The sequence below is a fragment of the Streptomyces cylindrosporus genome (assembly GCF_022698165.1).
Classification (GTDB): Bacteria; Actinomycetota; Actinomycetes; order Streptomycetales; family Streptomycetaceae; genus Streptomyces; species Streptomyces cylindrosporus.
This window is the reverse complement of the sequence record NZ_JALDAY010000015.1, coordinates 1-114,582: the sequence shown is the minus strand read 5'-3', so window position 1 is coordinate 114,582 and position 114,582 is coordinate 1. Positions and strand designations below refer to the sequence as shown.

Annotated in this window: 101 protein-coding genes and 1 riboswitch (1 of these 102 only partly in view); of the genes, 26 read left to right on the top strand and 75 right to left on the bottom strand. The window is 71.6% G+C overall.

Features of this window, described 5'->3' with window-relative positions:
* The 4 genes from MQP27_RS40830 to MQP27_RS40815 all read right to left on the bottom strand — a co-directional run.
* Positions 1-1,053, bottom strand: the 5' portion of a protein-coding gene (locus MQP27_RS40830) for a glycosyltransferase (RefSeq protein ID WP_242775119.1). The gene continues 105 nt to the left of window position 1, outside the view; only the first 1,053 of its 1,158 coding nucleotides appear in the window; it begins with the start codon at positions 1,051-1,053; its stop codon lies off the left edge, out of view.
* On the bottom strand, positions 1,050-2,195 hold the full coding sequence (locus tag MQP27_RS40825; RefSeq protein ID WP_242775115.1) for a glycosyltransferase family 4 protein: 1,146 nt from the start codon (positions 2,193-2,195) through the stop codon (positions 1,050-1,052). Before MQP27_RS40825 ends, MQP27_RS40830 begins: the two co-directional genes overlap by 4 nt.
* Positions 2,196-2,420: 225 nt before the next feature.
* The gene (locus MQP27_RS40820; RefSeq protein ID WP_242775112.1) at positions 2,421-3,839 is read right to left on the bottom strand and encodes a HEAT repeat domain-containing protein; all 1,419 of its coding nucleotides are present in this window, start codon (positions 3,837-3,839) and stop codon (positions 2,421-2,423) included.
* A 301-nt stretch (positions 3,840-4,140) separates the two neighbouring features.
* Complete coding sequence (locus MQP27_RS40815; protein ID WP_242775109.1) at positions 4,141-4,533, bottom strand: ankyrin repeat domain-containing protein; 393 nt, start codon at positions 4,531-4,533, stop codon at positions 4,141-4,143.
* 261 nt (positions 4,534-4,794) lie between these two features.
* Between MQP27_RS40815 and MQP27_RS40810 the strand changes: the two genes are divergently transcribed.
* Positions 4,795-4,989: a hypothetical protein gene (locus MQP27_RS40810; protein WP_037742059.1), complete on the top strand. Its 195-nt coding sequence runs from the start codon at positions 4,795-4,797 to the stop codon at positions 4,987-4,989.
* A gap of 40 nt (positions 4,990-5,029) precedes the next feature.
* Positions 5,030-6,607: an FtsK/SpoIIIE domain-containing protein gene (locus MQP27_RS40805; RefSeq protein ID WP_242775107.1), complete on the top strand. Its 1,578-nt coding sequence runs from the start codon at positions 5,030-5,032 to the stop codon at positions 6,605-6,607.
* 16 nt (positions 6,608-6,623) lie between these two features.
* Here the strand turns inward: MQP27_RS40805 and MQP27_RS40800 are convergent, their stop codons facing one another.
* Positions 6,624-8,123, bottom strand: coding sequence for an SCO1417 family PLP biosynthesis transcription factor (locus MQP27_RS40800; RefSeq protein ID WP_242775105.1), 1,500 nt, complete (start codon positions 8,121-8,123; stop codon positions 6,624-6,626).
* A gap of 99 nt (positions 8,124-8,222) precedes the next feature.
* Here MQP27_RS40800 and yczE point away from each other — a divergent pair, with 99 nt between their 5' ends.
* The 4 genes from yczE to MQP27_RS40780 all read left to right on the top strand — a co-directional run bounded on the left by yczE (position 8,223) and on the right by MQP27_RS40780 (position 11,681).
* The gene (yczE, locus tag MQP27_RS40795; protein WP_242775103.1) at positions 8,223-8,876 is read left to right on the top strand and encodes a membrane protein YczE; all 654 of its coding nucleotides are present in this window, start codon (positions 8,223-8,225) and stop codon (positions 8,874-8,876) included.
* The gene (locus MQP27_RS40790; protein WP_242775101.1) at positions 8,873-9,649 is read left to right on the top strand and encodes a glycerophosphodiester phosphodiesterase family protein; all 777 of its coding nucleotides are present in this window, start codon (positions 8,873-8,875) and stop codon (positions 9,647-9,649) included. Before yczE ends, MQP27_RS40790 begins: the two co-directional genes overlap by 4 nt.
* A 58-nt stretch (positions 9,650-9,707) precedes the next feature.
* Positions 9,708-11,051 carry an MFS transporter gene (locus MQP27_RS40785; RefSeq protein WP_242775099.1) on the top strand — a complete coding sequence of 448 codons (1,344 nt, stop codon included), beginning with the start codon at positions 9,708-9,710 and terminating at the stop codon, positions 11,049-11,051.
* A 255-nt stretch (positions 11,052-11,306) separates the two neighbouring features.
* Positions 11,307-11,681: an RNA polymerase-binding protein RbpA gene (locus MQP27_RS40780; RefSeq protein ID WP_010046329.1), complete on the top strand. Its 375-nt coding sequence runs from the start codon at positions 11,307-11,309 to the stop codon at positions 11,679-11,681.
* A 105-nt stretch (positions 11,682-11,786) separates the two neighbouring features.
* On the opposite strand, the gene fxsA is transcribed toward MQP27_RS40780, so the two are convergent.
* The 4 genes from fxsA to MQP27_RS40760 form a co-directional block, all read right to left on the bottom strand.
* On the bottom strand, positions 11,787-12,347 hold the full coding sequence (fxsA, locus tag MQP27_RS40775) for an FxsA family membrane protein (RefSeq protein ID WP_242775097.1): 561 nt from the start codon (positions 12,345-12,347) through the stop codon (positions 11,787-11,789).
* A 105-nt stretch (positions 12,348-12,452) separates the two neighbouring features.
* Complete coding sequence (locus MQP27_RS40770) at positions 12,453-13,253, bottom strand: polyprenol monophosphomannose synthase (protein ID WP_242775094.1); 801 nt, start codon at positions 13,251-13,253, stop codon at positions 12,453-12,455.
* 566 nt (positions 13,254-13,819) lie between these two features.
* Positions 13,820-15,421, bottom strand: a complete 1,602-nt coding sequence (locus MQP27_RS40765; RefSeq protein ID WP_242775091.1) for an amidohydrolase — start codon at positions 15,419-15,421, stop codon at positions 13,820-13,822.
* A 47-nt stretch (positions 15,422-15,468) separates the two neighbouring features.
* Positions 15,469-15,909, bottom strand: coding sequence for an Lrp/AsnC family transcriptional regulator (locus tag MQP27_RS40760; RefSeq protein WP_121888443.1), 441 nt, complete (start codon positions 15,907-15,909; stop codon positions 15,469-15,471).
* A 235-nt stretch (positions 15,910-16,144) separates the two neighbouring features.
* Here MQP27_RS40760 and MQP27_RS40755 point away from each other — a divergent pair, with 235 nt between their 5' ends.
* A complete protein-coding gene (locus MQP27_RS40755) occupies positions 16,145-16,585 on the top strand; it encodes a hypothetical protein (RefSeq protein WP_242775088.1) in 441 nt (146 codons plus the stop codon).
* Between the two features lie 10 nt (positions 16,586-16,595).
* On the opposite strand, the gene MQP27_RS40750 is transcribed toward MQP27_RS40755, so the two are convergent.
* From MQP27_RS40750 to MQP27_RS40740, 3 genes are all read right to left on the bottom strand, one after another.
* The gene (locus tag MQP27_RS40750; RefSeq protein WP_242775086.1) at positions 16,596-17,693 is read right to left on the bottom strand and encodes a phosphotransferase family protein; all 1,098 of its coding nucleotides are present in this window, start codon (positions 17,691-17,693) and stop codon (positions 16,596-16,598) included.
* Positions 17,694-17,707: 14 nt separating this feature from the next.
* A complete protein-coding gene (locus MQP27_RS40745; protein ID WP_242775084.1) occupies positions 17,708-18,868 on the bottom strand; it encodes an Rv3169 family protein in 1,161 nt (386 codons plus the stop codon).
* A gap of 350 nt (positions 18,869-19,218) precedes the next feature.
* Positions 19,219-20,391, bottom strand: coding sequence for an acyl-CoA dehydrogenase family protein (locus tag MQP27_RS40740; RefSeq protein WP_242775082.1), 1,173 nt, complete (start codon positions 20,389-20,391; stop codon positions 19,219-19,221).
* Between the two features lie 348 nt (positions 20,392-20,739).
* On the opposite strand from MQP27_RS40740, the gene MQP27_RS40735 reads away from it, so the two are divergent.
* Positions 20,740-21,969 carry a glycoside hydrolase family 18 protein gene (locus tag MQP27_RS40735; protein WP_242775080.1) on the top strand — a complete coding sequence of 410 codons (1,230 nt, stop codon included), beginning with the start codon at positions 20,740-20,742 and terminating at the stop codon, positions 21,967-21,969.
* A gap of 69 nt (positions 21,970-22,038) precedes the next feature.
* Here the strand turns inward: MQP27_RS40735 and MQP27_RS40730 are convergent, their stop codons facing one another.
* The 3 genes from MQP27_RS40730 to MQP27_RS40720 form a co-directional block, all read right to left on the bottom strand.
* Entirely contained in the window at positions 22,039-22,698 is a 660-nt protein-coding gene (locus MQP27_RS40730) for a TetR/AcrR family transcriptional regulator (protein WP_242775078.1), read from the bottom strand.
* 121 nt (positions 22,699-22,819) lie between these two features.
* A complete protein-coding gene (locus tag MQP27_RS40725; protein WP_242775076.1) occupies positions 22,820-22,960 on the bottom strand; it encodes an SCO1431 family membrane protein in 141 nt (46 codons plus the stop codon).
* A gap of 141 nt (positions 22,961-23,101) precedes the next feature.
* The gene (locus MQP27_RS40720; RefSeq protein WP_242775073.1) at positions 23,102-24,454 is read right to left on the bottom strand and encodes a C39 family peptidase; all 1,353 of its coding nucleotides are present in this window, start codon (positions 24,452-24,454) and stop codon (positions 23,102-23,104) included.
* A gap of 257 nt (positions 24,455-24,711) precedes the next feature.
* Between MQP27_RS40720 and MQP27_RS40715 the strand changes: the two genes are divergently transcribed.
* Both MQP27_RS40715 and MQP27_RS40710 read left to right on the top strand, forming a co-directional pair.
* On the top strand, positions 24,712-25,332 hold the full coding sequence (locus MQP27_RS40715) for a uridine kinase family protein (protein WP_242775545.1): 621 nt from the start codon (positions 24,712-24,714) through the stop codon (positions 25,330-25,332).
* Between the two features lie 428 nt (positions 25,333-25,760).
* A complete protein-coding gene (locus MQP27_RS40710; RefSeq protein WP_242775070.1) occupies positions 25,761-27,620 on the top strand; it encodes an AAA family ATPase in 1,860 nt (619 codons plus the stop codon).
* Positions 27,621-27,626: 6 nt separating this feature from the next.
* On the opposite strand, the gene MQP27_RS40705 is transcribed toward MQP27_RS40710, so the two are convergent.
* The 10 genes from MQP27_RS40705 to MQP27_RS40660 all read right to left on the bottom strand — a co-directional run bounded on the left by MQP27_RS40705 (position 27,627) and on the right by MQP27_RS40660 (position 35,436).
* Positions 27,627-28,097, bottom strand: a complete 471-nt coding sequence (locus tag MQP27_RS40705; RefSeq protein ID WP_242775067.1) for a hypothetical protein — start codon at positions 28,095-28,097, stop codon at positions 27,627-27,629.
* A 69-nt stretch (positions 28,098-28,166) separates the two neighbouring features.
* Positions 28,167-29,252, bottom strand: a complete 1,086-nt coding sequence (locus tag MQP27_RS40700; protein WP_242775065.1) for a hemolysin family protein — start codon at positions 29,250-29,252, stop codon at positions 28,167-28,169.
* Positions 29,249-30,574 carry a hemolysin family protein gene (locus MQP27_RS40695; protein ID WP_242775062.1) on the bottom strand — a complete coding sequence of 442 codons (1,326 nt, stop codon included), beginning with the start codon at positions 30,572-30,574 and terminating at the stop codon, positions 29,249-29,251. The genes MQP27_RS40700 and MQP27_RS40695 overlap by 4 nt, the downstream gene beginning before the upstream one ends.
* Positions 30,575-30,732: 158 nt before the next feature.
* Positions 30,733-31,179, bottom strand: coding sequence for a PH domain-containing protein (locus tag MQP27_RS40690; RefSeq protein ID WP_242775059.1), 447 nt, complete (start codon positions 31,177-31,179; stop codon positions 30,733-30,735).
* Between the two features lie 13 nt (positions 31,180-31,192).
* Positions 31,193-32,041, bottom strand: a complete 849-nt coding sequence (hisG, locus tag MQP27_RS40685; RefSeq protein ID WP_242775056.1) for an ATP phosphoribosyltransferase — start codon at positions 32,039-32,041, stop codon at positions 31,193-31,195.
* Between the two features lie 46 nt (positions 32,042-32,087).
* On the bottom strand, positions 32,088-32,360 hold the full coding sequence (locus MQP27_RS40680) for a phosphoribosyl-ATP diphosphatase (protein ID WP_242775053.1): 273 nt from the start codon (positions 32,358-32,360) through the stop codon (positions 32,088-32,090).
* Positions 32,361-32,393: 33 nt separating this feature from the next.
* Positions 32,394-32,879 carry a 6,7-dimethyl-8-ribityllumazine synthase gene (ribH, locus tag MQP27_RS40675; protein ID WP_242775051.1) on the bottom strand — a complete coding sequence of 162 codons (486 nt, stop codon included), beginning with the start codon at positions 32,877-32,879 and terminating at the stop codon, positions 32,394-32,396.
* A 27-nt stretch (positions 32,880-32,906) separates the two neighbouring features.
* On the bottom strand, positions 32,907-34,196 hold the full coding sequence (locus MQP27_RS40670) for a bifunctional 3,4-dihydroxy-2-butanone-4-phosphate synthase/GTP cyclohydrolase II (protein ID WP_242775049.1): 1,290 nt from the start codon (positions 34,194-34,196) through the stop codon (positions 32,907-32,909).
* Positions 34,193-34,834: a nicotinamide mononucleotide transporter family protein gene (locus MQP27_RS40665; RefSeq protein ID WP_242775047.1), complete on the bottom strand. Its 642-nt coding sequence runs from the start codon at positions 34,832-34,834 to the stop codon at positions 34,193-34,195. The genes MQP27_RS40670 and MQP27_RS40665 overlap by 4 nt, the downstream gene beginning before the upstream one ends.
* Positions 34,831-35,436: a riboflavin synthase gene (locus MQP27_RS40660; RefSeq protein WP_242775045.1), complete on the bottom strand. Its 606-nt coding sequence runs from the start codon at positions 35,434-35,436 to the stop codon at positions 34,831-34,833. Before MQP27_RS40660 ends, MQP27_RS40665 begins: the two co-directional genes overlap by 4 nt.
* 147 nt (positions 35,437-35,583) lie before the next feature.
* Positions 35,584-35,714, bottom strand: a riboswitch (FMN riboswitch).
* 239 nt (positions 35,715-35,953) lie between these two features.
* On the opposite strand from MQP27_RS40660, the gene MQP27_RS40655 reads away from it, so the two are divergent.
* Together MQP27_RS40655 and MQP27_RS40650 are read left to right on the top strand one after the other, a co-directional pair.
* A complete protein-coding gene (locus MQP27_RS40655) occupies positions 35,954-36,841 on the top strand; it encodes an RNA polymerase sigma-70 factor (protein ID WP_242775043.1) in 888 nt (295 codons plus the stop codon).
* 89 nt (positions 36,842-36,930) lie between these two features.
* Positions 36,931-37,671 (top strand): SDR family oxidoreductase, encoded by a 741-nt coding sequence (locus MQP27_RS40650; protein ID WP_242775041.1) that lies wholly within the window; start codon positions 36,931-36,933, stop codon positions 37,669-37,671.
* Between the two features lie 27 nt (positions 37,672-37,698).
* Here MQP27_RS40650 and MQP27_RS40645 read toward each other — a convergent pair whose 3' ends face one another.
* Entirely contained in the window at positions 37,699-39,390 is a 1,692-nt protein-coding gene (locus MQP27_RS40645; RefSeq protein ID WP_242775038.1) for an ROK family protein, read from the bottom strand.
* A gap of 112 nt (positions 39,391-39,502) precedes the next feature.
* On the opposite strand from MQP27_RS40645, the gene MQP27_RS40640 reads away from it, so the two are divergent.
* Positions 39,503-40,717 carry an MFS transporter gene (locus MQP27_RS40640; protein ID WP_242775036.1) on the top strand — a complete coding sequence of 405 codons (1,215 nt, stop codon included), beginning with the start codon at positions 39,503-39,505 and terminating at the stop codon, positions 40,715-40,717.
* Positions 40,718-40,735: 18 nt separating this feature from the next.
* On the opposite strand, the gene MQP27_RS40635 is transcribed toward MQP27_RS40640, so the two are convergent.
* Positions 40,736-41,995 (bottom strand): alginate lyase family protein, encoded by a 1,260-nt coding sequence (locus MQP27_RS40635; protein WP_242775033.1) that lies wholly within the window; start codon positions 41,993-41,995, stop codon positions 40,736-40,738.
* A 152-nt stretch (positions 41,996-42,147) separates the two neighbouring features.
* Between MQP27_RS40635 and MQP27_RS40630 the strand changes: the two genes are divergently transcribed.
* The gene (locus tag MQP27_RS40630) at positions 42,148-43,527 is read left to right on the top strand and encodes a uracil-xanthine permease family protein (RefSeq protein WP_242775030.1); all 1,380 of its coding nucleotides are present in this window, start codon (positions 42,148-42,150) and stop codon (positions 43,525-43,527) included.
* On the opposite strand, the gene MQP27_RS40625 is transcribed toward MQP27_RS40630, so the two are convergent.
* Positions 43,506-44,621 (bottom strand): glycoside hydrolase family 6 protein, encoded by a 1,116-nt coding sequence (locus MQP27_RS40625; RefSeq protein ID WP_242775544.1) that lies wholly within the window; start codon positions 44,619-44,621, stop codon positions 43,506-43,508. The genes MQP27_RS40630 and MQP27_RS40625 overlap by 22 nt on opposite strands.
* Before the next feature lie 171 nt (positions 44,622-44,792).
* On the opposite strand from MQP27_RS40625, the gene MQP27_RS40620 reads away from it, so the two are divergent.
* On the top strand, positions 44,793-45,479 hold the full coding sequence (locus MQP27_RS40620; RefSeq protein WP_242775027.1) for a DUF5995 family protein: 687 nt from the start codon (positions 44,793-44,795) through the stop codon (positions 45,477-45,479).
* A gap of 16 nt (positions 45,480-45,495) precedes the next feature.
* On the opposite strand, the gene MQP27_RS40615 is transcribed toward MQP27_RS40620, so the two are convergent.
* The 6 genes from MQP27_RS40615 to MQP27_RS40590 all read right to left on the bottom strand — a co-directional run bounded on the left by MQP27_RS40615 (position 45,496) and on the right by MQP27_RS40590 (position 53,026).
* Positions 45,496-47,199: a flavin monoamine oxidase family protein gene (locus MQP27_RS40615; protein WP_242775024.1), complete on the bottom strand. Its 1,704-nt coding sequence runs from the start codon at positions 47,197-47,199 to the stop codon at positions 45,496-45,498.
* Between the two features lie 43 nt (positions 47,200-47,242).
* The gene (locus tag MQP27_RS40610) at positions 47,243-48,031 is read right to left on the bottom strand and encodes a carbon-nitrogen hydrolase family protein (RefSeq protein WP_242775022.1); all 789 of its coding nucleotides are present in this window, start codon (positions 48,029-48,031) and stop codon (positions 47,243-47,245) included.
* Between the two features lie 104 nt (positions 48,032-48,135).
* Positions 48,136-49,290, bottom strand: a complete 1,155-nt coding sequence (locus tag MQP27_RS40605) for an MFS transporter (protein ID WP_242775543.1) — start codon at positions 49,288-49,290, stop codon at positions 48,136-48,138.
* Between the two features lie 95 nt (positions 49,291-49,385).
* The gene (locus tag MQP27_RS40600) at positions 49,386-49,838 is read right to left on the bottom strand and encodes an Lrp/AsnC family transcriptional regulator (RefSeq protein ID WP_242775019.1); all 453 of its coding nucleotides are present in this window, start codon (positions 49,836-49,838) and stop codon (positions 49,386-49,388) included.
* Between the two features lie 10 nt (positions 49,839-49,848).
* Complete coding sequence (locus MQP27_RS40595; RefSeq protein ID WP_242775017.1) at positions 49,849-51,315, bottom strand: amino acid permease; 1,467 nt, start codon at positions 51,313-51,315, stop codon at positions 49,849-49,851.
* 268 nt (positions 51,316-51,583) lie between these two features.
* The gene (locus MQP27_RS40590) at positions 51,584-53,026 is read right to left on the bottom strand and encodes a GuaB1 family IMP dehydrogenase-related protein (protein ID WP_242775542.1); all 1,443 of its coding nucleotides are present in this window, start codon (positions 53,024-53,026) and stop codon (positions 51,584-51,586) included.
* Between the two features lie 235 nt (positions 53,027-53,261).
* On the opposite strand from MQP27_RS40590, the gene MQP27_RS40585 reads away from it, so the two are divergent.
* The gene (locus tag MQP27_RS40585; protein WP_242775015.1) at positions 53,262-55,388 is read left to right on the top strand and encodes an ATP-binding protein; all 2,127 of its coding nucleotides are present in this window, start codon (positions 53,262-53,264) and stop codon (positions 55,386-55,388) included.
* Here the strand turns inward: MQP27_RS40585 and MQP27_RS40580 are convergent.
* Together MQP27_RS40580 and MQP27_RS40575 are read right to left on the bottom strand one after the other, a co-directional pair.
* Complete coding sequence (locus MQP27_RS40580) at positions 55,313-55,693, bottom strand: hypothetical protein (RefSeq protein ID WP_242775013.1); 381 nt, start codon at positions 55,691-55,693, stop codon at positions 55,313-55,315. The genes MQP27_RS40585 and MQP27_RS40580 overlap by 76 nt on opposite strands.
* Positions 55,678-56,946 carry a hypothetical protein gene (locus MQP27_RS40575; RefSeq protein ID WP_242775011.1) on the bottom strand — a complete coding sequence of 423 codons (1,269 nt, stop codon included), beginning with the start codon at positions 56,944-56,946 and terminating at the stop codon, positions 55,678-55,680. The genes MQP27_RS40580 and MQP27_RS40575 overlap by 16 nt, the downstream gene beginning before the upstream one ends.
* A gap of 248 nt (positions 56,947-57,194) precedes the next feature.
* On the opposite strand from MQP27_RS40575, the gene MQP27_RS40570 reads away from it, so the two are divergent.
* Complete coding sequence (locus MQP27_RS40570) at positions 57,195-60,350, top strand: AfsR/SARP family transcriptional regulator (RefSeq protein WP_242775009.1); 3,156 nt, start codon at positions 57,195-57,197, stop codon at positions 60,348-60,350.
* A 290-nt stretch (positions 60,351-60,640) separates the two neighbouring features.
* Positions 60,641-61,087, top strand: a complete 447-nt coding sequence (locus tag MQP27_RS40565; protein WP_242775007.1) for a hypothetical protein — start codon at positions 60,641-60,643, stop codon at positions 61,085-61,087.
* 1 nt (position 61,088) lies between these two features.
* Here the strand turns inward: MQP27_RS40565 and MQP27_RS40560 are convergent, their stop codons facing one another.
* From MQP27_RS40560 to rpe, 4 genes are all read right to left on the bottom strand, one after another.
* On the bottom strand, positions 61,089-61,403 hold the full coding sequence (locus MQP27_RS40560) for a barstar family protein (RefSeq protein ID WP_242775004.1): 315 nt from the start codon (positions 61,401-61,403) through the stop codon (positions 61,089-61,091).
* Positions 61,400-61,777, bottom strand: a complete 378-nt coding sequence (locus MQP27_RS40555; RefSeq protein ID WP_242775541.1) for a guanyl-specific ribonuclease — start codon at positions 61,775-61,777, stop codon at positions 61,400-61,402. The genes MQP27_RS40560 and MQP27_RS40555 overlap by 4 nt, the downstream gene beginning before the upstream one ends.
* A 43-nt stretch (positions 61,778-61,820) precedes the next feature.
* Positions 61,821-62,864 carry a sugar-binding transcriptional regulator gene (locus MQP27_RS40550; RefSeq protein ID WP_242775001.1) on the bottom strand — a complete coding sequence of 348 codons (1,044 nt, stop codon included), beginning with the start codon at positions 62,862-62,864 and terminating at the stop codon, positions 61,821-61,823.
* Between the two features lie 90 nt (positions 62,865-62,954).
* The gene (gene rpe, locus MQP27_RS40545) at positions 62,955-63,641 is read right to left on the bottom strand and encodes a ribulose-phosphate 3-epimerase (protein ID WP_242774999.1); all 687 of its coding nucleotides are present in this window, start codon (positions 63,639-63,641) and stop codon (positions 62,955-62,957) included.
* 134 nt (positions 63,642-63,775) lie between these two features.
* Here rpe and MQP27_RS40540 point away from each other — a divergent pair, with 134 nt between their 5' ends.
* Complete coding sequence (locus MQP27_RS40540) at positions 63,776-65,935, top strand: MMPL family transporter (RefSeq protein WP_242774997.1); 2,160 nt, start codon at positions 63,776-63,778, stop codon at positions 65,933-65,935.
* On the opposite strand, the gene MQP27_RS40535 is transcribed toward MQP27_RS40540, so the two are convergent.
* Positions 65,916-67,334: an RsmB/NOP family class I SAM-dependent RNA methyltransferase gene (locus MQP27_RS40535; protein ID WP_242774995.1), complete on the bottom strand. Its 1,419-nt coding sequence runs from the start codon at positions 67,332-67,334 to the stop codon at positions 65,916-65,918. The two genes, MQP27_RS40540 and MQP27_RS40535, sit on opposite strands and share 20 nt — an antisense overlap.
* A gap of 109 nt (positions 67,335-67,443) precedes the next feature.
* On the bottom strand, positions 67,444-68,376 hold the full coding sequence (gene fmt, locus MQP27_RS40530; protein ID WP_242774993.1) for a methionyl-tRNA formyltransferase: 933 nt from the start codon (positions 68,374-68,376) through the stop codon (positions 67,444-67,446).
* Between the two features lie 251 nt (positions 68,377-68,627).
* On the opposite strand from fmt, the gene MQP27_RS40525 reads away from it, so the two are divergent.
* Positions 68,628-69,170 carry a hypothetical protein gene (locus MQP27_RS40525; protein WP_242774991.1) on the top strand — a complete coding sequence of 181 codons (543 nt, stop codon included), beginning with the start codon at positions 68,628-68,630 and terminating at the stop codon, positions 69,168-69,170.
* Positions 69,171-69,249: 79 nt separating this feature from the next.
* On the opposite strand, the gene MQP27_RS40520 is transcribed toward MQP27_RS40525, so the two are convergent.
* From MQP27_RS40520 to pyrR, 17 genes are all read right to left on the bottom strand, one after another.
* Positions 69,250-71,406 (bottom strand): primosomal protein N', encoded by a 2,157-nt coding sequence (locus MQP27_RS40520; RefSeq protein ID WP_242774989.1) that lies wholly within the window; start codon positions 71,404-71,406, stop codon positions 69,250-69,252.
* 40 nt (positions 71,407-71,446) lie between these two features.
* Positions 71,447-72,373, bottom strand: coding sequence for a hypothetical protein (locus tag MQP27_RS40515; RefSeq protein ID WP_242774987.1), 927 nt, complete (start codon positions 72,371-72,373; stop codon positions 71,447-71,449).
* Between the two features lie 12 nt (positions 72,374-72,385).
* Positions 72,386-74,236 carry a hypothetical protein gene (locus tag MQP27_RS40510; protein WP_242774985.1) on the bottom strand — a complete coding sequence of 617 codons (1,851 nt, stop codon included), beginning with the start codon at positions 74,234-74,236 and terminating at the stop codon, positions 72,386-72,388.
* Between the two features lie 143 nt (positions 74,237-74,379).
* Positions 74,380-77,154: a helix-turn-helix transcriptional regulator gene (locus MQP27_RS51240; RefSeq protein WP_308290082.1), complete on the bottom strand. Its 2,775-nt coding sequence runs from the start codon at positions 77,152-77,154 to the stop codon at positions 74,380-74,382.
* 146 nt (positions 77,155-77,300) lie between these two features.
* The gene (gene metK, locus MQP27_RS40490) at positions 77,301-78,509 is read right to left on the bottom strand and encodes a methionine adenosyltransferase (protein ID WP_242774983.1); all 1,209 of its coding nucleotides are present in this window, start codon (positions 78,507-78,509) and stop codon (positions 77,301-77,303) included.
* A gap of 240 nt (positions 78,510-78,749) precedes the next feature.
* Positions 78,750-79,952: a bifunctional phosphopantothenoylcysteine decarboxylase/phosphopantothenate--cysteine ligase CoaBC gene (coaBC, locus tag MQP27_RS40485; protein ID WP_242774981.1), complete on the bottom strand. Its 1,203-nt coding sequence runs from the start codon at positions 79,950-79,952 to the stop codon at positions 78,750-78,752.
* A gap of 117 nt (positions 79,953-80,069) precedes the next feature.
* Complete coding sequence (rpoZ, locus tag MQP27_RS40480) at positions 80,070-80,342, bottom strand: DNA-directed RNA polymerase subunit omega (RefSeq protein ID WP_003988945.1); 273 nt, start codon at positions 80,340-80,342, stop codon at positions 80,070-80,072.
* Positions 80,343-80,408: 66 nt separating this feature from the next.
* Positions 80,409-80,966, bottom strand: coding sequence for a guanylate kinase (gmk, locus tag MQP27_RS40475; RefSeq protein ID WP_242774979.1), 558 nt, complete (start codon positions 80,964-80,966; stop codon positions 80,409-80,411).
* Positions 80,967-81,025: 59 nt separating this feature from the next.
* Complete coding sequence (locus MQP27_RS40470) at positions 81,026-81,349, bottom strand: integration host factor (RefSeq protein WP_003977346.1); 324 nt, start codon at positions 81,347-81,349, stop codon at positions 81,026-81,028.
* Between the two features lie 374 nt (positions 81,350-81,723).
* Positions 81,724-82,563 (bottom strand): orotidine-5'-phosphate decarboxylase, encoded by an 840-nt coding sequence (gene pyrF / locus MQP27_RS40465; protein WP_242774977.1) that lies wholly within the window; start codon positions 82,561-82,563, stop codon positions 81,724-81,726.
* Entirely contained in the window at positions 82,560-83,669 is a 1,110-nt protein-coding gene (locus tag MQP27_RS40460) for a quinone-dependent dihydroorotate dehydrogenase (protein WP_242775536.1), read from the bottom strand. The genes pyrF and MQP27_RS40460 overlap by 4 nt, the downstream gene beginning before the upstream one ends.
* A 61-nt stretch (positions 83,670-83,730) precedes the next feature.
* Positions 83,731-87,039 (bottom strand): carbamoyl-phosphate synthase large subunit, encoded by a 3,309-nt coding sequence (gene carB / locus MQP27_RS40455; protein ID WP_242774974.1) that lies wholly within the window; start codon positions 87,037-87,039, stop codon positions 83,731-83,733.
* Entirely contained in the window at positions 87,032-88,174 is a 1,143-nt protein-coding gene (gene carA / locus MQP27_RS40450; RefSeq protein WP_242774971.1) for a glutamine-hydrolyzing carbamoyl-phosphate synthase small subunit, read from the bottom strand. The genes carB and carA overlap by 8 nt, the downstream gene beginning before the upstream one ends.
* Positions 88,171-88,791 carry a PH-like domain-containing protein gene (locus MQP27_RS40445; RefSeq protein WP_242774969.1) on the bottom strand — a complete coding sequence of 207 codons (621 nt, stop codon included), beginning with the start codon at positions 88,789-88,791 and terminating at the stop codon, positions 88,171-88,173. Before MQP27_RS40445 ends, carA begins: the two co-directional genes overlap by 4 nt.
* A complete protein-coding gene (locus MQP27_RS40440; protein ID WP_242774966.1) occupies positions 88,788-90,074 on the bottom strand; it encodes a dihydroorotase in 1,287 nt (428 codons plus the stop codon). Before MQP27_RS40440 ends, MQP27_RS40445 begins: the two co-directional genes overlap by 4 nt.
* 4 nt (positions 90,075-90,078) lie before the next feature.
* Complete coding sequence (locus MQP27_RS40435; RefSeq protein WP_242774964.1) at positions 90,079-91,059, bottom strand: aspartate carbamoyltransferase catalytic subunit; 981 nt, start codon at positions 91,057-91,059, stop codon at positions 90,079-90,081.
* 83 nt (positions 91,060-91,142) lie between these two features.
* The gene (gene pyrR / locus MQP27_RS40430; RefSeq protein ID WP_242774962.1) at positions 91,143-91,718 is read right to left on the bottom strand and encodes a bifunctional pyr operon transcriptional regulator/uracil phosphoribosyltransferase PyrR; all 576 of its coding nucleotides are present in this window, start codon (positions 91,716-91,718) and stop codon (positions 91,143-91,145) included.
* Between the two features lie 253 nt (positions 91,719-91,971).
* Here pyrR and bldD point away from each other — a divergent pair, with 253 nt between their 5' ends.
* On the top strand, positions 91,972-92,475 hold the full coding sequence (gene bldD / locus MQP27_RS40425) for a transcriptional regulator BldD (RefSeq protein WP_242774960.1): 504 nt from the start codon (positions 91,972-91,974) through the stop codon (positions 92,473-92,475).
* A 178-nt stretch (positions 92,476-92,653) separates the two neighbouring features.
* Here the strand turns inward: bldD and nusB are convergent, their stop codons facing one another.
* The 13 genes from nusB to MQP27_RS40360 all read right to left on the bottom strand — a co-directional run bounded on the left by nusB (position 92,654) and on the right by MQP27_RS40360 (position 105,687).
* Positions 92,654-93,088, bottom strand: coding sequence for a transcription antitermination factor NusB (gene nusB / locus MQP27_RS40420; RefSeq protein WP_242774957.1), 435 nt, complete (start codon positions 93,086-93,088; stop codon positions 92,654-92,656).
* Between the two features lie 2 nt (positions 93,089-93,090).
* Positions 93,091-93,657, bottom strand: coding sequence for an elongation factor P (efp, locus tag MQP27_RS40415; protein ID WP_242774955.1), 567 nt, complete (start codon positions 93,655-93,657; stop codon positions 93,091-93,093).
* Positions 93,658-93,708: 51 nt separating this feature from the next.
* Complete coding sequence (locus MQP27_RS40410) at positions 93,709-94,815, bottom strand: aminopeptidase P family protein (RefSeq protein WP_242774953.1); 1,107 nt, start codon at positions 94,813-94,815, stop codon at positions 93,709-93,711.
* Between the two features lie 178 nt (positions 94,816-94,993).
* Complete coding sequence (locus MQP27_RS40405; protein WP_242774951.1) at positions 94,994-95,908, bottom strand: Pro-rich N-terminal domain-containing protein; 915 nt, start codon at positions 95,906-95,908, stop codon at positions 94,994-94,996.
* A 165-nt stretch (positions 95,909-96,073) separates the two neighbouring features.
* The gene (aroB, locus tag MQP27_RS40400) at positions 96,074-97,165 is read right to left on the bottom strand and encodes a 3-dehydroquinate synthase (RefSeq protein ID WP_242774949.1); all 1,092 of its coding nucleotides are present in this window, start codon (positions 97,163-97,165) and stop codon (positions 96,074-96,076) included.
* Positions 97,162-97,680, bottom strand: a complete 519-nt coding sequence (locus MQP27_RS40395; RefSeq protein WP_242774947.1) for a shikimate kinase — start codon at positions 97,678-97,680, stop codon at positions 97,162-97,164. Before MQP27_RS40395 ends, aroB begins: the two co-directional genes overlap by 4 nt.
* Positions 97,677-98,861, bottom strand: a complete 1,185-nt coding sequence (gene aroC / locus MQP27_RS40390) for a chorismate synthase (protein WP_242774945.1) — start codon at positions 98,859-98,861, stop codon at positions 97,677-97,679. Before aroC ends, MQP27_RS40395 begins: the two co-directional genes overlap by 4 nt.
* Before the next feature lie 230 nt (positions 98,862-99,091).
* A complete protein-coding gene (locus MQP27_RS40385) occupies positions 99,092-99,907 on the bottom strand; it encodes a shikimate dehydrogenase (RefSeq protein ID WP_242774944.1) in 816 nt (271 codons plus the stop codon).
* Positions 99,907-101,568 (bottom strand): endolytic transglycosylase MltG, encoded by a 1,662-nt coding sequence (gene mltG / locus MQP27_RS40380; RefSeq protein ID WP_242774941.1) that lies wholly within the window; start codon positions 101,566-101,568, stop codon positions 99,907-99,909. The genes MQP27_RS40385 and mltG overlap by 1 nt, the downstream gene beginning before the upstream one ends.
* 123 nt (positions 101,569-101,691) lie before the next feature.
* Positions 101,692-102,156: a Holliday junction resolvase RuvX gene (gene ruvX / locus MQP27_RS40375; protein WP_242775534.1), complete on the bottom strand. Its 465-nt coding sequence runs from the start codon at positions 102,154-102,156 to the stop codon at positions 101,692-101,694.
* A 32-nt stretch (positions 102,157-102,188) separates the two neighbouring features.
* Positions 102,189-104,861 carry an alanine--tRNA ligase gene (gene alaS / locus MQP27_RS40370; RefSeq protein ID WP_242774939.1) on the bottom strand — a complete coding sequence of 891 codons (2,673 nt, stop codon included), beginning with the start codon at positions 104,859-104,861 and terminating at the stop codon, positions 102,189-102,191.
* Entirely contained in the window at positions 104,861-105,214 is a 354-nt protein-coding gene (locus MQP27_RS40365) for a hypothetical protein (RefSeq protein ID WP_242774937.1), read from the bottom strand. Before MQP27_RS40365 ends, alaS begins: the two co-directional genes overlap by 1 nt.
* Before the next feature lie 8 nt (positions 105,215-105,222).
* Positions 105,223-105,687 carry a DUF948 domain-containing protein gene (locus tag MQP27_RS40360; RefSeq protein WP_242774935.1) on the bottom strand — a complete coding sequence of 155 codons (465 nt, stop codon included), beginning with the start codon at positions 105,685-105,687 and terminating at the stop codon, positions 105,223-105,225.
* A gap of 143 nt (positions 105,688-105,830) precedes the next feature.
* On the opposite strand from MQP27_RS40360, the gene MQP27_RS40355 reads away from it, so the two are divergent.
* Positions 105,831-107,987, top strand: a complete 2,157-nt coding sequence (locus MQP27_RS40355) for an ATP-binding protein (protein WP_242774933.1) — start codon at positions 105,831-105,833, stop codon at positions 107,985-107,987.
* Between the two features lie 27 nt (positions 107,988-108,014).
* Here MQP27_RS40355 and rpsD read toward each other — a convergent pair whose 3' ends face one another.
* From rpsD to MQP27_RS40340, 3 genes are all read right to left on the bottom strand, one after another.
* Positions 108,015-108,629 (bottom strand): 30S ribosomal protein S4, encoded by a 615-nt coding sequence (rpsD, locus tag MQP27_RS40350; RefSeq protein ID WP_242774931.1) that lies wholly within the window; start codon positions 108,627-108,629, stop codon positions 108,015-108,017.
* A gap of 296 nt (positions 108,630-108,925) precedes the next feature.
* Positions 108,926-110,281, bottom strand: a complete 1,356-nt coding sequence (locus MQP27_RS40345; protein WP_242774928.1) for a replication-associated recombination protein A — start codon at positions 110,279-110,281, stop codon at positions 108,926-108,928.
* Between the two features lie 56 nt (positions 110,282-110,337).
* Entirely contained in the window at positions 110,338-111,000 is a 663-nt protein-coding gene (locus tag MQP27_RS40340) for a vitamin K epoxide reductase family protein (protein ID WP_242774926.1), read from the bottom strand.
* A gap of 145 nt (positions 111,001-111,145) precedes the next feature.
* Here MQP27_RS40340 and MQP27_RS40335 point away from each other — a divergent pair, with 145 nt between their 5' ends.
* The 4 genes from MQP27_RS40335 to MQP27_RS40320 form a co-directional block, all read left to right on the top strand.
* The gene (locus MQP27_RS40335; protein WP_242774923.1) at positions 111,146-112,012 is read left to right on the top strand and encodes an ABC transporter ATP-binding protein; all 867 of its coding nucleotides are present in this window, start codon (positions 111,146-111,148) and stop codon (positions 112,010-112,012) included.
* Positions 112,009-112,854: an ABC transporter permease gene (locus MQP27_RS40330; protein ID WP_242774920.1), complete on the top strand. Its 846-nt coding sequence runs from the start codon at positions 112,009-112,011 to the stop codon at positions 112,852-112,854. Before MQP27_RS40335 ends, MQP27_RS40330 begins: the two co-directional genes overlap by 4 nt.
* Positions 112,851-114,038, top strand: a complete 1,188-nt coding sequence (locus tag MQP27_RS40325; protein WP_242774917.1) for a sensor histidine kinase — start codon at positions 112,851-112,853, stop codon at positions 114,036-114,038. The genes MQP27_RS40330 and MQP27_RS40325 overlap by 4 nt, the downstream gene beginning before the upstream one ends.
* On the top strand, positions 114,035-114,582 hold a 548-nt coding region (locus tag MQP27_RS40320; RefSeq protein ID WP_242774914.1), incomplete at its 3' end, for a response regulator. The genes MQP27_RS40325 and MQP27_RS40320, both read left to right, overlap by 4 nt.

Here is a 114,582-nt window from a genome sequence, read left to right as displayed (position 1 = left end):
GCGTGCGGTCTCCCGGCGCTCCCGCTCGGGGAGTTCCAGGAGCATGTCGACGGCGTCCGCGAAGGCGTCCCCGTGGTCCGCGGCGACGGCGCCCGCGGATCCGACGACCTCCGGCAGCGCGGACGAGGTGCTGACCACCACGGGCGTGCCGCAGGCCATGGCCTCCAGCGCGGCGAGCCCGAAGGTCTCGGCCGGCCCGGGCGCCAGGCACACGTCGGCGGAGGCCTGGAGCGAACCGAGCAGAGCGCGGTCGGAGACGTGCCCGAGGAACGTCACCGGCAGCCTGCGCTCACGCGCGCGCTGTTCGAGCCGCGCCCGCAGCGGCCCGTCGCCGGCCACCACCAGGACGGCCTTGCGGCCGCGCCGCCGCAGCGCCTCGACGGCGTCCAGCGCCGTGCCGGGCCGCTTCTCCACGGACAGCCGGGTGCAGGTGACGAGCAGCGTCTCGTCCTCGCGCGCGTGGCGTGCGCGCAGCTCCGGGTCGTACAGGGCGGGATGCCGTTCCACCAGGTCGACGCCCAGCGGGGCGCGTACGACATTGCGGGCGCCGATCCGTACGAACTCGCGCTCGGCGAACTCGGTGGTGCACACCACGCGCGCGTACGTGTGCGCCGTACGGACGTTGAGGGCGTCCGCGGCGCGCCGGGCCGCGTTCTCGGACAGGCCCCAGGTGCGCAGGACCCCGTCGGCGGTCTCGTGGGAGACCATCACGGCGGGGACCCGGGCCCGGCGGGCCCACTTGCCGGTCCAGCGCAGGGTCGTACGGTCGGAGACCTCCAGGCGGTCCGGCGCCAGCTCCTCCAGGAGCCGGGCCACGCGCCGCTTGTCGGTCAGCACCCGGTAGCCGCCCGTGCCGGGCAGCAGCGGGCCGGGCAGGGTGATGACGCGGCCCTGCTCGGTGTCCCGGTCGTCGGCGCGCTCGCCGGGCACGATCAGCACGGGCTCGTGCCCGGCCGCCTTGTAGCCCTTGCCGAGCTCGCGCAGGGCGGTGCGCAGACCGCCCGACGCGGGCGCGACGAAGTTGGCGAGGCGCACGATGCGCAGCGAGGTCATGCCGCCACCGCCGTCTTCTTGCGTGCGGCGAGCACGTCCCCGTAGTGGCCGATCAGCTGGTCGCCGACGGCCGCCCAGGTGCGCCCCTCGACGGTGACGCGCGCGGTGGCGCCGAAGGCGGCCCGGCGTGCCGGGTCGGCCACCAGGGACCGGACGGCGTCCCGGACGGCGTCCGCGTCCCGCGGCGGTACCAGCAGCCCGGTGCGCCCCTCGGCGACCAGGTCGAGGGGGCCGCCGACGGCGGGCGCCACCACGGCGACCCCGCTGGCCATGGCCTCCTGCACGGTCTGGCAGAAGGTCTCGAAGGGGCCGGTGTGCGCGAAGACGTCCAGCGAGGCGTAGATCCTTGCCAGGTCGTCGCCGGTACGGCGGCCCAGGAAGATCGCGCCGGGCAGGGCCTCGGCGAGGCTCGGCTGGCTCGGGCCGTCGCCCACGACGACGACCTTCACGCCGTCGAGGCCGCAGACGCCGGACAGCAGCTCGATGTGCTTCTCGGGGGCGAGGCGGCCGACGTATCCGACGATCACCTCGCCGTTCGGGGCGAGTTCGCGGCGCAGGGACTCGTCGCGCAGCTCGGGGCGGAAGCGGACGGTGTCCACGCCGCGCTGCCACAGCTTGACGCGGGGCACGTCGTGGGTCTCCAGGTCGTGCATGGAGGCGCTGGAAGGGGCGAGGGTCAGGTCGGCGGCGGAGTGGACGGACCGTATGCGCCGCCAGGCCGCGGCCTCGCCGGCGCCCATGTAGGTGCGGGCGTATCCGGCCAGGTCGGTCTGGTAGACGGCGACGGCGGGGATGCCGAGCCGGGCGGCGGCCGCCATGCCGCGGACGCCGAGGACGAAGGGGCTGGCCAGGTGCACGATGTCGGCCCGGTGCTCGACGATGGCCGCGGCCAGACGTCGGCTGGGGAGGGCGACGCGGACCTGGGGGTAGCCGGGGAGGGGGAGGGAGGGGACACGGACGACGGGGCACGGCGCCGAGGCGTCGGGCCCGGTGCCGGCTCGACCGACGAGTGCGGTGCTGGCCGGGGCGACGACGAGCGGGGAGTGACCGCGATCTACGAGGTGCCGGGCGGTCTGGAGCGCGCAGTGGGCCACGCCGTTCACATCGGGGGGAAAGGATTCGGTCACGATGACGACACGCATACCGGTGTTCTCGCCGGGCTGGACGTGGTCGCGTCAACGTCGATCTTTGCGAACGATGAACGTCCCGTGAGCGTTCCTTCGCACACCCGAGCAGGTCAGGCCCTGTCCATGACCTCCTGACCCGCGAGTCACCCCCTGTTCACCCGAAGGCCGAGCCGCACCCCGGGGCAAGTACGTGCGGCCGGCTCAGACAGCGAAATCAGACAGCGAAATCAGGCAGCGATCTCAGACACCGGGTCCGTCCGGTGCGATCCGGCTGCGTACGGCGGTCTGCACCTCGGCCTCCTCGGCCGGATCGGCGGCGAGGCGGCGGAGCTGCTCGACGACCCGGGCGTCACCGGTCTCGGCGTGCCGGGCGGCGATCTCGCGGGTGGTCTCCTCGCAGTCCCAGAGACATTCGACGGCGAAGCCGGCGGGGAAGGAGGGGTCGGTCGCGGCGAGGGCGCGGGCGGCTCGGCCACGGAGGTGGGAGGAGGCGGTCTCCCGGTAGATGTGCCGCAGGACGGGTGCGGCGCAGACGATGCCGAGCCGGCCGGTGCCGTCGACGAGGGTCCACAGGGTCGGGGCGTCGGGGCCCTCGCCTCGTACGGCTTCGCGTAGTGCGCCCAGGACCAGGTCCTTGTCCTCGGCTCCGCCCCGGCAGGCGAGCATGCGGCCGGCGGCGGCGCCCAGCGGATCGGGGCGGTGGGCCCAGCCGCGGGCCCGGTCGACGGCGGCGATGCTGCGCATCCGCTCGAAGGCGTCCACGGCGGCCTCCACGACGGGCGGCGTCCCGGTGGTCACGGCGCCCTCGATCAGGTCGAGGGCGTCGGGATCATTGCTGTCGGCGAGATAGCGCAGGGCGGTGCAGCGGGCTCCGTCGGTGCCGTCCAGGGCGGCCCGGACGATCTCCGGACGGTCCTCGGGCCCGGCGACGGCGGTGAGACAGCGGGCGGCGGGCACGTGCAGCGCCGCGCCGCGTTCGACGCCCTGTTGGGCCCATTCGAACACCGCCTGCACGCTCCACCCCGGACGGGGCCCGGTTGGTCGCATCTGGCGTTGCCAGCGGTCGAAGCAGCCGGCCTCCTGGGCGGCACGCACGCGCGTGGCGATCGATTCGCGCGGATCCTCGGCCCACAGCCGCCAGGGCCGGGGTTCGAAGGCGTCGCGCACGGCGGCGGCCAGCTCGGCCTCGCCCTCGGCGTCGGTGGCGAACCGGGCCAGCACGGGCGCCGCGAGGGCGCGCAGCCCGGCGTCGTCGTCGCGCAGCGCCAGTTCGTCCAGCGCCCAGGCCCAGTTGGAGCCGGAGGCGGCGTACCTGCGCAGCAGGGCGAGCGCGTCCAGCCTGCCGTAGGAGGCGAGGTGGCCGAGGACGGCGAGGGCCAGGCCCGTGCGTGACTCCTCGTCGTCGAAGGCGTCCTCGACGTCGAAGAGGTGTGCCTCGATCTCGTCCAGCTCGCCGTTCAGGTCGAGGTAGAGACGGGCGTAGTACAGGGAGCGGTTCTCCACCTGCCAGTCGTGGCGGGGATCGCGCAGCACGCAGTGGTTCAGGGCCGCGAGCGCCTCGGCGCGCGGTGCGGTGAGCGCGTGCAGCGTGCCGTCGCCGCGGCCCCTCTGGAGGAGGCCGAGCAGCGTACCGCTGGGCGCTATGACCGATTCGAACATGGGAAACAGCCTCACATCAAGCGTCGACGCAACCGGGGTTCCTGCTTCACCTGGCCGCGTGACAACACGTCGGGGCGCCCGCCGTTTCCTGCTTGCTGTAGACCATCTTCCTCTGCCTCTCGTCAGTGGCCCTCGCGGACCGCATCACGGCCCGCGCGGTGCGGCAACACCTGCCCAGCCATCGCGTCCGTGAATCACGACGTCATGATGACTCGGCACTTCGACCTGCCGCGACCGAAATTTCGGCGGCCCTGTACCGCCTCCCCCGTTTTCTGTGTTTTCGCTGGTCAGAACATGCGGATCAGTGTGCGCCGAACAAGTCGAGCAGTTCGGTCCTGCCAAACATCCGGGCCGTGTCCACGGCCGACGGGGTGCCCTCGGAGGGGTCGGCGCCACCCTCCAGAAGGGCCTTGATCACTTCCGTCTCGCCCTTGAAGACGGCCCCGGCGAGCGGGGTCTGACCCCGGTCGTTGATCCGGCCCGCCTCCGCTCCCCGGGCGAGCAGCGCACGTACCGTCTCCGCGTGCCCGTGGTACGCGGAGAGCATCACGAGCGAGTCCCCGCGGTCGTTGGTGAGGGTGGCCGGAACACCCGCGTCGACGTACGCCACGAGCGCCTCGGTCTGTCCCTGCCGGGCCAGATCGAAGATCTTGGTCGCCAGCTCCACGACCTCGGGGTCGGGGGCTTCAGTCATCGGCCGGACCGCCTCTCATACAACCGTTCAGGTGAATCGCAAGGGTACTGGCTCGCGCGGCACATGACCCGATGTGCCGGAGGTAAAGATCACCACAGACCCGGCCGGACGCAAGTGCCCTGCTCAACCGGTCCCGAACGGCTCCGCCAACCGAGGGAAATCCACCGAAATTCACCCAGTTGCACCTTTTATCGTATGGATACATCCTGTGAGCCTGGAAGTACTCATGGTGACTGTCCCCACGAAACCAGGAGATCCCAAATGATCCTGTCCATCTCAGGCGTGGTCCTGCTCGGCATCATCGTCTTCCTCTTCTTCCGCAAGGACGGCCTCAAGGCGTCGCACGCCATGGTGTCGGCCCTGTTCGGCTTCTACCTGGCGAGCACGGCGATCGCGCCCAGCATCAAGGCCGGCGGCGAGAGCCTGGCCAGCCTCCTCGGCGGCATCAAGTTCTGACGCCGTTCCTCCCGTCCGTACGCACCTTCAGGAGACAGCAGTGGCCCGGCGCCCCCTCCCCCGCATCCTGAGCACAGGCAGCGCGCAGATCGCCCGGAGCCGGGAGCTGGCCCGGACGGCGGCCGACAGCGCCACCGACGTCCTCCATCCGCTGATCACGATCACGCGCGGTCTGCGCCGGCTGGCGGCGGCCGGGCGGCGCAGATGGGCCGAGACACCCAAGGACAAGCGCGGGCCGCTGCTGTTCCTGGTGGCGTCGGTGGTCCTGGTCGTGGCGCTCGTGCCGTACGGCCCGCTGCTCGCCGCCATCGCCCTGATGGCGGCGGCAGCCTGGCAGGGCCGCGACCGCAGGCCGCCGGCCCCCGAGGGACCGGACGAGTCGCAGACGCAGCGCCTCAAGTCGCTGTACGAGGCCCTGGTCCCGTACTTCTCGACGCCGGAGGACCCGGCGCCCGCCTACGCCCACGGCGGCGAGTGGGAGAAGGCCTTCCCGGCGTACGACTTCGACGAGTCCGGCCGCATCACCCACCTCCTGGTCCGCTACCCCGCCTACTTCCCGGACGGCGAACCGGAGGCGCGGGCGCGGATCGAGCAGCTGCTGCACGCCAAGTCGGGCCGCGGCCGCGAGTACCACTTCGCCTGGGACGAGGAGGGCAACGAGCTCACCGTCACGGTCCTGTCCCCGCTGCCCACCGACATCGCCGCCCAGCGCTTCGTCACGGCCCCGGGCGAGACGGTCCTCGGCTTCACCGATGCCTCCCAGGTCCAGCGCACGCTCCCGCTCACCCACGGCGAGGAGCGGCGGGACGTCCCGCCGGTCGTCTGGCGCACCGGCATCCGCTCCACGGAGCCGCACCTCCTGGTCATGGGCCAGCCGGGCAGCGGCACGTCGACCCTCCTCCGCTCCATCGCCCTCCAGGCCCTTCAGTACGGCGACGTCGTGATCGTCGACGGCGGCGGCACCGGCGAGTACGCCTGCCTCACCGGCCGGGACGGCGTCCTCGCCGTCGAGAGCGGGCTGGCCGGGGCGCTGGCGAGCCTGGAGTGGGCGTCGACGGAGACGGAGCGCCGCCTCATCGCGGCCAACCGCGCCCGCCAGGCGGGCCACCCCGCCCCGGACGACACCAAGCGCCCGCTGTGGATCCTCCTGGACCGCCCGAGCGCCTTCTCCCACCTCGCCGCGGCCGACGGCCGCAAGGATCCGCAGGCCCTCCTCCAGGTCCCGCTTCGCCACGGGCGCGCCGCAGGGGTCACCGTGGTGGTGGCCGACCAGTTCGACAGCGCGGACGCGCTGAGCGACGGGGTACGGCAGCACACGCGCGCGCGTGTCGTGCTCGGGCCCGCGACGCCGGTCCAGCTGGAGGCGGTGCTGGGCGCGCGGCCGCACACGACACCGGTGGCGCAGGTGCCGCCGGGGCGGGGGTACGCGCGGTTGGGGACGGGGCCGGTGCACCGGCTTCAGGTGCCGTCGACGCCGGATCCGTACGACGACGCGACGAGCGATGCCGACCGGCAGGCGGTGCTGGCGTTGCTGCCGCCGCGGACCAGGCCGGCCGACGCGGAGGGCGTGGAGGCGGAGCCGGTGCCCGCGGAAGCCGTCGTGGTCGAGAGTTCGTGAATCGAGGGAGGTGGGGCTACGCCACGAACGTCCTCGGCGTCTCCCCGCCCCCCGTCGCCCCCGACTCCACCAGCTTCGCCGCCGCGGCCAGCCTCACCGCCGCCTCCTCCGCCACCGCTCCCCCGACGGTGAACGGCAGCCGCACATACCCCTCGAAGGCGCCGTCCACCCCGAAGCGCGGCCCGGACGGCACCCGTACCCCCACCCGCTCCCCCGCCTCCGCGAGCCGGGACCCGGACAGGCCCCCCGTCCGCACCCACAGCGTCAGGCCGCCCCGCGGGACCTCGAACTCCCAGTCCGGCAGCTCCCGTCGCACCGCCGCGACCAGCGCGTCCCGGTTCTCCCGGGCCTGACCGCGTCGAATCGCCACGGCCTGCTCCCAGCCCCCGGTGTTGAACAGCCAGTTCACGGCCAGCTGCTCCAGCACCGGCGTGCCCAGGTCGGCATAGGCCCGTGCGGCGACCAGGCTGCGGATCACGTCCGGTGCCGCGCGTACCCAGCCGATCCGCATCCCGGCCCAGAACGCCTTGCTCGCCGACCCGACGGTGATCACGGTGGACCCTGCGGGGTCGAACGCGCACACCGCCCGCGGCATCTCGACACCCTCGTCGAGCCACAGCTCGCTCATCGTCTCGTCGGCGACCAGCACCGTCCCCGCCGAGCGCGCCGCCTCCACGAGTTGCCGTCGCTGGTCCTCGTCGGCGAGCGCGCCGGTCGGGTTGTGGAAGTCGGCGACGACGTACGCGATCCGCGGCGCCGCGTCCCGCAGCACCTGCCGCCAGCGGTCCAGGTCCCAGCCGGCGAGTCCCGCGGCCATCGCCACGGGGACGAGTCGTGCGCCCGCCTCCCGCATCAGCTGGAGGATGTTCGCGTACGACGGCGACTCGACGGCGATCCGCTCGCCGCGCCCGGAGAAGAGGTGGCAGATGGCGTCGATCGCGCCCATGGCACCGGTGGTCACCATGATCTGCTCGGGCATGGTGGGGATCCCGCGCGCGGTGTAGCGGTCCGCGATCATCGAGCGCAGGGCGGGGAGGCCGGCGGGATAGTCGCCGTGCGTGTGGGCGTACGGCGGGAGTTCCTCCAGGGCGCCCTGGACGGCGCGGGTCAGCCAGGGCTCGGGCGCCGGGAGGGCCGCGCAGCCCAGGTCGATCATCGAGCCGAGGGCCTCGGGCGGGAGGGGTTCCAGGCCGCGCGCGGGCAGCGGGTTTCCGGCCGGTACGGCCGTCCAGCTGCCGGCGCCGCGCCGGGACTCCAGGAATCCCTCGGTGCGCAGGGCCTCGTAGGCCGCTGCCACCGTCGTACGGCTGACGGAGAGGGCCAGGGCCAGCTCGCGTTCGGCGGGCAGCCGGGCGGCCACCGGGACACGGCCCTCCAGGACCAGCAGACGGATGCCGTCGGCCAGCGAACGGTAGGCCGGCGGGCGGCGCGTGCCGGGGCCCGCCGGGCGGTCCTGCTGGGAGTTGAGCAGCCGGGCGAGCTGAGCGGCACCCATCGCCGAGGTCCACTGCGCCATGGAAATCAGTCCACCTTCCTCGAATTGGCCATGGATGACATCTCCACTCGGATTCCAGGGTGACATGCAGCAGGCCACTACGACCACAGGGGGTATCCCTTGGCCACGAAGGACCGTCTCGGGCGACGGCTGATCCAGCTCTACGCCGGGCTCGCGCTGTACGGCGCGAGTTCCGCGCTTCTCGTCGAGGCGGGCCTGGGCCTTGAGCCCTGGAACGTGCTGCACCAGGGCCTCGCCGAGCTCACCGGCCTCACCATCGGTGTCGTGTCGATCATCGTGGGCGCGGCGGTGTTGCTGCTGTGGATCCCGCTGCGCCAGCGCCCGGGGCTCGGCACGGTCTCCAACGTCTTCGTGGTCGGCATAGCCATGGACGGCACGCTCGCCCTCGTGCCCGCCGTGCACTCCCTGGCCGTGCGTGTCCCGCTCCTCCTGGCCGGCATCGTCCTCAACGGCGTGGCCACCGGGCTCTACATCTCCGCCCGCTTCGGCCCGGGCCCGCGCGACGGGCTGATGACGGGGCTGCACCGCCGTACCGGCCGCTCGATCCGGCTGATGCGCACGGCGGTCGAGGTGGCCGTGGTCGTGACGGGGTTCGCCCTCGGCGGCACCGTCGGCATCGGCACCGTCCTGTACGCGGTGTCGATCGGACCGCTCGCGCAGCTCTTCCTGCGGGTGTTCGACGTCCCCTCTGCATCCGGCGGCAGCACGGTCGTTGCCGAAGGGCAACCGCGGGGAGCCATACTGCGACGGTGACCTCGCGGATACGCCACCCCTACCTCGACCATCCCGGCCCGATCGCCTTCGCCCACAGGGGCGGGGCGGCCGACGGCCTGGAGAACACCGTGCTGCAGTTCCGGCGGGCGGTGGAGGCGGGCTACCGGTACATCGAGACCGACGTGCACACCACGGCGGACGGCAAGCTGGTCGCCTTCCACGACTCGACCCTCGACCGGGTGACGGACGGCGCGGGCCGCATAGCCGACCTGCCGTGGAAGGACGTCAGCCACGCGCGCGTGGCGGGCAAGGAGCCGGTGCCGCTCTTCGAGGAGCTGCTGGAGACCTTTCCCGAGGTGCGCTGGAACGTCGACCTCAAGGCGGAGTCCTCGCTCCACCCCTTCCTGGACCTGATCGAGCGCACCAACGCCTGGGACCGGATCTGCGTCGGCTCCTTCTCCGAAGCACGCGTGGTCCGCGCCCAGCGGCTGGCCGGGCCGCGCCTTGCGACCTCGTACGGCACCCGGGGCGTGCTCAACCTGCGGCTGCGCTCCTGGGGCATGCCCGCGGCGCTGCGCGCCTCCGCCGTCGCCGCCCAGGTGCCCGAGGCCCAGTCGGGCATCCAGGTCGTCGACCACCGTTTCGTGCGCACGGCACACGCGCGTGGTCTGCAGGTGCACGTGTGGACCATCAACGAACCCGATCGCATGCACCGGCTCCTGGACCTGGGAGTCGATGGCATCATGACCGATCACATCGACACGTTGCGCAAGGTCATGGAGGACCGCGGCGTCTGGGTGCCCCACACCTGACACCTCCGCACCACCGCCCCCTTGGCACGGCACCTTCGGCGGGGAAGCGAGGGCACGGGTGAGCACCGACACCGTGCGGGCACAAGCCCATGACCTGCGGCGCGAGCAGCGCGGCTGGTACTTCTACGACTGGGCCTGCTCCGTCTACTCGACGAGCGTGCTCACCGTGTTCCTCGGCCCCTATCTGACCTCGGTCGCCAAGTCGGCGGCGGACGCGGACGGGTTCGTGCATCCGCTGGGGATCCCGGTGCGGGCGGGGTCGTTCTTCGCGTACTGCGTCTCCGCGTCCGTGATCGTCTCGATCCTGGTGATGCCGCTGGTGGGCGCCGCCGCCGACCGCACGGGACGGAAGAAGCCGCTGCTCGCCGCCTGCGCCTACGTGGGCGCGACGGCCACGACCGGCCTCTTCTTCCTCTCCGGGGACCGCTATCTGCTCGGCGGCCTGCTGCTGATCGTCGCCAACTCCTCCGTGGCCGTGTCGATGGTCGTCTACAACTCCTACCTGCCGCAGATCGCCCCGCCCGAGGACCGCGACCGGGTCTCCTCGCGCGGCTGGGCGTTCGGCTACGCGGCCGGTTCGTCGATGCTGATCGTGAACCTGGTCCTGTTCACGGCGCACGACTCCTTCGGCGTCTCCGAGTCCACGGCCGTACGCATCTGTCTGGCCTCGGCGGGCCTGTGGTGGGGCGCCTTCACCCTCGTACCGCTGAAGCGACTGCACGACCGCCGTACGACCGCCGCGACATCCGCGGCACCCGCCGTGCACGGCTGGCGGCAGCTGGCGGCCACCGTCCGGGACATGCGGGGCAAACCGCTCACCCTCGCCTTCCTGCTCGCCTACCTCGTCTACAACGACGGCATCCAGACCGTGATCTCCCAGGCCTCGGTGTACGGCTCCGAGGAGCTGGGCCTGAGCCAGTCCACGCTGATCACGGCCGTCCTGATGGTCCAGGTGCTCGCGGTCGCCGGCGCCCTGGGGATGGGACGACTGGCACGGACGTACGGCGCGAAGCGGACGATCCTCGGCTCGCTGGTGGCGTGGACGGTGACGCTGGCGGCCGGGTACTTCCTGCCGGCCGGGGCTCCGATGTGGTTCTTCGTGCTCGCGGCCGGAATCGGCCTGGTGCTGGGCGGCAGCCAGGCCCTGTCCCGGTCCCTCTTCTCGCATCTGGTCCCACCCGGCAAGGAGGCCGAGTACTTCTCGGCGTACGAGATGAGCGACCGGGGTATGAGCTGGCTCGGTCCGCTTCTGTTCGGGATCACCTACCAGCTGACCGGAAGTTATCGGGACGCGATCATCTCGCTGATCGCCTTCTTCGTCATCGGGTTCGTGCTGCTCGCACGGGTTCCGGTGCGGCGGGCGATCTCCGACGCGGGCAATCCGGTTCCCGAGAGGATTTAGCGTTCGGCGCGAAAGGGCGGTAGTGTACGCGTTTGGCCTGCCAGGCGTACCGTTACTGCGCGTCAAAGATGCCGAAACGCTGGGTGACATCTGCTAGCAGATGTGACAAACCGGGCGCTGGTGGGTACAACAAGGGGCGGCTACGACGGCGACGCATGACCCGGAACGGGAATCTTTACCGCCGACCGGACGTTGACCGGATGACGACGACAGCGACACCTGTCCTGTGGGCGACAAGCCCGGGAGGCACGATTCATGAGTGAGCGAGCTCTTCGCGGCACGCGCCTCGTGGTGACCAGCTACGAGACGGACCGCGGCATCGACCTGGCCCCGCGCCAGGCCGTGGAGTACGCATGCGAGAAGGGGCACCGCTTTGAGATGCCCTTCTCGGTCGAGGCGGAGATCCCGCCGGAGTGGGAGTGCAAGGTCTGCGGGGCCCAGGCACTCCTCGTTGACGGCGACGGCCCTGAAGAGAAGAAGGCCAAGCCCGCGCGTACGCATTGGGACATGCTGATGGAACGGCGCACCCGCGAGGAGCTCGAAGAGGTCCTCGAGGAGCGCCTGGCCGTTCTCCGCTCGGGCGCGATGAACATCGCGATCCATCCGCGGGACAGCCGCAAGTCGGCTTAGTCCCTGCCGGGGTCGGGCGGACTACAACACACGCAAGAGACTGCGGGCGGCTACGTGAAATCACGTAGCCGCCCGCAGTCGTGCGTCCAGGCCCCTACGGCGCCGTCATCGCGTCAGCGGCGGGCGCGGGTCCTGCGGGGCGTCGCCGCCCGGCGTCTCGTCCCGGATCACCTCGCCCTGCACGACCTTGCCGTCGGGGCGGTGGATACGGACCTGCTGGAAGGCGTCGCCGAAGCTGCCCGGGGCGGCCTCGCGCAGCTTGCGGTCGACCGTGCGCTCGGTGAGACGGCCCAGCGCCTTCTGGACCGGCGGGATCAACAGGAGCAGCCCCACCGCGTCGGAGATCAGGCCGGGGATCATCAGGAGCAGGCCGCCGAGCATCATCAGCCCGTTGCCCCCGCCGCTCTGCGGGGCGGTGCCTCGCTGGAGCGCCTCGTTCAGGTTCTGGAAGGCGCGGCGGCCCGCCTTCTTGATCACCGCGGCGCCGAGCACGAAGCCGGCGAGCAGCAGCAGAAACACCGTGAATCCGCTCGACGCGCCCGCCACCACGGTCAGCAGCCAGATCTCCAGCACCAGCCAGGCGGCCACGCCCAGCGGCAGGAAGGTCCGCAGCCGCGAGCGGCGGGGCCGGGCGGGGTACGTGGGGGTCGGAGCACCAGTCGTCATGCGTCCAGTGTGCCTGGGCCCGGCTCAGGGCGGGATAAGGGAACGATCAACGGGGCCTGTGAAGCCGTACGAGAACCTGATGCCCGGTGGCCGTGGCGCCCGTCGTCAGGCCTTCTTGCCGCGGCCGAGCACCTTGCCGACCTTGGCGGCCCGCTCCGTGGCGCCCCATGCGGTGACCCGCCACAGGGCCTCGACGAGGATGTCGCGGCTCATCTTGGAGTCGCCCAGCTCGCGCTCGACGAAGGTGATGGGCACCTCGACGACGTGGTAGCCGGCCTTGACCGCGCGGCGGGCGAGGTCGACCTGGAAGCAGTAGCCCTGGGAGGCGACCTCGTCCAGGCCGAGGCCCTCGAGGGTCTCGCGGCGGAAGGCGCGGTAGCCGCCGGTGATGTCGCGCAGCGGGAGGTCGAGGGCGAGGCGGGAGTAGAGGCTGCCGCCGCGGGAGATCATCTCGCGGGACCTGGGCCAGTTCACCACCCGGCCGCCGGGCACCCAGCGGGAGCCGAGCACCAGGTCGGCGGTCTTGAGCGCGGTGAGCAGCCGGGGCAGCTCCTCGGGCTGGTGGGAGCCGTCGGCGTCCATCTCGACCAGCACGCCGTAGCCGTGCTCCAGGCCCCAGCGGAAGCCCGCGAGGTAGGCGGCGCCGAGGCCCTCCTTGCCCTTGCGGTGCAGCACCTGGACCTGGTCGTCCTCGACGGCCAGCTCGTCGGCGAGCTTGCCGGTGCCGTCGGGGCTGTTGTCGTCGGCCACGAGGACGTGCGCCTCGGGGACGGCCTTGCGCACCCGGCCGACGATGGACTTGATGTTCTCCGCCTCGTTGTAGGTCGGAATGATCACCAAGGCCGTGCCGAGCGGGCCGAACTTCCCCCGGTCCTGTGCCGCGAGGGTACCGTCGCCGTCGTTCACTGCTGCCCCTTCTGTCCGTACGCAGACGTCCACCATAATGGCCGCCGCCTGCGATGACGTGACAGAAGGTTCGTATGGTGGTGTCGATTCCACAAGAGCGGGGTAAGAGCCCGGATTCGGCCCGTTTGCGTGCCGACCGGTCGGCGTACCGTCATGCGTGTCCGCGGCGGATGGGGGCCCGGCGCCCTTCGGGCCGACCTGGGACCCGCTGGCTGCGGGTCGACCTGAAGCCGTTGTCTACTGAGCCCGGGCCCCACCCGGGTCACACCTCCCCGACCGGCCGGAACGTTCCCTCGCTGCGGCACGGGCGCTGAGCCTGGCTCCCAGTGGCGGTGCCCCGGTGCGGCACACCGTCCCTGACCCAGCGGTGCCGCGGGCGAGTGCGCGGAGGTTCCCCGGTCGGGCGTCCGGTGGTGGACTCGGCCGAACCTACCGGCCCCCTGCCGCCGCCTGTCAACAGCTGTTTGACCTGCGCTTCTGTCCTCAAAGGCCTGGTCAGCGCGGAGGATGCGCAGGTCGCGCGACAGGGCGGCGGCCGCCGATCCGCGGCGCGCCACCCCGGTAGATCACTCGCCCGGCCGTACGAACACCGTCCGGCCGCCCACGACGGTGCGCAGACAGACCGGCAGGTCGTGGCCCGGTGTCAGGTCGGGCAGTCCCGGGGTGCCGGAGCGGGGATCGGTGGACCAGCGGGCGACCCGGTCGTCGGGGGCCTGGACCACGAGTTCGTCGGTGCGCCACACGGTGTAGTCGGCGGGCGCGCCCGGCACCAGGACGCCCGCGTCGTCGCGCCCGACCGCCCGCCAGCCCCCGCGGGTGTGGGCGGTGAAGCCGGCGCGGACGGAGACCCGGTGCTCGGGGGTGCGGTGGAAGGCGGCGGCGCGGACCGTGCCCCACGGGTCGAGGGGCGTGACCGGGCTGTCGGAGCCGAACGCGAGGGGGACACCGGCGCGCAGCAGGGCCGCGAAGGGGTTCAGGGACCGCGCCCGCTCCACGCCGAGGCGCCGCGCGTACATGCCCTCCTCGCCGCCCCACAGCGCGTCGAAGGCGGGCTGGACGGACGCGGTCAGGCCCAGCTCGGCGAAGGCGGCGATCGCCTCCGGGGTGAGCATCTCGGCGTGCTCGACGCGGTGCCGGGCGGCGCGGATCCGGGCGAGCCCGACCTTCTCGGCGGCGGCGCGCACGCCCTCGACGACGGCGGTGACGGCCGCGTCGCCGATGGCGTGGAAGCCCGCCTGTAGTCCGGCCTCGGTGCAGGCGACCACGTGTGCGGCGACGGCGGTGGCGTCCAGGTAGGCGGTGCCGGTGTGGCCGGCGTCGGTGTACGGCTGGTGCAGACAGGCGGTGTGCGAGCCGAGGGAGCCGTCGACGAACAGATCCCCGGCGGCGCCGGCCGCGCCGAGTTCCCGGGCCTTCTCGACGTCCTGTTCCGCCCAGTACCCGACGACCCGCGGCCCCGGTTCCTCGGCCGCGAGCCGCAGCAGGCCGGTGAAGTCGTCCTCGGAGGAGATGTCCGGCCCGGCGCACTCGTGGACCGAGCCGATGCCTAGGGAGGCGGCGCGGGCGAGGGCGGCGCGCTGGGCCGCGGTGCGCTGCTCGGGGGTTACGGCTGCGAACGCGGCGGCGCGGACGGCGTGATGGGCGTCGGCGGTGAGCGGACCGTCGACGGTGCCGAGGCCGGGGGCGAGGTCGAGCAGGGCCGTGGTGACGACCGCCGAGTGGACGTCGATACGGCTCAGATACAGGGGGCGCCCGCCGGTGGCCGCGTCCAGCTCGGCACGCGTCGGGGGCCGGCCGCCCGGCCAGCGGGCCGCGTCCCACCCGTGGCCGAGCAGGACCCGGTCATCGGGACGACCGGCGGCGAAGTCCCGTACGAGAGCGAGTGCCGCCTCCAGGGACGGCGCGTCGGACAGGTCGAGGCCGGTGAGGGCGAGGCCGGTGGCCGTGGTGTGCACATGGGCGTCGGTGAACGCCGGTGTGACCAGGGCGCCGTCGAGGTCGACCACCTCGTCGACCCCGTCCGCGAAGGCGTCGGCGGCCCCCTCGGATCCGACCCAGGCCACCTGCCCGCGCTCGACGACCATCGCGGTCGCGAAGGGATCGGCGGGACTGTGGACCTCACCGCGACGCAGCAGGACGGTCTTGGGCTCGGGGGCGCGCTCACTCATGGGGACCAGTCTCGCGCCTCACCGGGACGGCTCTGTACGCAGGGCGGTCAGATCCGCGGCGGCCGTGCCTCGTAAGGCGTCGAAAGGACCACTGTCGTGCGGGTCGAGACCCCCGCCAGCGTCCGCAGTCGCGCCAGGAGCTCCTCCAGCTCGTGGGGCGTGGCCACCCGCACCTTGAGGATGTAGTTCTCGTCCCCGGCGACGCTGTGACACGCCTCGATCTCGGGGACCCCGGCCAACCGGTCCGCGATGTCGTCCGGTGCGCTGGGATCGAACGGTTTGACCGAGATGAACGCGGTCATGGGCAGCCCGACCGCCTCGGGGTCGACCACCGCGGCATAGCCGCGGATGACGCCACGCTGTTCCAGCCGCCGCACCCGCTGATGCACGGCCGACGTGGACAGGCCCGTGGCCTTGCCCAGGTCCGTGTAGCTCATCCGCCCGTCCTTGACGAGCAGCTGAACGATTTGTCGGTCGAGCTCCTCCATGGCGCAAGAACCTACAGTGCGCTTGATCTCCTCGGATACCTCAGCAGCCCAGGTCATGCCCGGTTCGTGATGTAGGCGTCCGCCATGGGCACCTGCGAGCGGCATGTGACGAACGCCACAGTCGTCGAGACGTCTCCGTGATGCTCCCGTGATTACCGCCGTGACCGGACGGGAAGTGCTTGCTGTGGTCGAGGCCGCAGCGCCTTCACGGCCCCAGCCCGAGGGGGAGTTATCCATGCAGAGTCTTAAGCGCCCTGGTCGTACCGCGCCCAAGCGGCTCCAGGCGGTCGTCGAGCCCGAGCCGGAGGGCGTCGAACCCGACGCCGACGAGTACGGCGACGAGCTCGACGCGTACGACACCTTCGAGATGTACCGGGTGATCTGCCCGGACTGCGCGCAGCCCATCGCGCTGCTGGCGGACGAGGAGGTGCTGCCGGAGCACGCGCTGTGCGCCTCGCCGTGGAACCCGTTCGGCCTCACGGTCTGTGCCGGTACGGGCCGCAGGGCCGCCGAGGCCCGCTCCGCGGACGAGTCGGCGGAGCCCCAGGAGCAGGACACGGCCCTCCTGTTGACGCTCCCTCAGGGGCTCGACTGGCGGACGCAGCCGTTCTCGCACGTCGGCGGCCCGGGCTCGCGCCCGATGCGCGTGCCGGTGATGCGCCGCCAGGCCGCCTGAGCCGGCTCGCTCAGTCCCAGTAACTGCCCTGCACCATGGCCCGCAGGCTGCCGTGGTGCAGGATCAGTGTGTCCGGGTCCGGCGGGACGGCCGATTCACCGAAGTGCACCTGCCGATAAGCAACCCGGAGCATGACGATCGCGTGCCGCAGAGCCGCGTACAGGGTGTAGAAGTCCATGTCGCGCGGTGTGTGGCCGGTGAGTTCGGCATAGCGTGCCTCGACGCGGTCGCGGCGCAGGAAGTCCGGCAGACCGTGCTGGCCGAAGGCGACCGTCAGGTCGTGGAAGAAGCGGTGCAGGTACACGGTCCAGCCGAGGTCGACCTCGCGCGGGGCCAGGGCCGCCATCTCCCAGTCGAGTACGGCGACGGGTTCGAAGCCGTCGTAGACGACGTTCCCGATGCGCGCGTCGCCCCAGTTGAGCACGGGTGGGCCGGGATCGCGGGGCCAGAGGTCGGTCAGCCGGTCGAAGGCGGCCTCGATGAGCGGTGAGCGGGCGCGTCCGTCGACGACCCAGTCGTAGTAGGCGCGTTGAGCGGTGACATGGCGGCGCAGTGCGTCGCCCTCGCCGGGGAGCGCGAGGAACTCGGCTGCTTCCAGGGGCACTTGGTCGTGCAGCCGGGCCAGCAGCCCGATCGAGGCCGCCTCCAGCCGCTCGCGTTCGGCATCGGTCGCCGCGTGCAGCCAGTTGCCCTCGTAGGTGTACGGCATCACGTCCGGCGGCACGCGCCCCTCGACGCGCTCCATCACGAAGAACGGCGCCCCGAGCGGACCCGGTTCCTCCTCCAGCCAGAACACCTTCGGCACGGGCAGGTCCGTGTGCTCGGCGACGGCGCGCATCGTGCGGTACTGGCGCGGCATGTCGTAGACGGGGAAGACGGTGTACGCCGCCGGGTCCGCCGCGAGCCTCAACGCGCAGGCCCGCACGGGTGGTTCGGGGTGCTCGATGTCGAAGAGCAGGGTCTCGCTGGACATGCCGTTCGACTCGGGGACGGTGACGCCGACCGCCTTGGCGCCGGGCAGGCGGGTGCCGAGCCAGGCGGTGAGGCGGCGGGCGATCTCCTCCGGGTCGCGGGTGCTGGTGCGGGGGCGGGGTGCCGTGGCTGCCATGTTCGTGAACCCCCTTACGGTGCCGTCGACTTGAAGTCCGTGAACCCGCTCGGGTCGTGCCGCCCGAACGAACCGTGCTCGAAGATGCCGTAACCGGTCCGGCCGTCCAGGCGGAAGCGTGCCGCGTGGTCGGTGACGCCGTACGCGGCGAGCGGGTGCGGCTGGGTGAGGTCGTAGGTACGGCGGTCGGTCCAGCCCCGGCCCTGCCAGGTGCCGTGCTGCCAGTCGTCGGCCGGCGGGTAGCCGGCGCCGATCGCGAGCGGGGAGGAGGTGAGGATCTCGACTTCGAGTTCCTGCGGTTTGCGGGGGTCGCCGAGGTGGATCAGGGCGCGTTCGGGGTGGCGGGTGCCGGGGCGGTAGGTGATCTCGGGGATGGGCCAGCCGAGCTGACGGTCGCGGCTGCGGGCAGTGGTATGTGACATAGCACTGTCGCGACTCCCAGTGCTATGTGACATAGCACTGACGCCGTGGACCAGAGTGGCGTCGTTCAAAGTCCGATACCCGTCCGCATCCTCCTGCACGATCACCATCAGAAACCGGTCCTCGAACCGGACCGGGCACCACACCCAGTGGAACCCCTCGGTCGGATGCTCCTCGGCGAGCCGTCCGCCTTCCTCCCCCGGTATCGGCCGCACGCCCCAACTGCGGTCGCGCGTCCCGGTCCAGCCACCCGCGGTGACCGGGAACTCCTCGCCCGCGGCCCGGATCACGCCCTCGACGCTGCCCGCCTGCACGAACCGGCGCCCTTCGAGCGTGAGCCGGTCGCCGCGGCGCTGGAGGTGATGGGGTTCCCACAGGGCCGGGAAGTCGGCGGTCCAGGTGAGGTCGTACGACATCAGGTCGTCGTCGCACACGAGCCGCAGCCGCCGCAGTGGTTCCCGGACCTCGATCCGCAGTGGTCCGACGGCGAGCTTCATGCGGTCCTCGCCGAGCGCGTCCGAGGCCCGGACGGCGTGCAGTCGGTCGCCCACGCGGAGGGTCGCGTAGGCGTCGATCACACCGACGTTCGGATACACGCCGAGCCCGGCGATCAGCAGTGCGCGGCCCTCGTGGTCGAGGACGTGGAAGATGCAGCGGTCGTAGGCGTTGCGGTCGCCGGTCGCGACGTGCCTCATGGACAGCGGGACCTGGTGCACGGGGTATTCGTCGAGCGGTACGGGGCGGTCGTCGGCCACGCCAAACCTCCCTGGAGACGGCTTGGCTGACGGTACGTCAGGAACGCGGAGGTGACCAGACAAGCCGCCGGACGGCCGCGAACTCACGCTCGATTCCACGGATCGGTGACCTGTCCGCGTACCGCCGCGTTGCCCTGGTATGACCCCCACCCATACAGCGACCGGGCGTCAGCGCCGCATCTTCGTTCCGCCACCCGCAGGAACGGTTCCGCTGGCGCCGCCGCAGCACCAGGACCCGCCGATCTACCGCGATCTGATGCGCACCTGGGCCGACCGGGGCCGCACCCTGCCGGGCCGTCACGACCCGGAGTGGGTCAGGCTGGCGGCCCCGCAGGTGCGCCCGGGTCAGTTCAGCGCGTCTCCGGACCTGCCAGGTGACGGGCGATGACCATCCGCTGGATCTGGTTGGTGCCCTCGACGATCTGCAGCACCTTGGCCTCGCGCATGTAGCGCTCGGCCGGGAAGTCCGCGGTGTAGCCGTACCCGCCGAGGACCTGCACGGCGTCGGTCGTCACCTTCATCGCGGTGTCGGTGCAGTGCAGCTTGGCCATGGCCGCCTGCTTGGCGAACGGGCGCCCGGCGTCCCGCAGCCGTGCCGCCGCCAGGTAGAGGGCGCGGCCCGCCTCGATCTGCGTGGCCATGTCGGCGAGCATGAAGCGCAGCCCCTGGAAGTCGGCGATCGGGCGGCCGAACTGCCGGCGGCCGGTGGCGTACGCGACCGCCTCGTCCAGTGCGGCCTGGGCGAGGCCGATCGCGCAGGCGGCGATGCCGAGCCGGCCGGAGTCGAGGGCGGACAGCGCGATCGCGAAACCCTGCCCCTCGTCGCCGATGCGCCGTTCGTCGGGCACCCGCACCCCGTCGAAGTGGACCTGGGCGGTGGGCGAGCCCTTCATGCCCATCTTCCGCTCGGGCGCCGCACCGCTCAGCCCTTCGGCGTCGCCGGGCACCAGGAAGGCGGTGATCCCGCGCGCCCCGTCCTCGCCGGTGCGGGCCATGACGGTGTAGAAGTCGGCGATCCCGCCGTGGGTGATCCAGGCCTTGGTGCCGCTGATCACCCACTCCTCGCCGTCGCGCACCGCCTTCGTGCGCAGGGAGGCCGCGTCGGAGCCGGAGGAGGGTTCGGAGAGGCAGTACGCGCCGAGCAGTCCCCCGCCGAGCATCGCCGGCAGATGCTCCACCTGCTGTTTCTTGGTGCCGTAGGCGGCGAGCGCGTAGGAGGCGAGGGTGTGGACGCTGACGCCGAGGCCGACGGTGAGGCGGGCCGCGGCGAGCTCTTCGAGGACCTGGAGGTAGACCTCGTACGGCTGGTCGCCGCCGCCGTACTCGGAGTCGTACGGCAGTCCGAGCAGGCCCGACCGGGACAGCAGGGTGAAGACCTCGCGCGGGAAGCGTCCGGCGTCCTCCTCCTCGGCCGCCTTCGGGGCGATCTCGCGCTGGGCGATGTCACGGACGAGCGAGATCAGGTCCCGGGCCTCGTCCGTGGGCAGTTGACGGTCCAGCGGCTGCGGGGCGCGGTCGGGCATGTCGACGCTCTCCTCCCTGTGTCGGGCATGCGGCGGACGAGCGCCTTGGGTGGGGCGGCGCCGCCGGGTCGTACCGGGTCCTGGCCGAGGCTCCGCCTCCGGGTCTCGGAAGCTGCTGACCAGCGGCTCTGCGCTGTGAGTATGCCCGATCGGAGGCTGCCAGTCACCAGTTAACGACCGCTCACTTCAAGAATATCCCGGGCCGACGGAAAGCCGCATCGGATGACCGGGAAATTGGTCCGCACCATTGACCGGACTGGTCTAGTCCTCCTAATGTTCATGACCAACGCTTTACCGCGTTCATGCCAATCGGCGCGCGTTCCCCTCTCCCCCACGAGGAGACACCCGATGCACGTTCCGCACCTTCCCCGCGCCTCTTTCCGGGCGCTCGTCTCGGCCGCGTGTTGCGCGGTCCTCGGCGCCGGGCTGCTCGCCGGCGCGGGCACCGCCACCGCGAAACCCTCGGCCCAGGAGGCCGCCGGCTCGAAGGTCGTCGGCTACTTCACCGAATGGGGCACCTACGACCGCAAGTACTTCGTCAAGAACATCGAGACGTCCGGCTCCGCCGCCAAGCTCACGCACATCAACTACGCCTTCGGCAACGTCACCGGCGGCAAGTGCGCGATGGGCGACTCCTACGCGGCCACCGACCGGGCCTACACGGCCGCCGAGTCGGTGGACGGCGTGGCCGACACCTGGGACCAGCCGCTGCGCGGCAACTTCAACCAGCTGCTGAAGCTGAAGAAGAAGCACCCGGGGCTCAAGGTCCTGTGGTCCTTCGGCGGCTGGACCTGGTCGAGCGGCTTCGGCGAGGCCGCGAAGAACCCGGCCGCGTTCGCCCAGTCCTGCTACGACCTGGTGAAGAACTCCAAGTGGGCGGGTGTCTTCGACGGCATCGACATCGACTGGGAGTACCCGAACGCCTGCGGCAACAGCTGTGACACCAGCGGGCGGGACGCCTTCAAGAACCTGATGGCGGCGCTGCGTTCGAAGTTCGGCGGCTCGCTGGTCACCGCGGCGATCACCGCGGACGCCACCAGCGGCGGCAAGATCGACGCGGCGGACTACGCCGGGGCCGCGCAGTACGTCGACTGGTACAACCCGATGACGTACGACTACTTCGGCGCCTGGGACGCGGCGGGACCGACGGCTCCGCACTCGCCGCTGAACTCCTACTCCGGCATCCCGAAGGCCAACTTCTACACCTCGGCGACGATCGCCAAGCTCAAGGGGCTCGGCATCCCGGCCTCGAAGCTGCTGCTCGGCATAGGTTTCTACGGCCGCGGCTGGACCGGCGTGACCCAGGCCGCGCCCGGCGGCACGGCGACCGGCCCGGCGGCGGGGACGTACGAGCAGGGCATCGACGACTACAAGGTGCTCAGGACCAAGTGCCCGGCGACCGGCACGGTGGGCGGCACCGCCTACGCCAAGTGCGGGAACGACTGGTGGAGTTACGACACGCCCGCCACCATCGGGACGAAGATGACGTACAAGAACCAGCAGGGTCTCGGCGGTACGTTCTTCTGGGAGCTGAGCGGGGACACGGCGAACGGGGAGCTGATCAAGGCGATCAACTAGCCTCGCGGGTCAGGGATTTGGGGCGGGGGCGCGGGAGCCTCCGCCCCTCGCGCCCTTTGCGACCCTTGTTCAGGTGTCGCGGCGGGCCGGGGCGGGGGCCGGGTAGTCCGGGTCCAGTTCCTCGATGGCCCGCATGGCGCCGCCGAGGGTCTTGACCAGGAGTTCGCGCATCTTGTCGCGGGTGAGCCGGGGGCGGTCGATCCAGTCGAGGGTGGCGCCCTCCACGCTGCACACCCAGGAGAACAGGCCCATGCGCGCGAGCGGGGAGATGTCGGTACGGCCGTACGCCCCCTCGGCGACGGTCGCCACTATCGCGTCGCGCACTCCGTCCCGGATGGCGTGCACCTCGGCGTCGAAGCCGACGCCGCCGCTGACGATCGCGCGGAACGCCGCCTGGTTGTGCTCGGCGTAGCGCAGGTAGCCCTCCATGGTGCGGTGGACCCGGTCCAGCTGCTCCAGTTCGATCTCGCTCGACGCGAAGTTGACCAGGTCGGCGACGGAGTCGTGGATGATCGCCAGGTAGTAGCCGCGCTTGGACTGGAAGTAGTAGTAGATCAGCCCCTTGGCGACATGGGCCTGGCGGGCGATGTCGTCCATGGAGAGCGTGTCGTAGGACGTGTCCGCGAACAACTTCCGCCCGATGGCGATGAGTTCGGCGCGACGCGCCAGCGAACGCTCGGTGCCCCGGGCCTTCGGACGGGCGCTGTCGCTCTGTTCGCTGATCTTCAATGTCGACCCTGGTCTGAGAGGGGCGCTGGGACATCCGCAGTATGTCAGAACAACCGCTCCCCCTCGTTCGAGTCTGATCGATCTCGTGGGAACCGGTGGGGCCGGGACGGCGTGCGTCAGATCACAGCAGGCCGAGCTGGGTGACGAGCATCGCGACGACCACGACGAGCGTCCAGCCCATGACGTGCTCGAAGATCTTCGGGCCGGCGTCCTTGGGCCCGCCGGTGCGGGCGCGGGCGGCGGTGGCTGAGTGTGTGGTCATGGCGTCTCGCTGAGCTCGGGTGTGCGGTGGACCCCCCGGTGTTCTGTCCACCTTGCCACCTGGAACGGCTTTTGCGGCAGAGACCTTGGTCACAGCGGAAAGGCCCCGGTTTCCCGGGGCCTTCGCAGGTGACCGGGCGTCTCAGCGGACGCCGACCGCCGCGAGCGCCTTGCGCTGGCGGGCGGTGGGGCGGGCCGGGAAGTACAGGTAGCAGACCCCGCCGGTGCCGGAGACGACCTTGCCGGAGGCGTTGTACCGCTTGGTCCTGAGCCAGATGTTCTCCCACTCGCGCCGCTTGTAGACCCGGCGCACCGCGTCATCGCTGGGCGAGGCGGGGTCGTTGGCGATGACATCGCCGTCCGCGGTGAAGCCGATCACCGTCATCAGGTGGCCGGAGGTGCCGTAACCCGCCCCGGTCAGCTCCTCCTTGAGGAAGGACTGGGACGTTATGGCCGGGATGCCGGCCGCGATCAGCGTCTCCAGGTCGGCGAGCGAGCCGAGCCGGGTGACCACGCCCTGCAGGTCCTTGTAGGTGGCCGCGTAGGCCGCGTTGAAGGGCCAGTTGCCGCAGCCCTCGTACTGGTAGTCGTACGTGAAGCGGGCCGCGTAGTCGACCTGCGGATCGGCGTAGGCCGGGTCCACCCAGGCCAGTTGCTCGGGGGTGAGGCGGCCGCCCCAGTACTCGATGATCATCTGGGAGGAGGTGGGGCTGCACCAGGCCTCGCCGCCGTTGTCGTACTCGGGGTACTGGCCCTTGTGGATCTCCTGCGAGTAGCGCGGGACGATCAGTTCCCCGGCCAGGCCGGGGGTGGAGGCGGGGACGGTGAAGCGGTCGGGGATGTCGGAGCCCATCGCGCCGAGCCGCCACACCGTGGGGGTGAGCTTGGTGCCGGGCCTGCGGTAGAGGGTGAGGCGCAGTCGGTACGACACCAGGCGCAGGCCGGTCGTCGCGTCGTCGACGGCGAAGGTGTCGGTCCAGATGGTGCTCTTGCCGTCGGTCTGGCCGTCCACCGAGGTCCGCCTGATGTCCTGGTCGCCGGCCGCCCAGCGGCCCATCACGTACCACGGGGTGTCGGTGCCGTCGGAGTACGTGCCGTGCAGTTCGACCTGGAGCCAGGTGCCGGCCGGGGTGTGCGCGTTCCAGGAGGCGATCGCCTCGGTCGAGGGGACGCTCAGCCGGTGGACGGGCGAGGTCCAGGTCGCGTACTCCCAGGTGGCGGTCGTACCGGTGTGCGGGTCCGGGTAGTCGGTGGTGCCGACGGGCGCGGCGATCACCACACCGGGGCGGACACCGGCGAGGGCACGGGTGCCCTGGGCGGTGCCACTGCGCCAGTCCTTGTACGAGGTCCAGGAGCGGTAGTCGACGGGGCTGGCCGGGTCCTCGGCGGCGTCCGAGGCGTCGGCCGCGCCCGCGGTGATCGCCGGGGCCACGACAGCGGCGGCCACCGCGGCGGCGAGAACGGTTCTGCGGGACGGCTGTTCGGCTCTGCTCATGGGTGGCATGACCCCCAGGTGTCCGAGTCGGGGCAGGTGCGGAATGCGCCCACTATGGCCGCGGGCCGGGCGTCCTGCCAGCACTTCGACCCGCGCCGCGCCCGCCAATATTGGTCTTCACCACTGGCATGACCTGCACAGCGAATCGGTTCAATAGGACACAAGGTTCCGGGTCGTCGGTATGTCCCGATTTCATCCGCTCCTAGAATGTCCCCGTCGAGTATGCCCACCCCCCTCCGACCGGCCAAGGAACGACCATTCACGACCTCGCCTCGCGGCTGCGCCGCCTCCCGCCCTCCTGCGGTCCGGTCCGGCTGGTCGGCGTCGACGGACACGCCGGCTCCGGAAAGTCCACGTTCGCCGGGGAGTTGGCCACGGCCCTGGGCGACGCCCCCGTACTGCACCTCGACGACATCGCCAGCCACGACGAGCTGTTCGCATGGACCGACCGCCTCCTGACACAGGTGATCGAGCCGCTCAGCCGCGGCGAGAGCGCGCACTACGCCCCTTACGACTGGCGCGCCCGCCGCTTCGGTCCGCCGCGCACCCTGCCCTGCGCGCCGGTGGTCCTCGTCGAGGGCGTCGGCGCGGGCCGCCGCGCCCTTCGCCCGTATCTGGCACACCTGTTGTGGATGGAGCTGCCACGCGAGGACTCCTGGACGCGCGGGCAGCTCCGGGACGGGGCGGAGCAACGGGAGTTCTGGGCCAGGTGGGTCGCGGCGGAACGACGACACTTCGCCGAAGATCCGTCGCGACCCTTCGCGGACCTTCTGGTACGGCAGTGCGAGAAGGGATACGAGGTACTCCCGGGGCCGGGAACGACAGTTGGACCGGACCAGCCGCTCACGCACGGTGACGGACCATCCGCAGTGTGCTGAACTTGTGAAGACCCTTGTCCCGGAACTTCCCGGAGTGCTCCAACTCGGCTTGACCGGGGGGCCGTACAGGACTTACGTTCTGAATGTGCGGTCATTCGAAGCCGCCCTTTGTCGCGAAGCCCCCGGTTGTTCCCCCGTGATCGGGGGCTTCGTTCTGCCCTCACTCCACGATCCGGACGCCGTGAGCCCCGATTCGCTCACCCTCGGTCACCGTCCGATCTTCGCCCCATCCGCTCCCACCTCGTCAAACGGCCTGTGCGGCACCCTTCGGCGGGCGACACCCCCGCAGGTACGATGCCCTGGGTGCGACCTACGAACGCGGGTGCGCGCACCGCAACTCCGGTCCGCGGCACGGCGGTTCGATCAAGGCGGACACCGGCGACGGGCCCGGTGACCAACCGACGGGGGCACGGTTTGTGGGGGACGTGATGGACTTCGGCACGCAGGGCCCCGAGGCCCCGGCCGACCTCGCCTGGCTGCGAGGTGTGGATGCCTACACGATGGGCGCCTATCCGCAGGCGGAGGAGGAGTTCCGGGCCGCGGTCCGGATGGATCCCGGGATGGCCGACGGCTGGCTCGGGCTGCACGCGCTGCGCGTCGACACGACGACCGCGCTGCTGCGGATGTTCCGGCACCGGGACCGCTTCGGGGAGCAGCGCGCCCGGCACCGCCGCGCCCTCAACTCCTGGTACTGGCTCGGCTGGTGGGTGCAGCCGGTCCTGGAGAGCCCGCGCGACCTGCTGCTCGCGCACGCCTCGCACTGGCTCGACGGCCGCCACGTCCCGGAGCTCGACCGGGCACTCGCGGGACTGCCGCCCGTGGACACCGACCACCAGGTCCGCTTCCTGCACGCCTGCCGCGCCTACCTCGTCAAGGACTGGGAGCAGCTGGTCCGCCACACCGACCCGCTGATCGACGACGCGCTGCTGGGCATCGAGGCGGGCCTGTTCGGCGGGATGGCCCGGGTGCGCCTGGAGATGTACGGCCAGGCGGAGCCGCTGCTCTCCTCGGCGCTGATGCGCTGCCGCAGCGAGCAGCCGCAGCGCAAGGAACTGCGGTACTGGCTGGCGCGGGCCCACGAAGGCACCGGCCGCACGGCGGCCGCGCTCCCCCTGTACCGGGCCGTGCACCGCGTCGACCCCGCCTTCATGGACACCTCGGCGCGGCTCGCCGCGATCGCCGAGGGCGACGGCTACGACGACTCCACCGACCTCGCCGCGATCGCCCTCACCGGCGCGCAGGACGTCCTGGAGGGGCCCGACGCCCTCGACCCGCTGTTCGGCACGGAGGGCCGGGACCTGAGACTGCCCGAGCCGGAACTTCCGCCGGTCGGCGCGGTGCCGTCGGTGATCGACCCGGCGGTGCGCGAGCGGAACTTCCCGGGCTCGCCGCTGCCCGCCGGCCCCACCGACCCGGCATTACTCGAGGAGGCGCTCGCCGAGCTGGAGCGCATGGTGGGCCTGGAGCCCGTGAAGCGCCAAGTGAAGGCGCTGTCGGCCCAGTTGAACATGGCGCGGCTACGGGCCGGCCAGGGACTTCCAGTCCAGCCGCCCAAACGGCACTTCGTCTTCTCCGGCCCCTCCGGCACCGGCAAGACCACCGTCGCCCGCATCCTGGGCCGCGTCTTCTACGCCCTCGGCCTGCTCGGCGGCGACCACCTCGTCGAGGCCCAACGGGCCGACCTCGTCGGCGAGTACCTCGGCCAGACCGCCGTCAAGGCCAACGAACTCATCGACTCCGCGATCGGCGGCGTCCTCTTCGTCGACGAGGCGTACTCGCTCTCCAACTCCGGCTACGGCAAGGGGGACGCGTACGGCGACGAGGCGCTGCAGGTGCTGCTGAAGCGGGCCGAGGACAACCGCGACCACCTGGTGGTCATCCTCGCCGGCTATCCGGAAGGCATGGACCGCCTCCTCGCCGCCAACCCGGGCCTGTCCTCCCGCTTCACGACCCGCGTCGACTTCCCGTCCTACCGCCCCCTCGAACTCACCTCGATCGGCGAGGTGCTGGCCGCGGAGAACGGTGACGTCTGGGACGAGGAGGCCCTGGACGAGCTCCGCTCCATCGCCGGCCACGTGGTCGACCAGGGCTGGATCGACGAACTGGGCAACGGCCGCTTCCTGCGCACCCTGTACGAGAAGAGCTGCGCGTACCGGGACCTGCGCCTGACGACGTATCCCGGGATGCTGTCACGAGACGACCTGTCGACACTACGGCTGCCGGACCTGATGCAGGCGTACGGGGAGGTGCTGTCGGGGCGGGGGCCGCAGGATCCCAGTGCCATGTGACAGGCGTCAGGCAATCCACGCCTCAGCATGTCGATGCCGGTCCAACCCCACGGCCGAGAACTCGTCCTCACCGGCGCTCGCCACTACGCCCAACTGCCGTAGCGCTTGCGAGATCGGACTGCCGGCGGGCGGAAAGGACTGTCCCTCCCCCACGTGGAGCGGTCCCAGCACGATGCTGCCGCCGTTCCATACGACAGCCCGTTGCTCGCCTACGCCGCCGAAATACTCAGCTTCCACGTAGGCCACCGGCCCACCGGCTGACCAGGCAGCGAGGATCTTTTCAAACCCTCCTGGCAACCCCTGGAACCCCAACAAGCCGACAGCGCTGCCGTCTGCGACGGAATCGAACAGTGCTTCCGTCATCGGCATCAGGGAGAGGCCCTGGCCGATCGACGCCAGTCGGGCGGCAGGCAGGCCCCGCGCCGGGCCACGCAGCGCCGCTCCATCGGCGATCACCGCTCGCAGGTCGTAACTCACCCCCAAGTACCTCCAGATCTCCCGAACCCGCTGGTTTCGAGGCGGCACTGCCCCCACGCCCCGCTAGGCCTAAGTAGCCAGCACGCCCTCCGGCTCCCCGCTGCCCCGGGGCTCCGTCACCTTCACCTCGCGTGGCTCACGATGTGCCGGGTCGGTCACCTCGCCCACCAGCAGCTCCAGTACGTCCTCCAGTGCCACCAGCCCCAGCACCCGGCCGGACGCGTCCGCCACCTGGGCCAGGTGTGTGGCCGCGCGGCGCATCACCGTCAGCGCGTCGTCCAGCGGCAGTTCCGGGCGGAGGGTCGTCATCGGGCGCCACAGTTGCTGGGGGACGGCCCGGTCCGAGTCCTCCAGGTCGAGTACGTCCTTCACGTGCAGGTAGCCCATGAAGGCGCCCTTCTCCGCGGCGACCGGGAAGCGGGAGTAGCCGGTGCGGGCGGTGAGGGCGACGATCTGGCCCGGGGTGACCGATGGCGGGACCGTGACCAGGGACTCGCGGCCGAGGAGTACGTCCGTCACCGGCCGGGAGCCCAGTTCCAGCGCGTCCTCCAGGCGCTCCTGCTCCTCGGGGTCGAGGAGGCCCGCCTGGCCGGAGTCCTCGACCAGGCGGTTGAGCTGCTCGCTGGTGAAGACGGCCTCGACCTCGTCCTTCGGCTCGACGCGGAAGAGCCGCAGGATGGCCTGGGCGACCGCGCCGAGGGCGATGGTGATCGGCTTGCAGAGGCGGGCGAAGGCGACCAGGCCGGGGCTGAGCCACAGGGCCGCCTTCTCCGGAGCAGCCATCGCCAGGTTCTTCGGGACCATCTCGCCGATGACGAGGTGGAAGAAGACGACCGCGGCGAGGGCGATGACGTACCCCAGCGGGTGGATCATGCCCTCCGGCAGGTGGATCCACTCGAAGACGGGTTCCAGCAGGTGCGCGACCGTGGGTTCGGCGACCGCGCCCAGGGTCAACGAGCAGACCGTGATGCCGAACTGGGCCGCAGCCATCATCTGCGGAAGCCGTTCGAGGCCGTACAGCACCTGACGGGCCCTGGCCGTGCCGAGCGGTTCGATCTGGCTGCGGCGGACGGAGACGAGGGCGAACTCGGCGCCGACGAAGAAGCCGTTGGCGAGCACGAGCAGCCCGGCGAACAGGAGTTGGAGCACGCTCATCGGGCGACCTCCACGACCGGCCCGGTCCGCACCAGGCGGACGCGCTCGGCCCGGTAGTGGCCGACCCGGCGGACCGTGAGCCGCCAGCCGGGGAGCTCGGCCTTGTCCCCCGGGGCCGGGATGCGGCCGAGCAGGTCGGCGACCAGGCCCGCGACCGTCTCGTAGGGCCCCTCGGGCACGTCGAGGCCTATGCGCTGGAGGATGTCGACCCGGCAGCTGCCGTCGGCGTCCCAGGCGGGCCGGCCGTCCTCGGGCGGGGCGGCGGCGAGTTCGGGCACGTCCTGCCCGTCGTGCTCGTCGCGGACCTCGCCGACGATCTCCTCGACGATGTCCTCCAGCGTGACCACGCCGGCCGTGCCGCCGTACTCGTCGACGACGACCGCGATGGGCTGCTCGCTGCGCAGCTGGGCGAGGAGCGGCTGGACCGGCAGGGTCTCGGGGACCAGGAGGGCCGGGCGGGCGATGCGGCCGACGGGGGTGCGCAGGCGCTCGTGCGCGGGGACCGCGAGGGCGTCCTTGAGGTGGACCATGCCGACGACCTCGTCGATCTTCTCCTTGTAGACGGGGAAGCGGGACAGGCCGGTTGCGCGGGTCAGGTTGACCACGTCCTCGGCGGTGGCCGAGGACTGCAGCGCGCTGACCTTCACCCGCGGGGTCATGACGTGCTGCGCGGTCAGCTCGGCGAGGGAGAGGGTTCGTACGAAGAGGTCGGCGGTGTCCTGTTCCAGCGCGCCGGCCTGCGCCGAGTGGCGGGCCAGGGAGACCAGTTCGCCGGGGGTGCGGGCGGAGGCCAGCTCCTCGGCGGGCTCGACGCCCAGGGCGCGGACGAGACGGTTGGCGACGGCGTTCAGTGCCGCGATGACCGGGCGGAACAGGCGCGCGAAGGCGTGCTGCGGGCCGGCCACGAAGCGGGCGACCTGCATGGGCTTGGACACCGCCCAGTTCTTGGGCACGAGTTCGCCGATCACCATCTGCACGGCGGAGGCCGCCAGCATGCCGACGACCACCGCGACGCCGGAGACGGCGCCCTCGGGGATGCCGATCGCGGCGAACGGGCCGTGCAGCAGCTCCGCGAGGGCCGGTTCGGCGAGCATGCCGACGACGAGGGAGGTGATGGTGATGCCGAGCTGGGTGCCGGAGAGCTGGAAGGACAGCTCCTTGAGGGATTCCGCGACCCTACGGGCCCGTCGGTCGCCCTCGGCGGCGGCCTTCTCGGCGTCCGTCGACTCGACCGTGACCAGGCCGAACTCGGCCGCCACGAAGAAGCCGTTGGCGAGGATCAGCAGGAGGGCGGCTGCGAGAAGCAGCAGGGGGGTGGTCATGATGCCGCCGCCTCGGTATGTCGTGAGGGGGCGGCGCAGGTACTACAGGACGATCCGTCCATCGCTGGAGGGAGTCACTCCTCGGGTAGCAGGAACATGAAGCGGCGGAGGCGTCACGAAAAGCGCCTCCGCCAACAGATTAATCAAGACACGGCCCTCTACGGCAGATCCCTCGGGGAACGAGCCTCCACCAGAGCCCGCAGGGCGCGTGCGTCGGCGATCGCACGCTCCTTGGCGATGCCCGGCTGGATGCCGAGCGCCGGCAGGCTGGTGCCGTCGCTCAGGTTGAGGAACACCCACGGGTCGCCGGGGCGGAGATTCACCTGGACGATCTCGGCCCAGGCCAGACGGCGCCTGCTGGCGATGTTCTGGACGGTGACCCCGCTGTCGTCGGCGACGACCTTCACCCGGGCCAGCAGGAACAGGACACCGGCGAGCAGGGCCGCCGTGACGATGAAGCTCAGGCGCTCGCCCGGACCGAGTTGCTCCAGCAGCAGCGCGACCGCCGTGATGGTCACGAAGATCGCGCCACCGGCGACGAGCAGCACGGCACGCGTGGGCCCCGGCCGGAACGTGACCGGCAGGGCGGGCAGCTCGGAGGACATCTGGTACGGCTCCTCAGAGACGGCAGGCGTGGATGGCCGTGGTCAGGATGGCGCGGGCACCGATGTCGTACAGGTCGTCCATGATCCGCTGCGCCTCCTTGGCGGGGACCATCGCGCGTACGGCGACCCAGCCCTCGTTGTGCAGCGGGGAGACGGTCGGCGACTCCAGGCCGGGGGTCAGGGCGACGGCCTTCTCCAGCTGCTCGACGCGGCAGTCGTAGTCCATCATCACGTAGGTGCGGGCCACCAGGACGCCCTGGAGCCGGCGCAGGAACTGCTGCACCTTGGGCTCCTCGGCGTCGGCGCCGGTGCGCCGGATGACGACGGCCTCGGACTTCATGATGGGCTCGCCGAAGACCTCCAGGCCCGCGTTGCGCAGGCTGGTGCCGGTCTCGACGACGTCCGCGATGACCTCGGCGACGCCGAGTTCGATGGCGGTCTCGACGGCGCCGTCGAGGTGGACGACGGAGGCGTCGATGCCCTGCTCGGCGAGGTGACCGGCGACGATCCCCTCGTACGAGGTGGCGACGGTCTTGCCCTTGAGGTCCGCCACCCCGTTCGCCTCGCCCGGCTTGGAGGCGAAGCGGAAGGTGGAGCGGGCGAAGCCGAGCGGGAGGATCTCCTCGGCGTCGGCGCCGGAGTCGATCAGCAGGTCGCGGCCGGTGATGCCGATGTCCAGCTGGCCGGAGGAGACGTAGATCGCGATGTCACGCGGGCGGAGGTAGAAGAACTCCACGTCGTTGACCGGGTCGACGATCCGTAGTTCCTTGGACTCGCGGCGCTGCTGGTAGCCGGCCTCATGCAGCATGTCCGCCGCAGGGCCTGACAGGGAACCCTTGTTGGGGACGGCGATGCGCAGCATGAGGTCGGCTTCCTTTGCTCTCAAGGGGGTGATGCGGCGGGAGATTTCAGAGGTGGGCGTACACGTCGTCCAGGGAGATGCCGCGGGCGACCATCATCACCTGGACGTGGTACAGCAGCTGCGAGATCTCCTCGGCGGCCGCTTCCTTGCCCTCGTACTCGGCGGCCATCCAGACCTCGGCGGCCTCCTCGACGACCTTCTTGCCGATGGCATGGACGCCCTTGCCGACCAGCTCGGCGGTGCGGGAGGTGGCGGGATCGCCGTTGGCGGCCTTGTGCTGGAGCTCGGTGAAGAGCTTCTCGAACGTCTTCTTGGACATGGTGGCGCCCACTCTACGCGGTGTGCGAAAAGCTCAGCGCCACGGTTCAGATACTGAGCGGAGCGTGGCCGCGGTGGCGACCGCGGCCGTCACCGCCTCGTGTCCCTTGTCCTCGTTGGAACCCTCGATGCCGGCCCGGTCCAGGGCCTGCTCCTCGGTGTCGCAGGTCAGTACGCCGAAGCCGACGGGGACGCCGGTCTCGACGGAGACCTGGGTGAGGCCTGCCGTGACTCCCTGGCACACGTACTCGAAGTGCGGGGTGCCGCCGCGGATGACGACACCGAGGGCGACGATCGCGTCGTAGCCGCGGCCCGCGAGGACCTTGGCGACGACGGGGAGCTCCCAGCTGCCGGGGACCCGGAGCAGGGTCGGCTCGTCGATGCCCAGGTCGTGCAGGGCGCGCAGGGCGCCGTCCACCAGGCCGTCCATCACCTTTTCGTGCCACTGCGCCGCGATGACGGCGACCCGCAGGTCTCCGACGTTGCGTACGGACAGTTCCGGTGCGCCCTTGCCGCTCACGTTCTCTTGTCTCCTAGAAGTACGGATCTACTGGTTGTTGCAGGTGGACACGGGGGTCGTGTCCAGCCAGGGCAGGTCGTGGCCCATCCGGTCCCGCTTGGTGCGCAGGTAGCGGAGGTTGTGCTCGCCCGCCTGTACGGGCATCGGCTCCCGGCCGGTGACCTTGAGCCCGTGCCGCAGCAGGGCGTCGGTCTTGGCGGGGTTGTTGGTCATCAGGCGCACGCTGCGCACGCCGAGGTCCTGGAGGATCTGGGCGCCGGCGGCGTAGTCCCGGGCGTCGGCGGGCAGGCCCAGTTCCAGGTTGGCGTCGAGGGTGTCGCGGCCGCGCTCCTGGAGCTCGTACGCGCGCAGCTTGGACAGCAGGCCGATGCCGCGTCCCTCGTGGCCGCGCAGGTAGACGACGACGCCCCGGCCCTCGGCCTGGATGCGCTCCAGGGAGGCCTCCAGCTGGGGGCCGCAGTCGCAGCGCAGGGAGGCGAAGATGTCGCCGGTGAGGCACTCGGAGTGGACGCGGACCAGGACGTTCTCGCCGTCGCCGATCTCGCCGTGGACGAGGGCGACGTGCTCGACGCCGTCGACGGTGGAGCGGTAGCCGTAGGCCTTGAACTCGCCGTGGGCGGTGGGCAGTCGGGTCTCGGCCTCGCGCCGGACGGTGGGCTCGGCGGTCTGCCGGTAGGCGATCAGGTCCTCGATGGAGATGATCGTCAGGCCGTGCTTGCGGGCGAACGGGATCAGCTCGGGCAGGCGCAGCATGCGGCCGTCCTCGCCGGCGATCTCGACGATCGCGCCGGCCGGGCGCAGGCCGGCGAGGCGGGCGAGGTCGACGGCGGCCTCGGTGTGGCCGTTGCGGGTCAGGACGCCGCCGGGGCGGGCGCGCAGCGGGAAGATGTGGCCGGGGCGGACGAAGTCGCCCGGTTCGGCGTCGCCGCTCGCCAGCAGCCGGAGCGTGGTCGCGCGGTCGGAGGCCGAGATTCCGGTGGTGACGCCGTGTGCGCCGGAGGCGTCGACGGAGACGGTGAAGGCGGTCTTCATCGACTCGGTGTTGTCGTCGACCATCTGCGGCAGCTTGAGCCGGTCCAGTTCCTCGCCCTCCATGGGGGCGCAGATCAGGCCGCGGCACTCGCTCATCATGAAGGCGACGATCTCGGGGGTGATCTTCTCGGCGGCGACGACGAGGTCGCCCTCGTTCTCGCGGTCCTCGTCGTCGACGACCACGATCGGGCGGCCGGCCGCGATGTCGGCGATGGCCTGCTCGACCGGGTCGAGGGACCAGTCCTCGATGCCGTCCGTGCTGTACAGGATCGGTGCCGTACTCATGCCGGCGCTCCTTCCAGGACGGGCTGCGGCGTCCTGCGGGAGCGCAGCCACCAGTCGCGCATGCCCCACAGGACGAGCGCGCCGTAGATGACGTAGACGAAGCCGGAGAAGGCGTAGCCGTTGGCGAAGTTGAGGGGGACTCCGACCAGGTCGACCAGGAGCCAGGCGATCCAGAACTCGGTCATGCCGCGGGCCTGGGCGTACATGGCGACGATGGTGCCGACGAAGATGTAGGCGTCCGGCCAGGGGTCCCAGGACAGGGACGGGTAGGCCTTGAAGAGGAGGGCGACCGCGACCGTGCCGACCGCGGCGGCGGCGACCATCGCGCCGCGCTCGCGCCAGGTGGCGAACCGCGGGGTGATGTGGCCGTCGGTGCCCCGGCCCTTGTCGCGGTTCCACTGCCACCAGCCGTACAGGGCGACGGCCATGACGACCGCCTGCTTGCCCGCGCTGCCGGTCAGGTGGCCGAAGAAGGCGCCGAAGAGGATGAGACCGGAGGCGAACTGCACCGGCCAGCTCCACAGGTTGCGCCGCCAGCCGAGGGCCAGGGCGATCAGTCCGAGGATGTTGCCGATCATGTCCGACCAGAGGATGTGCTGGCCGAACAGGACGAAGGCCTCGGAGTTCAGCGAGTTCACTTCCCGGCCCCCTGACCGGCCGCGAGCAGCCGCTCGACGTACTTGGCGACGACGTCGACCTCGAGGTTGACCGGGTCACCGGGCTGCTTGATGCCCAGGGTGGTGAGGGCGAGCGTGGTGGGGATCAGGCTGACGGTGAAGTAGTCCGGGCCCGCGTCGACGACGGTGAGGCTGATGCCGTCGACGGTGATGGAGCCCTTCTCGACGACGTAGCGCGCGAGGTCCGCGGGCAGCGAGATCTTGATGATCTCCCAGTTCTCGGAGGGCTTGCGCTCCAGCACTTGGCCGGTGCCGTCGACGTGGCCCTGCACGATGTGTCCGCCGAGCCGCGCGCCCACGGCCGTGGGCCGTTCGAGGTTGACGCGGGAGCCGACGGCGATGGCGCCGAGGCTGGAGCGGTCGAGGGTCTCGGCCATGACGTCGGCGGTGAACTCGTCGCCCTCGTGCTCGACGACGGTCAGGCAGACGCCGTTGACCGCGATGGAGTCCCCGTGCTTCGCGCCCTCGGTGACGACGGGGCCGCGCACTCGGAAGCGACAGGAGTCACCGAGGTTCTCGACGTCGGTGATCTCGCCCAGCTCTTCGACGATTCCGGTGAACACTTCCCGGGTCCTCCTGCCTCATTCGGGCACGGACTCCGGGGCTGTCGATGACGACAGAATGTACGGGCAGGGACACCGGGGGCGGCGCCGGACACATTCGTCCCGAAGGACGAAGCGGATACGGCGACGCGCACGAATGCCCGCCCGCCGCGCACTGCCTCCCATCCGGACTTTAACCGTCGGTCCAGGAATTTCACCTGGTCAACCGGCCGCTGGAAGCGACCGGGTCGCGGACTGTAACCGCCGGTTCGGACTTTCACCGACCCCGGAGTGCGCTGCTTCTGGTACATGGCCAGTGTGCCACGCCTGATCGAGGTCCATACGGGTGAAGGCTGTGGGGTGGCTCACAGGCGCCGTCCCTGGACTTCTCAACTCGCCCGACCTGATGGAGGCTTTGGTCTAGTCCTTTCACCTCCAAGGACTCCTCAAGACCGGCCCGGCGGCGGTGACGACGGCCCTTGCCCGCCGCCGGGCCCCCAACTCCGCGACGACCCTGCCCTGGTGGCAGGGTGGTGCCATGAGCAGCATGATCGCCGACGACTTCGAGCCGCACCGGCCCCGGCTGTTCGGGCTCGCCTACCGGCTGCTGGGTTCCGCGGAGGAGGCCGAGGACGCGGTGCAGGACGCGTATCTCCGCTTCAGCTCGGCCGACCGCGCCCACATCGAGCATCCGGCGGCCTGGCTCGCCAAGGTCGTCACCAACCTCTGCCTCTCCCGGCTCACCTCGGCGCGGGCCCGGCGCGAGCGGTACGTCGGCGAGTGGCTGCCGGAACCCGTCGTCACCTCCGACGGCGCCCTCGGCCCGATGGAGTCGGCCGAGCAGCGCGAGGCCGTGTCCATGGCGATGCTGGTCCTGCTGGAGCGGCTCACCCCGACCGAGCGCGCGGTGTACGTGCTGCGGGAGGCCTTCGGTTACGGGCACCGGGAGATCGCCGGTGTGCTGGACCTCGCCGAGGCCAACTCCCGTCAGCTGTACCGGCGGGCGGTGCAGCGCGTGGGCGAGGGACGGCCGCGCTTCGAGCCGGCGCCCGAGCGGCAGCGGGAGCTCGTCGCGTCGTTCCTCACGGCCGCCCGGGACGGTGATCTGGCCGGCTTGGAGAAGGTGCTGGCGGCGGACGTGACCTGGACCAGCGACGGCGGCGGCAAGGTCAGCGCGGCCCGGCGGGCGGTGCACGGACGCGACAAGGTGGGACGCCTCACGCTGGGCGGTGCCGAGCGGTTCGCGGCCGGTCTGACCTTCACCCCGGCCGAGATCAACGGCGAGCCCGGTCTGGCCGCGTGGGCGGGCGACACGCTCTTCGGCACGGTCGCGTTCGAGGTGCGGGACGGGCTGATCTCCCATGTGCGGTCCGTACTGAACCCGGACAAGCTGGATTTCGTACGACGTCAGCTCGCACGTCCGTAGCGGCCTGTCACGTTCCGCCGGGCTGATCGGTCTCAGCTGGGCAGGGTGGTCCGGCCCGGCCCGCCCGCCATCGGAAGGGACTGAACGGCATGACCACGATCCTGGTGACCGGCGGAACCGGAACCCTCGGCCGGCTCGTCGCCGAGCGGCTGCGGGCGGCCGGGCACGATGTGCGGGTGCTCAGCCGCCATGCCCGGCCGTACGCCGTCGACCTGCGGGAAGGCGGTGCCGGGCTGGACGCGGCGGTGGAAGGTGTGGAGACGGTCGTGCACTGCGCGACCACCCAGACCGGCGGGGACCGGAAGGCGGCGGCGAACCTGGTCGCGGCGGCGCGGCGGGCGGGCATGGGGCACCTCGTCTACATCTCGATCGTCGGTGTCGACCGGGTGCCGTTCCCGTACTACCGGGCCAAGCTCGACGTCGAGAGGATGATCGAGGAGTCGGGGCTGGGCTGGACGGTGCTGCGAACGACGCAGTTCCACGACCTGCTGGTGAAGGTGTTCCGCGCGCTGTCGAAGCTGCCGGTGCTGCTCCTCCCGGCCGGGGTGCGCGACCAGCCGATCGAGGTCGCGGAGGTCGCGGACCGGCTGGCGGAACTCGCCGGTGCGGGTCCCGCGGGGCGGGTCGAGGACATGGGCGGGCCGGAGACCCGGACGTTCGAGTCCTTCGCCCACGCCTGGCTGAGGTCGACGGGCCGACGCCGGGTGGTGCTGAACGTGCCGCTGTGGGGCAGGGCGTACCGGGCCTTCCGCGAGGGCGGCCACCTCACGCCGGAACGGGCGGTCGGGAAGGGGACGTTCGAGGAGTACCTCGCGGGGCGGAAGGGGTGAGTGGAGCCGACATCCCGCATAGGGCATTCAGCGCTCGGGTGACCCGAACAGCTCGTCCTGGGCACGGTCCCGTGCGGTGAGCAGCGCACCGCGCAGTACGGCATCGCCGCCGAGCAGACTCGGCCGCACCTCGGTGACCAGCGGCGACATCCGCCGCACCCGCGCCTCCACCCGAGCGGCGAGCTCCTCCCCACCGGCCTGCCCGACCTCCCCGCCGAGGACGACACACCCGGGATCGAGGATCGCCACGACAGAGGCGACACCGACGGCAAGCCGATCGGCGAGGGCATCGAGGAAACGGCCGGCAGCGTCGACGACAAGCCGATCGCCGAGGACACCGCCACCCGCCTGCGAGGCCACCGCCACCACCGCATCCGGGCTCACGCCCACCGGCACGGCCACCGCATCCCGGCTCCCCTCCACCGACACCGCCGCCGCATCCCGGCTCAACTCGACCGGCGCCGCCACCGCATCCCGGCTCACCTCCACCGGCGCCCCCGCCTCACCACCGCGCTCTTCCGACCGCGGCCCCTCCTCACCACCGCGCTCCTCCGAGGGCGCCCCCGTCTCACCGCCACGTTCTTCCGACAGCGGCCCGATCTCACCGCCGCGCCCCTCCGACGGCGCCCCCGCATGCTCACCGCTCACCCCCGACAGAGCCCTCGCTGCGTCTTTTCCTGCCTCCGACGGAGCCCCCTCCGCGTCTCCCCCTCCCCCCGACGAAGCCCCCGCCGCCTCTTCTCCTCCGCCCGACGAAGCCCCCGCCGCGTCTCCCCCTCCGCCCGACAAAGCCCCCGCCGCGTCTCCCCCTCCCCCCGAAACCGCCGCCACCGCCCCCCGCACAACCCCCGCGGCCACCGGCTCGGCCCCCACCCCCTCCACCGTCACCCCGTACTCCCCCGCCAGCCCCACGATCGCCGCCGCCCCCGCCAGCGAATGGAAGCCGCCCTCGCAGTCCGTCGCCGACGGCAGGCCCGCGGTGCCGGGCACCGGCAGGAAGCCGATCTCGCCCATGCCCCCGGACACCCCGCGGCGCAGCGCGCCGTCGAGGACCACCGCCGCGCCCGTGCCGTGACTCAGCCACAGCAGGACGAAGGTGTCGCGGTCCCGGGCCGCGCCCTCGCGCTGTTCGGCCAGTGCCGCGAGGTTGGTCTCGTTCTCGACGCTCACCCGGGCCTCGGGCAGCCGCTCCTGCAACGCGGCGACCAGACGGCGATGCCATTCGGGCAGGCCGGAGGTGTCGCGGAGGTCACCGGTCGCCGGATCGATCAGGCCGGGCGCGCCGATGCCGACAGTGTGCAGCCGGTCCGCGCCCGCCTCCTTCACCACCCGCTCCACCAACGTGACCGCCTGCTCCACCGCGGGCCCCGTCCCCGTGTCGCCCCCGATCGGCACGGACGCCTCGGCGAGTTCCCGCCCCACGAGGTCGGTGACCACCACGGACACACCCTCGGTACGGACGTCGAGGGCGGCGAGATGCGCCCGGTCGGCCACGATCCCGTACAGCTTGGCGTTGGGCCCGCGCCGCTGCTCCCCCGCCTCTCCGACCACGGTGATCAGTCCGGCCGCGGTGAGCCGCTCGACCAGGTCGGCGACGGTCGGCCGGGACAGTCCGGTCAGCTGCTTGAGCCGACCCGCCGTCAACGGGCCTTCCTGCTGCAGCAGTCGCAGGGCGAGCCGGTCGTTGATGGCCCGTGCGGTGCTGGGGGATGCGGGCATGCCGGGATCCTTCCAGATCGGCGCTGCGGCCAGTATTGCACTATCTATCAGGCAGGGTTCCTGATAGTTTTCGGAAGCCAGTGAGGGCCAGAGAACCGGGAGGGGCCGGAGAATGAGCGACATGGTCTGTGACCTGCGTGAGGTACGGCGGGCCCGGTACGCCGTGGCCGCCGTGTTCGCCGTGCACGGCGCCGTGACCGGTTCGTTCGCGACCCGCGTGCCGTGGATCCAGGAACACGCGGGGCTCAGCGCGGGCCAGCTGGGCTTCGCGCTCGCCTTCACGGCCTTCGGCGCCTCCTGCTCGATGCCGCTCGCGGGCCGCGTCAGCCACCGCTTCGGCAGCCGCACCGCCCTGCGCGGCCTGATCACCATGTGGACGCTGGCCCTGGTCCTGCCGTCCCTCGCGCCGAACATGCTCACCCTGTGCCTGTCGATGTTCGTGTACGGCGCGAGCGCGGGCATGGCCGACGTCGCCATGAACGCGCTGGGCGTCGAGGTGGAGCGGCTCCTCGACAAGTCGATCATGTCCGGGCTGCACGGCATGTGGAGCGCGGGCGCCCTGATCGGCTCGGCGGGCGGCACGCTCGCCGCGCACCTCGGCGCGGACGCGCGGCTGCACTTCGCGCTGGCGGCGGCGACCCTGACCGTGCTCGGCCTCGTGGCCTGCACCTGGGTCCTGGACCTGCAGCCGGCCGAGGACGAGGAGCCGCCCCCGAGGTTCGCGCTGCCGCCGAGGTCCGCGCTGCTGATCGGCACGGTCGGCTTCTGCGCGGTCTTCGCGGAGGGCGCGAGCCTCGACTGGTCGGCGGTCTATCTGCGCGACCAGCTGGAGACGTCGGCCGGCCTGGCCGCCGCCTGCACGACCGGCTTCATGCTCACCATGGCCGTGGCCCGGCTGGTCGGCGACACGGTCGTCAACCGCTTCGGCTCGGTCCGCACGGTCCGTATCGGCGGCGGCTTCGCCGTCCTCGGCGGAGTGCTGATCGTCCTCGCGGGCCATCCGGCCGTCGCGATGGCGGGCTTCGCCCTGCTGGGCCTGGGCATCGCCGTCGTCGTACCGCTGTGCTTCGCGGCGGCCGGGCACGCCGGCCCCAACCCCAGCCAGGCCATCGCGGGCGTCGCGACCATCACGTACACCTCGGGGCTGATCGCGCCCAGCCTGATCGGCGGGGTGGCGCAGGCGACGAGCCTGGTGGTGTCGTTCGTGCTGGTGACCGTGCTGGCCTGCGGGCTCGCCGCCTTCGCCGGGGTGCTGCGCAGCGGCGAGCGCGGCCGCAGGAGGACGGTCGGCCCGCCGAGCGCCGCCGTTCCCGACCCGCGGCCCTGAAGTCCGGGAAGGGCGACCTCAGCCCGCGATCGAGTCCAGCTGCTCGGCCGCCGGGCGCAGCGCCCAGAGGTCGCCGCCGGGCGGCGCCTCCAGCTTCGGCACGGCCTGCCGCGCGGCCTTGTCCCCCGCGTCCGCCGCGGCGTGCACGACGTCGCTCGCCGCGAACCGGTGGAACTCCAGCTCCGGATACGACCACGCGGCGGCCCCGGTCGCGGCGGGCAGCAGGAAGTCCACGGCCTTGAACAGCCCCTGCCCGTCCGGGCCTTGATAGGCCCACAGGTTCACGCCGACGTGCCGGCCGATCGCCGCGAGCCGGGTGTAGGCGACCAGGTCGAAGGTCGAGTAGTGCCAGCTGCGGGTGCGGGCCAGCTCCTGCGGCTGGCTGCCGTCGGCCGCGATCTGCGGATCGACGCGCTTGGTACGGGCGTCCAGCACGGTCCGCCGGGCCAGCGCCCGGTCGCCGGTCGCGTAGGCGAGGGCGGCGAGCTGCATGTCGTAGAAGGTGCCGTGGTTGTTGGCCGCCGCCCCCTCCTCCTTGCCGAAGTCGCTGTTCTTCAGCCAGCCGAGGAAGTCCGCGTTCCACTTGCCCATCGCGGTGCGGTCCTCGGCGCTCCAGCCGGGCGCTCCGGCGGCGAGGATCGCCTGGGCGTCGAGCACGCTGGTGTACGACTGCGAGAAGTCGATGATGCCGATCGAGCGGCCGTCGTACTTGCACGGGATGAACTGGGCGTGGTTCAGGTTCGGGTTCATGCGGGTGGCCGGGTCGAGGAACCAGGTGCGAAGGATCTTGGCCGCCTTCTCGGCGTACGCCTTCCTGCCCGTGTAGTACCAGGCCAGGGAGAGGTCGTACGTCGAGTCGAAGACGTGCTCGACGTCCTGGCGGTCGGTGCCGGAGTCGACCTCGGGGTTGCGCTGTCCGTCGCGCTGGACGTACGGGCAGCCCCAGGGGTTGTCGGGGGTCGGGGTCGTGGTGGGCCACCAGTAGGGGGCCTGGCTGAGGTAGTCGTGGACGTCCCCGCCGGGTGCGGGTCTCGGCTTGTCGGTGACCGTCCAGGGGCCCTGGGACAGCCAGTTGTCGGCACGGGCCGTCAAGTCCTCGACCGCCCGGCGCAGTTGGGGATCGCCGCGGTCCAGCCGGGCCTTGGTCTGCTGCAGCCGGACGCCGTCGAGGACCGCGGTGTCCGGGGCCTTCGGACTCGCCTGCGCCGAGGGGACGAGGACGGCGCCGAGACTCACCACCGCGGCCAGCAGGACGGCCGCACGGGATCTTCCACTCATCGAGCACTCCGATCCATCGAACGAAGGGTCAGAAATGTGAACGTGGTTCATGAGTAGGACCGTGCGAGCGTAGAGGTGCGAGGTAGCCGTGACAATGGTCCGGACAGGACTTCACGTACAGAACTTCACGCACAGAGAAAGCGACACCCCACATGGATCTCGGCGTCCGCTGGAAACTGCACGGCGACGGGCGGACCCCCGCGCCCGGAGCGGTGGTCCGCCCCGACGAACGCCTCTCCTGGCCGCGCACGGTCGGCCTCGGCGCCCAGCACGTGGTGGCCATGTTCGGCGCGTCCTTCGTGGCCCCGGTGCTGATGGGCCTCGACCCCAACCTCGCGATCATGATGTCGGGCGTCGCGACCGTGATCTTCCTGCTGGCGACGCGCGGCCGGGTGCCCAGCTACCTGGGCTGCTCACTGTCCTTCGTGGGCGTCGCGGCCGTGATCCGCGCCCAGGGCGGTACGAGCGCCACAGTCACCGGCGCGGTCTTCGTGGTCGGCGTCGCGCTCTTCCTGGTGGGTCTCGCCGTGCAGCGCTTCGGGGCGCGGATCATCCACGCGGCGATGCCGCCGATCGTCACCGGCGCGGTGGTGATGCTGATCGGCTTCAACCTGGCGCCCGTGACCGCCTCGACCTACTGGCCGCAGGACCAGTGGACGGCCCTGCTGGTCATGCTGTTCACCGGTCTGGCGGTCGTCTGCCTGCGTGGATTCTGGTCCCGCGTCGCGATCTTCCTGGGCCTGGTCTTCGGGTACGGCATCTCCTGGGCCTTCGACCGGATCTTCGGCCGCATCCACTCGGCCGACGCGAGCGGCAAGGTCACCGACCACTGGCGGCTCGACCTGTCCGGCGTCGGCAAGGCCGACTGGATCGGCCTGCCCTCCTTCCACGGGCCCACCTTCCAGTGGTCGGCGATCCTGGTCGCGCTGCCCGTCGTGATCGCCCTGGTCGCGGAGAACGCCGGACACGTCAAGGCGGTCGGCGAGATGACCGGCGACCCGCTCGACGACAGGCTCGGCACGGCGATCTCGGCCGACGGCATCGGCTCGATGCTGTCCACGGCGGTCGGCGGCCCGCCCAACACCACGTACTCGGAGAACATCGGCGTGATGGCCGCGACCCGCGTCTACTCCACCGCCGCCTACTGGGCCGCCGCCGGCTTCGCCCTCCTCTTCGGCCTCTGCCCGAAGTTCGGCGCGATCGTGGCCGCGATCCCGGGCGGCGTCCTCGGCGGCATCACCGTCATCCTGTACGGCATGATCGGCCTGCTCGGCGCGCAGATCTGGACCAACGCCCGGGTGGACCTGCGCAATCCGCTGAACCTGGTCCCGGCCGCCGCGGGCATCATCATCGGCGTCGGCAACGTCACCATGAAGTTCACCGACAACTTCTCCCTCAGCGGCATCGCCCTCGGCACGCTGGTCGTCATCACCGGCTACCACGCCCTGCGCGCCTTCGCCCCGGCCCACCTGAAGACCCAGGAGCCGCTCCTGGACGAGGGGACGTCCTCCTACGACGACGCCAAGGCGTAGGCGTACGACGGACTGAACGTCCCCGGCGACCCCTTGCACCCGTCCGACTCGCCCGGCAGCTTCACCCACAGGTAGGCGTCGATGCGTGCCTGGCCGGTGGCCAGCGTCGGCGCCCGGCCGATCTTCCGGCCGGCGGGGTCGCACCACTGGCCGTCGGCCGGGGCGCCGTTGCCGTTGCGGCTGGTGTCGATGACGGCGCCCAGGCTCGCGGGGCCGCCGAGCGCGGCGAGGACGTCACGGTCGTACGCGATCTCGTCGGCCGTCGCCTGGAAGTTGGAGACGTTGCTGAAGATCCCGTCGGAGGAGGCGGCCGAGGCGGCGCCCGCCTGTTTCAGCAGGGACGCCTGCTCGGCGGGCTCGTTCCAGCCGGAGTGCCCGGCGTCGTAGTAGACCCGCGCCTTGGGATCGGCGGCCTTGAGGACGCGGCCCGCGCGGGCCAACGAGGCGAAGCGGTGGGCGCGTCGGTCGTCGGAGAGGCACGCGGACTGGGCGATGGAGTCGGGCTCCAGGACGACCACGACCTCGCCGGTGCCGAGGCCGTCGGCGAAGTCGTCGATCCAGTCGTCGTAGGCGTCGAGGTCGGGCGCCCCGCCCTGGGACGCGCCGCCGCAGTCGCGCTCGGGTATCGCGTAGGGCACGACCACCGGGACCCGGCCCTGCGCCGCCGCGCCCGAGGTGACGGCACGGACGCGGGAGGCGATGGTCGACGGGGTGAAGTCGGCGAACCACACGGCGGCCGGCAGGTCGGCGATCCGGGACTCGATGACCGGCGTGCGCGGGTCGTCAGGGTGGGCCCGGACCCAGTCGAGGACCTGGGAGTCGGGGTGGCGGTAGAGGCCGGCGGACGCGGGCGTGGGCCGCGGCTCGGGCTCCGTCCGCGCGGGCGAGGGACTGGGCTTCTTCGACGAACTCGGCTTCGGGGACGCCGACTTGGTGACCGTGGCCGACGGCGACGGCACCACCGGGAGCTGCTCCAGCCGCGGCGAGCCGGTCGCCTGGGGCCGCGCCCGGTCGGCGCCGTGGCCGTCGGCGAGGGCGGACATCATGCCGGTCGCCGTGCCCACGGCGACCACGACGGAGGCGGCGGCCACCATCGCGCCGCGTCGCGCGGCCCGCCTGCGCTCGGCCCTGCGGGCGGCCAGACGCTGCGCACGTAAGCCCGACACCACCCGTGCCCCTCCCCCGCAGCGGGCGCGTTCCCCCGTTCTGGGGAAGCCTCGGGCTCGCCGCCACTCCCGTCAGCCTAGGACTGGGACCCTTCCCCCATGCCGCAATTGGAACAGTTCACCACATCCGTAGACGCGGTCGTCTCCCGTATGCGCGCCCTGGACTCGGCGCTGCCCGAGCGGGACGGGATCGCGGTCTTCAACCGCGTCTACCTCGCCGTCACCGAGGCGGTCGACCGGCGCATCGACACCGGCGGGTTCCCGGACCGGCGGGCCGCGATCACCCTGGACGTGCGGTTCGCGGAGCGCTACCTCGCCGCCGTCGAGGCGGTGGCCGACGAGCGCCGCCCGCCGGCCTGCTGGCGCCCCCTGTTCCAGTTCCGCCGCCATCCCGGTGTACGTCCGCTGCAGTTCGCGCTGGCGGGCATCAACGCGCACATCGGGCACGACCTGGCGCTCGCCGTGGTGGACGCCTGTCGTACCTTGGACTGCGAACCGGCCGCGCTGGAGGACGAGTTCGACCGCGTGGGCGAGCTCCTCGTCTCGCTGGAGGAGCGCATCCGCGAAGATCTGATGCCGGGCCCCGACCTCCTGCAGATCGCCGACCCGCTCACCCATCTGCTCGGCTCGTGGAGCCTGGAGCGCGCGCGGGACGCCACCTGGACCGCGGCCCGGGCCCTGTGGGCGCTGCGCGGACTGCCCGACGTGGCCGCCGAGTTCACCCAGCGGCTGGACACGGCGGTGGGGTTCGCGGGCCGCATGCTGCTCACCCCACTGCCGGACTAGCCCGGACTGGCCTGCGCTAGTCCTCCGGGAGCTCCACGGGCGCGATCTCGTCGTACAGGTCGCCCGGGCCCGGGTTGCTCGCGTCCGTCGTACCGCCGAAGTGGTGCATCACGCCCCAGACGGCGTTCAGGGCGGTCTGGATCGCGCCCTCGGCCCAGCCGGCCGTCCAGGAGATGTCGTCGCCGGCGAGGAAGATGCCCCGCTTGTCCTCGGGCAGCCGGTCCTGCATGAAGTGCGTGAACAGGCGCCGCTGGTAGCGGTAGTGGCCGGGCAGGTTGGCCTTGAAGGCGCCCATGAAGTAGGGCTCGTTCTCCCAGGACACGGTCACCGGGTTGCCGATGATGTGCTTCCTGATGTCGACCTTCGGATAGATCTCGCCGAGCGACTTCAGCATGACCTCCATCCGCTCGTTCGCGGACAGCGGCAGCCACTTCAGGCTGTCGTCGCACCAGGTGTACGAGAGGCAGATGACCGCGGGCTTGTCCGGGCCGTCGTCCAGGAGGTAAGTCCCGCGCGTCATACGGTCGGTGAGGGTCATCGACATGACGTCCCGGCCGGTCTCCTCGTCCTTGTCCAGCCAGAAGGGGCGGTCGACGGGCACGAAGAGCTTGCTGGACTCCATGTAGTGGGTGCGCTCGATCGCGGTCCAGTGGTCGATCGGGAAGAGCGAGTCGTCGCAGGCGATCTTCGACAGCAGCATCCAGGACTGGGCGGTGAAGATCGCCGCCTGGTAGGTGCGGATGTCGCCGTTCGCGTCGGTCACCGTGATCCGGTTGCCGGCGGTGCGGTGCAGGCGCGTGACGGCCGGGCGGGGTGCGCGGTTGTCGTGCAGCTCCGCGAGCGAGGTGCCGTACGGCCAGTGCACGATCTTCTCCGGCTCACGCTCCCACAGGCGCAGCGGCAGCTGCTGGGAGCCGCCGACGATACCGCGGTGGTGGTCGTCGGCCTCGGTGTAGACGACCCGCAGGATCTCCAGGATGGAGTTGGGGAAGTCGGTGTCCCAGCCGCCGGTGCCGAAGCCGACCTGGCCGAAGATCTCGCGGTGGCGGAAGGACTTGAAGGCCTCGGAGTCGCACAGGAAGCCGTAGAAGGTCTGGTTGTCGAGCTTCTCGACGAGCCGGGCCCAGATCTCGCGGATGCGCGGGACGTCGCGCTCGCGCAGGGCGCGGTTCATGTCGGAGAAGTCGGCGCCCTCTTCGAGGCACTTGTTCCAGGCGTCGGCGACATCGCGGTAGACCTGCGGCAGGTCGTCGACCGTCTCGGCGTAGTGCGACTCGCCCTTGAGGTCGACGACGGTCGAAGGGGTCGCCTCGGCAAGGGGGTTGGGGAAGGGCCGGGTCTCAAGGCCCACCAGGTCGATGTAGTGCTGGAGGGCGGTGGAGGACGGCGGGAAGCGCATCGCGCCCATCTCGGCGGTCAGGCCCTCGGTCCCCTGGCCCTCGAAGCCGACGGTCCGCAGCCGCCCGCCGATCCGGTCGGCCTCGTACACGACCGGCTTGAGGCCCATCTTCATCAGCTCGTACGCGGCCACGATGCCGGACAGTCCGCCGCCGATGACGGCGACCTCGGTGCCGTGCTCGGTTGCCGGTATCTGGCCGAGGCCCGCCGGGTGGGCGAGGAAGTCGTCGTAGGCGTACGGGAAGTCCGGGCCGAACATGGTGATCGGCGGCAGCTGCTGCTCGTCGGCGTGCTCGACGGCGTTGGGCACCGTGGACGTCATGGGGTACGGACTCCTTGCGAAAACTGGTGAAAGCCGGGGGAATTCAGATGAGGGACCCGTACAGACCGGGGCGGCGGTCCTTCAGGTACGGGTTGGCCTCGCGGGAGGCGGCGAGGAAGGCGGGGTCCACGTCGGCGAGGAGCAGCTCCTCGCCGCGGCCGGCCCGGGTGCGGGCGACCCCGTCGGGCCCGGCCAGCGTGGAGAGGCCGACGAAGTCGAACTCCCCTTCCTGGCCGACCCGGTTGACGTACGCGACGTACATCTGGTTCTCCCAGGCGCGCACCGGGACCAGGGCCTCGGCGACGAACTGGAACGGGTGCATCTGCGCCGTGGGCACCACGAGGAGGTCGGTGCCGGCCAGGGCGTGGGCGCGGACGTTCTCCGGGAACTCGACGTCGTAGCAGATCATCAGCCCGACGGTGATCCCGTCCAGCTCGGCCTGGACGACCGGCTGCTCGCCCGGTGCGAAGTGGTCGTGCTCGAAGCAGCCGAAGAGGTGGGTCTTGCGGTAGTTCGCGAGCCGGTCGCCCTCGGCGGAGATCAGCTGGGCGGAGTTGAAGACGGTCTCGCCCTCGCGCTCCGGGTAGCCGTACGCGATCGCGAGCCCGTGCCGGGCGGCGATGTCGGCGATCGCGTCGGCGGAGTCGCCGTCGGCGGGCTCGGCGAGGCGCGCGATGTCGTCACCGATCGCGTACCCGGTCAGGAACATCTCCGGCGCGGCCAGCAGCGCGGCCCCCGCGGCGGCGGCACGGCCCGCGGCCGCGTCGAGGACCTTGAGGTTCTCGACGACGGAGCCGGGTCGGCCGGAGCTCTGGAGCAGGGCGGTGCGCATGCGTGTTCCTCACCGGGGCGAAGGGGGGTTCGGGGGGCCTTTTAGACGGTACGGCCGCCGGCCGCCGACCAGCAAGAAGGAGCCGTTGCGCGGCGGTGGGCGGTTCATTGCGCACGGCGCCGGTCCGACGGCGATTCGTTGCGCGGCACCGCCAGCAGCAGGGCAATGAGCAGGTAGGGCACCGCGAACACGGCGAAGGTGACCGCATGCCCGGCCCTCGTCGCGATCGCCCCGTACCCCTCGTACACGGCGACCGTGGCCAGATCCGTGCCGAGGCCCGCGACCGAGGTCACGGTCGCCCGCCCGGAGTCGTCGAGGCGCCGCTGCAGCCGTGCGTCGGCGAGGACGGTCGTCAGCTGGAAGCCGCCGAAGGCGAGCGCGACCAGGCCGAGGGCGACCGGTGTCCGGCCCATGGCTCCCACGGCCAGCGCCGCGGCCGCTCCCCCGAGCAGCCAGGCGAGCCCCGGCCTCCCCAGCCGTTCGCACCGCCCCGCCGGCAGGCTCCCGGCCGTCGCCCCGGCCCAGATCACCAGCAGCAGATACGGAACTGCCGCCTCCGCCACCCCGGTGTCCCGCACCAGCAGCGGCGTGTACTCGTCCAGCGCTCCCCATACGGCGGTCACGGCCGGGACCAGCAGGATCGCCCCGCGCACCGACCGCTCGCGCCGCACCTCCACGAGCCCGGCCCTCAACGTCGCGGCCCAGCTCTCACCGCCCTCGCCCGCGGGGCCGCGGTGCTCGGGGAACCGGGTCGCCGTCGCCGCGGACGCCAGACAGACCAGCACGCTCGCCGCGCCGATGGCCGGATAGCCGCCCCACGCGAACACGGGCCCGGCGAGCCCCGTCGCCGCCATCACCGCGACCAGCCCCGCCGCATGGGCCCGGCCCATGACGTGGGCGTACCGGTCGGCGGCGCCGAGTCGGTCCAGCTCCTCGTAGACGAGCGCCTCCAGGGCGCCGGACACCAGTGCTCCGCGTGTGCCCCACAACACGAAACCGAGGGCGAAGGCCCAGTACGACGGGACGAGCACCCACAGCGCGAAGCCGACCGCGGTCAGCAGCGGGCCGAGCCACAGCAGGAGCCGTCGGGAGACGGCGTCGGCCCAGGCGCCCGAGGGCACCTCCAGCACGACACCGGTTAGGGACCAGAGGGCGAAGAGGGAGGAGATCTGCTGGACGGACAGGCCGGTGTCGCTGAACAGCAGCGCGTACACCGGGTACAGGAGGACGAAGTCGTCCAGGAACGCGTAGCCGTACAGCGTGGCCGTGAGCCGGCGGACGCCGGAGGTGGTGGATCAATGTCGCCAGGTCATGCCATCGATGGTAGGCGGACCCGGAGCAGCCGTCCCCCGGATTACGTCGGCGACCCCGACGAGAAGCGGCGCAGCAGCGGCGACAGGACCAGCACCGACTTGGTGCGCTCGACGAAGGGCTCCCCGGCGATCCGCTCCAGGACCCGCTCGAAGTGCCGCATGTCGGAGGCGAAGACCTGCACGATCGCGTCCGCGTCGCCGGTGACGGTCGACGCGGCGACGACCTCCTGGTAGCGCTCCAGGCCTCGCCGGATGGTCTCCGGCGAGGTGTTGTGCCGGCAGTAGATCTCGACGAACCCCTCGGTCTCCCAGCCGAGGGCCGACGGGTCCACCCGTACGGTGAACCCGGTGATGGCGCCGGTGGCGCGCAGCCGGTCCACCCGCCGCTTCACGGCGGGGGCGGAGAGGCCCACGATCTGCCCGATGTCCGCGTAGGAGCGGCGGGCGTCCTCGGCGAGGGCGTGCACGATGCGTTCGTCGAGATCGTTCAGCACGGTGGTTCGGTCAGCTTTCCGGTGTTGCCAGTCGGGATCGGCGATGGCCGTACCCGAAGTAGAACACGAGCCCGGCGGCCATCCAGACACCGAAGACGATCCAGGTGACGGCGGACAGGCTGCCCATCATCCAGACGCAGAAGCCGAGGCCCAGCACGGGCAGCACGGGTGAGAGCGGGACGCGGAAGGTGCGGGGCATCTCCGGGCGGGTGCGGCGCAGCACGACCACGGCGATGTTGACCAGCCCGAAGGCGAAGAGGGTGCCGATGCTGGTGGCGTCGGCGAGCTGGCCGAGCGGGATCGCGGCGGCGAGGACACCGCAGAACAGGGACACGATTACGGTGTTGGCGCGGGGTGTGCCGGTCTTCGGGTGGACCTTGGCGAACACCTTGGGCACCAGGCCGTCGCGGGACATGGCGAAGAGGATGCGGGTCTGGCCGTAGAGCACGGTCAGCACGACGCTCGCGATGGCGATGACGGCGCAGGCGGCGAGCAGCGTGCCCCAGAAGCTCTGCCCGGTGACGTCCCGCATGATCTGGGCGAGCGCGGCCTCGGAGTCGTTGAACCGCTGCCAGGGCTTGGCGCCGACGGCGACGGCGGCGACCAGCACGTACAGCGCGGTGACGATGACGAGCGACAGCATGATGGCGCGGGGCAGGTCGCGCTGGGCGTTCTTCGCCTCCTCGCCGGCGGTGGAGGCGGCGTCGAAGCCGATGTACGAGAAGAACAGCGTGGCACCCGCGGCGCTCACGCCCGCCATGCCGAGCGGCATGAAGTGCTCGTAGTTCCCGGACCGGAAGCCCTGGATGCCGATGGCGCAGAACAGCACCAGCGCGGCGATCTTCACGCACACCATGACGGTGTTGGCGCGCGCCGACTCGCGGGCGCCGCCGAGCAGGAAGGCCATGGCGAGGAGTACGACGATCAGCGCGGGCAGGTTGAAGATGCCGCCGTCGCCGGGCGGGGCGGACAGCGCGTCCGGGATGGTGACGCCGATGGTCCCGTCGAGCAGTTCGTTGAGGTACTCGCCCCAGCCGACCGCGACGGCGGCGACGGACACGCCGTACTCCAGGACCAGGCACCAGCCGCAGATCCAGGCGATCAGCTCGCCCATGGTTGCGTATGCGTACGAGTACGAGGAGCCGGAGACCGGGATGGTGCCGGCCAGCTCGGCGTAGGAGAGGGCGGAGAACAGGGCGGTCAGACCGGCGATCACGAAGGAGAGGGTGACGGCGGGACCGGCCTTCGGGACGGCTTCGCCGAGGACCACGAAGATGCCGGTGCCGAGGGTGGCGCCGATGCTGATCATGGTGAGCTGCCACAGCCCGAGCGAGCGGCGGAGACTGCCGCCCTCGCCCTGGCCTCCCTCGGCGACCAGGCGTTCCACGGGCTTGCGCCGCATGAGGCTCGCTATCGCCCCCGGGGGCGGCGGGGCCGGTGAGGTGCGGCTCTGCGGGGGTGCGCCTTGGTCCAGCACGCGCTGACTCCTTCGTCATGACGGTCAGGCGGGCGGGGACCGGCGGCGCCCTGCGCGAACAGGAACCCACCGAGCGGGGTCCCTGCCACGCCACGTACAGCGCATGACACTACGGGCGGATGCTTCGCAGACGAAATGCAGCAACCTTGCGTACACCCGCAAGATCCTTGCGTTCATCGCGGGCCCACGGGCCTTCGTTGCGCGGGCGCTGTCGACCTCGCGGTACGGCCCCCGGATGTCGACGGGAGCCGTACGCGCGGAACTCGGCTCAACTCCAGCTGGCGTGCAGTGGCTTGCCCTCGGCGTAGCCCGCCGCGCTCTGGATGCCGACGACGGCCTTCTCCGCGAACTCCTCCAGGGAGCCCGCGCCGGCGTACGTGCAGGAGGAGCGGACGCCCGCGATGATCGAGTCGATCAGGTCCTCGACGCCCGGACGGGCCGGGTCGAGGAACATGCGGGAGGTCGAGATGCCCTCCTCGAACAGGGCCTTGCGGGCGCGGTCGTACGCCGACTCGTCCGAGGTGCGGTTGCGCACGGCCCGCGCGGACGCCATGCCGAACGACTCCTTGTAGAGGCGGCCGTTCGCGTCCTGCTGCAGATCGCCCGGCGACTCGTACGTCCCCGCGAACCACGACCCGATCATCACGTTCGACGCCCCGGCGGCCAGCGCCATCGCGACGTCCCGGGGGTGCCGTACACCACCGTCGGCCCACACGTGCTTGCCGTACTTCCTCGCCTCGGCCGCGCACTCCAGCACGGCGGAGAACTGCGGCCGCCCGACACCGGTCATCATCCGGGTCGTGCACATCGCGCCCGGCCCGACACCGACCTTGATGATGTCCGCGCCCGCCTCGATCAGATCCCGGACACCCTCCGCGGCGACGATGTTGCCGGCGACGATCGGCACCTGCGGGTCGAGCGCCCGCACGACCTTGATCGCGCCGATCATCGACTCCTGGTGCCCGTGCGCCGTGTCGATGACGAGCGTGTCCACGCCCGCGTCGAGCAGCTGCTTGGCCTTGCCCGCGACGTCGCCGTTGATCCCGACGGCCGCGGCGATGCGCAGCCTGCCGTTCGCGTCGACGGCCGGCGTGTACAGCGTGGCGCGCAGCGCGCCCTTGCGGGTGAGGATGCCGGCGAGGCGGCCCTCCGCGTCGACCGCGGGGGCGTAACGCCGGTTGGCCGCGTCGAGCCGGTTGAAGGCCTCGCGCGGGTCGATGTCCGCGTCGAGCAGCAACAGGTCGCGGGACATGACGAGTTCGAGCTGCGTGAAGCGGTCCACGCCGGTCAGGTCCTGGTCGGTGACGACACCCAGCGGCCGCCCGTCCTCGTCGACGACCACACCGGCGTTGTGCGCGCGCTTGGGCAGCAGGGACAGCGCGTCGGCGACGGTCTGGTGGGGCGCCAGCCGGATCGGGGTGTCCAGCACGAGGTGGCGGCTCTTCACCCAGGAGACGACCTCGGTGACAACCTCGATCGGGATGTCCTGCGGGATGACGACGAGACCACCGCGCCGGGCCATCGTCTCGGCCATCCGGCGCCCGGCGATGGCGGTCATGTTGGCGACGACCAGCGGGATCGTGGTGCCCGTGCCGTCCGGGGAGCTGAGGTCCACACCCTGCCGCGACCCGACCGCGCTGCGGCTCGGCACCATGAAGACGTCGTCGTACGTCAGGTCGTACGGGGGCTGGATGTCGTTGAGGAAACGCACGTGCTGCACATCCCAGTCGATCAGAGGTGGCCCCCGGACAGGTCAGCCAGGGGGAAAGAGCACGTACTTCATTGTCCCATGACCACCGGAATGCCATGCCCGGGCGATTCGTCCAGAGGCCGGGACCCCTGCCTTGGAGGATCCGCCGAAAGCGGCCCCGCGCCCATGGATATCGATCGCATGTGTGGAAATGATCCGTGTAAGGAGCAACCGGCGAAAGACCTCGGGGGCACGCGTGCGGAGTCACGAGTTCGGGTCGAACAACGAGCTCAGCGGCACGGTGCACGGCGCGAGCATCCAGGCGGGCGTGCTCCACGGCGGTATCCGCATCGTCTCCGAGACGCCGGCGGCCCCTGCCGCCGGGCGGATTCCGTGGCAGTTCCCGCCCTCCGTGCGCATGGTCGACCGCTCCGAGGAGCTGGCCGTACTGGAGCGGCACCGGGCCCGCGCCCGGCGCGAGGAGCGGCCGGCGCTGGCCGTGGTGAGCGGGCTGGGCGGGGTCGGGAAGACCGCCCTCGCGCTGCGCTGGCTGCGCACCCTGCGCCCGCACTTCCCGGACGGGCAGCTCTACGCCGATCTGGGCGCCCAGTCCGCCGACGGCCCGGCGTCCCCGGCCGAGGTCCTCGGCCGCTTCCTGCGGGCCCTGGGCGTCCCCGCGCCGGAGATTCCCGCGACGCTCGCCGAGCGGACCGCACTGTACCGGTCGTCGACCGAGGGCCGGCGCCTGGTGGTACTGCTCGACGACGCCGCGACCGCGGCCCAGGTACGGCCGCTGCTGCCCGCGGGCGGAAACGTCACTGCGGTCACCAGTCGCAGGCGATTACCGGGGCTGGCCGTCGACGGCTGTGTCTCCGTACAGGTGCAGCCGCTCGGTGTCGAGGCGGCGGTCGAACTGCTCGCGGACACCCTGTCCGACGACCGGGTGTCCGCGCAGCCCGACGCCGCCCGCACCCTGGTCGAGCTGTGCGCCGGACTGCCGCTGGCCGTGCGGGTCGCCGGCGCCCGGCTGGCGGCGCGGCCGGAGCGCCGGATCACCACGATGGTGCGCGCCCTCGCCGAGGAACGCGACCGGCTGGAGGCATTGGCGATCGACGGCGACCACGATGTACGGGCGGCACTGGACCTGTCGTACCGGGCGCTGCCGCCCGAGGCCGCCCGGCTGTACCGGCTGCTGGGGCTGCACCCCGCCCCGGAGTTCGGGAGCGCGCTGGCGGACGCCCTGTGCGGCGACGGGGAGCCGCTCCTGGAGGCGCTGCACGACGCGAGTCTGCTCCTGGACGCCGGGGACGGGCGCCACCGCTTCCACGATCTGGTGCGGCTGCACGCCGCCGCGCGGGCGGAGGAGGACGAGCCACCGCCGGAACGCGCCCGGGCGCTGCGCCGTATCGCCGACCACTACCTGGCGAGCGCCACCCGAGCCGAGGAGCTGATCGACCCTCAGCACCGCACCCTGGCACGGGACTTCGGCGCCGGGCCGGTCGTCGTCGCGGAGGTCGGCGAGGACGCCGAGACCGCCCTGGACTGGCTGGAGCGGGAGTTGCCGACCCTGATGGCGGTGCTCCACCGGGCCCGGCCGGCGGGCTTCCCGTCCATCGCCTGGCAACTGGCCGACGCCCTGTGGCCGTTGTTCCTGCGGCGGAAGTTCTACGACGACTGGCGGGCCGCGCACGACGAAGGGCTGCTGGCCGCGCGGGAGTCGGGCGACACGGTGGCCGAGTGCCGGATGCTCACCTCCGGCGGAGTGGGGCGGCTCGGCGCCGGGGACCACGAGCGCGCGCTGGAGATGTTCGAGCGCGCGGCACGGCTCTTCGCCGATTCCGACGACCGGCTCGGGCAGGCCCGCACCCTCAACTACCGCGGGCTCGCCCTGCAGCGGCTCGGGCAACGCGACACAGCCGCGGACCTGTTCCGGCGTGCCGCCGCGGAACTGCCGGAGCAGGGCGACCGACGGGCCGGTGCGCTGGCCCGGCTGAACCTGGCGAACGTGGCTCTCGCCACCGGGGACGCCGGGGCGGCGCTCCGACACGCCGGTGCCGCTCGCACCGTGCTCGACGGGGAGGGCGATCCGTACAACGCGGCCCGCGCGGCCACACTACTGGGCCATGCCTCCCTCGCCGTGGGCGAACTCGACGAGGCGACACGGCAGTTGTCGTACGCCCTGAGGATCCTGCGCCGCATGGCGGCCGGGTACGAGGTGGCCCGCGCCCTCGGTGTGCTGGCGGAGGTCGCCGAGCGGCGCGGGGACCGCCGTGCCGCTCGGGACCACTGCCGGGAGGCACTGGAGCACTACACGACCGCGGGCCGTTCCGGGTCCGAGGAGGCGGAGTCGGCGCGCCGTCGGCTCCGGGAGCTGGAGGGGTGAGCGAACTCCTCCGCCGGCAGCCCCGCCACCAGCCAGGCATGGGCCAGCGAGGCGAGGGCGGCCCAGGTGTCGTCGCAGGCGGGTCCACGCAGTTCGATCACGGTCCCGCCGGCGCCACAGCTCAGCCAGCACCGGTCCCGGTGGTGCACCGCCACGACCAGGGCGCCCGGGTGGGTCGCCGCCGTCTCCCGGGCCCGGTCCGCTCCCGTGCCGTGCTCGATCAGCACGTCGGCGAGTTGGGCCAGCCACGCGGGCGCCGGAAGCCTGACCCTGACGTGCTCGTCCACGGTCACGTGCGTCGCCATGGCACCCCCACGCCGCCGGGCTCGCCGTAGGGCACGGTGGCCGGGAGAGGCGCCGGTTCCGTCGTCGTACGGGAGACGGGGGCCCGCAGGCGCAGCTTCCGGTAGAGCAGGGCGCGCATCTTGCGGGAGAACCTGCCGGGTTCCGAGGAGATGCGGGAGGCCACCTTCTCGTACCGTTGCGGGCGGCAGGTCGCGGAGCTCCGCTTGAGCTGCGCGCGCAGCGGACGGTCCGGGCGCAGGCGCGGCGCGAAGGACATCAGCTCGGCGAGCGGCGATCCCGGGTCGACATCGGCGTCGGACCGGCCCGCCATGAGGACGGGCGCTCCGGTCATCGCCCCGTAGAGGGTGACCGAGCCGTGGTCGCCCACGATGTAGTCGGCGGCGACGAGAGCCCCGGTCCAGTCGCCGTACGGGCTCACCAGGGTCAGCCCGGAGCGGCCCAGTCCGGCGAGCCAGGCCCGTACCTGCCAGGCGCCGTGTGCGTTCCACACATGGGGATGCAGGAGCGCGGCGATCCGGAACTCGTCCCGGGGCAGCTCGTCGACCAGCCGTTCCAGGATCTCCCAGCCCTGTCCGAGCAGGGAGTCGGGCCCCCAGGTGGAGCAGACCAGGACCAGCCGCTGTCCGGCCCGCGCGCTCAGCGCGTCCCGGTACAGCGCCCGGGAGGGCAGGCTCGTGACGATCCGGTCGAAACACGGGTCGCCCACCACCTCGGCCACCGGCAGCGCCTCGGGGCATTCGCGGCCCAGCCTGGTCAGCTCCTCGTGATGGGCCAGCACGATCACCTCGGGCACCAACGCCCCGTCCCGCACCAGCCGCTGCCGGCTCAGTCCGTACACCCCGCGCTGCGCCACGGTCCGGCCCGGCCGCCCGGCCGGGGCGAGCTTGTTGTGCCCGGCCCCGTGCGGGAGCACGATCACCGGGGTGGGCAGTTCGTGCAGGCCGCCGTGGCCGGCGGCCAGGGCGAGGTCGAAGACCGTCTGGACGGCCTGGCTCCAGGGCAGGACCAGGCCGCCCAGCCCGTCCAGGAACTCGGCCACGCCGTTTCCGAACACGTCGGGTGCCTGGGTGAAGAAGACCTGCACCCTGACGTCGCCCTCCAGCAGGCGGATCGTGTCGAGCAGTCGCTGTCCCGCGATCATGGTGTGCACCACGACCAGCACCCGCCTGCGGGTCCTGCGAGTGGCCCAGCGCTCGACGTCCGGCCGTACCGGCACATGACGCCACTGCGACTCGGGCACTGTCACACTCATCGTTGTCGTCCCCCGGTTCTCGTTCGATGCCTTCTCGGCCGCGGTTGCGAGCGGCCGGTCATCGGTGCCGTGCCCCGGGAACTGGATGGCGGGCTTGCAGGAACCCTGTGCTCTCCCGCCGTGCGCCCCTCGCGCTCCCGTGCGCCCCTGCCCTCTCCCCGGAATCCCGCAGAACAGTGGACTGAGTTCCGCACATACGTACGGCAATGCCGAGGTGGCAGGAACCGCAGACACCCACGGGGGTAGGGGTGGAACTTCTCGCGCTGGGACCGCTGGAGCTGTGGCACGACGGGCGGCAGTACGGACTCGGGTCCCTGCAGGAGCGCCGGGTGCTCCTGATCCTGATCCACGCCCGCTGCGAACCGGTCTCCGTCGACACGCTGACGGACCGGGTCTGGAACGGCGAGCCGCCGCCGACCGCCGTGGAGACGCTGCAGAGCTACCTCTCCCGGCTGCGGGGCCGATTACGCGGGGCCGTGGGCGACGAGCAGGCCTGGGTGGGCCGGGTCTCGCCACGGCTGTACCAACTGCGGGCCGCCGACGCGGAGGACATCGACCTGCTGCGCTTCCAGAGGCTGCGCACGGACGCGGCAGCCGCCGCCGGACGGGGTGAACACGAGCTCGCCATCGGCCTGTTGCGGACCGCCGAGAGCATGTGGCGAGGCGAACCGCTGCGCGAGTTCGGCGACAACGACTGGGCGGCGTCGGCGCGTTCGCGGCTGGTCGAGGACCATCGCCGGGTGCGCGAGGAACGCATCGGTCTGGAGATGGAGCTGGGCCGCCACGACGACCTCGTCGGCGAACTCCGGGAACTGGCCTCGCAGAACCCCTTCGCGCAGAAGGTGCTCGCTTCGCTGATGCTGGCGCTGTACCGCTGCGGCCGGCACGACGAGGCGCTCGCCGTGTACCGGGACCTGCGGGGCCGGCTGCACGAGACCCAGGGCATCGAGCCGGGGGCGGAACTGCAGGAGCTGCATCTGCGGATGCTGGAGCAGGACCGGACGCTGATGCGCACCCGGGGCTCGGCCGAGGCGGTGGCGCCGGCCGGATCCGAACCACGCAACTGCCTGCCGCGGGACACGGCGGACTTCACGGGGCGCGTCGGCGAACTGCGCATCCTGCTCGCCCGGGAGAACGATCCGGCGGGCCCGCCGGGCGAGGCCTACCCCCTCCCCGTCACCGTTCTGCACGGTATGCCCGGCATCGGCAAGACGGCCCTGGCGGTCCGCGCCGCGCACCGGCTCCGCGCCGCCTACCCGGACGGCCAGTTCTACGTCGATCTGCGCGGCTACAGCAGTGAGCAGCCGTTGGATCCCGCCGAGGCACTGGCCCTCCTGCTGCACTCGGCGGGCTGGTCGGGCGAGCTGCCGGCCACGCCGGACGAGCGTGCGGCGCGGTGGCGGGAGTGGACCGCGCGACACCGCGCCGTGGTACTGCTGGACAACGCCAGGGACGCGGCCCAGGTCGCCCCACTGCTGCCGGGGACGCCCGCCTGCCGGGCCATCGTGACCACGCGAAGCCGGTTGGCCGGGCTGGACGGTGCCACGTTCCTGCGCGTGGACGCGCTGTCGAGGGCGGAGGCGAAGGCCTTGTTCACCCGGATCGTCGGGTCGTCGCGCACCTCCGCCGAACCCGAGGCGCTGGAGCGGGTGGTGGACGCGTCGGCATGCCATCCGCTCGCCCTGCAACTGCTGGCGAGCCGCTTTCGCCACCGGGAGTCATGGGTGCTCCAGGATCTCCTCGACCGACTGGCCCACGCGGCCGATCCGCTCGCGGAGTTCGACGACCAAGTCCGTGCGGCCTTCCAGGTCTCCTACGCCGAACTCGGCACCGCGGCAAGGACGTTGCTACGGCGACTCGCCCTGCACCCCGGTCCCGACATCACCCTCGCGGCGGCAGCCGCCCTCGCCGGTCCGGAGTTCGAGGAGACACCGGGCCTGCTGGCGGGCTGCGTGGAGGAACTGCTGGACGCGAGCCTCCTCGAAGACCCGGTCCGCGGCCGTCACCGGCTCCACGACCTCACCCGCGCCTTCGGACTGCGGTCCGCCACGCCCGCCGACCGGGCGGCACTCCCGCGCCTGCTGGCCCACCACCTCACCACCGCCCACCGGGCCGACCGCACCGCCCACCCGCACCGCCGGACCGTCACGCTGCCCGCGGCCCTGGAACAGGACCGGCACGCCCCGCACTTCGCCGACGCGGACGAGGCCTCGGTCTGGCTCACCGTGGAACGCTCCAACCTCCTCGCGGTCGCCCGCACGGCAGCCGCGCGGTACCCGGAGTACGCCGCGCTGTTCCCGGCCGTCCTCGCCAGGTCCCTCAAGCTGTGGGGCACCTGGGACCTGACCGCGGATCTCTTCGACGCCGCCCTCCCGGCCCTGCGCGCCTCGGGCGACCGCGCCGCGCTCGCGCACACCCTGACGGCCCACGCGGACCTGTTGGCCCAGCGCAACCACGCCGAGGCCCTGCGCCGGGCCACCGAGGCCCTCTCCCTCTGCGAGGACATGCATGACACCCTCGGCCGGGCCGATGCCCTCCTCCAGTGCGGCCGGGCCCACCTGGCGGCAGGGCACAGCGACCGGGCGATGCAGGCCCTGGACCGGGCCCTGACGCTGTACCGCGAGACCCGCGACCGCTCCGGTGAGGCCGAATGTCTGAATGTGCAGGGTGCGCTGATGTACTTCGCCGGCCAGTACGAGGAGGCCCTGCACCGGGTCCAGCTCATGCAGACCATCTACGAGGAACTGCCCGACCCCTACGGCCTGGCCCAAGCCCTCAACAATCGCGGCGAGTTGGCGAGCCTCCAAGGGCGCCACGACGAGGCCCGCGCCTGTTATGAGGGTTCCCTTCAGCTGATGCGGGGTCACGGCGGCCCGAAGGAGCTGGCGATTCTGGCGACCAACCTGGGCGGTGTCCACCAGGCGACGGGCCGCACCGATCTCGCCCTGAGCTACTACCGACGCGCCCTCGACGCCCATCGCAGCAGCGGCGACGTCCTCGGCGAGGCCGCCGTCCTCGTCAGACTCGGCCTGGCCCACGCCCGCTCCGGCCGCCGGGGCGAGGCCCTGCTGCACCTCGCCATGGCCCAACGGGTCGCCACGAGCATCGACAACCCCTTCGAACGACTCCGCGCCCTGCTGGCGACCGCCGACGTCCAGCGGGAGTCGGGCCGGACCGACATCGCCTTCAAGAGCTACGAGGAAGCGCTGGCCGTGGCACGCGACATCGACGTTCCTCTGGGCACCGCCCAGGCCCTCGACGGCCTGACCCGCACCACCGGGAGCGCCCAGGAGGCCCACATGTACGGCGAACAGGCGATCGCGCTGTACCGCGGCCTGGGCGCCGACACCGAAGCAGAACGGTTGCTAAAGCTACTGACCGGTCACAAGTCGACCGGCTCCTGAGCCCCCTCCCAGGAGCCGTCGGCGACGGCCTAGGAACGCAGCCACCACATCCAGATCGAGCTCTCCGGCTCGACCGGGCGGGCGACGATGCGTCTCGAGGGAACCTTCAACGTACACCTTCCATCATGTTTGGATCGGCGCCGGCCCAGATGATCACACCGGCGAGGCAGACGCTAGCGGACGCTCGCGGTTCGCGCGAATGCCCCTCCGGTACTCGAAAGTTTGTGGTAGACCATGAACCGACTACGCCTCCCGTATCGTTCCCATCCGCAAATCAACCGAGGAGTCTCATGGACCCGGAGTTAGGAATGCTCGTGGGGACCGGTGCCACGACGATGGTCGGGCTCATGGTCACCGACACCTGGGAGCAGGCGAAGCTGCGCCTGCTGCGCCTCTTCGCCCGCGAAGGAGCCGACGCAACCGCCATCGACAGCGAGCTGAACGCGTCCCGCGCAACCCTGACCGCAGCGGCCGGCACCCCGGACGAGGAGGACCTCACATCCGACGTCACCGCGACGCTACGGCTCCGGCTGCGCCGACTGCTGGAGCAGCACCCCGAAGCCGCCGAAGAACTCCGGCTCCTCGTGGAGGAGTTCGCGCCCAAGGCGCCAAGCGGTGAGACCGGCGGGGTGATCAACAGCATTACGGGCGGCCGCCAGTACGGCCCCGTGTTCCAGGGCCGGTCCTTCTCGAACCTCACCATCCACAGCTCCGGGACCCCGGCCCCCGACCAGTGAGCTAGCGGCCACCGCCAAGAGCCAGCACCACGGACAGCCCCACCGCCCGGTCCACCGCCTCGCCGAAGACGTCGACCGCGACATCCCACTCGTCCGGCCGCGCCTTCGCGTACGGCTGCCAGTTCCGGACGACGACGCACAGACCCCTCTCCACGGCGCCCTCGGGCCAGACGGTGTGGTCGGAGAGGCTGTCGGCCAGCGCGTCCCAGTTGCGCCCGAACCAGTCGGGCAGTTGCAGGGCCCTCGCGCACCTGTCCATCAGCCCCGCCTTGTCCATGACCCCGTCGAGGTCCAACGTGACCACGAGCTGCGTCATCTCAGTACCGCCCTGAACGAGTCGTAGTGATCGTCGGTGTAGTAGATCTCCCCGCCCTGCCCGGTGACAATGCGCCGGGCCCCGCGATCGGGCGAGCCCGGCGTCCTGACCGTGTATTCGTGGTAGTAGCCCCGCCGGTGCCCGGGCAGCAGTCCCTCGAAGTTCCCGAAGACGGCGCCGTCCCTGGCGTACGGGTAGGGGCCGCCCTTGTCGATGAGGGCGAGCGTCTGCCGTGCCTCGGAAGGGAGTTGGGAGACCCGGACGGTCGCCATGCCGTCGGTCCGCGCGGGTGCCGAGCCGGTGGCGGAGGAGCACCCCAGCACCACCACGGCCAGCACGCACAGCAGCACCCGGGGGACGAACCGCAGCAGCACCATGCCGCCGATGCTGCCACGGCCGCCCGCGTCCGACCTGCCGTCAGGGCCCGTCCGGGTCGTTCCTGTTGAGCGCCGGCTTCGGCGTCGGACCCGACGTCATCAGCACGTCCGCGGCCGACGTGTCCGTCACCAGGCTGGTGACCAGACCGGAACGCAGCACGGCGTCGATCGCGGCCGCCTTGCGCGCCCCGCCCGCGATCGCGACGACTTCGGGGATACGGCGCAGCTGGTCGGCCTTGACGGTGATGCACCGCTCGCCGAGGTCCCGTCCGACCCGGCGGCCCTCCCCGTTGAAGAGGTGCGCGGACATCTCGGCGGCCACGCCGAGGGAGGCGTAGTGCGCCCGCTCCTCGTCGCTGAGCATGTCGTGCACCGTGGAGATGCCGGGCTCCCAGGAGCCGATGGAGACACAGGCGACGGTGACCTTGTCGAAGTACTCGAAGGCCCGGGCGATCCCGGTCTGGTTGCGCAGTGCCGCCGCGGTGGCCGCGTCCGGCAGCAGCATCGGCGCGTAGATGGGATGCGCGTCGCCGCCGGACACCTGGGCGGCGCGGCGCACGGCCTCGACCGAGCCGCGCTCGGCGGTCCCGGCGTCGTACACACCCGTCAGCTGCACCACCGTGCACGGCGGCAGCTTGTCCAGGGCCGCGGCCATGTGGATGGTGGAGCGGCCCCAGGCAAGGCCGAGCACATCGCCCTCGTTCACGAGCTCGCCGAGCAGGTCGGCGGCCACCTCTCCGAGGTTCTCGGGGTCGGGCGAGTCCTCTGCCTCCGCCGGGGACTCGACCACGACGGCGTGCCTGAGGCCGTACCGGGCGCGCAGCGCGTCCGAGCGCTCGGCGTCCAGCTCGGCCGGGACGCGGATCTCGATGCGTACGAGATCCCGTTCGAGGGCCGTTTCCAGCACCCGGGCCACCTTGAAGCGGCTGACGCCGAACTCCTCCGCGATCTGGATCTTGGACTTGCCCTCGAGGTAGAAGCGGCGGGCCATGGCCGCCGCCTGCACCAGCTCAGCGGGTCCCATCCGCACTGCTGACCGGCCCGCCGACATACCCGACACGGCGATCTCCTCACTGCTGTTCACACTCTGGATTCGCCGTTCATCCTTGCAGATCCGGCGTACTTGATCCGCCCTGATGGGCGGCGTTCAGAAAGCTGTTCACCGACCTGTGGCTCAGTGGTCGCATGCCCACGACGCCTTGGCGGTCGTCGATTCAGCCTGGGTGCGTAGTGCACGTACCGCTTCGGCCGGGTCGGAGGCTCCGTAGACCGCCGAACCGGCGACGAAGACGTCCGCTCCGGCGTCCGCACAGCGCTCGATCGTCTCGGCCGAGACCCCGCCGTCCACCTGGAGCCAGAGATCGAGTCCGTGCTTGCTGATCAACTCGCGGGTGCGGCGAATCTTGGGGAGCATGATGTCGAGGAACGCCTGCCCGCCGAAGCCCGGCTCCACCGTCATGATCAGGAGCATGTCGAGTTCGGGGAGCAGGTCCTCGTAGGGCTCGATGGGCGTCGCGGGCCGCAGGGCCATGGAGGCGCGGGCGCCCTTGGCCCGGATCTCCCGGGCGAGCCGTACCGGGGCGGTGGCCGCCTCGACGTGGAAGGTGACGGATCCGGCCCCCGCCTCGACGTACTGGGGCGCCCACCGATCGGGGGCCTCGATCATCAGATGGCAGTCCAGCGGGGTGTCCGTCGCACGGGCCAGGGACTCTACGACCGGCACTCCGAGCGTGAGGTTCGGGACGAAATGGTTGTCCATGACGTCGACGTGGAGCCAGTCGGCTCCTTCGACCGCCTTCGCCTCGTCCGCAAGGCGGGCGAAGTCGGCGGACAGGATGCTGGGGTTGATCTGCACGGCCATGACCCAAGCCTGCCATGTCCGGGCACGTTTGTTCGCGCCGGTCCAGACCTAAGCCGTTCATCGGATGTTGCTCCGCAGGCCCACGTGCCATGCTGGGCCGCCGATCGGCACCACGTACGCCCACGGGGGTCGCCATGAGGCAGCTGGACGTCTGGAAGCGGAACGTCATCGGATTCGTGTGCGGACGCCGCTCGAAGTGGCTGATCGTGCTCCTGTGGGTGGTGATCCTGGGAGTCGCGCTTCCCTTCGGGTCGAAGCTCAACTCCGCCCAGGACAACGACGCCCAGTCCTGGCTGCCCGGTTCCGCCGAGTCCACCCAGGTGCTGAACGCCTCGGAGGGCTTCAGGCCCGAGCAGATCCCCGCGGTCGTCGTCTACGCGCGCGAGGGCGGACTGACCGTCCAGGACAGGCGGCAGATCGCCGAGGACGCCCAGCAGCTCAAGGCCCTGCACGACCACGGCATCCGCGGCGCGGAGACCCGCGGCCCGGTCTTCGACCGGCAGACGGCTCCGCGCGCCGCGCAGATCTACGTGCCGATCACCATGGACGCCCAGGGCTGGCAGCGCATCGCGCCCGCGGTCGACTCCATTCGTGACCAGGTCGGCAAGGGCGGTGGCGGGCTCGCCGTGCACATCACCGGGCCCGGAGGCACATCCGCGGACTTCTCCAAGGCCTTCGAGGGGATCGACTCGACCCTGCTGTTCTCGGCGATGGGCATCGTGGTCGTGATCCTGCTGTTCACGTACCGCAGTCCGACCCTGCTGTTCGTGCCGCTGCTCGGGGTGGTGGCCGCCCTGTTCACGGCTCAGGCACTGATCTATCTGCTGGCCAGGCACGCCGGTCTGACCGTGAACGGCCAGAGCGCCGGCATCCTCACGGTGCTCGTCTTCGGCGCGGGGACCGACTACGCCCTGCTGCTGGTGGCCCGCTACCGGGAAGAGCTGCGCCGCCACACCGACCGGCACGAGGCGATGGAGCTCGCCATGAACCGCGCGGGCCCCGCCGTCCTCGCCTCCGGCGCGACCGTCGTGCTGAGCATGCTTGTCCTGCTGGTGGCCGAGATGAACTCGACACGGGGCCTGGGCCCGGTCGCGGCCATCGGCGTCACGATCGCGCTGCTGGCCATGCTCACCCTCTTCCCGGCCCTGCTGCTGATCTTCGGCCGCTGGATCTTCTGGCCGGCGATCCCGCACTTCGGCTCGGCCGATCCGACCGAGCGTGGTGTCTGGGCCCGCATGGGCCGTGGCATCGCCGTCCGCCCCCGGGTGGTCTGGGGCATCACGGCCGCGGTGCTGGTCGCCCTCTCCCTGGGCCTGCTCCAGCTCCGCGCGGCGGGCATCGCCAACGCGGACGCCTTCACCAACACGCCCGACTCGATCACCGGGCAGCAGGTCTCCGCACGCTACTTCCCCGCGGGCACCGGAGATCCGCTCGTCGTCGTCGCCGACAAGGCGCAGGCCGAGCAGGTGGGCCGGGCCGTCGCCGCCGACCGCGGTGTCGTGCCGCGGAGCATCGGCGTACCGCTCGGCACCGCGCCCGAGCACGACGGACGGGTTCTCCTGGAGGCGACCATGCGCGCCCCCTCCGACAGCGACGCGGCGAAGGCGACCGTGGAGCGGGTGCGCGACGCGGTGCACGCCGTGCCGGGCGCGCACGCCCGGGTGGGCGGCGGAACGGCCGCGCTGCTGGACATGGAGAACGCCCAGACCCACGACAACTACCTGGTCATCCCCCTCGTCCTGGCCGTCGTCCTGCTCGTGCTCGGCATCCTGCTGCGCGCTCTGGTCGCCCCGCTGCTGCTGATCGGGACCGTGATGCTGTCCCTGGCCACGGCGCTGGGCCTGAGCGCCCTCGCGTTCCGGCACGTCTTCGACTACGCGGGCGAGGACGTGGCCTTCCCTCTGTTCGTCTTCGTCTTCCTGGTCGCGCTGGGCATCGACTACAACATCTTCCTGACCACCCGCATCCGCGAGGAGGCCATACGCCAGGGCACCCGGTCCGGCGTGGTCACGGGCCTGGCCGCGACCGGCGCGGTGATCACCTCGGCGGGGCTGGTCCTCGCGGGCACGTTCGCCGCCCTGGGGACACTCCCCATGGTGGGCTTCGCGGAGATCGGCTTCGCCGTCGCCCTCGGCGTCCTGCTCGACACCTTCGTCGTACGGTCCGTGCTGGTCACCGCCCTCTTCCTCGACGTGGGGAAGAAGGTGTGGTGGCCGCACCGCCTGGCGCGCGAGGACGGGGCGACCCACACGCCCGAGTCGGTCGGCCCGAAGGTCAGCCAGTCCTCCGAATGAGGGCCAGGTACATGGCGTCGGTCCCGTGCCGGTGCGGCCACAGCTGTACGTCGGGCCCCTCGCCGAGGTCGGGTACGCCGGGCAGCAGCGGCCGGGCGTCGAGGATCTCGGCGTCGGGGCGCTGCTTGAGCACGTCCTCGACGACGGCCCTGGTCTCGGCGAGGTGCGGCGAGCAGGTGGCGTAGCCGACGACACCGCCGACCCGTACGGCGTCCAGCGCGCTCAGCAGCAGGCCGCGCTGGAGCGGCGCGAACCCGTCCAGGTCCTCGGGGCGGCGCCGCCAGCGCGCCTCGGGCCGCCGGCGAAGTGCGCCGAGCCCGGTGCACGGCACGTCCATCAGCACCCGGTCGAAGGAGCCGGGCCGCCACGGCGGCTTGGTCCCGTCGGCGGCGATGACCTGGTAGGGCCCGGGGTTCCCGGCGAGGGCCTTCGCGACCAGCCCGGCCCGGTGCGGCTGCTTCTCGGCGGCGAGCAGCACGGCCCCGCGCTCCGCGGCGAGCGCGGCCAGCAGCGCCGCCTTGCCACCGGGTCCGGCGCACCCGTCGAGCCACTTCTCGTCCGGCCCGTCGAGCGGCGCGCCGGCCAGCGCGAGCGCGACGAGCTGGCTGCCCTCGTCCTGGACGCCGGCCCGCCCGTCCCGCACGGCGTCGATGGCCCCGGGCTCCCCGCCCTCGGTCAGCCGCACGGCATACGGCGACCAGCGCCCCGGCACGGCGGCCTCGGTGCCGAGCAACTCCTCGGTGGTGGCCCGGCCGGGACGCGCCACGAGCGTCACCTCGGGCCGTTCGTTGTCGGCGGCGAGGAGTTCCTCGATGCCGGCCCGACCGCCGCCGAGCGAGTCCCACAGCGCCGAGACGACCCAGCGGGGATGCGAGTGCACGACGGCGAGATGGTCCTCGGGGTCGTCCTCGTAGGGCGGCGCGACCTTGGCGATCCACCCGTCGAGGTCGTCCTGCGCGACCTTCCGCAGCACGGCGTTGACGAACTTGGCCCGCCCGTCGCCCAGCACGACTCGCGCCAGCTCGACGGAGGAGGACACGGCGGCGTGCGTCGGAATCCGGGTCCCGAGCAGCTGATGCACGCCGAGGCTGAGCACATCCAGCACCGGCGGGTCGACTTCCCTCAACGGCCGGTCCACACACGCCGCGATGACCGCGTCGTACGTCCCCTGCCGCCGCAGCGTCCCGTACACCAGCTCGGTGGCGAGGGCCGCGTCCCGCCCGTCGAAGTCGCCCTTCTCGCGCGCCTTGCGGAGCAGCGGCGGCAGTACGAGGTTGGCGTACGCGTCCCGCTCGTCCACGGCCCTCAGCGCCTCGAAGGCGAGGATGCGGACGGGGTCCTTCTTGGGCCGCCGGTAGGGCTTGCCGGGCTTGTCGGTCCGGCGGGGGGTGTCGCTCACGTAAAAGGTGCTCCGGTACATCGGTGAGTCACGCGCGGCACACACGTGCGTCACGCGGGGGATACGGGACCAAGCCTACGTCCGACCGTCCCGCCTGCCCCCTCCCCCGCTACCCGCCGAGCGTCTCCGCGTCGCCGATCCGCACCCCGCGCGCCCAGTCGGCGGCCTTCATCGGCTTCTTGCCCTGGGCCTGCACCCAGAGCAGCTCGACGGCGTACGAGCCGGTGCCGGCATGGACGGTGTTCTTCCCGACGGCGATCTGCCCGGGCGCGAGATCGGTCCGGTCGGGCACCGGGGTGACCTGGATGAGCTTGAGCCGCTCCCCGCGGAAGGTGGTCCAGGCACCGGGCGCCGGGGTGCAGCCGCGCACCACCCGGTCGACCCGCAAGGCCGGGGCGGCCCAGTCGACCCGGGCGTCCTCGACGGTGATCTTCGGGGCGAGCGTGATGCCGTCGGCGGGCTGCGGTACGGCCTTCAGCGAGCCGTCCGCGATCCCGTCCATGGTCGCGGCGAGCAGTCCGGCCCCGGCGAAGGCGAGCCGGGTGAGCAGGTCGCCGCTGGTGTCGGTGGGCCGGATCTCCTCGGTGACCGTCCCGTAGACGGGACCGGAGTCGAGCCCCTCCTCGATGAGGAAGGTCGAGGCGCCCGTGATCTCGTCCCCCGCCATGATGGAGTGCTGCACGGGCGCGGCCCCGCGCCAGGCCGGCAGCAGGGAGAAGTGCAGATTGACCCACCCGTGGGCGGGGACGTCCAGCGCGACCCGGGGCAGCAGCGCCCCGTACGCCACGACGGGACAGCAGTCCGGCGCGATCTCCCGCAGCCGCTCCAGGAACTCCGGATCCCGCGGCCTGACCGGCTTGAGCACCTCGATCCCGGCCTCCTCCGCCCGCTGCGCCACGGGCGACGCGACCAGCCTGCGCCCACGCCCCGCCGGTGCGTCGGGCCGGGTGACGACGGCGGCCACCTCGTGCCGCCCGGAGGCGATGAGAGCGTCCAGAGCGGGAACGGCGACCTCGGGGGTCCCGGCGAAGACGAGCTTCATGGGTGCGTACGGGCCTCTCGGGGAGGTTGATGACGGGCAGCGCCCCAGTCTATGACCCCGGCGGGGAAGCCGGGCGACGGCCGACGGCCGAGGCGCGCACCCACCCCCCCGGGGCGCACGCATATGCCGACACGCCCCCACTGCGTGACCCGCGGACCGCTCCCGCGTTGGTCAAGAAGGAGTTGACCACAACGGGCCGCATCACCGCGGCCCGGTCCTTTTCTTCATACGCCGGTTCGAGAGGCTTGTTCATGGCCGACCACGCAACCCACGACGCCCAGGCTCGGGCCAGCCTGCACTTGCTGGTGCGCGACATCGAGCGGGTCCGCCGGCAGGTGGACGCACTGCGCACGCTCACCGCCCAGCTGGGCAACGTCTACCGCCCGCGCCGCTCCGGCCCGTCCACGGGCTTCGTCGTCTACGGACGCGCCCCCGCCCCGACGGTCCGTCTCGCCCAGGAGCTGCGGGACAGTGTCGAGACCCTGGTGACGGCCGCGGTGGACTTCGACCGTTCCCTCGGCTTCTCGTGGGACGCGGTGGGTTCCGCGCTCGGCGTCACCAAGCAGGCGGTGCACCGCCGTTACGGCGCCCGTCGCGCCGCCGCGCAGGCGGCCGCGGAGGCCGAGCGGACCACCGAGCCGTCGGGCAGCCGGACGGTCGGCGTGAACACCGGTCTCCCCGCGGTGCCGACGGTCCCCGCGGCCCGCTCGATGCCGACCCAGCCGACGGCGGGCAGCCCCGTCCTGCGCGACGAGGTCCGACCGACAGCCTTCCCCGGCCCCCGCAACGGCTGACCCGCCCTCACCTCCTGCCCTCCCGGCACGCATCCGGGAGGGCAGACTCGTGTCCCCCGTGGGTGTCCCCCTCCGGGACTCACCCGATGTCCGGCGGGTCGATCCGCACCCGAACCCCCGCCTCCGCGGTCCCCTTCGCCATCCGCGCCGCCTGCGCGGCCTTCAACGCGGCGGCCAGTGCGGCTCCGCTCCCCGGCGGTACCCGTACCAGCGCCCGCTGCCAGTGCTCCCCGGGCGGCGGCGCCCCCACGCGCCGGGGCTGCCCCGCGCCGGTGACGGGCAGCGGCACAGGCCCCAACACCTCGGCCTCCCGCGGCAGTTCGGCCGTACGCAGGAACTCGGTCACCGCCTCCGCCGGCCCCGACACGGCCGCCATCCGGGACACCGGCGGGAATCCCAGCTCGGCCCGCTCGCCCAGCTCCCGCACCGCATGGCCGACGGGATCCCACCGCACCAGCGCCTGCACGGGCCGCAACGTCGGTTCGGCGAGGGCGACCACCGTGCCGCCGGCACCTTGCGGCCGTACCAGCGCGGCGGCCGCGATCCACCGCCGCAGCGCGTCCTCGCCGGCGCGCAGATCGGGCCGCCCGAGCATCGCCCAGCCGTCCAGCAAGAGCGCGGCCGCGTAACCGCCCTCGGCGACGGGCTCGGCCCCCGGTGTACTCACGACCAGCGCGGGCGCGCCCGGCACGGTGTCCAGCACCTGCTCGCGGCCCGAGGTCCGCACCGGCACGGCGGGGAACGCCCGCCCCAGTTCCTCGGCGGTCCGCCGCGCCCCCACGACCTGGGCCCGCAGCCGGAAGCCGCCGCACTCCGGGCAGTGCCAGGCGTTCTCCTCCCGCGCACACCATCCGCAGCGCAGCCCCGCGGCCCCCGACTCCTGCGCCTCCAGCGGCCCGGCGCAGTGCCGACAGCGCGCGGGCGCACGGCAGTTGGCGCAGGCCATCCGGGGCACGTACCCCCGGCGCGGCACCTGGACGAGGACGGGCCCGTGCCGCAGGCCCTCCCGCACCACCTGCCAGGCCAGGGTCGGCAGCCGCGCGGCCCGGGCGGCCTCGTCCCGGGCGAGGTCCGTGTCCCCCACGGTCCGCACCAGCGGAGCCGCGGCCCGCACCTGCTCCCGCCCGGCGACGAGCGGCCGCGCCCAGCCGCTCTCGACGAGCTGGGCCGCCTCCACGGTGCAGCTCCAACTCCCCAGCAGGAAGGCGCACTTGTCCTGGGCGGCCCGCAGCAGCAGTACCTCGCGCGCATGCGGCTGGGGCGCGTGCTGCTCGCTGTGGCTGTCGTCCCCGTCGTCCCAGATGGCGACGAGCCCGAGATCCTGGACGGGCGCGAACATGGCGGCCCGGGTGCCGACCACGGCCCGCACGGCCCCCCGCCGCACCGCGAGCCACTCCCGGTACCGCTTCTCGGGCCCGGCATCGGCGGTGAGCACCGCGTGCCGCCCCTCCCCCAACAAGGAGGTCAGCGCGGCATCCACCCGGGCAACGGCCCGCCCGTCGGGTACGACGACCAGCGCGCCCCGCCCGGAGGCCAGCGTCGCCGCCACGGCCCGCGCGAGCTCGTCACTCCACTCGGGCCCGGGCAGGGCGTTCCACACGGCCCGAGGAGCGCCGCCCGACGCGAGGGCCTCCAGAAAGGCGCCGCCCCGCTCGTACCGCGCCCAGGAGCCCGCCTCCGGCGCCGCTGGCGGCGGCAGCGGCTCGGCCGAGGCCCGCTGCTCGGCCCGTGCGCTGCGCGGCGGCACGGCGAGCTGCAGCACATCGGCGAGGCTCCCCGCGTACCGGTCGGCAACGGCCCGCGCGAGCCCCAGCAGCTCCTCGCTCAGCACCCGCTCGGGCGACACGACCTGGGCCAGCGCCGCGAGGGGCCCGGAGTAGTCGGACTCGGCCAGCCGCTCGACGAGAAACCCGTCGATCAGCCCGCCGCCCTCACGCCGCCCGTCCCGCACCCGGTGCCGCCCGGCCCCGAACCGCACCCGCACCCGCACCCCGGGCTGCGCGTCGGCATCGAGCTCGGCGGGCACGGCGTAGTCGAAGTACCGGTCGAGATGCAGCACCCCCTTGTCCACGAGCACCCGCGCGACCGGCAACTCCTCGGCGAGCGCGGCCCCACGCCAGGTCCGGGGCTTGGCCCGGGGCACCTCGGCCTTGCGCACGCTCTCCCGGATCAGCGCAAGCTGCTCCGGAGGCCCGGCCTCGGCCGGGCGCTCCGGATCCTCGTTCTCGCTGCTCACAGCATCATTGGTATCAGACCCCACTGACAGCCGACGGTGCTCAGGGTGCGGTCGGACCGCCGCCCGCCAACTCCAGGTAGTGCAGGTGGCGCAGGGACCAGACGGCCATGGCGTTCTCTCCCTTCAGGGTGGTCTCGCGCTTGTTCACCAGGTGTTCGGTCCACTCGCGCAGGCTGCGCCCCTGGTACTCGTTGGTGAGGATGTCGACCCGGGAACGGATGTCGAAGCCGAAGACCGCGGCGATGTCGGCCTTCGCCGCCATGACGGCGGCGATGTAGTCGACGGCTCCGGCCGGTCTGGCGAGGATCCGCTCCCGTTCGGCCGAGGTGCGCCGGGGCAGGTACCCGGCCGCCTCCGTCTCGCGCACCACCGCCGCGTCGACGTGCACCTTGCCCGGTCCGACCGCCCGCCAGGACGCGCTGCGGACGTTGACCAGCGCCTCCCACGCGATCGCGGCGGCGATGGCCCGCCGGTCGATGCGCCGGCGCGCGGCCGCGGCGTCGATCAGCTCGCGGTGGGCCCGCAGCCAGCTGAGCACCTGGGTCTGCGCCAGGGGCAGTTCGGTCTCGATGTCGTCGGGCGGCGGCAGCAGCCAGGCGTCCTGGAGTTCGAAGGAGATGCCCGTCGCCTCCGGCCACCACTCGGGCCGGTCCTCCGGCCCGGTGGTGCGGATCCGGACCGGAGCGGGTGCCACGGCCGCCTCGGCCCGGGTCACGGCCGTGTCCTCGACCGCTCGCCGGTACGGCTGCTCCCGGCCCGCGGGCGGTGCGGCCACGACGTCCTCGTAGGCGTCGAGCGCCGGTGTGTCCTCGTCGGGGGCCGGCGGCCGCGCGACGATCACCTCGGCGTCCGAGTCGTCGAAGACGATCACCCGCGCGTAGGCGGACGGGACGCGTCCGACGATCGGCTCGGCCTCGGACTCGTCGAAGACGACGACCCCGTCGTACGGCTCACTCGTGTCCGGCATGGCGCCCGGCCCCTAGCCGTGGGACTCGTCGCCGTTGTGGCTGACGGCCGCCACGGGGACCACCTCGATGTCCGGCTCGTCCGGGAAGAGCTTCTGCCAGGCGTCGATGCGCTGGTCCTCCTTCTGCGCCAGCACGAGCCCCAGGGCGTCCGTGGTGCGCCGCGTCTCGCCGTCCCGAGCGGCGGTCTCGGACTGCCGGTTCACCAGGTCCAGCGCCTGGAGCGCGGCCGCGTACGGGTCGAGCGCGTCGGCCTGCCCGAGCAGGGCCTCGACGACGAGGTTGTCGGTCCGCAGCACGACGTCGGTGCGGTCCATCACCACGCCGTCCAGCTCCTGCTCCCGTCCGTCGACGACCTTGACGGGCCTGAACCGCCAGCGGGCGCCGCCCTCGAACGGATCGGCGTGCTGGGGCACCACACGGCCGTCGTCGCCCAGCGGGGCGGTCTTCCAGTCGTACTTCACCCCGCGCGGGTTGCGGCCCACCTGGAGCGTCGTGACGAGGTCGCCGTCGGCGTCGATCCGCTCGGCGCACAGCGAGAGGATCTTGGCCGCCACCTCGGCGCGCTCGCCTTCGACGACATGGCGCTCCAGCAGCCTGCCCAGGTCGGGCAGCGCGACGATCTCGGCGGAGCCGAGCCGCCCGTTGAAGAACGCCACCTTGATGTCGCGCAGCACGATGTGCGTCTCGTACGTCTGGTTGAGCTCGCGGAAGACGAAGTTCAGCACGCGCCGCAGATTGGTGTTGCTGATCTCGCGCACGATGGTGCTGGTGGCCCCGGACGCGGTGCTGACCTGGCTCGTGGACTCGGCGCTCTGCCTGCGGCTGTTGTTGACCTGCGCGGCGTGGTCGCGGGCGGTCTGGCTGACCGAGCTCGCCCACCGCTGGCTGGCCTCCTGGTGGTTGGCGGCGAACGACGTGTCGAGGCGGGTCTCCAGGTCGACCAGGCCGAGGAAGTGCGCGCCGCCCTTGCTGGAGGACGACACGGACAGCGCCCAGCCGCCCTGGTCCTGCTGGGCCGCTCCGGACTCGTTGAGCAGCGACGAGGTGAAGCGGGTCTGGGCCGCCGAGTCGGCGGACTCGAAGACCGAGGTGGCGTCCTCACGGGTGGCCGCCGCACTGCGCCACGTCTCCACGGTGATGGTCTGCCGTTCGCCGGGCAGCAGTGAGAAGGTCTGCAGGGTGCGGCCGAGTCCGTAGTCGCCCAGGAACGACCGGAGTTCCCAGGTCTCGACGAGCGCCAGCCGGGGCGCGACGGAGGCCACCGGGTCGACGGTCACCGGTACCACGCTGTCCCCCAGGCCCGGGGCCGGCACCGTGATCGTCGCGGTCGCCTGGTTCGCCGGGACCGTGACGGCGGCCTCACGGTCGGCCAGCTTCTCCAGGTAGGAGTCGATCCGGGTCCGCTGCAGGGGCACGTCCTCGGGCTCGGCGTTCAGCTGCCGACGCGCGATCAGCTTGTCTCGCACGCTCTCGGTGCCCTGGGGTGTGTCGAGCCCCCGCGCGGCTACGGCGCCGCCGAGCAGCGGATTGACGTCGCCGCCGACCTCGGCGACCAGCCGGAGGGAGGGTTTGGCCGTCACCGGCATGGTCCGCCGGTAGAGCTGTACGAGCTTGTCGCGGTCGATGCCGGTCAGCCGGCCGTCGTCGCCCTTGACCACGCCGAGCTGGAGCAGTGAGGTACCGCTGCGGCGCGCGAAGTCGGTGAAGACGGCGCCGGGAAACGCGAGCGGGACGATCCGGCGCCAGTCGTAGGCACCGGGCAGCGGTACGTCGTAGTTGATTCCGGCGGCCTTTCCGCCCTTGCCGGTGAACTTCGCCATGTCGTCGGCACCGACCGGGGTGATGAGATCGTCCAGAGACACGGTTTTCCCCCTTCTCCTGGCACGGATGTCCCGGCGGCCCGGTGCGGACCGCCGGGAACGGACTGTCTTGGCCGCGAAGCTAGGCCCGGGGGCGGCCGTCGCGCCCCGGGGAAATCCCCGGGTTGTCCCCCGGGGCGCCCGGTTCAGGGACTCGGGCCCACCTTCGAGACGAGGCCCATGCGCGAGGTGATGCCGAGCTTGGCGTAGGTGTTGCCCAGGTGGTACTCGATGGTCTTCACGCTGAGGACGAGTTCCCGGGCTATCTGGCGGTTGGTCAGTCCCTGGACGGCCAGTCGTGCCACGGTCAGTTCCTGCGCGGTGAGCACGGGGCGTGCCGCGTCCGCCGGGCGGCTGGTCCGGCGCCCGCAGGCGGCCAGTTCGGTCAGGCACTGGTCGAGGTAGGGCGCCGCCTCCAGCCGCCGGAACACGGCCCAGGCGTCCTCCAGTTGGTCCACGGCCGCACCGCGCTTGCCGGTACGGCGCAGGAAGGTGCCGTACGACAGCTGCAACAGCGCCTTCTCCCAGCAGGGTTCGCCCCGCGCGCAGTGTTCGAGTCCGGCTCGGAAAGCCTGTTCGGCGGTGTCGGTGTCGCCGCGGACGCCGTCCAGCAGGCCTCGGCAACGGGCGGCGGCGGCCAGGTCGAGCCAGCGGTCGCGCTCGGCGGCGCGGCTCTCGTAGCCGCGCAGCACCCGGTCGGCCTCGTCGGTACGCCCGGTCCGGGTCAGAGCCTCCACGAGCGGGGCGTGCCAGGTCACGAGGCCGACCTCGTCGAGGGCGTCACGGGGCTCGATCGCGGGGTCGAGGAAGGGGTGCAGGGCGGTGACGACCGCCTCGTGGTCGCCCTGGGCGGCGCGCACCTGGGCGAGGGCGGCGGCCGCGATCACGGCGTCGTTGACGTCCGCGTAGGCCCGGGCGTGCTCGACGGCGGCGCTCGCGTGTGCCTCGGCCGCCTGGAAGAGGCCCCGCCCGGCGAGCGGGCAGGCCGCGAAAGCGTGCGCGAGGGCGAGGCTCGACATCCGGGTGTCCTCGGCCAGGGACACGGCCTGGGTGCTGTGGGCCACGGCGTCGTCCCACCGTCCGGCGCGGAACTCGGCGTCGGCGAGGAAGGCGAGTGCCGCGAGCGCGGTGGAGGCGAGCCCGCCGTGGCGGTGCGAGACGTAGGCGTCCTTCAGGTCACCGCAGGCGGTGTCGAGGGCGCCGCTCATCAGGTTGATGACTCCGCGGGCGAACAGTCCGTCGCGTTCCTCCGGACGGCTGTGCGCACCGCCCGCCGGCAGGTGCGCCACGGCCGCCCGTGCCTCCTTGGGCCGGCCGGCGAAGGCCAGGCCCAGGGCCAGCGAGTCCCGCAGGAAGGTCGAGCGGCGGGCCCGCGGGAGGGCCAGGCCCCGGTACGCCCAGTCGACGGTGGCGCAGCCGTCGCTCTCGATGAGGGACAGCCAGGCCAGTTGCTCGGCCGCGGAACGCATCGTCTCGGTCGACGTGCCGGTGTCCCGGCTGTTCCAGCAGGCGGTGAGTTCGCGGCGGGCCTCGTCGTGGCGGCCGGCGACGAGCGCCAAGTGGCCGAGGACGTAGTGCTGTTCGGCTCCCGGTGGCAGTTCCCGCACCCGGTGCTCCAGCCGGGCGGCCTGGCTCACGTCACCGGCGAGCAGCAGGTACTCGACCGCCTGGCGCAGCCACCGTGCGCGCCGCTCCGGGTCCGGCGAGAGCCTCCCCGCGGCCTGGGCGGATGCCGCGGCTGCCGACCAGGCCGCCGCGTCCGCCTGGAGCCCGGCCAGGCGCCCCAGTTCCGCGGCCAGCTCCGGGTCCGGCCCGAGGGCGGCCCGGGCCCGGTGCTGGAGGCGCAGCGCGAGGTCGTCGGCGAGGCTGGCCGCCCGCAGATGCAGATGGGTCCGCAAGGCGGGCTCCAGGCCCTGGTAGACGGCCGCGCGGGAGAGGGGGTGCGGAAAGACCGCCTGCGGCATGTCACCGGCCGGCCCCTCCTCCAGCAGTTCGCAGGCCATCGCCTCCGCGAGCGCGCCGAGGGGCTCGTGCACGGCGCCGAGCTCGGCCGCCAGGTGCAGCGGGCTGGACATCCCGAGCACGCTCGCGGCGTCGACGAGCCGCCGCGCCGGCATGGTGCATGCCTCCAGCCGGGCGGCGATCAGCCGCTCGTACCCCCGCGGTGCCGGCAGTGTCGCCCGGTCCGAGACGAACACGTCGACCGGGAACTGCCGGAGCAGGGCCTTCGTGTGCAGCGGGTTGCCGCCGGTGTGCCGGCACAGCCGCGCGGCCGCCCAGTGCGGCAGTTCCGCGGGACCGAACGCCTCATTCAGCCGTACGACGTCGTCGACGGCGAGCCCGGTCAGGGTCACCTTCAGGGTGCCGTCGTCCCCGAGGAGGCGGCGCAGTCCCTCCGGCAGGCGGGGGTCGGTCACGTCGCGTGCCGTGAGCAGGGTCAGCACCCGGTCCACCCGCAGGCGCCGCAGCGCGAAGGTGACGGCTTGCAGGGAGGGCGTGTCGGCCCAGTGGACGTCGTCGAGCACCACGACGAGCGGGGCGCGGTCCTGGAGCGAGCCGAAGAGATCGACCAGTGCCGAGCCGACGGTGATCGGATCGGGCAGCCGGCTGTCGGCGGCCCCGCCCCGGACCAGCCCGGCAAGCGGTTCGTCCAGCGGGTCCGGCACGCCGGCCAGCAGTTGCACGACGGCGCCGTACGAGAGCCCGGTCTCGAGTTCCTCGCCGCTGCCGCGCAGCACGCAGTGACTCCGGCAGCTCTCGTACAGGAAGCGCCTGACGAGCGAGGTCTTGCCGATGCCGGCGGGGCCGTCCACCACGACGAGTTGCGGCTCGCCGGCAAGGGCCCGGCGCAGCCGCGCGTCGAGCTGTGCGAGTTCGTCGCCCCTGCCGAAGAAGGGCACTTGCCGTTCGTACTGCGACACCCCGCCCCACCCCCGAAGGCGTCCCCGCCCGGCCGGTGGCCGACTCCCCGGCGGCGACACAACCCACGATGGCGGGGTGCCGGTCTCCGGACAAGCCCGAGGCCCGGCCCCCGAAGGGAACCGGGCCTCGCTGCAATCCTCAGGGCTTACAAACCCGCGGCCTTCCGCAGCGCGTCCACACGGTCCGTCTTCTCCCAGGTGAACTCCGGGAGCTCACGGCCGAAGTGGCCGTAGGCCGCCGTCTGGGCGTAGATCGGGCGGAGCAGGTCGAGGTCGCGGATGATCGCGGCCGGGCGGAGGTCGAAGACCTCGTCGATGGCCTTCTCGATCTTCTCGGCGTCGACCTTGGCCGTGCCGAAGGTCTCGACGAAGAGACCGACGGGCTCGGCCTTGCCGATCGCGTACGCGACCTGGACCTCGCAGCGGGAGGCGAGGCCCGCGGCGACGACGTTCTTCGCGACCCAGCGCATCGCGTACGCGGCGGAGCGGTCGACCTTGGACGGGTCCTTGCCGGAGAAGGCGCCGCCGCCGTGGCGGGCCATGCCGCCGTACGTGTCGATGATGATCTTGCGGCCGGTGAGGCCGGCGTCGCCCATCGGGCCGCCGATCTCGAAGCGGCCGGTCGGGTTGACCAGAAGGCGGTAGTTCTCCGTGTCGAGCTTGATGCCCTCGTCCAGGAGCGCCTTCAGCTCCGGCTCCACGACGAACTCGCGGATGTCGGGGGCGAGCAGCGACTCCAGGTCGATGTCGCTGGCGTGCTGCGAGGAGACGACCACGGTGTCGAGGCGCACGGCCTTGTCGCCGTCGTACTCGATGGTGACCTGCGTCTTGCCGTCGGGGCGCAGGTAGGGGATGGTGCCGTTCTTGCGGACCTCGGACAGCCGCTTGGACAGGCGGTGCGCCAGGAAGATCGGCAGCGGCATCAGGGTGGGCGTCTCGTCGGTCGCGTAGCCGAACATCAGACCCTGGTCGCCGGCGCCCTGGCGGTCCAGCTCGTCCTCGTCGCCCTCGACGCGGTTCTCGTACGCCGTGTCGACACCCTGCGCGATGTCCGGGGACTGCGCGCCGATGGACACCGAGACACCGCAGGAGGCGCCGTCGAAGCCCTTCTTCGAGGAGTCGTAGCCGATCTCGAGGATCTTGTTGCGGACGAGGGTCGCGATGTCCGCGTAGGTCTTGGTGGTGACCTCACCGGCGACGTGCACCAGGCCGGTGGTGATGAGCGTCTCGACGGCGACCCGGGAGGTCGGGTCCTCGCGCAGAAGCGCGTCGAGAATGGTGTCGCTGATCTGGTCAGCGATCTTGTCGGGGTGACCCTCGGTCACGGACTCCGAGGTGAACAGGCGACGGGACACAACGCTCCCTGGGGTTGCAGCGGCTGCTGGCTGATCATTGGCGGACGGGCTCGGGGGCTGCGCCCGGCATCGTCCGAGAACAGTTTATCGGTCGCGCTCGGCCACCCGCCCCCCTGTCTCGCCTCTCGGGAGGGCCGTGACCTGCGGCACGGGCATTCTGCCCAATCCCTGGCTGCCTTGACCAGAGTCGCCACACCTCTGTGGCAGAGGTTTGAGGGGACCGAGAATCGAATGAAACATTCAGCCGAGACGCCGCGCCACCAGGTCCCAGACGGTTTCGGCCAGGTGTTCCTTGGGTCCGTGCGACACCGGGGTCTCGCTGCCGTCGGCGCCGAGCACCACCGCCTCGTTCTCCTCGGAGCCGAAGGTCTTGCGCTCCCCCACCTCGTTCACCACCAGCAGATCGCATCCCTTGCGCGTCAGCTTGGCGCGTCCGTTGGCGAGCACGTCGTCGGTCTCCGCGGCGAAGCCGACGATCACCTGTCCGGGGCGGGCGCGGTCCGCGGAGATCTCCGCAAGGATGTCCGGATTCCGTACGAGGACGATCGGGTCGGGGTCCTTGTCGTCCTTCTTCTTGATCTTCCCGGTCGCGTACTCGGCGGGCCGGAAGTCCGCGACCGCGGCCGCCATGACGATCGCGTCCGCCTCGGGCGCCGCCTTCAGCACCGCCTCACGCAGTTGTACGGCCGTGCCGACCTGGACGACGTCCACGCCCGCCGGGTCCGGCAGCCCGGTGTTGGCGGCGATCAGCGTGACCCGGGCGCCGCGCGCGGCGGCGGTGCGGGCGAGGGCGTAACCCTGCTTGCCGGAGGAGCGGTTGCCGAGGAAGCGCACCGGGTCGAGGGGCTCGCGGGTGCCGCCGGCGCTGACGACGACGTGCCGGCCCTCGAGGTCGGGTTCGGTGACGCCCCGGGACAGCACGCGACGGCAGACCGCGTAGATCTCCGTGGGGTCGGGCAGGCGGCCCTTGCCGGTGTCGACGCCGGTGAGGCGGCCGACGGCGGGCTCGATGACGACGGCGCCGCGCCGCCGCAGCGTCGCCACGTTCTCCTGCGTCGCCGGGTGTTCCCACATCTCCGTGTGCATCGCGGGTGCGAAGACGACCGGGCAGCGGGCGGTCAGGAGCGTGTTGGTGAGCAGGTCGTCGGCCAGGCCGTGGGCGGCCTTGGCGAGGACGTCGGCGGTGGCCGGGGCGACGACGACCAGGTCGGCGTGCTGCCCGATGCGGACGTGCGGGACCTCGTGGACGTCGTCCCAGACCTCCGTGGAGACGGGGTTGCCGGAGAGGGCGGACCAGGTGGCGGCGCCGACGAAGTGCAGTGCGGAGGCGGTGGGGACCACGCGTACGTCATGGCCCGACTCGGAGAACCTTCTCAGCAGCTCACAGGCCTTGTAGGCGGCGATGCCACCGCTGACCCCCAGCACGACCTTCGGCTTGTCCACCAGGTCTCCCCTTCGTCGAAACGTACGACTCCCATGACACACCACAGGCCCGACAGTCGCGCTGTCGGGCCTGTGGAAAAGCCAACTGCAATACGAAAGTACTACTGCGGCGGAGTGCTACTGCGCGGGGCCCTCAACGGCCTCGGACGTCAGCAGACCCGCGTTGATCTCGCGCAGGGCGATCGAGAGCGGCTTCTCGTGGACGTGGGTGTCGACAAGCGGACCGACGTACTCGAGGAGGCCCTCGCCGAGCTGCGAGTAGTACGCGTTGATCTGGCGGGCACGCTTGGCCGCGTAGATCACGAGGCTGTACTTCGAGTCGGTGGCCTCGAGGAGCTCGTCGATCGGCGGGTTGATGATGCCCTCGGGCGCGGAGATGGAAGAGGACACGCTCTACCTTCCGATGGATGGGAAAAGATCGGTCGCGATCACGGCACTAGCGATCAGCACTTGTGATCACAGGACATCCATCAAGGCTAGCAGCTCGCGCGCCACATCCTCGACGGAGGTGTTGACCAAGGTCACGTCGAACTCCGGCTCCGCCGCCAGCTCGATCCGCGCCGCGTCCAGGCGGCGCTCGATCACCTCGGGCGGCTCGGTCCCCCGCCCGGTGAGCCTGCGCACCAGCTCCTCCCAGGAGGGCGGAGCCAGGAACACCAGCTGGGCGTCCGCCATGGACTCGCGGACCTGCCGGGCACCCTGGAGGTCGATCTCCAGGAGCACCGGCTCGCCCGCCTCCAGGCGGTCCAGCACGGCCGCACGCGGCGTGCCGTACCGGTTGCCGGCGAACTCGGCCCACTCCAGCAGCTCGCCGTTGGCGATCAGCTTGTCCATCTCCTCGTCGCTGACGAAGAAGTAGTGGACTCCGTGCTTCTCGCCGGGGCGGGGCCTGCGGGTCGTCGCCGACACCGACAGCCAGACCTCGGGGTGTTCCTTGCGCATATGGGCGACGACCGTGCTCTTGCCGACCCCGGAGGGGCCGGAGAGCACGGTCAGCCGCGGACGTTCACTCATGCAGCGATTATTCCAGCAATCCCGGGCTGCCCGGGACTCCCGGTCCGGTGGATCCGGACTCAGGAACCGGTGCTGCCGAACTCACGCTCCAGGGAAGCGATCTGGTTGGAGCCGAGGCCGCGAACACGGCGGCTCTCGGAGATGCCGAGTCGCTCCATGATCTGCTTGGCGCGGACCTTGCCCACGCCCGGCAGGGACTCGAGCAGCGCGGAGACCTTCATCTTGCCGATGACGTCGTTCTCCTGGCCCTGCTTGATGACCTCGTGCAGGGAGGCGCCGGAGTGCTTGAGTCGATTCTTGACCTCGGCCCGCTCCCGGCGAGCCGCGGCGGCCTTTTCGAGCGCGGCTGCGCGCTGTTCAGGGGTAAGGGGCGGAAGAGCCACGCCTACGTCACCTCGGATGTCGAACTGTCGGATACGGACCGGTGAGGAACCTAGTCGCCCCACACCTGGGGAGCCACGAGCAACACGCTTGCCCGTTCACTCTGCTCGGAGACTAGCGGCCAACTCCGCCAGAGTCAGCGAGAACAGCGGAAAAGTCCTGGTCAGCCTCCGTCAGGCCGGACATTTAGGACATAATGCCCCGGATTTGAGGATGTATTCAGACTCAAGTGGGCTTCGAAGCACTCATCGGAGGACTCCGTCGACCAGCTCGAACGCCCGCGACGACCGTCGAGAAAGCCTCATACGGTCGTCGCGGAAATCCTCTACGGAAATTCTTCGACTGTTACGGATCTTCTACGGCCGCCACCGAAGAGTCATACGGCCGCCAGGGCGTCCCCAATCTCCACCGCGAAGCGCTCCGCCGCGGCCCGCAGCGCGCCGACGTCCGGCCCCTGCCGCAGCACCCCGCGGCTGACGTTCGGGACGACATTGCGCGCGGCGGCCCCGAAGACCCGGGGAAGGTCGGCCGGTGTGGCGCCCTGGGCGCCGACGCCGGGGGCCAGGAGCGGACCGTTGATGTCCAGCTCGTAGGAGGACAGATCGCCCAGCGTGGCGCCGACGACGGCCCCGAAGGAGCCCAGGGGAGTCTCGCCCTCGTTCTCGGCGGCCAGGTGGCCCAGGATCGTCGCTCCCACGTTCCGGCCGTCCGTCCGCACCGCGTGCTGCACCTCGCCGCCCTCCGGGTTGGAGGTCAGGGCGAGCACGAACAGGCCCGTGCCGCTCTCCCGGGCCAGCGCGACCGCCGGGCTCAGCGAGCCGTAGCCGAGGTAGGGAGAGACGGTCAGCGCGTCCGAGAACAGCGGCGCGTCCTTGTGCAGGAAGGCCTCCGCGTACCCGGCCATGGTGGAGCCGATGTCGCCGCGCTTGGCGTCCATGACGACCAGCGCACCGGCCGCCCGCGCCTCCTGGACCGTCTTCTCCAGGACCGCGATGCCGCGCGAGCCGAAGCGCTCGAAGAAGGCGCTCTGCGGCTTGAGGACGGCGACCCGGTCGGCCATCGCCTCGACGACGGTACGGCTGAACCGCTCCAGGCCGGCCACGTCGTCGTTCAGGCCCCACTCGGTGAGCAGGGAGGCGTGCGGGTCGATGCCCACGCACAGCGGGCCGCGCTCGTCCATGGAGCGGCGCAGGCGTGCGCCGAAGGGCTCGGTCATACGGTCGTCTTCCTCACGTCGGCGCCGACCGCGTCGGCGAGGGTGGCGTACGGGCTGGTGCGCAGGCGCGCGGCGAGCCCCTTGTGGATCGCGCGGGCCCAGAAGGGCCCCTCGTAGACGAACGCGCTGTAGCCCTGTACGAGGGTGGCGCCGGCGAGGATGCGCTGCCAGGCGTCCTCGGCGTTCTCGATGCCGCCGACGCCCACCAGGGTGATGCGGTCGCCCACGCGCGCGTAGAGGCGGCGCAGCACCTCAAGGGAGCGCGCCTTCAGCGGGGCGCCGGACAGGCCGCCCGTCTCCTTCACCAGAGAGGGTTCGGATTTCAAACCGATGCCGTCGCGGGCGATGGTGGTGTTCGTGGCGATGATCCCGTCCAGGCCGAGCTCGACGGCCAGGTCGGCGACGGCGTCGACGTCCTCGTCGGCGAGGTCCGGCGCGATCTTCACCAGGAGCGGGACGTGCCGGTTCGCGACGATCCGGTCGGCAGCCTCCCGGACGGCGCTCAGCAGCGGTCGCAGCGCCTCCGTGGCCTGCAGATTGCGCAGCCCGGGCGTGTTGGGCGACGACACGTTCACGACCAGGTAGTCGGCGTACGGGGCGAGCCGCTCGGTCGACTTCACGTAGTCGCCGACCGCCTCGGCCTCCGGTACGGCCTTGGTCTTGCCGATGTTGACGCCCACGACCGTCCTGAAGACCGGCTCACGGGTCGCCAGACGGGCCGCCACGGCCAGCGAGCCCTCGTTGTTGAAGCCCATGCGGTTGATGAGCGCACGGTCCTTCACGAGCCGGAACAGCCGCTTCCTGGGGTTCCCCGGCTGGGCCTCCCCCGTGACCGTGCCGATCTCGACGTGGTCGAAGCCGAGCATCGACATGCCGTCGACGGCGACCGCGTTCTTGTCGAAGCCCGCGGCGAGCCCGAAGGGGCCGTGCATGCGCAGCCCGAAGGCCTCGGTGCGCAGTTCCTTGTGGCGGGGCGCGAGCGCGGCGGCGACGAAGGTGCGCAGCACGGGGACGCGGGCGGCGAGCCGGATCCAGCGGAAGGCGAGGTGGTGAGCCCGCTCGGGGTCCATCCGCTTGAAGACGAGGTTGAAGAAGATCTTGTACATGGTGTCCTCATGAAGCCTCATGCAGAGGGGGACACCGTTTCCGGTGTCCCCCTCGGGGCTGCTAGTCGCGGGCGGCGGTCAGATGTTCCGCGTGTTCCTGGAGCGAACGGACGCCCACGTCACCGTGATTGAGGGCGTCGATGCCCTGGACGGCGGCGGCGAGCGCCTGGACCGTCGTCAGGCACGGGACCGACCGCGCCACGGCCGCCGTACGGATCTCGTAGCCGTCGAGGCGGCCGCCGGTGCCGTACGGGGTGTTGACGATCAGGTCGACCTCGCCGTCGTGGATCAGCTGGACGATGGTCTTCTCGCCGCCCGGACCGGTGCCCTCGGACTGCTTGCGCACGATGGTGGCGTTGATGCCGTTGCGCTTGAGGACCTCGGCCGTGCCGGAGGTGGCGAGCAGCTCGAAGCCGTGGGCGACCAGCTCGCGCGCCGGGAAGATCATCGAGCGCTTGTCGCGGTTGGCGACCGAGATGAACGCGCGGCCCTTGGTCGGCAGCGGACCGTAGGCGCCCGCCTGCGACTTGGCGTACGCCGTGCCGAAGACGGAGTCGATGCCCATGACCTCGCCCGTGGAGCGCATCTCCGGGCCGAGGACCGTGTCGACGCCACGGCCGTGGATGTCGCGGAAGCGCGACCACGGCATGACGGCCTCCTTGACGGAGATCGGCGCGTCGAACGGCAGCTCGCCGCCGTCGCCGTTCGCCGGGAGCACGCCCTCGGCGCGCAGTTCGGCGATGGTCGCGCCCAGCGAGATCCGGGCGGCGGCCTTCGCGAGCGGCACCGCGGTCGCCTTCGAGGTGAAGGGGACCGTGCGGGACGCGCGCGGGTTGGCCTCCAGGACGTAGAGGATGTCGCCGGCCATCGCGAACTGGATGTTGATCAGCCCGCGCACCCCGACACCGCGAGCGATCGCTTCCGTGGAGGCCCGCAGCCGCTTGATGTCGAAGCCGCCCAGGGTGATCGGGGGCAGGGCGCACGCCGAGTCGCCGGAGTGGATGCCGGCCTCCTCGATGTGCTCCATCACGCCGCCGAGGTAGAGCTCCTCGCCGTCGTAGAGCGCGTCGACGTCGATCTCGATGGCGTCGTCCAGGAACCGGTCGACGAGGACCGGCCGGGAGGGGCTGATCTCGGTCGACTCGGCGATGTAGGACGCCAGGCGCGTCTCGTCGTACACGATCTCCATACCGCGTCCGCCGAGGACGTACGACGGCCGTACGAGGACCGGGTAGCCGATCTCGTCGGCGATGGCCTTGGCCTCGGCGAAGGTGGTCGCGGTGCCGTGCTTAGGCGCCGGCAGGCCCGCCTCGGCGAGCACGCGGCCGAAGGCGCCGCGGTCCTCGGCGGCGTGGATGGCCTCCGGCGAAGTGCCCACGATCGGCACGCCGTTGTCCTTGAGCGCCTGGGACAGACCCAGCGGGGTCTGGCCGCCGAGCTGGACGACGACACCCGCCACGGGACCGGCCTGCTGCTCGGCGTGGACGATCTCCAGCACGTCTTCCAGCGTCAGCGGCTCGAAGTACAGGCGGTCGGAGGTGTCGTAGTCCGTGGAGACGGTCTCCGGGTTGCAGTTGACCATCACGGTCTCGTACCCGGCGTCGGACAGCGCGAAGGAGGCGTGCACGCACGAGTAGTCGAACTCGATGCCCTGGCCGATGCGGTTGGGGCCGGAGCCGAGGATGATGACGGCCGGCTTCTCGCGCGGCGCGACCTCGGTCTCCTCGTCGTAGGAGGAGTAGAAGTACGGCGTCTTCGCGGCGAACTCGGCGGCGCAGGTGTCGACCGTCTTGTAGACCGGCCGGACGCCCAGCGCGTGCCGCACCTCGCGGACGACGTCCTCGCGCAGGCCGCGGATCTCGCCGATCTGCTGGTCGGAGAAGCCGTGCCGCTTGGCCTCGGCGAGCAGGTCGGGCGTCAGCTCGGGCGCCTCGGCGAGCTCGTCCGCGATCTCCTTGATGAGGAAGAGCTGGTCGACGAACCAGGGGTCGATCTTCGTGTACTCGAAGACCTCCTCCGGCGTGGCTCCCGCGCGGATCGCCTGCATGACGGTGTTGATGCGGCCGTCGGTCGGCCGGACCGACTCTTCGAGGAGCCGCGCCTTGTCGCCCGGCTCGCCCACGAAGGTGAACTGGCTGCCCTTCTTCTCCAGCGAGCGAAGCGCCTTCTGGAAGGCCTCGGTGAAGTTGCGGCCGATGGCCATGGCCTCGCCGACCGACTTCATGGTCGTGGTCAGCGTGGAGTCGGCCTGCGGGAACTTCTCGAAGGCGAAGCGCGGGGCCTTCACGACCACGTAGTCGAGCGTCGGCTCGAAGGAGGCCGGCGTCTCCTGCGTGATGTCGTTCGGGATCTCGTCGAGGGTGTAGCCGACGGCGAGCTTGGCGGCGATCTTGGCGATCGGGAAGCCGGTCGCCTTGGAGGCGAGGGCCGAGGACCGCGACACGCGCGGGTTCATCTCGATGACGATCACGCGACCGTCCTCGGGGTTCACCGCGAACTGGATGTTGCAGCCACCGGTGTCCACGCCGACCTCGCGGATGATCGCGATGCCGACGTCGCGCAGCACCTGGTACTCGCGGTCGGTGAGCGTCATCGCGGGCGCGACGGTGATCGAGTCGCCGGTGTGCACGCCCATGGGGTCGAAGTTCTCGATGGAGCAGACGACCACGACGTTGTCGTGCTTGTCGCGCATCAGCTCCAGCTCGTACTCCTTCCAGCCGAGGATGGACTCCTCCAGGAGCACCTCGGTGGTCGGGGAGAGCGTGAGGCCCTGGCCCGCGATGCGGCGCAGTTCCTCCTCGTCGTGCGCGAAGCCGGAGCCGGCGCCGCCCATGGTGAAGGAGGGGCGGACGACGACGGGGTAGCCGCCGAGCGTCTCGACACCGGCGAGGACGTCCTCCATGGAGTGGCAGATGACCGAGCGGGCGGACTCGCCGTGCCCGATCTTCTTGCGGACCTCCTCGACGACATCCTTGAAGAGGTCGCGGTCCTCGCCCTTGTTGATGGCCTCGACGTTGGCGCCGATCAGCTCGACGCCGTACTTCTCCAGCGTCCCCGCCTCGTGCAGCGAGATGGCGGTGTTGAGGGCTGTCTGGCCGCCCAGAGTCGGCAGCAGGGCGTCGGGGCGCTCCTTGGCGATGATCTTCTCGACGAACTCCGGGGTGATCGGCTCGACGTAGGTCGCGTCGGCGATCTCCGGGTCGGTCATGATCGTCGCCGGGTTGGAGTTGACGAGGATCACGCGCAGGCCCTCGGCCTTGAGCACGCGGCACGCCTGGGTGCCGGAGTAGTCGAACTCGGCGGCCTGGCCGATGACGATCGGGCCGGAGCCGATGACCAGGACGGACTGGATATCGGTGCGCTTAGGCACGCTGGCCCTCCATCAGAGCTACGAAGCGGTCGAACAGGTAGGCGGCGTCGTGCGGGCCCGCAGCCGCTTCGGGGTGGTACTGGACGCTGAAGGCCGGCTGGTCGAGGAGCTGAAGCCCCTCCACCACGTTGTCGTTCAGGCAGACGTGCGAGACCTCGGCGCGCCCGTAGGGCGTGTCGGAGACCTTGTCGAGCGGCGCGTCGACGGCGAAGCCGTGGTTGTGCGCGGTGACCTCGACCTTGCCGGTCGTACGGTCCTGCACGGGCTGGTTGATGCCGCGGTGGCCGTACTTGAGCTTGTAGGTGCCGAAGCCCAGCGCGCGGCCCAGGATCTGGTTGCCGAAGCAGATGCCGAAGAGCGGGGTCTTGCGCTCCAGCACGCCCTGCATGACGGAGACGGCGTGGTCGGCGGTGGCCGGGTCGCCGGGACCGTTGGAGAAGAAGACGCCGTCGGGGTTGACGGCGTACACGTCCTCGACGGTGGCCGTGGCGGGCAGTACGTGCACCTCGATGCCGCGCTCGGCCATCCGGTGCGGGGTCATGCCCTTGATGCCGAGGTCGACGGCGGCGACGGTGAACTTCTTCTCGCCGATCGCGGGGACGACGTAAGCCTCCTTGGTGGCGACCTCCGCGGAGAGGTCGGCGCCCTTCATCTCGGGGGCCTGGCGCACCTCGGCGAGCATGGTGCCCTCGTCGGGCAGCGCGTTGCCGGAGAAGATGCCGACGCGCATGGCGCCGCGCTCGCGCAGATGGCGCGTCAACGCGCGCGTGTCGATGCCGGAGATCCCGACGACGCCCTGCTTGCGCAGCTCCTCGTCGAGGGAGCGCCGGGAGCGCCAGTTGGACGGCACGCGCGCGGGGTCGCGCACGACGTAACCGGCGACCCAGATCCGCTTGGACTCCGGGTCCTCGTCGTTCACGCCGGTGTTGCCGACGTGCGGGGCGGTCATCACCACGACCTGGCGGTGGTACGACGGGTCGGTCAGGGTCTCCTGGTAGCCGGTCATGCCGGTCGAGAAGACCGCCTCGCCGAAGGTCACCCCCACGGCCCCGTAGGCACGGCCGCGGAAGATCCGGCCGTCCTCCAGGACGAGCACCGCGGGAGTCCTTGAGGCTCCCCTTGTGGAGGTAGTCATCGTGCGCCTTCCGTTTCCGTCTTGTTGATCATGGAGTTGATGGCGTCGACCCACTCCGCGTGCTCGGCCGCGTGGTCCGAGCGGAAGCCCGAGTCGATCAGCCTGTCGCCGTGCGCCCAGGTCACCACCAGCAGTCCGCCCTCGGTGAGGACCTTGCCGGCGATGCCCTTGCCCAGCAGGGCCTCGCGCAGCGCCTCGCGCGGGACGAAGAAGTCCGTCGCTCCGGGCCGTACGACGTCCAGTCCCGCGTCCGTCAGCGTGAGCTCGACCCGGCTGCGGGTGCCGAGACCGCGCGCCACGATGCGGTCCAGCCACTGACCGGCGGTGGTGGAGCCGTGGTAGCGGCCGGTCATGCTCAGTTTCACCGGGCCCGGGTCTTCCGGCATTCCGGGCAGCGGCGGCTCGCCGCCTCCGTTGAGGGCGGTGGTGGGAGACGGGCGGGTAGGCAGCTCCGGAAGGTCGCCCTGGAGCGTGCCGCGCCACTTCCAGCCCTCGCGCATCAGCCAGTAGACGAGCGCGACGAAGAGGGCGAGGCCGACCAGCCAGCCGACGCGTGCGGCCCAGTCGGTGACCTCGGCCGACTTCTTCTCGGCCGCGAGCAGGATTACAGGTGTCACGTGAGCTTCCCGTCGACGAGCGTGGCCTTGCCCCGGAGCCAGGTGTGCGTCACACGGCCCGGCAGCTCACGCCCCTCGTACGGGGTGTTCCGGCTGCGCGAGGCGAAGCCCGCGGGGTCCACTGACCCACGGTATGCCGTGTCGACGAGCGTGAGGTTGGCGGGCTCACCAGCCGAGACGGGACGCCCGTGGCCCTTCGCCCGCCCGATCTCGGCGGGCTTGAAGGACATGCGCTCGGCGACCCCGGCCCAGGTGAGGAGCCCGGTGTCCACCATGGTCTCCTGCACCACTGACAACGCGGTCTCCAGGCCCACCATCCCCATGGCGGCCGCGGCCCACTCGCAGTCCTTGTCCTCGTGCGGGTGCGGGGCGTGGTCGGTGGCGACGATGTCGATCGTGCCGTCGGCCAGCGCCTCGCGCAGGGCGAACACGTCCCGCTCGGTGCGCAGCGGCGGGTTGACCTTGTAGACCGGGTTGTACGTCCGGACCAGCTCGTCGGTGAGGAGCAGGTGGTGCGGGGTGACCTCGGCGGTGACGTCGATGCCGCGGGACTTGGCCCAGCGCACGATCTCCACCGAGCCCGCGGTCGACAGGTGGCAGATGTGGACCCGGGAGCCCACGTGCTCGGCGAGCAGGACATCCCGGGCGATGATCGATTCTTCGGCCACCGCGGGCCAGCCCCCGAGCCCCAGCTCGGCGGAGACGATCCCCTCGTTCATCTGGGCGCCCTCGGTCAGCCGCGGCTCCTGCGCGTGCTGGGCGACGACCCCGCCGAAGGCCTTCACGTACTCCAGCGCCCGCCGCATGATCACGGCGTCGTCGACGCACTTGCCGTCGTCGGAGAACACGGTGACGCCCGCGGCCGACTCGTGCATCGCGCCCAGCTCGGCGAGCTTCTTGCCCTCCAGGCCGACGGTGACGGCGCCGATGGGCTGCACGTCGCAGTAGCCGTGCTCCTGCCCGAGCCGGTAGACCTGCTCGACCACGCCGGCGGTGTCGGCGACCGGGAAGGTGTTGGCCATGGCGAACACGGCCGTGTAGCCGCCGCTCGCCGCCGCGCGCGTACCGGTCAGGACGGTCTCGGAGTCCTCGCGGCCGGGCTCGCGCAGATGGGTGTGCAGGTCGACGAGCCCCGGCAGCAGCACCTTGCCCGCCGCCTCGACGACCTCGGCGCCCTCGGCGGACAGCCCGGTACCGACGGCCTCGACGACCTCCCCGTCGATCAGCACGTCCTGCGGCTCGCCGCCGAGCACCTTCGCACCACGGATCAGGATCTTGCTCATGGTCTTACTTCTCCTCGATGGTGCGGGCGTGGGTGACGGCGGGTTCGTTGCCCCCGAGGAGCAGGTACAGGACGGCCATCCGGATGGACACTCCGTTTGCGACCTGCTCGACGACGGTGCAGCGCTCGGAGTCGGCGACCTCGGCGGTGATCTCCATGCCGCGGACCATCGGGCCGGGGTGCATCACGATGGCGTGCTCGGGCATCCGCGCCATGCGGTCGCCGTCGAGGCCGTAGCGCCGCGAGTACTCGCGCTCGGTCGGGAAGAACGCGGCGTTCATGCGCTCGCGCTGGACGCGCAGCATCATCACGGCATCGGACTTGGGCAGTACGGAATCAAGGTCGTACGACACCTCGCACGGCCAGGTCTCGACGCCGACCGGCACCAGGGTGGGCGGCGCGACCAGGGTGACCTCGGCGCCGAGGGTGTGCAGCAGGTCGACGTTGGAGCGGGCGACCCGGCTGTGCAGGACGTCGCCGACGATCGTGATGCGCCTGCCGGCCAGGTCCTGCCCGATCCCGGCGTCCCGGCCGACCAGTCGGCGGCGCATGGTGAAGGCGTCGAGCAGGGCCTGCGTCGGGTGCTGGTGGGTGCCGTCACCGGCGTTGATGACGGCGGCGTCGATCCAGCCGGAGTTCGCGAGCCGGTACGGCGCTCCGGAGGCGCCGTGCCGGATGACCACGGCGTCGACGCCCATGGCCTCCAGGGTCTGCGCGGTGTCCTTCAGGGACTCGCCCTTGGAGACGCTCGATCCCTTGGCGGTGAAGTTGATGACGTCCGCGGAGAGGCGCTTCTCCGCGGCCTCGAAGGAGATACGCGTGCGCGTGGAGTCCTCGAAGAAGAGGTTGACGACGGTACGTCCGCGCAGGGTCGGCAGTTTCTTGATCGGCCGGTCGGCGACCCGGGCCATCTCCTCGGCGGTGTCGAGGATCAGGACGGCGTCGTCGCGGGTGAGGTCGGCGGCCGAGATGAGATGACGCTGCATCTGTCAGGCTCCGTAAGGCAGTTCAGTCGGGGAGATTCCGGGCAAGCCAGGGCATACCGATGGCCGGTGTGCCCTTCGGCCTGCTACTGGGTCGGCTTCGCGCCGAGCAGCACGGTGTCGCGACCGTCCTCCTCGGCGAGCAGGACCTTGACCGTCTCCCGCAGCGACGTGGGGAGGTTCTTGCCGACGTAGTCGGCGCGGATGGGCAGTTCGCGGTGGCCTCTGTCGACGAGGACGGCGAGCTGGACCGCGCGCGGGCGCCCGATGTCGTTCAGGGCGTCCAGGGCGGCGCGGATGGTGCGGCCGGAGAAGAGCACGTCGTCGACGAGCACGACGAGGCGGCCGTCGATGCCGTCACCGGGGATCTCGGTGCGGGCCAGCGCACGCGGCGGGTGCATGCGCAGGTCGTCGCGGTACATGGTGATGTCGAGGGAGCCGCAGGGAATCTTGCGGCCGGTGATCTCCTCCAGCTTCGCGGCGAGCCGCTGGGCGAGGAAGACGCCTCGGGTCGGAATGCCGAGGAGCACCACGTCGTCGGCGCCCTTGGCGCGCTCGACGATCTCGTGGGCAATGCGGGTCAACACCCGCGCGATGTCCGGGCCTTCGAGCACGGGCCGGGCATCGGACGCCGGAATCCCGGACGTGTCCTGCTTGTCCATACGAAACGGACCCCCTTCTCCGCCTCACGGGACGGACCTTAAAGGACGTCGGATTTGCGCCATCAACGTTAGCAGGCCGGGCCGACACCCCTGATCACCCCCTTGGCGTAATCGGCCACGGCTGCCACGGAAGAGTCGGTGTGGACCATTCGGCTTGACGCACGAGAGTCACGCTGCGTAACCTCACAGTGAGTTACCAGACGCGCGGCTCGGATCCTCTGCAGCCGCGTCGACACAGTGTCCGGGGAGCTATATGTCCAGCGAATACGCCAAACAGCTCGGGGCCAAGCTCCGGGCCATCCGCACCCAGCAGGGCCTTTCCCTCCACGGTGTCGAGGAGAAGAGCCAGGGACGCTGGAAGGCGGTCGTGGTCGGTTCGTACGAGCGCGGCGACCGTGCCGTGACCGTGCAGCGCCTTGCCGAGCTGGCGGATTTCTATGGGGTCCCGGTGCAGGAGCTCCTGCCGGGCACCACCCCGGGCGGCGCGGCCGAGCCGCCGCCGAAGCTGGTCCTGGACCTGGAGCGGCTGGCCACCGTGCCGGCCGAGAAGGCGGGTCCCCTGCAGCGCTACGCGGCGACGATCCAGTCCCAGCGCGGTGACTACAACGGCAAGGTGCTGTCGATCCGCCAGGACGACCTGCGCACACTCGCCGTCATCTACGACCAGTCCCCCTCGGTCCTCACCGAGCAGCTGATCAGCTGGGGCGTGCTGGACGCGGACGCGCGCCGCGCGGTCGCCTCCCACGAGGACAGCTGAGCCGCACAGCACTTCAGCAGAAACGTGCCGCCGGGGTGGCCGGAACTTCACCGTTCCGGCCACCCCGGCGGCTTTCTGCGGCCTTCGGACACCTCGCGGGCACCGCAACGCCAGGGGGCCCGCAGCAGTCTCGCTGCGGGCCCCCTGGCAATGCCGTACCTCTTGTGCCTGGACCGTCCTACGCCTCGTCCCGGCGGAGCGTCGGCTTGAGTTCCTTGAGCCGGCCGAGCAGGCCGTTGACGAAGGCGGGCGACTCGTCCGTGGAGAACTCCTTGGCGAGCTGCACCATCTCGTCGAGGACGACGGCGTCCGGGACCTCGTCGACCCAGATCAGTTCGTAGGCGCCCAGGCGCAGGATGTTGCGGTCCACGACCGGCATCCGGTCCAGCGTCCAGCCCACCGAGTACTGCGCGATCAGCTCGTCGATCCGCTTCGCCTGCTTGGCGTAGCCCTCGACCAGCTGCATCGTGTACTCGCTCACCGGCGGCTGCCGGGTGTCGTCCCGGGACAGCCGGATCCAGTCCGCGAGGACCGTCAGGACGTCCGCGCCGCGCTGGTCGCCCTCGAAGAGGATCTGGAAGGCGCGCTTGCGGGCCGTGTTGCGGGCAGCCACGGTTAGCTGTTCACCCGGCCGAGGTAGTCGCTGGTGCGGGTGTCGACCTTGATCTTCTCACCGGTGGTGATGAAGAGCGGGACCTGGATCTGGTGGCCGGTCTCCAGGGTGGCGGGCTTGGTGCCGCCGGTGGAGCGGTCGCCCTGGACGCCCGGCTCGGTCTCCTGGACGGTCAGCTCGACGGCGGCCGGCAGCTCGACGAAGAGCACCTCGCCCTCGTGCTGCGCGACGGTGGCGGTGAAGCCCTCGATCAGGAAGTTGGCGGCGTCGGCGACCGTCTTGCGGTCGACCATCAGCTGGTCGTACGTCTCCATGTCCATGAAGACGAAGTACTCGCCGTCCATGTACGAGAACTGCATGTCGCGCTTGTCGACAGTGGCCGTCTCGACCTTGACGCCGGCGTTGAACGTCTTGTCGACGACCTTGCCGGAGAGCACGTTCTTGAGCTTGGTGCGCACGAAGGCGGGGCCCTTGCCGGGCTTGACGTGCTGGAACTCGACGACGGACCAGAGCTGGCCGCCTTCGAGCTTGAGCACCAGGCCGTTCTTGAGGTCGTTCGTGGAAGCCACGGTTGCGGAATCTCCTGGACTGACGTGGACGACCCCGGCGCACGCCTCTGCCTAGAGGGCGAGCAGCTCCTTGGTCGTGATGGTGAGTAGCTCGGGTCCGCCGTCCGCCTCGGGGCGGACGACGAGCGTGTCATCGATCCGGACGCCGCCCCGGCCCGGGAGGTGGACCCCCGGTTCGACGGTGACCGGCACGCAAGCGTCCAGTTTACCCATGGCCGCAGGGGCCAGCTGCGGGTCCTCGTCGATTTCGAGCCCTACACCGTGTCCGGTCAGGGCGGGAAGGCCCGCGCCGTGTCCCGCGGAGTCCAGCACCTGCCGTGCCGCGCGGTCCACGTCCCGGTAGGCCGCGCCGGGTGCCAGGGACTCCCGGCCGGCGCGCTGGGCGGCGAAGACCAGGTCGTACAGCTCGATCTGCCAGTCCGCGGGCGAGGTGCCGATGACGAACGTACGGCCGATCTCACAGCGGTAGCCGCGATAGGTGGCGCCGAGGCAGACGGAGAGGAAGTCGCCCTCCTCGACGCGGCGGTCGGTGGGGCGGTGGCCCCGGCGGCCGGCGTTGGGGCCGGTGGCGACGGAGGTGGCGAAGGCGGGGCCGTCTGCGCCGTGGTCGACCAGGCGGCGTTCCAGTTCGAGGGCGAGGTGGCGTTCCGTGCGGCCGACGAGGATGGACTCCAGGAGTTCGCCGAGGGCCTGGTCGGCGATCTCGGCGCCGATGCGCAGGGAGGAGATCTCCTCCTCGTCCTTCACCACCCTGAGCTGTTCGACCGCGCCGCCGAGGTCCGCGACGCGCAGGCGGGGGGCGACGGAGCGGATGGCCCGGTGCCGGGTGACCGTCAGGTGCTGCTCTTCCACGGCGAGGGAGTCGTCGCCCTTGGCTGCGGCGAAGTCGGCAGCCGCGACCGCGGGGTCGCCGAAGGTGCCGGGGAGGGTCTGGATGCGGAGGGTGTCGTCGGGGCGGCCTTCGGTGGGGCGGTCCTCGGGGGGTTCCGTGCAGACCAGTACGTCTTCGGTCCTGCCGAGGAGGAGGACGGCGCCGTGCGGGGCGGGGCCGGCGAGGTAGCGGACGTTGGCGGGGCGGGAGACGAGCGCTGCCGCGTTGCCGGCGGCGTTGAACTGCTCCCTCAGCCGGGTTCGGCGGATTGCGTACATCTCGGACATGAGATGAGCGTAGGAGGGGTGGGGGTTTTGTGCCGGTTGGAGGGGTGCCGTTCGGGGGATGGGGGGACTGGAACGGTTGTATGCCGTGTGCGGGTGCGTGGGGGCTGGTCGCGCCCACGCGGCGGAGCCGCAAATCGATACAGCCTCGCGCCCCTTAGCGGCGTGTACTCATCCCTGGTTACCAGCTCGGCGGGCTTGCGATCGATCGTGCCAGTACGTCGTCCAGGACCCGGGCCGTCTGGGGAACGTCGAGTTGGCTGTTGTCGATGATCGGGAGGCCCGAGCCGTACCAGCCCGCCATGCGGCCGTGGATGCGGGCCACCTCCTCGTCGGTGAGGCGGCGGTTGCCGGCGCGTTGGGCGTTGCGTTCCAGGACTATTTCCAGGCCGGGGAGGAGGACCACCGGGAGGAGGCCGGGGCCCACGTGGCGCTTCCAGCCGCCCAGGCCCACCACCGGGCGGTCGGGGAAGACCGCGTCGTCGAGGATGCAGGAGATGCCGTTGGCCAGGAAGTTGCGGGCGGCGAAGCCGCAGGTGCGGCGGGCCAGGCGGTACTGGGCCTCGGAGTGGTCATTCCAGCCCGACTGGGGGTCGGCGAAGCCCGAGCGGACCCATTCGCGTACGTCGTCGAGGCTGATGTGGGCGGTGGGGACCCGGCGGTGGTCCGCCCAGTACTTGGCGACGCTCGTCTTGCCGGCGCCCGCGGGGCCGATCAGCAGGACCGCGAGGGTCGTGGCGGCCAGGTCGGGGGCCGCGGTGGTGGGCGGGGCGCTGGGCATGGGGACCGGGGCGCCGGGCGGCAGCGGGACATGGCCCGTGGTGTCCGGGGCCGGTGGGGGCGGTGCGTGGTGGGGGGCGGGCTGGGGCGGGGCCGCGGGGGCTCCGGGAAACCCGGGGGCGGGGGGCGGCGGAGGCACCGGGGCCGAACCCTGGTGCGAGGGCGGGACGGAGCCCGGGGGCGGTGGCGGCACGGGGGTCGGGCCCTGGTGGGGGCCCGGGTGACCCGGGTGGTGTGCGGCCGGCGTCCAGCCGGCGGCCGGTCCGTGCCCCGGCTGATGGGGCGGCGGCAGCGGAGAACCCACTGCGTGCTGCATCCGGTGCCACTCCGTCTCGTACAGGCAATCGACGCTGGCAGCGGGGCATGAACCCCGCTCCCTACCGAACGGTACCTTCCCCGGCCGCCATTTGGTGAACGGCCGGGGACGGCCCTAAGTGCCCATGTCCGTAAGGCAAATCGGGCGGACGGCGCGCCCGCGGACTTACTCGCCCACTTCGCCGTACGCGGCCAGCAGCACGGCCGGGTCCGGGCCCTCCAGGACGGTCGGCTTGGCCAGGCCGTCCAGGACGATGAAGCGCAGCAGGTCGCCGCGGGACTTCTTGTCGACCTTCATCGTCTCCAGCAGCTTGGGCCACTGGTCGTAGCGGTAGTGGAGGGGCAGGCCGACGGACTCGAGAACCGTGCGGTGGCGGTCCGCCGTCGCGTCGTCCAACCTGCCCGCCAGGCGGCCGAGTTCGGCGGCGAAGTGCATGCCGACCGCGACGGCGGCGCCGTGCCGCCACTTGTAGCGCTCGTTCTTCTCGATGGCGTGGCCGAGGGTGTGGCCGTAGTTGAGGATCTCCCTGAGGCCCGACTCCTTGAGGTCCGCCGAGACGACCTCGGCCTTGACCCGGATGGAGCGCTCGATGAGCTCGGCGGTGTGCGGGCCCGCCGGGGTGCGCGCCGCCTCGGGGTCGGACTCGATGAGGTCCAGGATCACGGGGTCGGCGATGAAGCCGGCCTTGATGATCTCGGCGAGCCCGGAGACGTAGTCGTTGACCGGGAGGGAGTCCAGCGCGGCCAGGTCGCACAGCACGCCGGCCGGCGGGTGGAAGGCGCCGACGAGGTTCTTGCCCTCGGCGGTGTTGATGCCGGTCTTGCCGCCGACGGCCGCGTCCACCATCGCCAGGACGGTGGTGGGGATCGCGATCCAGCGCACACCGCGCAGCCAGGTCGCCGCCACGAAGCCGGCCAGGTCGGTGGTGGCGCCGCCGCCGACGCCCACGATCACGTCGGAGCGGGTGAAGCCGGACTGGCCGAGCGCCTTCCAGCAGTAGGCGGCGACCTCGGCGGTCTTGGCCTCCTCCGCGTTCGGTACCTGGATGGCGACGGCGTCGTAGCCCTGCCCGGCGAGGTCGGCGCGCAGCGCGTCACCGGTCTCGGCGAGCGCCTCGGGGTGGACCACGGCCACCCGCTTGGCCTTCTCCCCGATCAACCCACCGAGCTCGCCCAGGAGTTGACGACCCACCAGCACCTCGTACGGGTCGCTGCCGGCGGTCCCGCCGACCTGGATCCGGGTGACTGCCTCGCTCATGCTTCTTTCAACTCCAGTGAATCCAGCGCGACTTGCGTGACCTCTTCGGGCGTACGGCTGTCCGTCGCGACGACGGCCGTGGCGACCTCCTCGTACAGCGAGCGCCGGGCCTCCATCAGCTCGCGCCACTGCTTGCGCGGGTTGACGGCGAGCAGCGGGCGGGCCGCGTTCAGGCCGGTGCGCTTGACCGCCTCCTCGACGTCCATCGAGAGGTAGAGGACGCGGTGCCCGGCGAGCAGGGCGCGCGTGTCCGCGTCGAGGATGGAGCCGCCGCCCAGCGACAGGACGCCGTCGTGCTCGGCGAGCGCCCGCTGCACGGCCCGCTTCTCGATCGCCCGGAAGACCGGCTCGCCCTCGTCCACGAAGATCTCGGCGATGGTGCGGCCCTCGGCCGCGACGATGTCCTCGTCGGTGTCCCGGTAGCCGACGCCGAGGCGCTCGGCCAGCAGCTGCCCGACGGTGGACTTGCCCACGCCCATCGGGCCGACCAGCACGACGACAGGCACCGCGCTCACCGGATGGCCAGGTTGTCGAGGTACGACCGCACGTTGCGCCGGGTCTCGGTGACCGAGTCGCCGCCGAACTTCTCCGCGACCGCGTCCGCGAGGACCAGCGCGACCATGGCCTCGGCGACGATGCCGGCGGCCGGGACGGCGGAGACGTCGGAGCGCTGGTGGTGGGCCTGGGCGGCCTCGCCGGTGGCCACGTCCACGGTCTGCAGGGCGCGCGGCACGGTCGCGATCGGCTTCATCGCGGCCCGGACCCGCAGCAGTTCACCCGTGGTCAGACCGCCCTCGGTGCCGCCGGAGCGCCCGGAGACGCGCCGGATGCCCTCGGGCGTGCCCACGATCTCGTCGTGCGCCTTCGAGCCGGGGACCCGGGCCAGGTCGAAGCCGTCGCCGATCTCGACGCCCTTGATCGCCTGGATGCCCATGAGGGCACCGGCCAGCCGGGCGTCCAGCTTGCGGTCCCAGTGGACATGCGAGCCGAGGCCCACCGGGACGTCGTACGCGAGCACCTCGACGACACCGCCGAGGGTGTCGCCGTCCTTGTGGGCCTGGTCGACCTCGGCCACCATCGCCTTCGACGCGTCCGCGTCCAGGCAGCGCAGCGGGTCGGCGTCCAGCTTCTCGACGTCGGCCGGGGTCGGGTACACACCGGCCGGGGCCTTCACCGAGCACAGCTCGACGACGTGCGAGACGATCTCGATGCCGGCCGTCTCCTTCAGGTACGACCGGGCCACCGCGCCCAGCGCCACGCGGGCCGCGGTCTCCCGGGCGGACGCGCGCTCCAGGATCGGGCGGGCCTCGTCGAAGCCGTACTTCTGCATGCCCGCCAGGTCGGCGTGGCCAGGGCGCGGACGGGTCAGCGGGGCGTTGCGGGCAAGGCCGGCGAGGATCTCCGGGTCGACCGGGTCGGCCGCCATGACCTGCTCCCACTTGGGCCACTCGGTGTTGCCCACCATGATCGCGACCGGGGAACCAAGGGTCAGGCCGTGCCGGACGCCGCCGAGGAAGGTGACCTCGTCGCGCTCGAACTTCATGCGCGCGCCGCGTCCGTAGCCGAGCCGGCGCCGGGCCAGGTGGTCCGCCACCATCTCCGTGGTGATCGGCACGCCGGCGGGAAGACCCTCCAGCGTCGCCACGAGTGCGGGACCGTGGGACTCCCCCGCGGTCAGCCAACGCAACCTGCTCAACGCTGCTCCTCAGTGCTCGCGCCCTGGTACTGCCCTTGCGTACGCACGTCCTCGCGTACGGCGGCGGCTCGACCAGGTGCGCGGCCCTGGCCCGCCACCTCCGATCCTCCCACGTCCGGATGTCGGCTCAGGTCCGAGTCCGGCAGACGGACAGGTGATGGACGCCCGGCACGGGGGCCCGGGCGGACGTGCGCGGGGCGAGGAGAGGTGGAGCGGGCCCGGTGCGCGGATCAGCCGAGTCCCGCGGCCGCCCGCATCGCCGCCAGTGGGGAGCGCGGGTCGCCCGTGAACTGGTGGAACTGCAGCACGGCCTGGTGCAGCAGCAGATCGAGGCCGCTGAGGACCGGCCCGCACCGCTGTGCCCAGGCCGCGGCGAGGGGCGTGGGCCACGGGTCGTACAGGACGTCGAACAGGGTGCCGACCTGGGCGGGAAGCCGCTCGGCCAGCTCGTCGGTGCCCCCCGCGGGCGTCGTCGAGATCACCAGGGGTGCCTCGAAGGCCCGTACCGCGTCGGCCCAGTCCGCCGGACGGACCCGGACCCCCAGCCGCTCCCCCCAGTGCCGCATCTCGGCGGCGCGCCGCTCGCTGCGCACGTACACGGTGACCTCACCGGTGCAGACGCGGGCGAGGGCGGCGAGGGCGGAGGAGGCGGTGGCGCCGGCGCCCAGGATGGCCGCCGACTCGGTCTTCTCGACGCCCTTCTCGTGCAGCGCGGCGATCAGGCCGGGTATGTCGGTGTTGTCGCCGGCCTTGCTTCCGTCGGGCCGGAAGACCACGGTGTTGACGGCCTCGACGGAGGCCGCCGTGTCGGTGATCTCGTCGAGCAGCGGAATGACCGCCCGCTTCAGCGGCATGGTCAGGGACAGCCCCGCCCACTCCGGACCGAGCTGCCCGAGGAATCCGGGCAGCGCGGCCTCGTCCACCTCGAACCTGTCGTACGACCAGTCGTCCAGGCCGAGCGCCCGGTACGCCGCGTTGTGCAGCCGCGGCGACAGGGAGTGGGTGATGGGCGAGCCGAGCACGGCCGCCCGGCGGGTTGCTGACATCAGTTGCTGTTCCTCGACGCGTTGAACTCCTCGACGAGCTTGTTGTGCTCGGCGAGGGTCTTCGTGAACTTGCTGGTCTTGCCGTCCAGCGAGATGAAGTAGTACCAGCCGTCGTGCGTGGGGTCGAGCGCGCCCTTGATCGCGTCCTCACCGGGGTTGTCGATGGGACCGGGAGGCAGGCCCTTGACGTAGTACGTGTTGTACGGGTTGTTGTACTTCCGCAGCTCGGAGATGCTCAGGTCGATCTTGCTCTGGTTCTTGATGTAGTTGTACGTCGAGTCGAACTCGAGCGAGCCGTAGGTCTCGGGGTTGCCGGGCTTGAGGCGGTTGTAGACGACCTCGGCCATCTTGCGGAAGTCGTCGTGGCTGACACCCTCGGCCTGCACCAGGCTCGCCACGGTGAGCAGCTGCCAGGGGTTGTCGAGCCCGAGGCTCTTGGCCTTCTTCGTCAGGCCCAGTTCCTCGTACTTGTCGTTGGCCCGGGTGACCATCTCCTTGAGGACGGTCTCGGGCTTCTGCCCCTTGGTGACCGCATAGCTGGAGGGGTAGAGGAACCCTTCCAGCGGATCCTTGAGGTTCGCGTGGTTCAGTGCCCAGGAGGGCAGGCCGAGCTTCTTGTAGTCGTTCTTCGCGACCTTGGCCGTGGTGCCTGCCGCCACGCCGAGGCGAGTGTCGATCACCTCGTAGATCTTCGAGTTGCGCATGCCCTCGGCGAAGATCAGGTTGCTGCGGCTCTTCGGGCTGAGCATCAGTTCGACCGCGCTCGCGGCCGACATCTGTTTCTCCAGCGTGTAGACGCCGTCCTGGATCGTCTTGCCCTTGGGGTTCGACTGCTGAGCCGACACGAACGCGTCGACGCTCTCGACGACGCCCGCCTCCTTGAGCTTCTGCCCGATCACATAGCCGCCGGCGCCCTTGGGGATCGTCACGGTGACCTGCGTCCCATTGCCGTCGCCCGCGTAGTCCGGGGCCGGGCCGAAACGATTTTGGTAGAACTGCCAGCCGAAATAGCCGACGCCGCCGATGCCGCCGCCGAAGACCAGGACGAGGACGAGGCAGGCGCAGCCGTTGCGGCTCTTCTTCTTGGGTTTCTTGCCGCCGCGGGCCTTGCGGCCGGCGCGCGGGTCGTCGTCCTCGTCCTCCTCGTCGGCATCGGCGTCGCCGCCCGCGAAGAAGGCGCGTTCGCCCTGGTCGGGGCCCGGGTCCCAGTCGGTCTGCGGCGGTTCGGGCTCGGCCTGCCTGCGGCTCGGCGGCTCGGGCGGCGGGTAGGCGTCCGGGGTGCCGTAGTAGTCGTCACCGCCCCCGTAGGCGGCGGCCTGCTGGGCGTACGGGTCCTGGGGGTCCGTGTACTGGACATGCGTATGCGTGCCCTGGCCCCAGGCCTGCTGGTCGTACGACTGCTGCTGGCCCTGACCCGCGTAGTACTGCTGGTCGTACTCCTGGTACTGCTGCTGGTACTGCTGCGCCTGACCGTATCCGGCCTGTTGGCCGTCGTTCCAGCCGCCGTACTGCTGCTGCGGCTGCTCTGGATAGTGCTGCGGCTGGCCGCCGTAGGGGGACTGCTGGCCATTGGCCTGCTGTCCTCCCCATCCGTCGTCCCCGTAGTACGGGTCCTCCGGATGCCACGGTTCGGAGCCTTGGCCCCGGCCATACTCAGTCATCAAACCCCTAGAGCCGCGAGGCGGTGATCACGCGGCCTTTTCGGGCCCGCCATCGTTCCGCCTCTTTCTGTGCGGCGCCTGTTCGAACGCCGCCACATCGCGCGGAACGTTACCGTATCGCGATCAGATGACCACTTCGACGCCCTCGCCGGGTGCTTTACCTGACACCCGTTCGGATTCCAGGGCCTGCTGCAGGATGATCACAGCGGCTGCCTGGTCGATGACCGAGCGGCCCTTCTTGGCCTTCACGCCCGAGGCGCGCAGTCCCTGAGTGGCCGTCACCGTGGTCATCCGTTCGTCGACCAGTCGGACGGGGATCGGTTTGATGCCCTTGGCCAGCTCCTGCGCGAAGGCCCGAACCTTTACCGCGGCCGGGCCCTCGCCCCCCTTGAGGGAGCGAGGGAGTCCGACGACGACCTCGATCGGCTCGTACTCCTCGACCAGCTGGCGCAGCCGGCGGTGGGCCTGGGGGACGTCCCGGCCGGGGACCGTCTCGACCGGTGTGGCGAGGATCCCGTCGGGGTCGCAGGAGGCGACCCCGATCCGGGCGTCGCCGACGTCGATGGCGAGTCGGCGGCCCCGGCGCATGGACCGGCCCTCCCCGGTCTGGCCCTCGGCGGTCACTTGGCCGTGTCCGCCACGAGGCGCTCGACCGCGTCGACGGCCTCGCCGATCACGGCCGGGTTCTGGCCGCCGCCCTGGGCGACGTCCGGCTTGCCGCCACCGCCGCCGCCGAGGGTCTTGGCGGCGGTGCGGACCAGGTCACCGGCCTTGAGACCGCGCTCGCGGGCGGGCTCGTTGGTGGCGATGACCGTGAGGGGCTTGCCGTTGTTGACCGTGAACAGGGCCACGACCGCGGCGCGTCCGCCCTGGATGCGGCCGCGCACGTCGAGGACCAGCTTGCGCAGGTCGTCGGGGGTCGTACCGTCCGGGACCCGGCCGGTGACGACGGCGATGCCGCGGACGTCCTTGGCGGACTCGGCGAGTCCGGCGGCGGCCTGCAGCACCTTCTCGGCGCGGAACTTCTCGATCTCCTTCTCGGCGTCCTTCAGCTTGCCGAGCATCGAGGAGACCTTCTCCGGCAGCTCCTCCGGGCGGCCCTTGAGCAGCTCGGTCAGCTGGTTGACGACCGTGTGCTCGCGGGCGAGGAAGTTGTAGGCGTCCACACCGACGAGAGCCTCGATACGGCGCACACCCGAGCCGATCGACGACTCGCCGAGCAGCTTCACCAGGCCCAGCTGGGCGGTGTTGTGGACGTGCGTGCCGCCGCACAGCTCCTTGGAGAAGTCGCCGATGGTCACCACCCGGACCCGCTCGCCGTACTTCTCGCCGAACTCGGCGATGGCGCCCTGCTTCTTGGCCTCGTCGATGCCCATGATGTCGGCGCGGACGTCGAGGTCGCGGGCGAGGACCTCGTTGATCTTCTGCTCGACGTCGCTCATCACGGCCGTCGGGACGGCGGACGGAGATCCGAAGTCGAAGCGGAAGCGGCCCGGCTGGTTCTCGGAACCGGCCTGGGCGGCCGTCGGGCCGAGCGCGTCGCGCAGCGCCTGGTGGGTGAGGTGGGTGGCCGAGTGGGCGCGGGCGATCGCCTTGCGCCGCCGAGCGTCGATGGAGGCGACGGCCTTGGCTCCGACCGTCACCTCGCCGACCTGGACGACGCCCTTGTGGACGTAGACGCCCGGGACCGGCTTCTGGCAGTCGCGGACCTCGATGACGGCACCGGAGTCGACCTTGATCTTGCCGGTGTCGCCGATCTGGCCGCCGCCCTCGGCGTAGAACGGGGTGCGGTCGAGGACGATCTCGACCTCGTCGCCCTCGGTGGCGGCCGGCGAGGAGGCGCCGTCGACGAGGATGCCGACGACGGTGGACTCGCCCTCGGTGTCGGAATATCCGATGAAGTCGGTCTCGCCGACCTTGTCCGCGATCTCGCGGTAGGCGCCGGCGCCGGCGTGGCCGGTCTTCTTGGCCTGGGCGTCGGCCTTGGCGCGCTCCCGCTGCTCCTTCATCAGGCGGCGGAAGCCCTCCTCGTCCACGGAGAGGCCCTGCTCGGCGGCCATCTCCAGGGTGAGGTCGATCGGGAAGCCCCAGGTGTCGTGGAGCAGGAACGCCTTGTCGCCGGCGAGGACCGTGCCGCCGGACTCCTTGGTCTCGGTGACGGCGGTGTCGAGGATGTTGGTGCCGGCCTTCAGCGTCTTGAGGAAGGCGTTCTCCTCGGCGACGGCGACCTTCTCGATGCGCTCGCGGTCGGTGACCAGCTCCGGGTACTGCTGGCCCATCATCGCGATCACGGTGTCGATGAGGTCCAGGACGACCGGGCCGGTGGCGCCGAGGAGGCGCATGTTGCGGATGGCGCGGCGCATGATGCGGCGCAGGACGTAACCGCGGCCCTCGTTGCCGGGGGTCACGCCGTCGCCGATGAGCATCACCGAGGTGCGCATGTGGTCGGTCACGACGCGGAGGGAGACGTCCGAGGCGTGGGCGTCGCCGTAGTGGACGCCGGTCAGCTCGGTGGCCTTCTTGATGACGGCCATGGAGGTGTCGATCTCGTACATGTTCTGCACGCCCTGCAGAATCATGGCGAGACGCTCCAGGCCGAGGCCCGTGTCGATGTTCTTGCTCGGCAGCTCGCCGAGGATCTCGAAGTTGTCCTTGCCGATGCCCTCGCCGCGCTCGTACTGCATGAAGACGAGGTTCCAGATCTCCACGTACCGCTCGTCGTTGACGGCGGGGCCGCCCTCGACGCCGAACTCGGGGCCGCGGTCGTAGTTGATCTCGGAACACGGGCCGCAGGGGCCGGGGACGCCCATGGACCAGTAGTTGTCCTTCATGCCGAGGCGCTGGATGCGCTCCTTCGGCACGCCGACGACCTCGTGCCAGATGCGCTCGGCCTCGTCGTCGTCCTTGTAGACGGTGATCCAGAGGCGGTCGGGCTCCAGGCCGTAACCGCCCTTGTCCTGGGGCGTGGTGAGCAGCTCCCAGGCGTACTTGATGGCGCCTTCCTTGAAGTAGTCGCCGAAGGAGAAGTTGCCGCACATCTGGAAGAAGGTGCCGTGCCGGGTGGTCTTGCCGACCTCTTCGATGTCCGGGGTGCGCACGCACTTCTGGACGCTGGTGGCGCGGGCGAAGGGCGGCTTGACCTCACCCAGGAAGTACGGCTTGAAGGGCACCATGCCGGCGGGGACCAGGAGCAGAGTCGGGTCGTCCGCGATGAGCGACGCCGAAGGGACGACGGTGTGCCCGCGCTCCTCGAAGAAGCTCAGCCAGCGGCGGCGAATCTCGGCCGACTCCATCAGTGGTCCTCATTCCGGTTGTACGAGTACGTCTGGTACGTCGAGCCCTCGACGTACTTCGGGCTGTTGCGGTTCTCGATGGCGGCGAACCGCCGGGGTGCGGGGAGTTCGGGGGCCGCGTTGATGCCGAGGGCCTCTCCGAGCTCGTCCTCCCGCTGGGCCATGTTGTCGCGGACGTCCAGCGCGAAGCCGACCGCTCTGTCCTTGAGCCGGTGACCGGCGTCGATGGCCTTGTTGGCGGCGGTGACGGCGAGGTTCTCCGGCGTCAGCTGCTTCAGCTTGCGGTTGACCTTGGTGGTGGCCCACACACCGGCGGCGACACCCGTGGTGAACCAGAACGTACGGCGGAACATCGGTCGGCTCAGTCCCTCTTCCCGCGGTTCTCGCGATACTTGCGCTTCTCCCGCCGCGACGCCGGGACCGTCCGGCCCACGATCACGGTACGCCGGGACTCCTTGGCGGGCACGTCCTCCCGGCGGGCGCCCAGGGCCCGGCGGACGCCGTAGCCGAAGGCCGCGACCTTGACCAGGGGGCCGCCGAAGGTGGAGGCGACGGTGGTCGACAGGGCCGACGCGTTCGACGTGACCTCCTGGACGTCCGTCGCGATCGCGTCCACCCGGTCGATCTGCGTCTGCGCGGAGCGCACCGCCGCGGAGGCGTCGGCCAGCAGCGGGACGGCCTGGTCGGTCACGTCCGCCACCAGCTTGGTGGTCGCCTTGAGCGTCTGGGCCACCCTCGCCAGCGCGACGGCGAGGAAGGAGACCAGGATCGCCCAGAAGACGGCCACCAGCATCCCGGCCACCTCGCCACCGGACACCGCGTGCACCCGCTCTCATGAACACCTGTGAATAGACGACGTGAGCCTATCGCGCCGGGCGCGGCGCTCCGTACCGCATTCCCGTCCGCGCACGGCCGAGTTGCGCGAAGCGATTGTACGGACTGAATACGGTTCAGTACGCTCCGTATTCCATGCGGGATCATCAGCGCAGCAGCGGCCCTGCCGACGGCAATCTGCCCCTGGAGCTCAACGCCTTCGTCGGACGTACGGCCGAACTGGCCGGGCTGGCACGGGTGCTCGACGCCGCGCGGCTGGTGACCGTCACCGGGCCGGGCGGGGTCGGCAAGTCACGGCTGGCGGCCCGGGCGGCCGGGCGGTGCGCACCGCCCGGCGGGGTGTGGCGGGTGGAGCTGGCGCCGGTGCGCGACGCGGAGTTCGTCGACTACGCCGTCGTAGAGGCTCTCGGTCTGAAGGACCACACGACCCGGCTGCCGCGCGAGACGCTGCTCGCGCATCTCGCCGAACGGCAACTCCTGCTGGTTCTCGACGGGTTCGAGCATCTGGTGGACGCGTGTGCCGGGCTGGTGGCCGAGCTGCTGCGCGAGGTGCCCGGGCTGCGGGTGCTCGCGGTGGGGCGCCGGCCGCTGGGCGTGGCGGGCGAGCGGGTGTTCCCGCTGGCGCCGCTGGGCGAACAGGAGGCGGTCGAGCTGCTGCGGGAGCGGACGGCGCAGCACGGGCCGGTGCCGGACGAGGGTCCGGAGGTACGGGAGCTGTGCCGGCGCCTCGACGGGATCCCCCTCGCCGTCGAGCTGGCGGCGGGGCGGCTGCGGGCGCTGTCGCCGGGGCAGTTGCTGGAGCGGCTCGACGACCGGTTCCGGCTGCTGACCGGCGGCGGCCGGGACGTGCTCCCCCGCCATCAGACGCTGCGTACGGCGATCGGCTGGAGCCATGAACTGTGCACCCCGCGCGAGCGGTTGCTCTGGTCGCGGCTTTCGGTGTTCGCCGGGCCGTTCGAGCTGGAGGCCGTGGAGTACGTGTGCAGCGGGCAGGGGCTGGACGCCGACGACGTCCTCGACGTGCTCGGCGAACTGCTCGCGCAGTCGGTGGTCGCCCGCGAGGAGACGCCCTTGGGCACGCGCTACCGCATGCTCGACACGGTCCGGGCGTACGGCGCCGAGTGGCTGGAGGCGACGGGGGACGCGGCGCGGCTGCGGCGGCGGCACCGGGACTGGTACCTGGGCCTGGCGACCTGGTGCGAGCTGGACTGGTTCTCGCCGCGCCAGGCGGAGGTGGCCGCGCGGGTGGAGGCGGAGCTGCCGAACCTGCGGTGCGCGCTCGAACACTGCCTGAGCGAACCCGGCGAGGCGCATCTGGGCCAGTACCTGGCGGGCTCGCTGTGGTTCTACTGGGCGGGCTGCGGACGGCTGTCGGAGGGACGGCACTGGCTGGAGCAGGTGGTGCAGCTGGACTCGGGCCACGAGCAGTCCCGGCTGAAGGCGCTGTGGGTGCTCGGTTACGTCGCGATCCTGCAGGGCGACACCGTGCCGGCGCTGGCCGCGCTCGCCGAGTGCCGCGAGGAGGCGGAGCGCTCGGCCGACCCGACGGCGGTGGCGTACGCGGAGCACCGCACCGGCTGTCTGGCCCTGGTCACGGACGACATGCCGCGTGCGGAAACGCTGCTGCGCTCGGCCCTCGACCGCTACCAGGAGATCGGCGAGCTCAACAGCAACGTCCTGATGGGGCAGGTCGAGCTGGCGATGGCGCGGGCCTTCCAGGGCGATCTGCCGGGCGCGGTGCGGATGTGCGAGGACGTGCGCCGGGTCTGCGAGGACCACGGCGAGCGCTGGACCCGCTCGTACGCGCTGTACGTCCTGGCCTACGCCGCCTGGGCCGAGGGCGACCCGGCCAGGGCGCGGACCCTGCTGACCGACTGCCTGGGCAGCGCGCACGCCTTCCACGACCTGCTGGGCTCGGTGCTGGCGGTGGAGCTGCTGGCCCTGGTCACGGTGGTGGAGGGCGACGCCGCGGAGGCCGCGGTGCTGCAGGGCGCGGCGGGGCGGATGTGGCCGTCGGTGGGGCTGCCGCTGTTCGGCTCGGCGTACTACAACGCCCCGCACGAGCTGTGCGAGGCGACGGCCCGGGAGCGGCTGGGCGACGAGCGGTACGAGGAGTGCGTACGGGAAGGTGCGCGGCTGGTGCGGGAGGCGGCGGTGTCCCGGGCGCTGGAGCGGCCGCTGGACGCGCTGCCGACGCCACGCGGGCCGGTGCGGCACACGACGGCGACGGCGGTGGAAAAGCAGCAACCCGCCGCCTCCCGTGCCCACAAGGGCGGGGAGACGGCGGGCTGAGGTGGTGCTACCGCCTGCTGAGGGAGATCAGCGGGCGTAGTACTCGACGACGAGCTGCTCGTCGCAGATGACCGGGACTTCCTTGCGGTTCGGCTCGCGGTCCAGGCGGAACGCCAGGGCCTTGAGGTTCACCTGCAGGTAGCGGGGGGTCTCACCGTCGGCCGCGAAGCCACCCTCGCGGGCGATCTCGAACAGCGGCTTCTGGCGGCTGCGCTCGCGGACCATCACGACGTCGTCGGGACGGACGCGGAACGAGGGCTTGTCGACCTTCTGGCCGTTGACCTCGATGTGGCCGTGAACGACCATCTGACGGGCCTGGTAGATGGTGCGGGCGATGCCCGAACGCAGGACCAGGGCGTCGAGACGGCGCTCGAGCTCCACGATCAGGGCCTCACCGGTCTTGCCCTGCACCTTGGAGGCACGCTCGTAGGCGCGGACCAGCTGGCGCTCGGAGATGTCGTACTGCGCGCGCAGACGCTGCTTCTCCAGCAGACGGACCTTGTAGTCCGAGTTCTGCTTGCGGCCACGGCCGTGCTCACCCGGCGGGTAGGGGCGGGCCTCGAAGTACTTGACGGCCTTGGGGGTCAGCGCGATGCCGAGGGCACGCGACTTCTTGACCTTGGGGCGGGACTGATTCGCCACTGTTTCTCGTTTCCTTGTTTTCGGCTTGTCAGGGTTGAGGGAGGTCGCATCCGCAGCCGGGGAAACCCGCCGGGTCCTTTTGACGGACCTGGTGGGCAGCCGCTCCCTGGTCTGGGCACATACGTGCAGCACGCGAGTGGCCCACCGACCGGTCCCGTCGTACGACGAGTGGTGGTGGGCTGCCCGCGACACCAATCGAACGGTGCGCGACGCTCCTGGAACCCGCTGGGGGTTCCGGCCGGCCGTCCCGTTCTGACAGCACGGGACACAGCACTTCGAGGGATTCTACAGGGTGCTCAGGACCGCTTCCGACCGAGGTGCTTCCTGGTCCACTCGACGGCGTCCGCGTACCGCGCCTCCGCGCCGTGCCGGGTCGGCGTGTAGTACTCGCGGTCCTTGAGGGCGTCCGGCGCGTACTGCTGCTCGGCGATCCCCTCGGGCAGGTCGTGCGGATACACGTACCCCTGCGCGTGCCCGAGCTTGGCGGCGCCCTTGTAGTGGCCGTCCCGCAGATGCGGGGGCACCTGTCCGGCCATTCCCTTGCGTACGTCCTCCAGGGCGGCGCCGATCGCCGTGGTCGCGGCGTTCGACTTCGGGGCCAGGGCGAGGGCGATGGTGGCGTGGCTGAGGGTGAGGGCGGCCTCGGGGAAGCCGATCATGGCGACGGCCTGGGCGGCGGCGACCGCGATCGGCAGGGCGTTCGGGTCGGCCAGGCCGATGTCCTCGCTCGCGGAGATCATCAGGCGGCGGGCGATGAAGCGGGGGTCCTCGCCGGCCTCGATCATGCGGGCCAGGTAGTGCAGGGCGGCGTCGACGTCGGAGCCCCTGATGGACTTGATGAGGGCGCTGGCGACGTCGTAGTGCTGGTCGCCGTCGCGGTCGTACTTCACCGCGGCCCGGTCGACGACCTCCTCCAGGGTGGTGAGGGAGATCTCCGTCTCGCCCTTGTCGAGGGCGGCCCCGGCGGCGGCCTCCAGAGCGGTCAGGGCGCGGCGGGCGTCGCCGCCGGCGATGCGCAGGAGGTGGTCCTCGGTGTCCTCGGGCAGGGCGACGGCGTCCTTCAGGCCGCGCTCGTCGCTCAGCGCGCGCTTGAGGAGGCCGCGGACGTCGTCGTCGGTGAGGGGTTCGAGGGTGAGGAGCAGAGAGCGGGACAGCAGCGGGGAGATCACCGAGAAGTACGGGTTCTCGGTGGTCGCCGCGATGAGGGTCACCCAGCGGTTCTCGACCGCGGGGAGCAGGGAGTCCTGCTGGGCCTTGCTGAAGCGGTGGATCTCGTCGAGGAAGAGGACGGTCTCCTTGCCGTATCCCCCGGTGGCACGGCGGGCGCCGTCGATGACCGCGCGGACCTCCTTGACGCCCGCGGTGATCGCCGACAGCTCGACGAAGCGCTTGTTGGTGGCCTTGGAGACGACGTAGGCGAGGGTCGTCTTGCCGGTGCCGGGCGGGCCCCACAGGATCACCGAGGACGGTCCCGCCGGTCCGCCCGCGCCCTCGCCGACCAGGCGGCGCAGGGGCGAGCCGGGCTTGAGCAGGTGCTGCTGGCCCACCACCTCGTCGAGGGTGCGCGGGCGCATCCGCACCGCCAGGGGACTCCCGGTCGGGTCCTTCTCCTGGCGTTCTTCTGCGGCGGCGGTGAACAGGTCGGGCTCCACGCTGAAACCCTAAATCACCGCACTGACAATCCCTCCGGGCCCTGGAGAAGACCGGGTCAGCTGGTCCAGAAGTCCCACCAGCGCGTGAGCACCAGCATGCCGATGATGCCGATGTGCAGAACCGGCACGACCCAGGTGAACTCGCCGAAGAAGCTCTTCAGCCAGCGCGGGGCCGGCAGGAGGTCGTTGCGGATGTTGAACGAGGTGACGTACCAGAACATGGTGATCGTCGCGACCCAGGCCAGCGAGCACCACAGGCACAGCGCGTTGATCCGGTACAGGGACTGGAACTGCAGCCAGGTGCAGAAGGCGACACCGAAGAGCGTGCCGAAGTTGAAGGTGAGCCAGTACCAGCGCGGGAAGCGGGCGCGGGCCAGCAGGCTCATGCCGACGCAGATGACGATGCCGTAGGCGACCAGGCCGAGCATCGGGTTCGGGAAGCCGAAGGCGGCGGCCTGCTTGGACTCCATGACGCTGCCGCAGGAGACGACCGGGTTGAGGCTGCAGCCGGGCGTGAAGGTCTTGCCCTCGACCTTCGCCTCGAGCAGCTTGAACTTGTCGATCGTGATGACCCACGCCGCGAGCAGGCCGGCCGCGCCGGTGATGATCAGCAGCAGCGCGAACGCCCGGCTGCCGCCCACCGTCCGGGGCCCGTCGGGCGCGCGCTCCTCGGGGGGCTCGGGCTCGGTGGAGACGTCCTTGACTGTCGTCTTGCTCATCACGCCGATTCCGTCTGCTTGAGAGTTGGACCTTCTTCGGGCAGGGGCCATTGTGCCGTACAGGGGCCGCTGTCCACCGTTCGGTGGACATAAGGAAGTACGCACGGTCGTCCCCGAGCGTTCGGTTCCGGACGAGGCTCGGCGCATGACAGCACACGCGAACGAACTCGCGGTGGACGTACGGGGGCTGCGCAAGCAGTACGGGGACGTGACCGCGGTGGACGGCATCGATCTCGGCATCCGCCGGGGAGAGGTGTTCGGCCTGCTCGGACCCAATGGCGCGGGCAAGAGCACCACGGTGGAGATCCTCCAGGGCAACCGGGACCGGGACGGCGGCGAGGTGTCGGTGCTCGGCTCCGATCCGGCGACCGGCACGCGCGCGTGGAGGTCCCGTGTGGGAATCGTCTGGCAGGACGAATCGGCGCCCGCCGAGTTGACGGTCCGCGAGACCGTGCGGCATTTCGCGCGCTACTACCCGAGGCCGCGCGACCCGGAGGAGGTCATCGGCCTGGTGGGTCTGGAGGCCAAGGCCGACAGCCGTGTCAAGGGTCTGTCGGGCGGCCAGCGGCGCCGTCTCGACGTGGCCCTGGGGGTGATCGGCGATCCCGAGCTGCTGCTCCTGGACGAGCCGACGACCGGCTTCGACCCCGCGGCCAGGCGGCAGTTCTGGGACCTGATCCGGCTGCTCTCCGACGAGGGCACGACCATCGTGCTGACCACGCACTACCTGGAGGAGGCGGAGGCGCTCGCCGACCGGCTCGCGGTCGTCGCCAAGGGGCGGGTCGTCGCGGAGGGCGAGCCGGGCGCGCTGCGGGAGCGGTACGGCACCGGGGCGACCGTCCGCTGGACCGAGGCCGACGGCAGCCCGCGCGAGGAGCACACGGACACCCCGACCAGGACGGTCGCGGAGCTGACGGGCCGCTTCGACGGCGAGATCCCGGGGCTGCTGGTGACCCGCCCCACCCTGGAGGACGTGTACCTCCGGCTGACCGGACAGGAGGACGCGCGATGACCACGACCGCCGTACCGACCCGGACCCAGGCGCCCGCGGAGCGGCTGCCCGGGGCGTGGGGGCTGGGATTCCAGCGCGGCCTCCTGGAGATCAAGCAGTTCTTCCGCCAGCGCGACCAGGTGGTCTTCACCTTCTCCTTCCCGGTCGTCTTCCTGTTCCTGTTCGCCTCGATCTTCCACGACGACGTGCACGGCAGCGGGGTCACCGCCTCGCAGCTGTACGTCCCCGCGATGATGGCCTCCGGCATCATGTCGACGAGCTTCCAGTCGCTCGGCATCTCGATCGCCGTGGAACGCGACGAGAAGGTGCTGCGCCGGCTGCGCGGCACCCCGATGCCGCCGGCCGCGTACTTCCTGGGCAAGATCTGGCTGGTTCTGTTCACCGGGATCGTGGAGACGGCGATCCTGCTGCTGGTCGGGACCGGGTTCTACGGCGTCGACCTGCCGACCGACGCGTCCCGCTGGTTCGACTTCGCGTGGATCTTCGTCCTCGGGCTGACCGGGTGCTCGCTGCTCGGCATCGCGATCAGCTCGGTGCCCAAGTCGGCGAAGAGCGCGAGCTCGGTCGTCGTACTCCCCTTCCTGGTCCTGCAGTTCATCTCCGGGGTGTACATCTCGATCGACACGATCCCCGGCTGGATGCTGGACATCGGCGCCCTGTTCCCGCTGAAGTGGCTGTGCCAGGGGCTGCGGGGTGTGTTCCTGCCCGACTCGGCGCGGGTGCTGGAGCAGGCGGGGAGCTGGGAGTTCGGGCGGATCGCGCTGGTGCTCGGGGCGTGGTGCGTCGGAGGATTGGTGCTGTGTCTGCTGACGTTCCGCTGGAAGGACCGGCGCACGGGATGACCGATCCCGGCGCGCATGCCTGGGACCGCACGATCCGGCTCTGGGACGCGTACTTCGCGGTCTCCTGGGCGGCCACCCTTGCCTTCGTGCTCAACGCGGCGCACCCGGACTCGCCGGTCCGGGTGGCCGCGGCGGCGCTGCTGGTGCCGCTGGTGCCCTGGTACGCCGTCGTCGGGCGCCCACTCCTCCAGGAGGACCCGCCGGACCAGCGGCGGGCGCTGCGCTATCTCGCCGGGGCGATCGCACTGTTCCTGCCCTCGGCCGTGATGGTCGGCGAGACCCGGCTGATGGCGTTCGCGCTCATCCCCCAGTGCTTCATGACGCTGCGCATGCGGTGGTCCCTGGTGGTCGTCACCGTGATCAACCTGGCGCCGGTCGCGGGCTGGGCGCTGCTGTGGCGGCCCGACGCCGAGGCACTGATCGCCAACGTCCTGTTCTCCGCGGTCACCCTCGTCTTCGCCGTGGTGATCGGCAGCTGGATCATCCGCATCATCGAACAGAGCATGGAGCGGGCCGAGTTGATCGCCGAACTGGACGCCAGCCGCCACGAGATCGCCCGGCTCTCGGCCGCGCACGGTGCGTCGACCGAGCGCGAACGCATGGCCCGCGAGATCCACGACACCCTCGCGCAGGGCTTCACCAGTCTGCTGATGCTGATCCAGGCGGTGGAGGCCGAGCTCGACCACGACCTGCCGCAGGCCCGCCGCCATCTCGCCCTGATGGACGAGACGGCCCGGCAGAACCTCGCCGAGGCCCGCGCCCTGGTCGCCGGCGGCTCCCCCGCCGACCTCGACGGCGCCTCCCTCCCGGACGCCCTGCGCCGCCTCGCCGCCCGCCACAAGGCGACCCTGGACGTGACCGGTCCGGTACGCCCGCTACCGGCGGGACCCGAGGTCGTCGCGCTGCGCTCCTGCCAGGAGGCCCTGGCCAACGCCCGCAAGCACGCGGGGAGTTCAGCGGGGGTGGGCATCGAGCTGGCGTACGCCGACGACACGCTCACCCTCTCCGTACGGGACGACGGCTGCGGCTTCGACCCGGGCACCCCCTGCGAGGGCTACGGTCTCGCCGGACTGCGCGCGCGGGCCACCGAGGTCGGCGGCACGGCACGGATCCGCAGCGCGCCGGGCGACGGCACGACCGTGACCGTCAGCCTGCCGGTATCCCCTTCGAGGAGCTCTTCGTGATCCGGATCGTCCTGGCCGACGACCACCCCGTCGTACGGGAGGGCCTGCGCGCGATACTCAGCGCCGAGCCGGACCTGGAAGTGCTCGCGGACGCGGCGAGCGGCCCGCAGGCGGAGGCGCTCGCGGCCGAACTCCGGCCCGACATCGTGCTGATGGACCTGCGCATGCCGGGCGGTGGCGGCGTGGACTCGATCGTGCGGATGAGCGAGGCGGGCCTGCCGTGCCGGGTCATCGTCCTGACCACGTACGAGACGGACCGGGACATCCTGCGCGCGGTGGAGGCCGGAGCGGCCGGCTACCTGCTCAAGGACATGCCCCGGGCCGAACTGGCGGAAGCGGTACGGGCCGCGGCCCGCGGCGAGACGGTACTGGCCCCGTCGGTGGCGGCCCGCCTGGTGGACCAGCTGCGCACCAAGCCGGACCGCCCCCGGCTCTCCGAGCGGGAGACGGCGGTACTGCGGCTGGTGGCGGAGGGCTGCACGAACGCGGAGATCGGTCGCCGGCTGTTCATCGGCGAGTCGACCGTGAAGACCCACTTGCTGCG

What these genes read in the sequence shown, in the direction of transcription:
- MQP27_RS40525 (WP_242774991.1), top strand. Translation starts at nt 68,628, where the DNA reads ATGGCCGACCACGCAACCCACGACGCCCAGGCTCGGGCCAGCCTGCAC.
- MQP27_RS40335 (WP_242774923.1), top strand. Translation starts at nt 111,146, where the DNA reads ATGACAGCACACGCGAACGAACTCGCGGTGGACGTACGGGGGCTGCGC.
- MQP27_RS40325 (WP_242774917.1), top strand. Translation starts at nt 112,851, where the DNA reads ATGACCGATCCCGGCGCGCATGCCTGGGACCGCACGATCCGGCTCTGG.
- MQP27_RS40760 (WP_121888443.1), bottom strand. Translation starts at nt 15,909, where the DNA reads ATGGAGGAGCTCGACCGACAAATCGTTCAGCTGCTCGTCAAGGACGGG.
- MQP27_RS40565 (WP_242775007.1), top strand. Translation starts at nt 60,641, where the DNA reads ATGGACCCGGAGTTAGGAATGCTCGTGGGGACCGGTGCCACGACGATG.
- MQP27_RS40640 (WP_242775036.1), top strand. Translation starts at nt 39,503, where the DNA reads ATGAGCGACATGGTCTGTGACCTGCGTGAGGTACGGCGGGCCCGGTAC.
- MQP27_RS40825 (WP_242775115.1), bottom strand. Translation starts at nt 2,195, where the DNA reads ATGCGTGTCGTCATCGTGACCGAATCCTTTCCCCCCGATGTGAACGGC.
- rpe (WP_242774999.1), bottom strand. Translation starts at nt 63,641, where the DNA reads ATGGCCGTGCAGATCAACCCCAGCATCCTGTCCGCCGACTTCGCCCGC.
- MQP27_RS40725 (WP_242775076.1), bottom strand. Translation starts at nt 22,960, where the DNA reads ATGACCACACACTCAGCCACCGCCGCCCGCGCCCGCACCGGCGGGCCC.
- MQP27_RS40460 (WP_242775536.1), bottom strand. Translation starts at nt 83,669, where the DNA reads ATGTACAAGATCTTCTTCAACCTCGTCTTCAAGCGGATGGACCCCGAG.
- bldD (WP_242774960.1), top strand. Translation starts at nt 91,972, where the DNA reads ATGTCCAGCGAATACGCCAAACAGCTCGGGGCCAAGCTCCGGGCCATC.
- MQP27_RS40560 (WP_242775004.1), bottom strand. Translation starts at nt 61,403, where the DNA reads ATGACGCAGCTCGTGGTCACGTTGGACCTCGACGGGGTCATGGACAAG.
- MQP27_RS40630 (WP_242775030.1), top strand. Translation starts at nt 42,148, where the DNA reads ATGGATCTCGGCGTCCGCTGGAAACTGCACGGCGACGGGCGGACCCCC.
- MQP27_RS40440 (WP_242774966.1), bottom strand. Translation starts at nt 90,074, where the DNA reads ATGAGCAAGATCCTGATCCGTGGTGCGAAGGTGCTCGGCGGCGAGCCG.
- alaS (WP_242774939.1), bottom strand. Translation starts at nt 104,861, where the DNA reads ATGGAGTCGGCCGAGATTCGCCGCCGCTGGCTGAGCTTCTTCGAGGAG.
- MQP27_RS40670 (WP_242775049.1), bottom strand. Translation starts at nt 34,196, where the DNA reads ATGAGTACGGCACCGATCCTGTACAGCACGGACGGCATCGAGGACTGG.
- MQP27_RS40340 (WP_242774926.1), bottom strand. Translation starts at nt 111,000, where the DNA reads ATGAGCAAGACGACAGTCAAGGACGTCTCCACCGAGCCCGAGCCCCCC.
- MQP27_RS40810 (WP_037742059.1), top strand. Translation starts at nt 4,795, where the DNA reads ATGATCCTGTCCATCTCAGGCGTGGTCCTGCTCGGCATCATCGTCTTC.
- pyrF (WP_242774977.1), bottom strand. Translation starts at nt 82,563, where the DNA reads ATGACCGAGCCCTTCGGCGCACGCCTGCGCCGCTCCATGGACGAGCGC.
- MQP27_RS40540 (WP_242774997.1), top strand. Translation starts at nt 63,776, where the DNA reads ATGAGGCAGCTGGACGTCTGGAAGCGGAACGTCATCGGATTCGTGTGC.
- MQP27_RS40650 (WP_242775041.1), top strand. Translation starts at nt 36,931, where the DNA reads ATGACCACGATCCTGGTGACCGGCGGAACCGGAACCCTCGGCCGGCTC.
- MQP27_RS40365 (WP_242774937.1), bottom strand. Translation starts at nt 105,214, where the DNA reads ATGTTCCGCCGTACGTTCTGGTTCACCACGGGTGTCGCCGCCGGTGTG.
- MQP27_RS40645 (WP_242775038.1), bottom strand. Translation starts at nt 39,390, where the DNA reads ATGCCCGCATCCCCCAGCACCGCACGGGCCATCAACGACCGGCTCGCC.
- MQP27_RS40700 (WP_242775065.1), bottom strand. Translation starts at nt 29,252, where the DNA reads ATGAGCGTGCTCCAACTCCTGTTCGCCGGGCTGCTCGTGCTCGCCAAC.
- MQP27_RS40330 (WP_242774920.1), top strand. Translation starts at nt 112,009, where the DNA reads ATGACCACGACCGCCGTACCGACCCGGACCCAGGCGCCCGCGGAGCGG.
- gmk (WP_242774979.1), bottom strand. Translation starts at nt 80,966, where the DNA reads ATGAGTGAACGTCCGCGGCTGACCGTGCTCTCCGGCCCCTCCGGGGTC.
- MQP27_RS40625 (WP_242775544.1), bottom strand. Translation starts at nt 44,621, where the DNA reads ATGGTGGCCGCCGCCTCCGTCGTGGTCGCCGTGGGCACGGCGACCGGC.
- MQP27_RS40800 (WP_242775105.1), bottom strand. Translation starts at nt 8,123, where the DNA reads ATGGCGCAGTGGACCTCGGCGATGGGTGCCGCTCAGCTCGCCCGGCTG.
- MQP27_RS40755 (WP_242775088.1), top strand. Translation starts at nt 16,145, where the DNA reads ATGCAGAGTCTTAAGCGCCCTGGTCGTACCGCGCCCAAGCGGCTCCAG.
- MQP27_RS40720 (WP_242775073.1), bottom strand. Translation starts at nt 24,454, where the DNA reads ATGAGCAGAGCCGAACAGCCGTCCCGCAGAACCGTTCTCGCCGCCGCG.
- MQP27_RS40410 (WP_242774953.1), bottom strand. Translation starts at nt 94,815, where the DNA reads ATGTCCGAGATGTACGCAATCCGCCGAACCCGGCTGAGGGAGCAGTTC.
- MQP27_RS40405 (WP_242774951.1), bottom strand. Translation starts at nt 95,908, where the DNA reads ATGCAGCACGCAGTGGGTTCTCCGCTGCCGCCGCCCCATCAGCCGGGG.
- MQP27_RS40615 (WP_242775024.1), bottom strand. Translation starts at nt 47,199, where the DNA reads ATGACGTCCACGGTGCCCAACGCCGTCGAGCACGCCGACGAGCAGCAG.
- MQP27_RS40435 (WP_242774964.1), bottom strand. Translation starts at nt 91,059, where the DNA reads ATGCAGCGTCATCTCATCTCGGCCGCCGACCTCACCCGCGACGACGCC.
- carA (WP_242774971.1), bottom strand. Translation starts at nt 88,174, where the DNA reads ATGACTACCTCCACAAGGGGAGCCTCAAGGACTCCCGCGGTGCTCGTC.
- MQP27_RS40780 (WP_010046329.1), top strand. Translation starts at nt 11,307, where the DNA reads ATGAGTGAGCGAGCTCTTCGCGGCACGCGCCTCGTGGTGACCAGCTAC.
- MQP27_RS40635 (WP_242775033.1), bottom strand. Translation starts at nt 41,995, where the DNA reads ATGAGTGGAAGATCCCGTGCGGCCGTCCTGCTGGCCGCGGTGGTGAGT.
- MQP27_RS40765 (WP_242775091.1), bottom strand. Translation starts at nt 15,421, where the DNA reads ATGAGTGAGCGCGCCCCCGAGCCCAAGACCGTCCTGCTGCGTCGCGGT.
- fmt (WP_242774993.1), bottom strand. Translation starts at nt 68,376, where the DNA reads ATGAAGCTCGTCTTCGCCGGGACCCCCGAGGTCGCCGTTCCCGCTCTG.
- MQP27_RS40690 (WP_242775059.1), bottom strand. Translation starts at nt 31,179, where the DNA reads ATGTCCTCCGAGCTGCCCGCCCTGCCGGTCACGTTCCGGCCGGGGCCC.
- MQP27_RS40820 (WP_242775112.1), bottom strand. Translation starts at nt 3,839, where the DNA reads ATGTTCGAATCGGTCATAGCGCCCAGCGGTACGCTGCTCGGCCTCCTC.
- MQP27_RS40515 (WP_242774987.1), bottom strand. Translation starts at nt 72,373, where the DNA reads ATGCCGGACACGAGTGAGCCGTACGACGGGGTCGTCGTCTTCGACGAG.
- MQP27_RS40610 (WP_242775022.1), bottom strand. Translation starts at nt 48,031, where the DNA reads ATGCGCACCGCCCTGCTCCAGAGCTCCGGCCGACCCGGCTCCGTCGTC.
- mltG (WP_242774941.1), bottom strand. Translation starts at nt 101,568, where the DNA reads ATGACTGAGTATGGCCGGGGCCAAGGCTCCGAACCGTGGCATCCGGAG.
- aroB (WP_242774949.1), bottom strand. Translation starts at nt 97,165, where the DNA reads ATGAGCGAGGCAGTCACCCGGATCCAGGTCGGCGGGACCGCCGGCAGC.
- fxsA (WP_242775097.1), bottom strand. Translation starts at nt 12,347, where the DNA reads ATGACGACTGGTGCTCCGACCCCCACGTACCCCGCCCGGCCCCGCCGC.
- pyrR (WP_242774962.1), bottom strand. Translation starts at nt 91,718, where the DNA reads ATGGACAAGCAGGACACGTCCGGGATTCCGGCGTCCGATGCCCGGCCC.
- ruvX (WP_242775534.1), bottom strand. Translation starts at nt 102,156, where the DNA reads ATGCGCCGGGGCCGCCGACTCGCCATCGACGTCGGCGACGCCCGGATC.
- MQP27_RS40695 (WP_242775062.1), bottom strand. Translation starts at nt 30,574, where the DNA reads ATGACCACCCCCCTGCTGCTTCTCGCAGCCGCCCTCCTGCTGATCCTC.
- MQP27_RS40575 (WP_242775011.1), bottom strand. Translation starts at nt 56,946, where the DNA reads ATGAGTGTGACAGTGCCCGAGTCGCAGTGGCGTCATGTGCCGGTACGG.
- MQP27_RS40710 (WP_242775070.1), top strand. Translation starts at nt 25,761, where the DNA reads ATGGACTTCGGCACGCAGGGCCCCGAGGCCCCGGCCGACCTCGCCTGG.
- MQP27_RS40655 (WP_242775043.1), top strand. Translation starts at nt 35,954, where the DNA reads ATGAGCAGCATGATCGCCGACGACTTCGAGCCGCACCGGCCCCGGCTG.
- MQP27_RS40385 (WP_242774944.1), bottom strand. Translation starts at nt 99,907, where the DNA reads ATGTCAGCAACCCGCCGGGCGGCCGTGCTCGGCTCGCCCATCACCCAC.
- MQP27_RS40750 (WP_242775086.1), bottom strand. Translation starts at nt 17,693, where the DNA reads ATGGCAGCCACGGCACCCCGCCCCCGCACCAGCACCCGCGACCCGGAG.
- MQP27_RS40815 (WP_242775109.1), bottom strand. Translation starts at nt 4,533, where the DNA reads ATGACTGAAGCCCCCGACCCCGAGGTCGTGGAGCTGGCGACCAAGATC.
- MQP27_RS40620 (WP_242775027.1), top strand. Translation starts at nt 44,793, where the DNA reads ATGCCGCAATTGGAACAGTTCACCACATCCGTAGACGCGGTCGTCTCC.
- MQP27_RS40355 (WP_242774933.1), top strand. Translation starts at nt 105,831, where the DNA reads ATGCGGGATCATCAGCGCAGCAGCGGCCCTGCCGACGGCAATCTGCCC.
- MQP27_RS40580 (WP_242775013.1), bottom strand. Translation starts at nt 55,693, where the DNA reads ATGGCGACGCACGTGACCGTGGACGAGCACGTCAGGGTCAGGCTTCCG.
- hisG (WP_242775056.1), bottom strand. Translation starts at nt 32,041, where the DNA reads ATGCTGCGCATCGCCGTCCCCAACAAGGGTTCCCTGTCAGGCCCTGCG.
- MQP27_RS40680 (WP_242775053.1), bottom strand. Translation starts at nt 32,360, where the DNA reads ATGTCCAAGAAGACGTTCGAGAAGCTCTTCACCGAGCTCCAGCACAAG.
- MQP27_RS40740 (WP_242775082.1), bottom strand. Translation starts at nt 20,391, where the DNA reads ATGCCCGACCGCGCCCCGCAGCCGCTGGACCGTCAACTGCCCACGGAC.
- MQP27_RS40735 (WP_242775080.1), top strand. Translation starts at nt 20,740, where the DNA reads ATGCACGTTCCGCACCTTCCCCGCGCCTCTTTCCGGGCGCTCGTCTCG.